We start from the raw sequence: 115,343 nt of genomic DNA, 5'->3' as shown, positions 1-115,343 counted from the left end.
ATCGGCGTTCTTAACGAACTGGTTCTGCTCGTTGAACAGAGCAACCTGCTGCGCTGTGAGCTTGTCGCCAGCATCGCCGATCACAACGTCGATCGAGTAATCGTCATTCACCTCGGCAAAGCCGTCATGATCGCCATCGAGACGTGCGCCAACAAGTGATGCACGCAGAATGGCATCATCAAAGTCGATGCGGTAGATGCCAGCATGTGCCACTCCCGGGGTGATTGGCAAGCCCTGGCTCGTGATCGACTGGTTCACCAGAATGGTTGCAGTCATGGAATCAGCATCGTACTCGACAGAGTAGTCGAGCCCCTCGTCAAGACGCAGCAGCACCTGACCGTCGTTATCACGCACCTGCGAGACGCTGAGCGCTTCGCCGAGGGTGTCGGCGTTCATCGCCTGATTAAAGACAATGTTCACGCTATAGACGCGGCTGGACTCGACAACTGAGACCTCTTCCACACGAATCGGTTCCGGTTGTGTTTCCGGTGTTTCAACCGCGAAGTTACCGGTTTGAGTGATGTTCTGACCACCAATAGTGACAGCGCCGATCGTGCCGGTTGCACTAATGCGGTAGCTCTCAGAGCCGAGCGGCGAACCAACCTGATTGCCCGAAATGGAGACACTTGTGATGTCGCCTCGACCGTCTGCAATGAGATCGTCGCTTGTACCAAAGAAACCATCCGAACCGCGCAGACGGCCAGAGATGAGATCGCTCTCAATGAAGTTGCCATTGATCGTGACTGCACCGATGGAACCGGACGTCACTCGATCGGTATTCAGACCCGTGCCACCAAACACTGCATCGCGACCAAGGTCAGCACCTGCCATGATTGCGCTGTCGAAGACGTTGCCATTGATGGTCACCGTGCCGATGTTGTCGAGTGCACTGAATCGAGCTTCGCTCAGTGCCGCAGCTGTAATCGAGCCAACACTCTCGGCGGTACGGAATGCGCCGCGACTGACTGTGCCACCGATCGCCAGAGCGCCGGTCAGCGAGCGATCCATCGATATAACGCCGGTGAAGTTGCCGACGATGTCAACGCTTGACGAACCGAAGAAGTCGAAGGTACCGCCAACATTACCATTAACATCAAGTGTGCCAATGCGTATGGCCTGCATGCGACCTTGAGTGAATGATCCGAAGGTCGCGGTCTGGACGTCATTGCCGACAAGAATCGAGCCGGTCGATGCCCAGTTCTGCACGGTAATACTGCGCAGATAGCCGTCAACAACAATGTTCGAGTTGCCAACAAGATCGCCATTGACAACAAGCGTGCCGAGCATCGAGTCATCGTTTGTGATGATATTGAAATCGGTGAGCGTTGTTGTGGATGTCGAGCCTGTTGGGAGTCGTGTGACTGTCAGGCTTGACGTCGGACGCGAGTTGAAGAGCACAACACGATTGCTGAATGGATTCCAGAACGCACGTCCCGGGCCTGTGTACATCATGGTGCCATCTTCGCCGCCGGTGGTGGTGAAGTTGAACAATGTACCATTGGTCAGTTCGGTACCGAGCGCACCAAATCCGCCGACCAGAGACTCAAGCACCGCACCATCAACTGCCGAAGAACGACCGCCCTGCGTGATACCAGCTGTTGTTGACGTCAGACCGGAGTCTGCGTGTGCCGAAACGTTTGTCGCAGTACCTGCGACTTCGACGTTGGTCACGTAAGACAACCCGAGTGCATGCTGATCGTCCGCTGTGTTGTATTGGCCGTCTGCACCAGCGACAATACCAGCTGCAACCTTCACGTTGTTGGCGTTGAAACCAACGCTGACATTCTGAACACGACCAGCCTTGATAACATCTGCATTTGCGCCTGTGCCGCCCGCGACACCATCATCGCCGAACGATACAAGGCCCGCAAGGATGAGAAGATTCTGTGCGTTTGCACCTGTCACCACAGAGCGGACAAGATCACCAGCAGCTATCACAGTACCGATGCCGGTGGTCAACTGGTCATTACGAATATTGTGTGTAACGCTGACAAAGCCAACCGAACGACCAGCGTGGATCAGCGTTTCAAAGATTGAGCCTCCAACGAGCACCTGACCAATGTTGTGCCCGGCAACGATGGATGGACCATCAATCGCTGGTGTTGGAGCGGTTGCAGGTGGAAGCTCGTTGCGTGTCGATGTTGCGCTCCGGCCTGCTGACAGTGTGGGATTGATACCTATGTCACCGAAGATGCCCGATCCCGTGTCCTGCACATCAATCAGTGTGATGTCGTTGTCGGCATAGACGTCGCCAAGCAGGTGACCGTTAACGATACGGAGCAGACCGAGCGAGCCGTCGAGCACGTTGATCCGCGCCGACTGCATGAATGAGCCTTCGGTGATAGTGATCGACCCGATACCTCCGGAATAGCTCGAGATTTCGGCTGCGTAGTCTCCTGCAACATTCACCGCGTTGATTCTGCCAAACGCAACGATGGAGCCGCCACCCAACAGCGTGTCACCAGGCTTGTTGGAAACGGAGCCGATATCGACCGAACCGGTGATGTCATTGCCGATGCGAAGATCCGCGTGCAACTGCCCGCCGGAAACATCTGCCTGCTGCAGATTGCCACGAATAAGGATGATGCCCTTGGTGTCGCGGTTACCAATGTTTCGGCCCGCAATCATCTGACCAATGTTGCCAGAAACATCTGTCACGATATCGAGGTCACGGAACGCTTGAAGTCGTGTGATGTTACCACGATTCGTTGTCGTTGTGATAGACGCAACGATATCGCCCATGAGAGACTGGATGGTGCCAACCGGTCCGGATGATGTAATATCTGCCTCAAGAATTCCGGTGGTTGTGAGCGTACCGATACGGCCGTCAACACCTGACACCTCAATGGTTGAATCGGTGATCTCCTTTGCCATGAGCGTCACCAGCGGACCCGAAACATCGATGCTCGATGTGCGGATAGCTTCGGTCACGGTGAAGTTCTCGATCGCACCGGCGGTAATGTTCGATGCCCTGATCGAATCAGTGATGGATAGCTGCTCGATCTGGTTGTCAACGTCAAGCTGAACACGCGTCATCGTTCTGGTGTTCAAGCCGCCAATGATACTGCCGAGCACGTCGATGCGGACATCGGCCATGCTGCCAGCGGGATTGGTGCGAATCTCGTCGAGATCGCCACCAACAACAATCGCGCTCTCGTGGAACTCACGAATGGAACCGAGTCGCGTTGTGTTGCGGAACTCGGCAGCTTCAAACGCATTGATGTTGCCGCCAGCATTCACAAACGAAGCGTCATATGCGCCATCGATAAGCTGGAACGTATTGAGATTTGATGTCAGCACGTTGGAGCGGAAGAAGTTTGCACCATCTCCCGAGATCGTGTTGATATTGCCTGAGTTAATGAAGAACTCAGCAATGTGGTATGGCTCCCAGAATCTGTCAAGATACGACGTGAAGATGTAGGCGTCAACGTAGTTGCCACCACCGGACACATTGATTGTGTCGATGCCGTCGCGTACCAGCTCACGATCACCAATGACGTTATTAAACGATCCAATAAGTGACTGGATTGATGCGCCATTGGTCGCTCTGACGCTGTGGACATCGTCACGGGCAAAGATGCCGGTTGTTGCAAACGGTGACTGCGTGCGAGCTGCCAGACCATCACCGACATCAACAGTGATGATATCATTCGCGAGGAGTGTTCCGAAGATGCCATCAAAGCGGAGATCGTTGTCGCCATCGAAGTTTGCAATCGCTTCGATGATGTCGCCATCATTCAGAATCACATCGCCGAGTGATCCGTCAACACGAACAAACTGCAGGTCTCCACTGCGAACAAGGAGACCATCGAGATAGAAATCGACCGGCGCACCAACATCGTCAAGATACGCATTGTCCTGACCAAAGTCCTGATCGTTTGCAGGACGATACACCTCGTCATTCCAGTTCGGTGTCAGTATGCCGTCAAGATCGAGGTCATCTATCGTGAGCACCTGGCTGAACTTCTTCGGTCCCCATTCCGGGAACTCTGTTGTTCCAAGACTGCCCGCGATCTCGACGCCGTTGATTGAATCAACGTCGATCGAGACAATATCGCCATTGACAGAGTTGTTGACGATATTGAAGAATGGAGCCTGCGAAACGATCTGATAGACGTCGATCTCAGAGTTCCCCTGGATGTTGATATTTGAGTCGGGGCCTGCACCAAGGATTTCAATTTTGCCAATTCCCACACGTCCCTGCTGACCAAGCGGCCCGGTTGCAGTGATATTCAGATCAACGCCACCAGTGAGATCAACAGCGATATCGCCGATTGCCACACCGAGTGAGTTGTCAATCGGGAGCACACGAACGAATCCAACAAGTGCGCCATTGACAGCACCTGGCACCGAGATTTCGACTGTCGCACCGGAGTCGTCGGTCAGCGTCAGCGTCGAACCACCACGGAGTTCGCGTCTTGCGTTAAACGCGTTGGCAAGATCGATGTTTGGAAATGATGTAAACTTCAGATCCGAACCAAGGCCAAGAAGCAGCGACGGGCCAACCGTTGTTGGTGCATTGAGTGTGTAGAACCCGATATTGGGGTCGTTTATATCGTACTCGATATCCTGACTCAGTAAAAGTGCGCCGATCGTGGAGCCATCGGATGTGATGATCTGCAGGGCATCAGAATACGCGTGCGCGCCAACTCGAATCATGCCGATGTCACCAACACCGCCGTTCGTGCCGGTCTCGATGCGAACGTTCTTCTCGTCACCAATGAGCGCGTTGTTGTCCTGGTCAATACCAATGGCGCCACGGATATCCATCATGCCAATGGAGCCGCCGACAACGAAACTCACATAGTAAATATCGCCCTGATCAGGACCTCTTCCAAGCAAATCAGACTGGCCGGTGATCAACTGGCCCAGATTCCCACCCACATTGAACGTCACGTTGTACAAAGATGGGCCAAGAATACCGCCGTCACCGGGGATACCAATATCTCCCCCGGTCAACACTTGATACAAGTTGCCCGGTGTTGAGAAGGTGCCCGAATACAGGATCATTCGATCGTCTTCGTTCTGTTCGTCACCATCATCAAGAATATTGACATAGTCAGGAACAAACTCATCGCCATCGATATCCGTCAGCCCAGTACCAACACGGATCGCGCCAATACCACCAGACAATACAGTCACCGCATTTGATGTGCCAACAAGTGTGTCATACGCACCCGAACTGAGTGCGGTGCGATACATGCCGAACGTTGTCGGTGCCATGCCGGTAATCGTGAGCACGTATGCGTCAGAACCCGTTGCAGCCCCAAGCACGACGTAATACACGCCCGGTCCGTCTGGCATGTAATCAATGCGGAGCTGGTTTCCAACAAGATCTGCTGTGTCTGCGCTCGCAACGGTGCGTCCACCCTGATCCACAATTCGAACCTGAATACTGCCCGGAATCCCGCTCTGCAGTTGCAACACAATCGGAGCCGCACCATCGGATGCAAACGCATAGACGTCGGACGGGTCGGCTTCATTCACAGGGTCAGCAAAGAAAATGTCTCCATGAATCTGCACACCGGTCGCCACAGACCCAACCCACTCGGCACTCAGCAGGTTGTCATTGCGGAGCAATGAGTTGCCGAACAACGCATGCTGACCCACTCTGGTAAGCGGAAGCGCTGTTGCACCAATCACAACATCAAGTGCATCGCCGTCTGTCGCATTCAGCATCGCAAGAATCACAGCTTCATCGTCCGCTGTCTCAACGATGCCGTATGGAGACTCAAGCTCGAAATAGCGGTATACATCGCGTGGAAGCGAAGCGCTCGGCGAGTTGATGTCTCCAACGACAGTTACGTCGACAAGCGATCTGCCTCCCACGTGCATCTGTCCAAGTGTTCGTCCAACAACAAGCTGTGCATCTGTCTTGATGCGTTCAACACCCGCCCCTGCGAGGGCTTCATCCGCAGCCCACACGCCAGCATCTGACGCGACGACGTACGCACCAAGATCGCCCTCAACAGTCAGCGATCCATACATCGTGCCGACATTGAACCGGTTCAATGACCCGTCAATTCGTGAAGAGCCAAAGACCATGCCATGCACTGTAATAGAACCCATGGAACTGTTCGCTGGACCAAAGAATCCCTGATCGGAGCGATTGTGATCGCTCTGGAACAGATTTGTAATTGCGGGTCCGAGCGGACTGTATGTTGCAGTTGATGTGTTGGTTCTGAAGAACGGAGAACCGATTACCACAGAGCCGGCGCCGTCCGGAAGGCCAACCACATCTCGGGGATTGCTCTGATCAAACCAGAAGCCAAATCCTGCAGTTGATTCCCAATCGCTGTAGTAGTTCTCAAACCCCTCAATACGAAGAAACTGGAAGCCACCTTCAATGAAGTCTGCGTCGGGATCGGGCATGTCCTGGAAGGCTTCAATGATGCCACCGACCATGGTAATCGACGTCCGATTGTCCGTGTTCTGGAACACAATCCGTCCAATACCATCGTTGTAATCTGGAACACCATTAAAGTTGCGATCAACGAGAAGCGTATCGCTGTCTTGCGGAGCACCCAATCGGATCGTCTGCACCATGTCATTGCCGTACAAGTCCAGGAACTGAACTGTTGCGCCTTCAGGCCCAGCAAACCTGACTTCTGTTCCTGCGATTCTCGCGTTGACCGTATCGCTGTAGGGCTTGGCCGGTATAACAAAGTTGACATCATCAATAAAGAATGTCGGATTAGCAATGCCGCCAGTCACCGAGAAAACAATCTGATCAAAGTTCTCGCCTGTGGTTGGTGCGAATGTTGTCTGTCCCTGACCGGTTGGATTCATGACGTCAATGGCATTGACCGTTTCGATCAGGTCACCATCGAAGAAGTAGCTGATAGTTGAGATCGGCTGGTTGCTGCCATCAACAAGCGGAAACTGACCGCCGCCAGCTGTGAACCCAGCACCATAAGCAAACGATACCGATGAGACGCTGCGGAATACGAGTCCTGCCGCTCCGGGTTCAACAAACTGGAAGGAGAATGACTCTCCAGCCTGCAGGCGGGCACGAATCTCAAAGTCATCATCGACCGGCTCGGCAAGAGCGAAGTTTGCCGCGGGCTGTGCAACGGTATGTGTGATGTACAACCCGGATTCAAGGAAGCGTTCGCCAGTCCCGTTGATTGTACCGAGGCCTGCGCCGCCGACGTTTGTCTCATCGTCGAAGTTCTCTTCGACATTTTCCGGCATGTTGTTGCCGTTGCTCTGATCCTGCGATTCGAGATACGGAATCGTGTATCCGAAGAACGCCGCGATCTGCCCGACACCTGTTGTCGGATCAACAAGATCAGGAGTAATTGTCAGCGAGAAGAGAAGCTGCCTCGGCTCCAACGGTTCAACCGAAGCTTTTCCAGCAAGACGTGAGAGCGATGATGCGCTCGCGTCACCGTTCATGTCGGCCTTGGCACGGGAAACCAGACTCTTGCGGTTGCGTGAGTATGGACGACCGTTATTGTCTGCACTTGCGTTTTCTGGGCGCTTCATCGTGGTTCCTCGCTCTTGCTCATCCACACACAGGTGTGGTTCAAACGGACGGGCATGGACTCGTGGTCCTCAGCGTGCTCCTGATTCAACTCTGGTGGACAGATGCAAGCAGGGGGTGCTTGCGATTGTCTGCTTGTCGCGCGGACGAGCTGCGTCCGCATCTCTGGCGATTGTCGCTCAGATCTGCTCGCAGGGGGTGCTGAGCAGCGTTGATGGTAGCGCCAGCTCGGGCTGCGTTCTCGCTGACCGACAACGAACTGTCCATGAAATCTCCCAACCCGGTCGGAGGGTCCATGTTGTTCATTGTCGGGATAGCTGAGACCACTGCGGCTCTCCTTATGTGCGCATCAAAGCCACAAGCCGATGCGCCAGCACCCTTCGGTGCCTGCACCAATCACCATCCTCTAAACAAACCCGCACGGGCTCGCAGGTCCTGTACAGAACCCACACAGCGTCTTCATGCTGGGCTGACTTGGTCTTTGTCAGCAAGCGGGGGCTGACAATCTCGCTCTCTGCAATCGACCCTCTTTGCGACTACAAACAGACGAGCACAGACTCAAGCGGCATCTTCCATCCGCCCATTGTGGACCGACGGCGCAGATACGCACCACTCTATTCGATGCACGAGCCATGAGAGGTTCCATCACAATCCGTGGTTTGTCGTAGATTTTTAGAATACTGTACAAAGAACAAACAACCCGGACTCGCCGGGCTGTTCAGTGGTCAGCACCGTGAAGCGCCGCACACAAGATAAGGTAGCTGCTTGAGTACCTACCGACCCTTCGGCTGCTCGTGCTGCGACTGGAGCTTCCGTTCGATCTGGAGCTCCCAGTCTTCTGGCGCGGACTTGGTTTCTGCCTGTGGGGACACATATTGCAGGACGAGTGAAGGAAGTACGACGTCATTACTACTCACACGTTCACGCCTGAGCGACTCGAGAACACGCCTCAGGGTCTCCTTGTCCTTCTCGCTGGAGACCGCGTCCATTTCGATCAGCTTGCGGAGGAGCTCTTCGGCCTTTTTCGTCTCATCAATCTTTTTCTGCTGAGCCTTCGCGTTGCGCTCAGCAAACAGTTCCAGTTCACGATCACGGAGTTGATTGATGTGATGCCGGCTTTCGTCAATCTTTACGTTGTGCTCAGCGATCCGTTGCTTCACCTCTGCAAGATCGCGCAGCATTGACTCGTCCATCGGCTTGTTTGCCTCTTTCAACTCACGCAGATGCGCGTGCAGATTCGCGAGTTCCTCCTCGGCTCGCAGCGTGTCCTCGCGGGCATGCAGTTCGCTCAGATGCTTGTGGAGTTTCTCGACGTCACCGTCGTGGTGCCTGAGTGTGTTATACTGCTCGTGCAGCTCTTGCAGGTGCTCGTGCAACTGCTCCACGTGCTCACCAGCCAGATCATTGTGCTGCTGATATAGATGCTTCAGGTGGGAATGGAGCTTCTCTATATCCGTTTCAGCCTTCACGTTTTCGCGCGCGAGTTCGGCGGCTCTTGTCTCTGTTATCAGCTTCTCATACAGGTCTCGTGCAATCTCTGGCTGCGTGGTGTCGCCCTGCGCGTTCCTCCAGGCAATGTTGTACTTCTCAGCCGCAAGATGATGCTCATGTTCAGCGAGTGCCTCCTTCGCTGCCTGCAGATCGGCGAGTGCCTTTGCGTATGCTCCCTTGTCCTGCTTTGCTTTGGCTTCAATCTGCTTGCGAGCGGTTTCAAGCGCCCTCTGCTGGTGCTCAACAACTGCAAGACGCTCCTCGTAGATGGCACGCGCCTTCGCAGATTCACGCACCTTATCTGTCTTGGCACCATTGATGTATTCGATGTACACACCGCCCTTGGCTTTATCCTCGGGCATCGTGGAGTTCGCAACAAACTCTGGCTGCGATTCATCCGCCAGGTAGGCCTTCAGCGCACCCATCATCACATGCGCTTGATCCTTCGATATCTCGCCGTTCTTCACAGCCTCGTGTAGTCTCGCCTGAACAGCATCCACCTGCTGCCCGTACGCGATGCCCACCGGCAGGATGCCGACGGCTGCAACAAGCACACCGGCGTTCAACCAGCGCGGTGTTTTCCTCATGGTATTTCGTGAAACGATCATTCTGAATCTCCGTTCAAGACATCCGCCGCTATTGATTTCGCTTGCCACAGCCGGCGGGCGGAGAGCCGGGGAGGACAGAAACTCAACCACAGCCATCAGCGCCTGCGCATAGCGCCTGTGTGTGTTCTGGAATGTTGAAAGCACGAGCGCGTCGCAGCAGATCTCCTCGTTGATGCGGAGATACCGGCGCGCAACCCACGATATCGGGTTCCACCAGAACCCGACGCACGCCAACCACTCAAGCCAGCGCACCACATGATCATGACGGCGAACGTGCGCGAGCTCGTGCGCGAGCACCCATCGCATCTGCTCGTCGTTCATATCTTCGACAAGTTCTATCGGAAGCACGATCCGCACACGACCGCCGATCCACCACACCATGGGAGACACCCGGGCACTCGTTGTCTCAATGATCGGTGTTGTGCGCAAACCGAACCGTTGTGCGAGTTCATGCGCGCATCTCTGCACATGGTGCGGCGCACTCGATGCTCCCATGTGCAGCACACGATTGAACCTGTACACCCTGACAAGAGACCACGCGAGAATGCATGCGCTCCCGAGAAGCCACATACCGATCAGCACGTCCGTCCTCGACCACGCGGAACCAATCGGCTCGTTGTACGGCAGCACCTCGGCAGCTGCGACGCTGTGTACGAGCTCAACAGGCAAATCTGCAGCAAACGTCTCAAGTGCTGGCACATCGGCCGATCGCCCGGAATCGGGCACAGGCACCACCGGCAATGTGAACATCGGTGGCGTGACGAGTTTTACCAGCACCAGCACCCACAACAGATGCGCAAGCGCCGGGCGCGAACTTGTTCTATGAACACACCACGCTGCAATCGCAAGCACCAGCGACACAAGCAGGTTGCTCAATCCAATCTGGAGCAGAAGGTCTGTCATTGCCAGCCTCCCTCTCCGTCTGTTTCGTCCTGCGCTTCTTCGAGAATCGTGCGCAGGCGCGAGAGTTCGTCAGCGGAGATTCTGCGCTGCTCGACAAGATGCGTGAGCAGCGGCGCGAGTGAGCCGCCAGTGAGTTTGTCCGCGAGTGATTTGAGTTGATTCCCGGCGTACGCCTCACGCGAGATGCGCGCCGAGAACAGATGGACCGAGAGCGACGTGTCGCGATCGATGAATCCCTTCTCTTCGAGTCGCTGAAGCAATCGCTGGACTGTGCCGTGCTGCGCCTTGCTCGCGCTGGGGTAAAGCTGCTCACGTATGGACCGAGCGGTCAGCTTGTCTTGCTCCCAAAGCAGTTCCATGACCGCGAGTTCCGCGTTTGCGAGTGGGGGCTGACTCATCAATGTCCTCTCTTCTGGTGGCGCGAGCAGCGTGCAATGCCCTTGTGATGGCACATGTGTTGATGCGCGATGAACGACACTCTGTCGTCAATATACGACAATTAGTCGTATATTTGTTCATCCATTTTCGAAACTTACGACGAAATGGGCAAAAAGACGCAAAATGACCTATAACAACATTGCGTCCGGCATGCAAACTCGCTTTATCTGAATACCTGAGTGCCCAATCTGGTTCTGTGGTCGGTTGCGCGCTCACCCACACCCCACCAAAGCCCAATTGGAAGAAGGAGCAACCGATGACCACCCTGAACCGCCGAGGATTCCTTGCTGCCGCCCCCGCAATCGCCCTTGCGCCATCGTTTGCATCAGCACACAACCCCTCCGCTGTCACAGCAAAGCTGCTCCAGCGCATGCGCGGATCGATCGCGGACTCGTTCCCGTCGCAGGATCCGGAGGTCGTCAGCGGTGTCGTTGGCGCATCGCACACAAACCTCGACCGTGTGAAGGAACTCGTGACCAAACGCCCGCAACTCGCAAAGGCTGCGTGGGACTGGGGGTTCGGCGACTGGGAGACCGCCCTGGGCGCGTGCTCGCACACAGGGCGCCGTGATATAGCGGAGTTTCTCATCGCGCACGGCGCACGACCAGACATTTTCACGTTTGCGATGCTCGGACAGGTTGACGTTGTACGCGCGTTCTGTACAGCCAATCCCGGGATCCAGCGCAACGTCGGGCCGCACGGCACGTTCACGCTCATGCGTCATGCACGTGTAGGCCGTGACGATGCGAAACTTGTGGTCGAATACCTCGAAGAACTGGGAGACGCTGACATTGCCCAACCGAAGATCGACATGACAGAAGCAAATGCATCGCCGTATATGGGAACGTACAGCCCGAACGATGCACCGGGTGTGAAGTTCATCGTCGCGTACAACGAGCGCCAGACATCGCCAACCTTTGCGGTTGAAGATGGCACACCTCGCGCATTATTCTCGCGGGGAAATCACATCTTCAATCCTGGTGGCGCGCCGAATGTTGTGTTCACCTTCAGCATTGACTCGGACAAACCTATGCTGCATATTCAGGATGGAGAACTTGAGTTAACGGCTGAGCGAGTACCCGCATAGCGTATGTGATGCTCATTCATTCGTCGGAACAATCCTCATCTCCATGGCATCAGCTTCATCGGACTTCCCGATCTTGCGGAGAAACATCGCATAGTTACGCAGCAGATTCTCGAGTCTTGGACTGGCCGTGCCAAAGGCATCTTCCTGTATCACAAGGGCATCTGCATATAAATGCTCAGCCTCCTCGATACGTCCCTGCTCAAGGCGCATTGCAGCAAGGTTTATCATTTCGCCGACGGTGTAAACCGGATTTGGCTTTGGCTGAGCATGCCATATTCTCATGGCGCGATCGAAGAGTTGCTCTGCGCGATCGAAGTCTCCTTTCTGCACCATGACAGCGGCGAGATTCCCAATGTGCTTGGCTGTCTCGGGGTGATCAGGACCAACCGCCTCCTCTGAGAGTTCGATCGCACGCAGATGCGTCTTCTCTGCGTTATCGAAATCTTCACGCAGCAAGTACACACCGCCGAGATACTTCAGTGTGGTTGCAACTTCCGTCCTTGACCGCGCGAGTGTTTCTTCTGCGAGTATGTTCGCCCTTTGCGCGTACTCCATTGCCTCATCTGTGCTCCCGGTAAACAGCAACATCGACGAGAGTGCAAGACGAGAGTGAATACGCATGTCGCGTGCCTGCTCCGGCAATCGTTCCGCAAGTTCCACTGCACGACGCTGCTCGGCAATGGCGTCTGTGCGATCTCCCGCATGGAACTTCGTTGCTGCGTCTTCCATGATCGCTCGGATTTCGTCCGACGATGGCTCCGCTTCTACTCGCGCAGAGCGTGTACACGCACTCTGGAACAGCACGCAGCAAACCGCTACCCCGGTGCCTGCCCGTTTGAACCATGCTCGCATTGGGTTCCCTCACTTCCTGCTTCCAGAATCCGATCCACCCGTCCAACGACTCCTGAAGCCGCGTTTCAGCCTGACAACGTATGCAATGAATATATCATGATTGTTGAAATAAATCAACTATTTTCAACAAATAGGCCCCAGCACTTCTGCATCTCAATCGATTTCACCCTCCAACGATGCGGGATATGGCACGAAAACGCCCCGAGCAGAAGATCACAGACACAAAGCAGATGCGGGCCCTCTCTTCATCTGTCCGGCAGGAGATCATCGACACCGTGAATGCCCTCTCGGTGTGCTCGATCAGAGAAATTGCACTCGCGCTGGGTTGCTCCGCTGACAGCCTGTACTACCACATCCGCGCGCTCATAGAAGCGGGTCTGCTCGTAAAAGCTGGAACCCGACCTTCGAGTCGGCGCGAAGAACTGCTTGTTTCAACCCCAACGCGTGGCATCATGCGACTGTGTTATGAGCCGAACAACGAAGACACGGTCAACACAGTGGCGCGCATTGTCGGCTCGATGCTGCGTGTTGCCGAGCGGGACTTCAAAGCGGGGTTCAAGCCCGATATCGCGCGCTGCGATGGATCGGAACGCAATCTCAACGCGAGCAGGCAGAAAGCATGGCTCAACAAGGCGCAACGACGTGAAGTCAATGTGATTCTGCACAGACTCCAGGAGATTTTCTCAGAGACGCAGCCAACTGAGGGGAGCGAGTTGCACAGTCTGACATTCGTGCTTGCGCCGATCGAGCCGAAAGAAGTTCGAAGCGGTGGGTAATGAGAGTATGAATAACCAAGCCCACGGATTCAATCCGTGGGCTTGTGGTTAAATCTAATTACCTTCGAGTTTACGCCACTTCGAGCACGTTCAGCACGCTCTTGGCGATATCGTCCGATGTCAACCCGCACATCTTCATGATCGCGTCCTCGGAGCGCGCGCTCTTGGGGATGCGTGTGACGTGGATCTGTTTGAGCGTAAATCCGTCGCCTGATTCTGTAATGGCGTCCGCAACCGCTGATCCGATTGAGGCACCGAAGTTGTCCTCGATCGTGATGGCATAGCCGCCGTTCTCACCGATCAGGTCCATCAGCTTGTCCGCATCGAACGGGAGCGAGTACAGATCAACAAGCGTCGCGGAAACACCAGCCTGATCAAGTTTCTCGATTGCCTTGTTCGCCTCGTGCACCGTGTAACCCGATGTGATAAGCGCGACATCGCGTCCCTTGTGCAATACCTCGAACCCACCAAGATTGAAGACAACATCGTCGGAGTACAGGAACTCCGTGTCGGGGCGCAGCGTGCGCATATAGCACACACCCTCATACTCAGCCATCGTCTGTGTGAGCGCGTACGCAGCAAAAGCGTCGGCCGGCTGGAGGATGTAGCACCCGGGATTGCCGCGATGATCACGCACCGTTGAGAGCGAGCGGAACCATGCGATATCCGGCAGTGACATCTGCGACGGTCCATCTGCAGCGAGTGAGATGCCCGAGTGAGAGCCAACGATCTTGATGTTTGCACCAGAATAGATCGCCATCTCGATCTGGTCGTACGCGCGTGTCAGAAACTTGGCAAAGGTCGAACAGAACGGCACCTTACCTGCAGCAGAAAGACCTACACCCATTGAGATCATGTTCTGCTCTGCGATTTTGCATTCGATAAAGCGATCGTTGATGTCGCTGTCCTTCGCGAACCACTCCGCAAAGGTTGAGTTTGACACATCAGCATCGAGCACAACAACATCCTTGCTTGCATGGCCGAGTGCGCGGAGTGCCAGTCCGTATGCTCGGCGAGTCGCCATGCGCCCTGAGTGGTACAGCGACTCCATGTCGTACTTCTTCATTGCCTGACTGAAGCTGGGGATATCGAATATCGGCTCGGTCGGCGCTGGTGCCTGCGCGGGCGGCTGGATCTGGAATGTGTCCGAGCTGGCGAGTGTTGTTGTGAGTTCTGTTCTGCGCTGATCAAGTTCAGACAGCGCCTTCTGCAGCGCATCACCCGTCGGCGGCTTGCCATGCCAGCCACCACCTTGGATCGACGGTGCGCCCCATCCCTTGACAGTCTTTGCAACGATCGCCATCGGCGCGCCGTTGTTTGCTCGGGCGCGCTCGGCGAATGTTTTCAATGCGCTGCGGATCTGCTCCGGGTTGTGTCCATCGATCTCGACAACATGCATTCCGGCAGCATCAAGACGCGCCTTGAGCTTTTCAACAGACTGCTGATCGGAGACACGTGCAGCTTGCCCGTACTGATTGCAGTTGAAGATAGGGCAGACGTTCACAAGATTACGATCCATCATTTCATCAATGGCTTCCGTGATCTGTCCCTCGCGTGCTTCGCCATCACCGATGATGCAGTAAATGTGCTTGTCGAATCCGTCAAATCGTGCTGCTTCACCAAGACCAAGCGCAACGCTGAGTCCCTGACCAAGCGAGCCGGTAGCTGCATCAAAGAACGGGAACCCTTCCATCGGATTGGGATGTCCATCGAGCAATGAGTCTGCTTCGCGAAGTGTCTTCCATTCATCCTGCGCAAGCTTGCGCCGGCTCGCCTCATCCTTACCAACAACAACACCGAGTTTGCACGCTGCCGCGTACACGATCGGAACAGCATGCCCCTCTGAAAGTACAAGACGGTCTGATGTGGGATAATCGGGATAGTCGGGCGACCAGCGCATTGCATCGAACATGAGGATGGTGACGATGTGAGCCAGACTGAGTGCTGTGGTCGGGTGGCCCGATCCCGCAGCTGCTGTCATCTCAAGCGAGGTCTTTCCGAGGTCGATGGCCTGCGCGTGAATTGCTGCTTCAAATGACATCGGGGCACTCCTTCGTGTTCAGCGCGCACAACGACAATGTGCAGCGCGGGGCTGACGTGATACAGCGCGACAGTCTGGAGGGTTCGGGCCAGTCTGTTCGCACCAACCGCGCGGGCTTGCCGCGCTGCTGGCATTCCGTACAGAATGCGAACATACACATCGCCGCCTGGCACCGTGCGGATGTTGAGATGTAGTATCAGCAATCGACCCATCAAAGACAACAAAAGTTGGTACCTGCCAAGGTGAAATCGTGTGAATTGGGCAGGACCCCAATAGAAATCCAACCCACGATATTCTGTGCCGGGAAACCTTACCCATACCAGCGATCGGGGTTTGATAGGCAATCGTCAGTCGATTGGCGCCCTCTCGCAGGGCTACACTCAGCGGCAATATATTGGGTTTCTACATCGGGAGGACTGCATGAAGGTTATCTGCGATCGCGGCGCGTTGCTCGACGCTGTAAATATGGTTTCAGGCGTGGTTGCTTCGCGCACACCAAAGCCGCAACTCACCTGCGTGCTGATGACAGCACGCAAGGATGGCGACGTGTCCGAGCTCACACTCGCTGGCACCGACGCAGAGATCGCGCTGACACTGCACACCGATCGCGTCGACGTCGAACGTCCAGGTAGCGCGCTCATCCCCGCGGACAAGCTCCGTCAGATCGTGCAAGCAGAAGACTCTGAGACATCACTCACTGTTGAAGTGAAAGGCGAGACCTGCACCATCTCAGGCAAGGATGCCCAGTTCACACTCCACGGGTACTCTGCGACAGACTTCCCGGATCTGCCAGACTTTGCTGATGTTGTAAATGGCGGTGGCGGCAAGACGCGCATCCATTCCACACAACAGGGCGAGACGCTCTCTCGCATGATCGCACGTACGCTCTTTGCAACCGCGCGCGAAAACTCGCGCTACGCGATCAACGGTGTGCTGTTCCATATTACCGGCAAGAAGCTCGAGATGGTCTCGACGGACGGTCGCAGGCTCGCGCTCGCACGCGGACCATCAGGCACGAAGTCCACCGAATCGGCATCGTGCATCGTACCGACAAAGGCGCTCGCGCTGCTCCAGAAGATACTGCGAGACGATGACGAGATCATCATCGCTGTCAACGACAACCAGGCGCACTTTGCGATTGGTGGCGCGGACGATCCGCGCGCCGTGCTCAGCTCCAATCTTGTTGAGGGCACGTTCCCGCCATACGACGAAGTCATACCAAAGGATCAGAACGTCACAGTCACGCTCGATCGTGAGGTGTTCCTGTCAGCGGTCCGTCGCGCAGCGCTGCTCACCAACGAGGAATCACGCGGCGTGCGTATGGCGTTCTCTGGCGCGAACAAGTCCGTCGAGATGTCGAGCCGGGCACCAGAGATGGGGGAAGCTCGCATCGAAGCGTCCCTCGCAGGGTACAACGGCGACGATGTCGAGGTCGGGTTCAACCCGGTGTTTATCTCTGATGCGCTCAAGATCATCACCGATCCGAATGTCGTGTTTGAACTGAAGGCACCACCCAAGCCGGGGCCAACAACAAAGCCCGGCATCGTCAAATCGGGCGACGACTTCCTGTACGTTGTCATGCCGGTGAATCTGACGTAACAGCCCTCGCACCACCATCCAGTAGAAACCCACATCCACACGGAGTGACGTGTCGCCATGTCAACATACGCTTCTATGCCTGCGGGCGCAATGACGCTGAAAAAAGCATCGCCCTTCGGTATTGCCGTTGAAACACCCGCGGGCGATCTGCATCTGCACACGATTATCTGCCTCGGACGCAACTACGCAGCGCATGCGAAGGAGCAGGGGCACGAGGTCAACGAGCGCCCCATCATCTTCACGAAACTTCCCGGCACCGCACGTCTGCACGGTGACGACATCGTCATCCCACCGGCGGCAATCGAGCCGGACTCCGGCGGCAATCAGATCGATTATGAAGCGGAACTCGTCGTCATTATCGGCAAGGAAATGCGCAACGTGTCCGAAGCCGACGCACTCTCGCACGTCCTCGGGTACACGTGCGGGAACGACGTGACCGCGCGATGGTGGCAGCGCAACGGATCGGGCGGGCAGTACGTCCGAGGCAAGAGCTTCGACTCCTTCTGCCCCATCGGACCTTGGGTTATCCCCGCAAGTAGCATCCCAGATCCGCAAAGCCTTCGCATCACGTGCCGTGTCAACAACGAGCAGCGCCAGGACTCGAACACGTCCGACATGATCTTCCCCGTTGCAAAGTTCATCTCCGATCTCTCGCGCGGGATCACGCTCTACCCCGGCACCGTCATCATGACCGGCACACCCGAGGGTGTCGGCGCAGCTATGAAACCTTCGCAATGGCTCAAACCCGGTGACGTCGTCGAGGTCGAGGTGGAGAAGATTGGTGTGTTGAGGAACGCCGTGCAGGCGGAGTAACTCAAAACTAGCAATCTTACCTAGCTCAAGATACGAACAGCAGCTCAGACATATTGATAAAATAAACCACCAAAGCTTGAACACGTCGTGAGCTATTTTAAGTCGTCTGAACTTCTGGAGCACGGTTATGCAGAGCAACGGCTTGATGTCTGTAACAATGTGCATTGGCAGCTTGTGTGCAAGCTATGGGTATGCACAGTCACAGATTCTTGTTGTCGACTTTGGCGGAGACAAAGTTGTGCGGTACGACTATCCGAGCGGTTCACCCGTTGACCACTTTGTTGGTACCGGCCTCACCAATCTTGATGGCCCACACAAGGCTGTGTTTGGCCCGGATGGCGATCTCTATGTATCTGCAACCGTGAGCAATAACGTGCTTCGTTACGATGGCATTACTGGCAAACCTCGTGTACAAGCGATCGCACCGGGTGCGGGCGGAGTGCAATCACCATCGGGCTTCGCATTCGGCAGCGACGGCATGATGTATGTTACAAGCTTTGGAAATGATCGGGTAGTCAGAGTCGACACTGCGAGCGGACAAATCAGCCCGTTTATCGAGCCTGGCAACGCACTTGATGGACCGCACGATCTTGCTCAGGATTCCATGGGTAACTGGTATGTGGTCAGCGACAACTCTGACCGTGTACTGAAGTACAGCAGCACGGGGATATTTATTGAAGAGGCAATTAGTGTGCAGCAAGCAGGCCTTAACTCCCCGAATAGTTGCGTAATTGACCCACAAAACAGGCTCTTTGTATCATCACCGGAAACAGATAATATTATTGTAAAAGATTTAAATAATGGTCTTGTGACCCAACTTTTGCCGCCAAAGACTAAAGTCTTTCCAATGAATCCCCAGTACATCACTATTGGCCCAGAGCCGAATGTTCTATATGTGGTTGATCTTGGTGGGAATGGTCGGTTCCTGAAGTATGATCGAACGACAGGACAATATATCGGAGAGTTTTTAATCCCATTAACTGGCGGACTCAGCGGCGACCCAATTGCTGTTGTCTTTGTTCCTGATTCACTGACATGTGATGCCGATTGCGACATGAATGGCATATTGAACATATTCGATTATATTTGCTATGGAAATCAATATGCAGCCGGATGCCAGTAATTTGGCACAAAGGAGGCACCAGTGTATAGGTCTGTCCCACAGATTGCTATCGCGTTACGATGAAGCAGTGGCACCGTGTATCGAATGACTTACGAATCTCGTCACATTTCGTCTCAAGGGGCTGCTCCGCCAATACAGATCACACCAACGGCGCCGATTTCGCTGTCATTTCATCTGTGATCACAGCTCGAACCGGGTTTGTCGCAGACTCAAACGAGCGCACAAACGGATCGAAAGGATCGACGACCTCCACCAGCGTGCAAAGATGCTGCTCGATGCCCGTGCCCAGCGGCTCATCCCACACAAGCACAAAGCTGTAAATATCTTCCATGATCGAAACAGCATCATCTTCTGTGTGCGCAACGCGAGGGTGTTCGCGCATCTGACGCCGGAACGACTCGAAACTTTCCGCGTCCGGAACATTGCCAGCATATAGCACAACCGCGCGGCAAGATTCGATCGAGCCTCCCTCCCGCATTCGAATCTCACGCATGCGTTCTCGCACAATGTCAAGCACAGGATCCGACACGCCCAGCATCCTTATACAAATCTCAGTTCTTCCTGCACCTGCATCACAACAAGCTCGCCCTCCGCGATGGTCAGCAGATTTGTGCCGGGCGCAGCGTGCTTCCACTTCACGGTCGCAAGTGCGACGGGAAGCCCGGAGAGCATGGGGCTGATGGTGGCGCTGGTGATGGTGCCGACATGCTGCTGCCCTACATCAATGTCTCCTCGCAGGAGCGCATTGCGCGACTCCATTGGAAACAACGGCGTTCCAGCGACTGAGAGGAGATATTGGTTATGCGCGTCACGCGGGATGGGGATTCCGTCCGCTTCGACGGGCTTGAGCGCGCGGACAAACTGCTTGCCAGCCCCGCGCGCGTGCATACGAGCGACCACCTCCTGCCCGAGATAGCACCCTTTCGTGAACGATACGCGATCGTTGAGCACGCTCGTTTCCGCAGGAAGTGATGTTGTGCCGAAGTCCACGTGGAAGATGGGCGTGCCCGCTTCAATACGCGCTGTGTTCATCGCGTACCACCCGATGGGCCGTATGCGCGTCTTTGTGCTCGGGTCTTCGAGATGAGCGAGGTGTTTCTCGATTGCAGCGTTCGCCTCGTACATCGGCTCGTGCCGCTGCCAGTTCCCGAGTGTCAGTAGTTTCTCTGCAACATCCACTGCATGGTCACGTGGAACAAGAAGCGAAAGCCCGACGACACCAGCAATATCGCATCGATCAACGACGACACGGGAGCTGCCGATGTCGATCTCGATCGCATGATCCTCATCCAGTTCGCGAACCCTGTGCGCGGCGTCTGCGTTCGTGGTGGCTTCCGCGAGCAGATCGCGCGACGCTGGACCATGCAGGCTGAAACAATGCCACTCTGTGTGCGCTTCCTGGATAGCAACGTCCTCAGCAAAGAGGAATGTATCGAGTGATCTCGCGCACGCGCTCGCATCGTGCGCATCGCACGTCATCATGATGCGATCAGCAATCGCCACCGCACGAAGATCCGTCTGGATACGCCCCTTCTGGTTCAGCCAGAACGACGAGCGCGCGTTCGGCCTCCCCTCGTCACCGATGTCTTTGAGTTCCTGCGTGAGCATCGAGTTCAGAAAACCGACACGATCATTTCCGCGGACCGTGAGAACGCGTCTGTGCGGCTCATCAAACATCACGCACGAGGTGCGAAGTGTGGCGTACTCGATCGCTGGCGGCACGAGATGCGAGAGCATCGGGATCGCAGGCACCACCAGTTCGGCCTCAGACTCGATCGCATACGGGACCAGTTGATCGTCGCCCGGATTGATCAAAGCCAGCAGCGGACTTGGAGGGACCGGGCTTGTATCGGATTGTGGGGGCAGATTGGGCATCAAGACACATCGTATTGACCCCACAAGGGCGTTTTTCTTGTAGTTTCGCGGGTTTGTGCCTATATTCCCGGCTTAACCGGTCCGATGAGCCTGCCACGCGCGGGCCTGACGGTCTGTTGCAATGCAATGCGGGCGAATGCCGGAGTGGTCAAACGGGGCAGACTGTAAATCTGCTGGCAATGCCTTCGGGGGTTCGAATCCCTCTTCGCCCACTTTCCTTGTTTGTAGCCGATTCGCGTGTGTTCGCGTCGGCTCGCAAAACCCCTGTATTTCTCGGTGTTTTGATCGATTGGTGCGAATCTGTGCGAACGGTCGCGGATGTGTGCTGCGCCGCAAATTGCGCCACTCGTGCGCCGCATTCTGCGCCGCTTTTTTGGACCGCCTCCCCATTGCTGTCCTGAGCCTCTAGGCCCGCAGCCAAGTTGAAGTGCTCATCCCGAGTCTGCAGATAGTGCTGAGCAGCGATAAGTGGACTGTGCCCCAGCCATCCGGCTGCAACGTGGGCAGGGAACTGCTCGACCCAGTCACACGCACACGACGCACGCAGGTTGTGGAACAACCTCGGCCACGGTGTCTCGCCAGCTCGGGCGATGATCCGTTGCATCTGCGTGCGCAGATTCGCTCGCGGATCTTTGAGCCGGGGCACAACCTGCTCCTCTCCCACCGTCGCGTGCTCGAACACGTCCAGCAAGATCGAGCGCAACTCCGGGACGATTGGTACAACCCGCACCGCGTGTCCCTCGTGCCCCGCAGTCTTGGGACTGCGCACCGTCAAGCGCCCGCGCTCCCAGTTCACATCCGACCAGCGAAGCAATCCGACCTCTGACGGGCATCGCAACCCAGCGAAACGAGTCAGTGCAACGATCGCGCGCCACTCCGCATCGGGGCACGCGTCAAGCACAGCCTGAATCGTCTCGCGGCTGACGTAGGCTGACCGGTCTGGGTTTGCTTGCGAGCCGGCGCGCACACCAATGAATGGGCTGGACTCGATCAGCTCCCATCTCACTGCCCGCTTGAAGATTGCGCGAGCCACGAACACACGCTTGGCTATCGTTGCTGGCGCGAGTGTGCGCCCACATTGCTCGGGGTCTGCGATCCAACTCCGCCACTTGTCTGCATCCTCGGATGTGATCGAACGGATAGGTCGATCATCGCCGAAGTGTTCTCGCAGGCTGTCCATCGTCTGCTTGTATGCTGCGCGCGTCGATGGCTTCACGGTTGACGCACTCTTGTACCGCTCCAGCAGGCCGCCAAGCGTCACGATGGCCGCGCCGGCGCGAGGCTCAACTAGATCAGCACGCGCGAGCCGTTCGTGCATCTTTTCGGGCAGATCACCGACCCAGGCAGCAAGTTGCGCATCCATCGGCTGCCCCGTAGCGGTACACGCGAGCAGTTTCTCCACGCGCAGCTTGAACGTCTCGGCAGCCTTGACGGGTACTTTGCCGAGCCTGATCGTCTTGCGCTCACCATCGCCATTCACAAACTGAATCCGTTTCGATCCGCCACTGTCTCTCGCGATACTTGCCATACCTCACCTTCCCTTCCGAGTCTTTGCCTTCGGCACTAGCGCTATCTGAAATCCGAGTGCGTCTGCAAGAAGTTCGCAGCTTTCCACAGTCAATCGCTGACCATGATTCGCAAAGCGTGATAGCTGCGCCTCGGACACGCCCGAGTCCAAGGCAATCTGATACCTCGTGCGACCGCTCGATTCAATTGCTTTCAGTAGTTGTTGGTGCAATCGTGTCATGGTCTCAGCATACTTGATTCCTTGCTGGCACGCAAGCACCTGATTCAAATTAGCGAACGCTCATCAGACGGCGCATTCAACAACTCATCCACCAAGGTACCGATACTCACTTGCCCGACCGGTATGACCCTTCCTGATTCTGACCAGTACGCCTTCGTGAACCAGCAAATCTAGCCGGCGATATGTTGTTGCGATCTCCAATCCAACAACGCCAGCCACAACTTTCCCACTGAGGAAGAATGGATCGCCGCTAGCCATGCGCTGCAGTTCTCGGCACAGTCGAATCAAGAGTCGAGTTTTCTCTGAGTCGAAACGCAATGCACATGGTGGATCATCTGCTTTAGAAGCCCTCTCAATCACGCCATCGAGCGTTTCACCATAGGGCTGCTTGACGCGTTCCCAGGCATGAAGGAAATCTGCCCATGTTTCATCCCAATCACGAGTGCCGATTGTCGGCAATGCTGCCTCATGCCAACGCCTAACAATATCGCGCATTGATATTCCAGCGCAACCCGACAACTCCGGAATCGAGCGCAAGCGACGCGCGAATCGAAAGATGCCATCGTTACGCTTTCCGACACCCGCTGGAACCGTCTGAGCAATCGCAGTTTCTATTTGTGTTTGCAACTCTTGAGAACCAAGATGCACAAGACACCCAAGAAACTCAGGAATCACAGGAGTTTCAAGAATCACAGGAGTCCTAGGAACATCAGGACATTCAGGAACTGCAGGACTATCAGGAGCAACAGGCCATGCCGGTAATGGCTTGGTTTCTCTTGTTTCTCTTGGTTCACACGGATCAGGTTCGCAGAAAACTGAAACATCTACAAGCGGAATCGATTCAACCGACGACGGCGCGCGCAACCATGTGTATGTCACGCCTGCAATGTGACGCGACGGCGGCGCGACGACGTAGGCACCATCTGCTCGTAGTTCACCATCAGGAAACTTGAGCGTCCTACACCCGGCGATACGTGCGTAGACGTGGTGGCCGCGTGCGGTCTTGACAGTTGGCAGAACGTCGACCAACTCAGGATGCTTCTCAGACCAGAGTGCATATCCGTCGGCTGTATCGAAATCGCGCACGACCAGATCACCAGATACTTGGCCGAGGATCACCGCTACGCCCTCAATCCGACCGCCTGACGCGCCCGGCGTGAACCATTGGGTAAGTTGGTCCGCGTCCGCCTGTTCGCTTTGATAACGCTTCCAGCCGCGCACAACGGGTTTCTTGTGAATGTCTACGGGCAGCACACTCCAGCCGAGCTGGTGAAAGCCCAGTGCAGCATCAAGAAGAGTGTCTTGAGTCATGCCACACCTCCCATGCCCACATCGCGTGGTAACGCTGTTAAAACAAATACACATGCTGGCCTGCTACCCGACGTAACCCTGCGTAGTCGAGTTCGAGTTACAAGCTTTCGCTTTTCGAGTTTACCTAGACGGGTTGTGTATCCGCGTACGCGATCCGCTGCTGCACGCGATGTGTCGGGTGCGTACTTACGCGATGGCGATTGACGCTCTGGTCGGATATGATGTTGGAGATTCTCGCATGCCTTTGTGGAGTCGACTGCCCCGTTGCCAGACGGGGCGATTTCGTTGTATGGGGATGGCAAAGTCATTGCCTACCCCCCTTCTGCTGGTCGGCGAGCCAACGCTTCAGCCCCTCAACTGGGTAAAGGACAGCTGTACCAACTCGGATCGTCGGAATATCGCCACGCGGCTGGCTTAGTGCCCACAGCGTGCGCTGTCCTATTCCGAGCAGCTTTGCAGCTTCGCGTGGGCGTACCGCGAGAGGTTCGGGGGTCTGAGTGTCATTTCGCACTGGGCACCCCCTCACGCTTAGCGCGGTCGGTGAGGATGCGCGCGACTGTCGGCACGTGGACAAGCACGCTCCGGTCAGCGATCAGTGCTGGAATACGCCCGGCTTCAATTTCTTCCCGCAACCATCGCGCCGGGACGCGAAGGCATCGAGCCGCCAAATTGAGCGGTATTGGTTCTGATGAATATACTCTGGTTGTCATACCGAGAGCATTCGATAGTGTTCAGCAATCAAGCCGAAACTAAGATGTAAACAACTGGCAATCAGTCGGCAATCTTCGACGCAAGCTTGCGCCCATCGATAGTCAACCGTGCGCCTTTTCGATCGCCCTCGGGCCGCTCGGCGTAATGGAGTTCGATGAGTTTTTGCACAATCGGCCCAATGGTTCGTTCGGATAAACGAATACTTTGGTCCATTTCCTCTTCGATCGTCTTTGTGAACAAAAGACACGACGCATCAAACCTTGCCATAGTTCGTAGTACTTGCGATTGGTTCGAGGTGAGAGCCGGGACTGAAGAGCCTACGGCATCGCTCTCGTTTTGTGCTCCCTGCGATGTGTCCATATTCGGCTCTCCATTTGATACCCACTTCTCAACGTAATCCAGCATCTGTTCAAGGATGTCCGGAGGGAAGGCTCGGGGATTCAGTCCCGGTAGGTTCTCGTCAAAGTCCTCTTCAAGTATGGGGAGTCGATGCCGCCACGTCACATAGGCTGCTCCATCCTCTTTCTCTTGACCTGTAGATGGTGCCTCTGGCATCGTCGGACGCAATGAACCAGCGTCAGCCAGCCCCCCAACCCGGTAGAGGGCGATCGTATGAAAGTCAGCATCTGGGAATCGCTGCAACTCGGTCCGTTCGAAACTGTAAGGATTGGCGGGCTCTTGTCCACCAAATGGGCACACAATCGTGACTTCCCAAGTTCGTATCACATGGGTGTTGGCTTCCACGGCCCTTTTGCGCCGATCTTCCATCAACCGACGCTGGCGCGGGGTGGTATCGCTACTTTGGTGCTTCTGGTTCCAATCCCAAGCGGCATGTGCTGCGGCGGCGGCTTTCCGCTCAAGTTTGCGCGGAAGGACCTCGTATCGTGAAGTTTCTCGTAGGCACTTATCCAGTTCCGTCGGGCACAGCCCGTCGAAATAGTCGTACCAGGCTATGCCGCCTTTTCTTGTCTCAGGATCAACCAACCTTCCCTTCGTTGTCAGCAGTTCGCGAATCTGACGCTGCCGGTGTTGCTCTATCTCAGTTGTCTTGGCACCGAATCGCTTCGATAGTTCCATGAACGCGAGGAAGGCGGCTCGAATCTCGTCGCCGAGCCACGCATGTTCTCGCACGAGTGCCTGTGCGCGATTACACAGCCTGGCGAGTTCGTCTTCTCGGCTCGGTGTGGGTTCCATGATCTACTCCCCCTTCGCGCAGGCCAACCCTATAGGATTCTGGAGGTGCTGAGTCGAAGGTCTCTTGCGACCACATAACGCGCACACAGTGGGGCACCAGCCTTCTGTCTGCCAGCACTGGTTATTCTTACCGTCCCCGGTGGGGTCAGAACTCAGACGACAGCGGTTGAGTGGCGCTCTCAAGGGGTCTGTAGACCGATCAGTATTCTCTGATCTGTCGGACCGAAGATGTCTCCACAAAGCGGCAATCGCGCGTGGGAAAGCGGGAAATCCAAGCCCAAGATCCAGCGTGTTACGCCAGACGACATGGCACTAAACCACCGACTCGTTGTGTATGTACCTGCTAGCACGGTATCGATATGAGCTGGCTCCAGCCGTTTCGCCCTGCTTCGGATTCAGATGCCCTTCAAGCCTTGACAACACATCGGAATTTGGAGATTCTGACGACCAGACGTTGGTCACCAGAGCATTGAATCACATAGTCTGCAGAGCGGCAATCGCGCGTGAAGAAGCGCGAGATCCGCCAGCTAAATACCACGTGTTTCACCAGAGGATATTTCACTGGTGCACGCCATCGCTAATTGTCCGGGGATTTGTGCTGCTGGAATGAAAAAGCCTTATCTGGACCGGATACGAGGATGGCTACCCTTGCCTGAGAGCTGGAAGACCTTGAACGTTGCCCCCTCTCCGACTTTGCCGGGCTACAGCGTACTCAGCCGAATCAGTGGACCCCGTCAGACACCGCGGCCAAGTCATCAAGAAACTCCGATGCTGGCTCAACAGCAGTAATCAGCAGGAAATCGCGAGCTCGCGTGCAGGCGACATAGAGGAGATGACGCTCAGTGTTGTAGACCTCCGCCAAATCTGAGTCATCCGTGACCCCTGAGATTCGATCCTGCAGCGGAATAATCTCGTCATCGCAGCATGCAACCACAACAGCACGATACTCCAACCCTTTCGCATGGTGCATCGTTGCAACAGTCGCGGCACCTCGCTTCAGCCCCTCATCATTGTCCAAGAGCAATGCTTCAATGCCCGCCTTGTTGATCATCGCCAACGCTCGCGGCATTTGCGCTGAAGAACGCACAAAGATCGCGATTTCCTCTGGAAGCACACCGCGATCGATAATCTCCTGAATCCAGGCACCCACCAGCTCTCGCTCCTCCATGTCGTTTGCAGCAAGCTTTATAGACGGGTTCGGCCCATTGAATGCCGACACCGTCCCCTTCCGCGATTCAGTGATCCCGTCAACGTCTGACAGCACGGGGTGCAAAAGCCTGTCCGCTTGTCGCCGGATCTGATGCGATGTGCGGTAGTTGATTCGCAGCGTCTGCGATCGCCCTCGCACATCCACACCGAGTGAAGCCCATGAAAAGGGCGTTTGGAATATCCGCTGTCCAAGGTCGCCTGCGAAGAACAAGCCGTTCTCGCGAGCACTACTGAGCGTTGCCAGGAAGCGAAGTTGGGAAACAGACACATCCTGTGCCTCATCCAACACGACTGCGACCACAGGGCTCTCACCAGTATCTTGCAAGTGTTGCGTGAGTTCTGAATAGACATTTGCCATCGTGACAGAACCACGCTTATGCAGTACCCCTCTGACGTACTCGAACACCGGCCAAAGTAACTTACGCTGCTTCTCACCCATTCGCGTCTTACGACCCAGACGCGGGACATCTCGATACTCTTCCCAAGTATCCAGCTGCCAAGCATCGACAACGTCGAACCACTCGCTCGCGACGAACGCCGCTGACATAGGCCGGGGTAACACTCTGAGTGCATCACGAATGAGAGATTCGAGCATCGCGGCAGTCGGAACCTGAGCACGACCAAAGGTCTCCTCGTACATCTCTAGAGCAAAGTCATCTAATGAACGGACCGCAAGTCTGTCCCAAACTCTGGAATCCTCACCGACCAAGCGGGTCGCCTTTGCACGAAGATTTCTGGCAAGAGGTATTGAAAAAGTGGCGAGTAGTACTTTGCCGTCAGGAATGGTCCTTGCCAGACGAACGGCGCGATGCAGCGCCACAATCGTCTTGCCTGTACCTGCTGACCCAGCAACACGAGCCGGTCCTTTGAAGTCACGCTCAACCGTCGAACGCTGAGCCGGATGAAGGAAGACAGTCCAGCGGTCCCACGGATAATCGAGGGCATGCTTGAGCTCCTCGACATCCGTCATTAAGCGGAATCGACGCTCAGCATCAGGATGGCAGAATGGATCATCATTGACTCCTGCCGGGACAGGCACCTCTGGCACGGTGCCGGTGGCAAGGCACAGAACCGCTTCAGCTGCTTCGGCAGGCAGATGATCTGTGAGATGCAGCAGCTCGTCTTCGTTCGCACCGAGGACGTCTGAGACCCACTCGGGAGGAACGCCGTAGTCCAGCAACTGCTGCTCCGTTATTCCGTCGAGCGCACACGATGTTGAAGAAGGCGATTCCGATGATGAATCGACATATTCATATTGAGGTACCTCGATCTCGCGAACGAGTTCTCGAATCTCAATAATCTGTGCTGCACCTGTCCGAGGATGCGTTTCGATCTTCCGTCCAGCAGCCCATTGATAAGCCCTGTCATGGTGATCAACATAGCACAAGAGAAGGCTACCATTAGTCTTGTGAATGATTAAACGAATATCTCGGTTAACCCGTGCAGACCAGAAATTCGGATCCTTACACCGCTCGATCTTATGCAACTGGAACCCAGGATTGGCTGGATCCGACTGCAGGTCAAACACCGTGATCTTAACAGATTTCTGCTCACCATTTGTGAGCCTTCCAAGGCTAGATGTAAATGTGTCAGCTATTCGAAAGTCCATCACTTGTGTCCGAATTGGTGTTAGTCAAGAGATTCTCCGGAATAGACGGTTGTAGGAGTATTCTTCTGTGCTCGAATCACCGGCCAGTAGAATGGCGCGTCCCGCCAGCCCTTTTCCTTTGCTCCTTCTTGTCGTAAAAGAAACATAATTGGATGGTCATGAGCATGGGCTCTAGCAATACGACCTTCCGTCTTCTCAGAATCTGGAGTCTCGATGAATCTCGCGTGCGAGCCAGCACTCGCGTAACGGGCTGACTGGCGACCGTTTGCTGCCCAAATATATACCTGTCCACGTTGCGCTCTATCTGGGTGTTGGTTGGCGAGATGTCCGAGTACATCGCGAGCCACCTGCCAGTTGAACGGGCGCACATCATCTTTTTTTGGCTCAAACAGCAATGTTCGCTCGATTAGATTGAATATCTTCAGGGCCGTTGCGAGCGGAACTAGTACGGGTTCATCCGCATTGAATCCACAGGTTTCAAGGACAATTCTGTCAATCTCATTAACAACACCACTAATGCGATTCATGTAGTCGGAGTTGAACCCGATCGGCAGTATTCGTCGGAACGGCTTTAGGGTTTGCGTTGTTGCTACGAGAATCTTGTTGGGACTACAGGGGATGATTCCACCACCTTCCGCTGTTCGAATGAACTGAACACCAGACTCGTGGCCATCAGAAATTGCCATACGAAGAGCCGAATCAAACTCTTCCATCTCAAACATTGCGTTGCGTATGTAATTACTCGTGTAGAAACGGGTGACCGCGAGATCCTGACGCCGGTAGCCATACATTCGCGAGTGCTGCAGTACCGTGTCCTGCTGGAATTTATGTGGCCGACGCCCGTAGTAGAAGCCCAGTAGGTTTGCGAGGGTAACCCCGCGATCTAGAACCTGCCCACCAATAAAGAAGTTGAGTGGGCTTCGCAGTCTTAGCTGCCCATCCTTGTCCAGCATCGCAATGATATCATTGTCGGAGTTCACCTTGTTGATTGTGATGTACTCGTCGCGCACGGCTCCCTTCACAGCATCAATAACTTCTTCAAAGTTGGGTAGCCTGGTACCTGCAAGCCTGATCGACTCCGATAGATCCTGATATGCTTCCCTGACTAAATCTTGGAATCTCGCAGTGTTCTCCATTGCAGCCTTTGTGAACTCATTATTAAGTTCCGAAACAATTCTCTCCTGCCACTCATGCGAACCCCTGGCAGCCTCTGAATGGATCAGAAATGAGTAGCGGAGTTTGCGTTGTGCAATCTGGTTGACAATTCCGTTTAGACGCTGAATACACCCTCCGACTAGGAATGTGACATACGCACGCCGCATGCTTTCGATTGCGGGATGCTCCAAAACTTCCTCAACTTTAAATCGGCGACGATCAGGGGATTTCACAATCTCAAGCTCGTTAGGGGAAACCGATACATGAATGCTTCGCTCCACAGTTAGCTCTTCGTCTCGGGCAGCCTCGCCGAAGTAGACATCTCCGCCAACATAAGCTTCTGGGACTGGAACTAGCTTCGTGAAACGGGGCCGAGTCGGCCGAAAGTCAGGTGAATTGCCAACAACAATGTCGCTTGGCTGCAGGTAAAGCGAATAGGGCGTTGCCGTAACTTGTAGAAACGACACGTCTTTGCTTGCAGATCGCACATCGCTTACTGCCTTGGCTATGGTCCTGGCCTCAATCACATCCTTTTGCTTAGAATATCCGATTGAGGCTGCGTCAGCTTCGTCGTCTATTACCAACATCTTTTGTGATGCAAGAGCGGGGCAACCCTCTTTGAGTAGTTCAATGAGCCGACGGAGATTATCTTTCTGTTTCTTTGCTACAAATATCAGCTTAGCCTCGCGTTCAAATGCAGTAAATGTAGTAGGCGCCGTCATGATGTCGAACACTTCGAGTTCAGCGTCTTCGATAAACGAGTTGAACTCCTCGTCCAGCCGCCTCCGAGTTTGCTCAACCAATGCACGGGAGTTCTTAGTCAAAATTACAGCCACGTCATACCCATTATCGAACGCAAGCGCCATAGCGCTAATATATGTTCTGGTCTTACCACTTTGCACCTTTCCGAGCAGCATCCCAGGGTGTTCCTCAGTCGTCTGCTCCTCAAGTAGAGACGCAACTGTGTCCTCAGCACAGGCAAAGGTGCTCTTGTCGTAGTGCGAACGGTGCTTTCGATATCGCGTATCAAATGAACCATTGGTATTCACTGGTGTCACCTGTCATGTTATTCTTGGCCAATAAGATCGCCACAGTACTTTTCTAACCTTTGTCTTGTTTATGCTCACTCCACCCGAAACACCTTCATGACCTCATCTCCGAGATGATTGATAACCTTCACTGCGATCCGCCCGCCCTTGGGTTTCTTGAACGGCCGTGACGTATCGCTGTTGAGCGTCGCCCATGCTTCCTCGTTGATCTCAGCCTTGAGTGTTGTCTTGAGTGCTTTGTATGGATCGCTTTGCCCGAGGAAGTACGCATGTCGGACAAAGAAGCTCTCCTCGTTGTAGTCGGTATCGATGAACCAGCACGCGATACCGTCGGCACTATCGCTCAGGACTTCACCGCTTGATGGGTGAAAGACATCTACACCGTAGAGTTCTACAAACAACTGCCCCTTCGGTACAGCTGGGGCATAATCAATGAGAACATTTGCACGATCCTTTTCCCGCTCAAGGTTATAAAGCTGAGTCTTGACAGCGGTTAGGCGTTCCACTTGGTCTTCTGTTTTATCTTTTATTCTTTTGATCGACTTCACATCTGTTTCCAACATCTTAATTGTTTGCTTTATCTCTGGGAGTCTGTCTTGACGTCGTTGTACTTCTATTTCGAGTGCTTTGCTACCCCCTTCATACACACCAATATCGGGCTCCCCGAAGATGACAAACAGGTTCCCCTTGCCCGTGTTCTTAAGTTCTCCGCCCATGTGCAGTTCGGCGTTCATTCTCGCTTTGAGAACCGGAATGCGTCCGAGCTTGCTGAACTCCGTCGCGTGCGCCTCGTAGCTGAACGCGCACGCGATGAGCACATCGAACCCGGCATCTCCCGCTTCGCGCGCTGCAGCCACCAGATCCTGTCTTGATACAGTGCCAAACTCGGGACCGATCAAAATCCCAGCACGCTTCTCGGTGTCGCTGTCAGCTTCAACGTACCTTCCCTCGGCACAGATGAAATGCCCCGGCCAGGGAGTGAGCGACGAGAACAAGATTCGATCTTCCTTGTGCGCCTGCTGGACGCCGGTGCTCCGAAGGTTTTCGAGCACCATCTCAACAAAGTCCACAGCATCCTCGCTGTCACCGGGTGTGCCCGTTGGCTTCAACGGATCGATCAACTCATCATCCTCGTCCACGCCGAGTGTGCGATGCGGGCTGATGCTCTCGACCGTGAACGGCCCAGCCACGCGCACCTTCTTCTTGTCCTCGTAGGGCTTGTCGTACAGATACTCGAAGTCAGCCTTCGCTGCGATGCTCGCGTCGATCTCCTTCTGGCGCGCAATGCGCAGCTTCCAGAACTCGTCAAGGAGTGTCTTGCACGCGCCTGGCCAATCCTCCGGTTGCTCGCGCGGGATCTCCCATTCCTGCAACTCCGCCGGAACATCGGCCGTGTACTTCTGTCTCTTGCGATACTCAGCAAGCCACTTCGCGGGGATCGCCCCCGTCAGCTTCTCGCGAACAGGCTGGAGCTTCGCCTCAAACTTCTCCCAGATGACGTCGATCTCTGCGTTGTTCGCGATCGCCTTTAGCCCAATATGCGGTACACGCTCATACACAAATCCGTGCCGGACATTTCCAGCATAATGTCGTTTCGCATAGCCCTCAGGCAGATCGCTCCGGGTGACCGCGGCTTCCTTTTCGACGCCGTCCTTCGAATCAGCCAGCAGAAAGAACGGATACCGAGCGCCCATGATCCGTGCGCGAGCGAGCGCAAGCGACACGCGCGACGTGTCAATGGTGATCCACCGCCGGCCCCATTGCTCCGCCACATAGGCCGTCGTCCCGGAACCACAAGTGGGATCGAGGACGAGGTCACCAGGGTCGCTCGCCATGAGCAAGCAACGTTCGATAGCCTTGGGCGAGGTCTGAACAACATAAACTTTCTGATCAGCAAATCCACTGATTGCGAGGTCGTCCCACAGCTCGTTTATCTCATAAACCGGGAAATCCGCAAGTTTACGGAGGTATCGCGGAGTGTTGCCTACAACCAAGAACCGCCCTGCACGTGATACGCGCGGGAGGTTGTCTGGCGACGGCTTGAATGGCTTTGTGAATCGTCTTCCGGCAAACTCGAAGTTGTATGCTGGCTTCTGAGATGTAAAATTGTCGTGGTACACTACTTCTTCTGCTGGAAGCTGTGAGGCAACTGAAAAGTCGACCTCGTGAAGATTGCCTAGCTCATCAAGCTTGTATCGAAACTGTGTCGCACCCGCCTCGCCTGGAAGCTTCTTCTTAAAGAGTGGTCGGAACTTCGTCCGCGATGCGTCTTTTCCGTACCAGAGGATATAGTCTCCGACCGAAGCAAGATGCTTCGCTGAAAGCCCGCCTGTCTTCTTGAACAGGATTAACCCAAGTCGGTTGCCTGGACCAAACACCTCATCGAGCACTGCAAGCACACGATGCACATTCTCGTCGCCAATCTGGACAAAAATAGATCCAGACTCATTCAGTAAATCATGACTCACGGTCAGCCGATCGCGCAGATATGTCAGGTACGTGTGGATCCCGTCGCGCCAGGTGTCACGGAACGCCTTGACCTGCTCGGGCTCGCGCGTGATGTGGTCCTTTTTGCCATCCTTCACGTCGCGAGAAGTTGTAGACCACTGGAAGTTCGAGTTGAACTTGATGCCGTACGGCGGATCGAGGTAGATGCACTGGACCTTGCCGCGCAGTCCCTCGCGCTCTGCGAGCGATGCCATGACCTGGAGTGAGTCACCAAGAATCATGCGGTTTGTCCAGTTGGCATCGTGCTGATAGAACTCGGTCTTGGCGTTGCCCTCGGGAACGCCGTTGAAGTCGGCGAACAGGTCCATCTGCGGCTCGGCATCGCGCTCGTCTGCTTCGGTGCGACGGCGCAAATCATCGACCAGCACCTTCGGATGGACCTTCTCCTGGATGAAGAGCGGCGGCGCTTGAACGACAAGATCGGACCAGTCCTGCTCGTCCTTGCCGCGCCAGACCAGCTGCGGGTCAAGATCGCGATTGCGCCGCTCGTACGCAACGCGGATGGGCGACTGGTGCTCGGTCGTCATCACGGACTGGTACTCGGCGGTCGGAATGTTCTTCCGCGACGCGTCATCGTGGGTGATCGCCTCGACCTTCTTTGGCGCGGTCTTCTTGCGGGTCTTTGCTGTGGTCTTTTTCTTGGCCATCGTCACACGTGTTCCTCAGTCTGTGCGGCATCCCGCAGTGTCAAAACCGCAGTATCGATCATCCGGTTGAAGTGTTCCTGAACCTTCGCCTCAAAGTCTGCCTGCATCTCGTAGACATCGACGAACTCTGCAAACGCCCACCGGCCGAAGGAACGCAGGTTGTTCACGCCGGGAACCCAGTAGTCGCGCATTGTGCCTGCCTTTTCTTTCGCGTCCTCGCGCCGATATCCCTTGATCTCGACCACAAGGTGCAGGAGGTTCGGTGTGCCGTCAGCGTTCGGTTCGTGCCCGTCGTCCACCAGCACGATAAAGTCGGGACGATACTTGCGTGACTCAGAGCCATAGCGATATGGCACTTCGAGGCCAAGGTTGTGGTTCTTAACGTATGCGACGACCTTCGGGTGCGCTTCTGCGACACGGCAGAACTCAGCCTCCCAGTCACTATCAAGAATCACCCAGTTGACGTGGCATCGCTGGGCACTGGTCTCCCATCGGTCCGTCTTTGAGGTGTTGAAGTTGACCAATGCAGATGACCCTGTCGGGTTGTATGGGTCGAGAACTGCCTTGATCGGAGTATCCCCGATGTGCTGCCTGACAATACCCCTGGTGATTCGCTCGCATGCCATGTCGGCAAGTGAGAGATACATGAGCTGAGCAGGGTACGTCTGACCCTTGCACACAAGATGATTGTCGAGCCACTGCTTGGTGACTCGCTTGAGTTGCCCGAAGAGGTGGAGCTTTGGATCTTCGCCTGGGTCACGCCACTTCGTGAAGAGCAATCGCTGGGTGAGATGGAACAGCAACGTCGATCGGCGAAGATCGCCTGTGTGGACGAGCGTGAGGTCTACACCTTCGCCGATGATCCCTTCGTTTGTTGTCACGGTGGGACCAACGAGCTCTGGTGTTAGTTCAAGTGTTGAATCGCTGTCAAACTTGGCAGTGAGTCGCTCTTCGGGAAGTTCTACACGATACCCCTCAACTCGCGGGAACGTGATCTCCAGTTGGTCGCGGTCGGGTCGAATGGCTTTCACATGCACTGTCGGTCGCGGTGGCTGCGGTGGTGCGACAACCGGCTTGGCATTAAAGTCGAATGGGATGCCGAGCACATCGGCATACTCAACATTGAACCGACCTTCTTCGTTGAGTTCATACGACTGACGACGGAGCGCCCGACCAATCACCTGCTCACAAAGCAACTGCGTTTTGAACGCACGAACACCGATTACATGGGTAACCGTGTTCGCATCCCAGCCTTCTGTAAGCATCGAAACAGAAACAACACACCGAATGGACTCACCCAGTCGCCCTTGCTTGCCCACGGTGTTCATGACTTCACGGAGTAAATCTTGGTCCGTAATTTTGTCGGCTGCCTTTCGGTCTCCGGTGCGCTCCACGATCTCGCGCCGGAAACGATCAATCTCATCGCTGGCTTTATCCCTGAAGTCTTTGTCGAGTGCTTCTCCTGACTCAAGCTGTTCGCTATCGATCAGGAGCGTCCGTGGCCGAGCAAGAGGATTACCATGCTCATCGGTGTTTCGGAACAAAGGTAGTCGACCCTCGATAAGCTGTTCCGTTCCATCTTCGTTGGGTTTGACAAAGCCAGAAATGAAATCGAAAACCAGCTTGGAAATCGCTGTGTTCTGGCAAACAACAATGAAACATGGCGGCACATTGATGCCTTCCTTCTCCCACAGTTCGTAGGTCTTGGCATAGTGCCCATACAAGGCTTCGAGTGCTGTTTGTAGTTTCTCCGGGATAGCAAGTGGATCGATAAAACCACTCGACCCACGGCCTTTCTTGGGCATCTGCTTGGCGATATGTTTCCACAGTTCGCGAAATACCGGCGTGTCTTCACCCGGAATGTTGTCTGCAACCGGGACGCGAGGGAGCTTAACGATGCCGCATTCGATCGCATCCATCAGTGAGAAGTCGTTTGTCGTCCACGGAAAGAGTGTGCCTTCCGCGTATCCGGACCCTCTCAAGAAGAACGGAGTGGCCGATAGATCAACCACGCGCAGCAGGCCGAGTTTGCGGCCTACAGCTTCGAGGCCAGAAATCCATAGGCGCGCGGCTTCTCGATTCTTGTCTGCCTCCCTCTTGTCGTCGCCCTTGAGCTCGTCCTCGTCTGTATCCCCAGGTTTCTCGCGATAACAATGGTGCGCCTCGTCGTTGAGGACCACGACACCCTTCATGCCCATCAAATCAGGCATGACCCGTTGCAGCATTTGCCCTTCAGTTTCAGTTGTTAGCAGCTCTTCGCCTCGCCCCTGGAGCAGCGCTCTGCCACCGCTTGATAACTGCATCGTTTCTCGCAGCTTGAAAGCGTGGTAGTTCGTAATCACAATCTTCGCTCGATCCAGATCGGGAAGCATGTCGTTGGGCACAAGCTCGCGACTCCTGTAATAGCTATCTGGGTCGTGCGGCTGAAGGACTCTAAGTCGATCTCGAATCGTCAACCCGGGCGCCACCACGAGGAATCCTCTAGTGAACCGGTTGCTGTTCGGCCGCCTGACGGCATTGATCGTCTGCCATGCGATTATCATGGCCATGACAGTTGTCTTGCCCGCGCCGGTGGCGAGCTTCAGTGCAAGTCGCTGCAAACCAGGGTTTGCTTGTTCGCTCGCGCATTCAAAGTGATCGAGGAAGAAACGGGCTTCTTTCCCAAGATGAGGAGCAACTTCACTAAGCCAAATCAACGTCTCGACGGCTTCTACCTGACAAAAGAATGGTCGAAGTGTGCTGAACACATGATGACGCCAGTGTTGCAATAGTCTTGTGGTCTCTGGTGTCACACGCCAGTCGTTTGGATTCTTCAACTGTCGCCACGCATCGACGCGAGAACGAACGTCGTTGACGATCGACATCGTCTCGTAGCGCTGCTCATCAGAGGACACTTCAGTGGCCTCATTGAATACCAACTCCTCTTGAGCAGCATTGCCACGTCGCTTCTTCGGCTTGGGAATTGGCGTGACGAACTCGGCTCGGCGTCGCGATTCGACAATGCGATTTGTCGGTTGGCCGTTCTCATCAAGTTCCCAATGGCGCAACGGATACTCGTAAGGGGAGTTGAGAATTGGTTTTGCAAAGAACTCACTGCTCATTGCGGATCATCCTCTCAATCAAGGTTCGTCAGCAATTCATCAATTGCTTGCCGACTGAATCCCCAGCACGTTCCGCCCTTGCCCTTGTTGAATGGCACAGGTGTGTTCAGTGTCAACTTTGTCACATTGTGGAAGGCAGCAAGCTCATCAATCGTCATGACCAGCTTTGGCTCGAACGAAGTCAGCATCCATGCTCCGTGATGACTGTGGCGCGCACATCTTCTACTATATAGCAGTACTAGATTCTACTCGATTATTGAGGTTGATGCCATTGGTGGTGGTCCCTAGTACCCTTAGCAATACTCTGAAGCCGCGCAACTTCGACGACCAGGCTCTATTTGGCGATGTCCAGATAGGGAAATTTACCTACTAGCAATGAACTACATCGAAGCTTGGAGATGTAGGCATCGTCGTAGGTTTATCCAAGCCCCATCGGTATTTGACCTGATTCGTAGGACTGCCAATGTTTGAGAAGCAGCGAGACCAGTCAAAAGAGTGGGCGTTTACCATTTAACCGACCACTCCACGCCAAGTTCTTCCGGCTGCGAAAGGTTAATTCTGAGTTCGCTCGTCTGCTTACTCACGACCGCGCCGGCGCAGCCGCCCGGACCATCGCCACGATGCCCGCCTTGACAGCCTCCGGGAGTGCATCCCACGCAGCCATCACCTCAGCCAGATCAGAATCGGTGGGCGATGCCGGGGCTTGGGGCGAGGACGTGTCCGGGATCGAATTGGGAAAAAGTGCGCCGGATTCTGCGCCGCTTTGCGCGCTACCATCAAAAAACATAGTGTTTTTTGGGAGTGTTCGAATCCCTCTTCGCCCACTTTCTTTGTTTGTAGTCGATTCGCGTGTGTTCGCGTCGGCTCGCAAAACCCCTGTATTTCTCGGCATTTTCATCGATTGGTGCGAATCAGTGCGAACGGTCGCGGTGTGTGCTGCGCCACTCCGCATCGGGGCACGCGTCAAGCACCGCACGAATCGTCTCGCGGCTGACGTAGGCCGACCGGTCCGGGTTCGCTTGCGATCCGACGCGCAAACCAGTGAACAGACTGGACTCGATCAGCTCCCAGCGCACTGCCCGCTTGAAGATCGCGCGAGCCACGAGCACCGACCGTCGTGATTGAGCGGTGTCGAACCACGAGCGGCCTTACCTTCTGCGTCTCGACGCGATAACACCACCAATCACAAGCACCACGCACGACGATGGCGCGGGGATGTGCGCGATCCAGCCCTCGTTGAACCCCTGCGGGTTGATGCCCATGCCAGCGATGGTGAGTCCATCATCAGAGATTCCCTGCGCACTTTCCAGTGTCCAGCCTTCTACTCCCAGAATGCCAAGACTCAGCAGATGCTCCTTCAGATCAACCATCCCGAGTTGCTCGGTCCAGTAGAACGCCGTGTCGGGCCCAAATGCTGAGGAAGTTGTGGCATCGCCGACAATGGTTGCTCCATCGTCACTGACTCCTCTTGCCACACTCCAATGGACACCACCAGCAAGGTCACCGAGAAGAACGGCGACACCATCTTCCCATCGATATGCGTCACATGTAGTCTCCGCAGAACATGATCCGCCAACAACAACATTTCCCGCACCGTTGATCGCTGTCGCTGCTCCATCAATTTCGTTAGCGAATGCTGAAATTGCCTGCATACCAGTCAATTGCGTCCACAGAAATGAACGAGATCCATTTGCTCCTTGCGCAGTCCCCACCACTGTGTTTCCATCGTCGCTGATATCAAACGCCCAGCTGTCGAACGCACCACCGGCAAGATCACCGAGCCCGACCATGCCGCCTGCTTCGGTCCAGCGGAACGCCTCTCTTCCATTGGGACCAAAGCTGAACCCCACAGCCGCAGTGCCCGAACTGTTCACGCTGTGCGCCTGACCGCTGAACCCACCGAGCGAGCCCAGATCAATCGCTGTTCCGCCGTTCTTCCACATGACGGGAATCTGCGCACCGCTCTGGAGCGAGCTGTGGCCAACAACAACATTGCCTGTCTGGTTTGCAGCAAATGCCTGGATCACGCCAGATCCGCCGGACGGGTATGGCAATGCCTGGATGCCTGCTGACGCCGTCCAATGGAACGCGCCGCTGAGTCCGGGCGCAGTCGCGCTGCCGCCGACAGCGGTCGAGCCGTCGCCACTGAGCCCGAAGATGCCACTGCCAACGAGACCGCCCGGAAGCTCACCAACTCCAAAAAAACTCGGCTGCGCATGAACAGCCTGTATGAAGATCAAGCCGAGAACCATTCCACTGACTGGCTTTATCATCTCCTGCGCCTCGACGAAACCACGCCACCAATCGCAAGCACAACGCACGACGACGGCGCAGGGATGTGCGCAACCCAGCCCTCCTTGAGACCCTGCGGGTTGAAGCCGATGCCGGTGATGGTCAGACCGTCGGCGCTGACACCCTGCGCGCTGTTGAGCGTCCAGTCCTCAAGTCCGTTCACACCAAGACTGAGCAGATGGTCCTTCAGGTTGACCATGCCCAGCATCTCGGTCCAGTAGAACGCCTCTGCAATCATCGCTGGTCCTTCGCTTACCCCAACAACAACTTCACCTGTTTCGCTCACACCCAGCGCGCTTCCTGCAAATGCTCCGCCCGGCAGATCACCGAGTCCCATCATCACACCGTTCTTCCACAGGAACGCCTCGCCACCATTCGATGAGGATGAACCACCCACGATAACTGAACCGTCGCTGTTCGTGGCCGATGCAAAGCCACTCAGACTGCCACCAGGTAAATCTCCAAGCACAGACATGCCGCCAGACGATGTCCATCGCATCGGACGCGATACACCGTTTGAATCAACAGCCAAACCAACGACGGTATCGCCGTCGTTGCTCACGTCGTAGGCCCACGAGTAGATGTTGCTTGTGGTGAGCGAGCCGAGTCCATGCATACCGCCGGACTCGGTCCATCGAAACGCCTCTCTGCCATTGGCACCGAAGCTGAACCCAACAACCACATCGCCCGTGTCGTTGGTGCCGTACGCCTCACCTAGAAACGAGCCACCGGGGAGCGCGCCAAGCCCGACCATGCCAGTCGCTTCGGTCCATCGCATCGGCTCACCGCCGGTGCTCCCGACCGCGAAACCGACGATCACCGAGCCGTCGTAGTTCACACCCTGCGCGTGGCTCACATCATTCCCACCGGGAAGCGAGCCGAGCCCAACGGTCCCGGTCTGCACTGTCCACCGGAACGCTCGGTTGTCTCCGGGAGTCAATCCGGCGAACCCGACTGCGGTGGTGCCATCACCACTTATGCCAAGACCGAAGCTGTGCAGCGTGCTGGTTGGTGGCGCACCGAGCGGAATAAAACTCGGCTGCGCAGCAGCAGTGGCGCAGAACCAGAGGGTGGCTATACCTGCATATCTCATAGAAAAGAAAAACATGTTCACTCTCTCTCCTTCTTCACTCCTGGCTGACCGCTGGCAGCGCACCAATGGGATCGCACGTATCGATGAGCGCGCCACCAAGATAGAACTTGACATGGCGAGGATCGACACGATTGAGCAGCGGCGACTGGCTGATGATCGGATTCCCACTTGATGACAATCCCGGCAGATGACCCCACGAGCACCGACCGTCGTCATTGAGCGGTGTCGAAGCGCGAGCGGTCTTATCTCCTGCGTCTCGACACAAGCACACCACCAATCGCAAGCACCACGCACGACGACGGCGCGGGGATGTGCGCAACCCAGCCCTCGAACTGGCCGAGTGGGTTAATGCCTGTGCCGGTGATAGTCAGACCGTCTGTGCTCACGCCGCGCGCTGATTCAAGTATCCAGCCGTCCAGCCCGGTTGCTCCCTCTGAAATGAGATAGTCATACAGATTGACCATGCCAAGCGTCTCGGTCCAGTAGAACGCCTCGCGCCCGTTTTCAGTAGTGCCCTCACCAACGATTACAGTACCATCATTGCTTACGTCTCTGGCAATGCTTGAAAACTCACCGCCTGCAAGATCACCAAGACCGACCATCTGCCCGCTCTCCCAGCGGAATGCTTCCTTGCCACTGGTCGAATGCGATGCACCAACAATGACACTACCAATATCATTGATTGCGCTTGCTGCGCCAGCAGAGATTCCACCCGGTAGATCACCGAGATCCTGCATACCAGTGCCGGGCATCCAAAGAAATGGTTTTTCATCAGTTGATGTGTATCCAGATCCAACGACTCTACTCCCATCGGCACTGACGTCATACGCCCAGCTGTCGAAGATGCCGCCTGCAAGATCGCCGAGCCCCTGCATGCCACCGGACTCGGTCCATCGGAACGCCTCTCTGCCATTGGGACCGTAGCTGTACCCAACAACCACATCGCCACCGGCGTTTACTCCCCACGCTGCGCCAACCCCACTAGTTCCCGATAAGTGTCCTAGACCAACCATTCCTCCAGCTTCGGTCCAGCGAAAAGGCTCCGATCCTGTTGAACTTTCTGAAACTCCAACTACAACCTCACCATTCAGATTAGTTGCATATGCCAAACTCAACGGGTTGCTTGGAAGAAGCACTCCGAGTCCAGACATTCCTGTTGATTTTGTCCAGCGGAACCCCTCACCGCCGTTGGACGAGTTCGCAATCCCTATAGCAACGAGTCCGTTACCGCTTAATCCCCAAGCGCCACTTGATGTGAATCCTCCAGGCAAGTCACCCAACCCCGTGAAGATCGATTGCGCACTCACAGCACCGGCTATCAACAATGACGCGCACAGAGTAACAACATTTCTCACACGGGATGTCATATTGAACTTCCTCATCTTTCTCCTCACTCCTGACTGACCGCTGGCAACGCACCGATGGGATCGCACGAATCGATGATCGAGCCACCAAGATAGAACTTGACATGGGGAGGATCGACACGATTGAGCAGCGGCGACTGGCTGATGATCGGATTCCCGTTCGATGAGAGCTTCGGCAGATGACCCCACGAGCACCGGCCGTCGTCATTGAGTGGATAGGTACCACGAGCATTGAAGCTGTTGGCCGGATCTTGCGTTGTCGATGTCATGCTCGAAGGTGCAGAGCCGCAATACATACCAAGCACAGTGCCGTTTGTTGCGTAGGACTCAAGCTGACACGCGCTGTCGTAGTGGCAGTTGGCAACATACATCCGATCCGTGCCAAACACGGTCAGGGTGGGGCTCCCGCTGGCAAGGTTTGTGCAGTGCGATGAGGAGTTGAAGTTAATGAGGTTCCAACTAGAAGTTGGCGTTGAATCTGCAATGGGGTTTTTCACTGTCAGTGCGGCAATATAGGAGTCTCGTATGGTCACCCACTTCGGTGCAAAGAGATTTGCGGGCTCAGTGCTGGGATGATTTGTCGTCGCAAGAGAAACACCATCGAGCGTGAGATTGCTCAATAGGACATTCTGCATTGTTGCAGACAGTGATGCTGGCTGGAATGAGTTCAGAACATCATCCCGCATAGTCAACCGAACACTTGTGATAGAAGAGTTGTACACACCCTGCCCGTTCGTGGACTGGAGGATCTGGAACGCGCCGGTGTAGTTGACCTCGCGGCATCCGTAGTCTGTGCACACAGGGTCACTGCCCGGCTCGTTCTCCTGCACGTAGTCAATGCCCCAGTACGTGCGGTTATCAATAAATCCTCCCGGCTGGAACCACTGGAACACCTCGGTGTGCACGTCCACTGCCGTTGTGAGTAAGCCAACCGTGTCCTTGTCTGGGATGCCAGATGTAGATGACAACGGAAAACCACCAACGCCGGTAACACACGGCGTTGTCAAATGGATGGCAGCGATCCCGTTCACACCGTCAAACGACGACCCGATCCCGCACGAGTCCCGGGTGAACGTCCAATCCGTGTCATTAGCCGCAATCGATTCAAGTGTTTCAACAAGTTCTGCGAGTGTTGTTACTGAGTACCAGCCAGTATTGCAGAGATTTGGGTACACCGTTGTCCAGTTGTCTGGCAGCAAACACGATGTTCTTCCATCTAACGCAATAATGTAGGTGGGTATAGAGTTATTTTGGTCATACAGCAGCAATGCTCCACTCGCAACATCTGTTCCAAGTGGATTGAGACTATATTGACCAGTATTTCCTCCGGCCTTTCGTACGCCACGATACTGGTTCGTGTTTGTCGAAGGTGTACCGCTCGGGAATGCACCGACAAACTCTAGTACACCCACGGGGACATCGCGGCGGTATGGGCTCGGATTGATGTCCTCGCCATGCACGTTGAACATCACCTGCACGTTGTTCGACATCGATCCAGCGATGTTCGTGAAGTCCACATTGCGCACAAAGGTGGTGTTGACAACACCGCGATGGATGTCTGTAAACTCGCCACCCTCCAGATACATATCCGCGTACGGGCTTGTGAGCAGTCGCTGCAGGAACTCAGGCGGTCGTGTACCCGCATGGGTTGGGTTGTCAGCCACTTCGTGGAACGGGTCATAGAGCACGTGCGGGCCGTTGCTGTCGGTGAAGACGCAGTCCAGAAATGTGTACTGGCTGTAGCGTGTCTCATCAACATCCGCTGCCGTGCATCGCAGCGCGGCAATGTTTGCCTGATCAAAGGTCAGGTCAGAAATCACGCAATACGGAACGCGAAGTCCTGACCAGTCGGTCGCTGGTTCTGTGGAGGGCCTCGCTGTCGCATACAGATCGATGTCTTCGGGATCCGCGTTTGTATCGGGGTGGATCACAAGCGGCATATCCCAGTTTGCAAATCCCTGCATGCTATAAAGCGTGAGTGTCGAGCCGTTGTCAACCCAGTACTTGTGCGACGAAGAAGGCAGGACGTGGTTACCCTCGGCAAGATTGAGCACAATGGGCTTGTCAGGAGCGCCCGATAGCGTCACTCCTCCATAGCTGGACGAGTTGCTGAGTGCGAGCAGTGCCTCCCACAAAGGTGTGCCACCACCGTTCAAATCATCATCGTGAGCGTATGGGTTCACACTTGGTGTGCAGTCGATCTCATACGGTGCGACGCCACTGGGGAAGACCCATCCGATCCACGGCCCGATGATGCGTGGGACGATCTTTGCGCTGCTCGCCGTTGACTGCCCCGCGTTGGAAAAGACGCGAGCGTACACCTCGATCTTCTTGACATCGGTCCCGGTGAAGTTCGCCGGATCGATCTCGACGTAGTACCCGGGCACGCCATCTGCTGTCGCGACGCCCGGCTCCATGACCTCCTCGGTCACTGTTGTTGTGGTGCCGTTCAGGTAGAACTCGACTCGATTGATGCCACCCTCCATCGCAGCATGCACACCGAGATAGAAGGAGTCTGTCGTCGCAGCGTTTGTGTCAAGGTCCCAGCCGATGAACTGGTGCGGTGCGCGTGTGAAGTTCGCTGCGGGCTTTGGCAGCGTGACGGCTGCGCCCATCATGGGCCAGCTTGGCACCGTGCTGCCCGTGCCAGAGCCAAGGTCGGGTGAATCGGCCACCTCGTCCTCGGCGTCCACACTGGCTGCGCTGAGGGTGAACACGAACGGATCGAACGAGGTGCTGCCAGCCGAACTCGTCACAACCACGGGGCACGTGAGCGCGCTCGACGAGGTGGTGTTCGTCTGCAGTCTGAGGCGGAGGTATGCTGTCTCGCCGGGGTTGAGCATCTGGCCGGTCGGGTCCTGCTCGACAATCCAGTCGTCAGCCGACAACGCGATGTTCACATCGACCAGACCCACATCGCCCGAGTCGTTGTTGGTGATCCCGATCGGTACCTCGTACGTGCCGTACTGGCGCTGCGAGCCGATCGAGTACACGTCGTTGTGCGAGAGCGTGGTGTTGGTATCAAGCACTGTAAACACCAACGGTGTCGGAGCGCGGCGCTCCTCACCTGGTCTATCGGCTCTTCCAGCCGATACGAAAAAAGTGCATGAACCGATAACCAATGTGACAACCAATCCGAGCCTGCCATTGCCTTTGAGCATCAGTAACCTCCCTGCCGCAAACCGCTGCGTGCGCGATGTTGTACTATGCCACAGGTTTGGGAGGTTGCACACCAAAGTCACTTATTGGTCGTGATTTAGCAAAGTCTGAAAGCTGCAATATAGGAAAATCTCTTTGTCGAAGAAGATGTAGATCTTGCTGCCGGCTGGTTCAACGGGGAGCGCAGGATTAGCGAAACCTGTGCCGCGTTGCTCGCTACCATCCAATACATTGTGTTTTTGAGTAGTTCGAATCCCTCTTCTTCTTCACCCATTGCTAATCTGTGGGAGTTCCTTGGGGCTTACTTCAGAACTGGAAGTAAATAAACGCCTGTTGTGCAGCAGGCCATCCGAAGTAGAAAATAACACCGAGAAGCACATATATTGCAAGTCTTGCGACACGTGGCAACGTGTCCAGCCAATCCGGCCAGCGCTTCACAAAGAACCCCCAGGTGTGCAGCCCACCAAAGAGAAACGCAGCGAGCAGCGCCAGCGACACATCGACGCGACCAAGCCCGAGTGAGCCGAGCGACACTTTCATGTCAAAGAGCACAAACTTCTTCATGCAATAGAGCAGATCCTCCGTATCACGTACATAGAAGATCAGCCAGCCGAGCAGCCAGAAGTAAGTTGTGACAGCCCATCGAATACACGTGCCGAGTCTGGACCGAAGCAATGCGTCGAGCTTTGGTCGTCGACTACACCACGATGCAAACAACCTGTTGGTACACAGGAGCAGCCCTTGGTACGCGCCCCAGATAACGAAGTTCCACGAGTCGCCATGCCATAACCCGCCGAGCACCATGGTGATCATGAGGTTGACATAAACCCGATGGGGTTTGACGCGATTTCCGCCGAGCGGTATGTAGAGATAGTCGCGAAGCCAGGTCGAGAGACTGATATGCCAGCGTCGCCAGAACTCGATAATGCTTGTCGAAAAATATGGAAAGTTGAAGTTCAGCGGAATCTCAACGCCGAACATGCGCGAAATGCCCCGGGCGATATCCGTGTATCCCGAAAAGTCACAGTAGATCTGGATCGCGAACAAACATGTTGCAAGCAGAACTGCAATGCTGGGAAGCCCTTGAGGGTCCTTTAGCACAATCTCGACCAATGGCGCAACCGAATCTGCAATCAATACCTTTTTGAACAATCCCACAGCAACAAGATGGAATCCTGACCTGATGTTTCCATCACGCATCGACCACGGCGCGTCCAGCGAGGGAAAGAACTGCTGCGGGCGCAGAATTGGACCCGCAACCAACTGCGGGAAGTATGCAACATAGAGAGCCATTCGCACGAACGATCGTTCTGGCTGAATGTGCCCGCGGTACGCATCGATCGTGTAGCTCATCGTCTGGAATGTGTAGAAGCTGATCCCAACTGGAAGCGCAAATCGAATCGGTGCCCAGTCAACATCGATACCGGCTATTTCTGCAAGACCAATCAACGATTCTGTGAAAAACCCAAAGTATTTGAAAAACCCGAGGATACCAAGGTTCGCACAAATGCTGACCACAAGGAATGCGCGTTTGCGCGTCCGTTCTCCAAGTCGGAACAGCAAGCCATAGAGCATGGGACCAGCGATCCCGAACACTGAGCACACAATCAGCGCTGGCACGTATCCAGCCCACGTTGGGTGCAGGAAGTGTGACACCGACTGGAACGATCCCGATGACTGCACAGATGGCCAGTCCGGCACAACGAACAGTGCCATCGACACAAGCACAACAGCGGAGATAGACAGCCGCTCACGCAGACCGAGTTTTACGCCATGCATGCCAAGCGCCGCAGCGTAATCAATCACAGTGCTCAAGACGATGAGCATCAGAAAACGGACATCCCACCATCCATAGAACACATAGCTTGCAATCAGCAGCATCACGTGCTGTAGACTGGTCCTTCGCAGCAACGCGATACCGCAGATCACAAGCAGCATCAGCACAAGGAACTCGCGTGTCTGGAAGAGCATGAGATTGCCTTATGGCTTTGACGCTGAAAGTGAATGGAGGATTGTCCCGACAAACCGGCTGAACTCGATGCGCCCTGCCTCATTGAGATGCTGGGCATCGGCGAATCCCGACGCATCAATATCATCGCGCGCATCAATAAAGATGCCGTTATGTGTGCCTGCACACACACTGGCGATTTCGGCGAGGAGGTCGTTGTACGAATCAATCGCTGGCTGTACCAGAGGATGCTGGGGCGCGATGACAAGCACGGGAGTGGCACCAGCATCCGCTATCTGTTCAACAGCCAGCACAAGTTCTCTGCCGACCGGTTGAGGCATGCTTTCCAGACGTTTTCTGTTTTCCTCTATGACAGACTGCACATGCAGTTCGAGAGCGTTGCCTGAAATGGAGGCTACAAGGTCGTGCGGTCTGACAAAGTCACTCGGCACCACATGGCGCACATGCTTGCGAAGCCTCTCTCGTGCGCGTTGGTTCAATACGTTGATAGGCACCCGCCGAAAGTGCAGCTTTGCCTGAAACGAAGAAGATCGCAGCTGCGCGCGAGCAGCCGCGTTCAGTATCGGGCTGTCGTCGCCTGCGTCAAACCCTGCCTGCCAGGAATGAACGAACCCTCCGAGCACAATCCCATACGCAATATCCGGCGGAACCTCGACGGGGTCAGCAAGCGCAACAGGACGAAGGAACAGCACAACCGCGCGAGGATGTGCAGCGAGCACCTTGGGGAGCATCAGCCGTTGCTGATTCATCTCAGCACCATTGACAGCAAAGTTCAGCACATCCCAGCCGTCAGCCGTTGATTCGACCGCCTCAGCATCAATGCCCTCTGTCACAATTGAACTGCCGAGCGCAACTGCAACTGGTCTCTCATCCTGCATGGCTGCATCAAGGTGTTGTCCAATCGCAATGACACGCTCTGCATATCCGTATCCGAGTACGGGAAGCACAACCCACACAAGCAGCATAATGCCGAGCCCGATGCCAAGAGCGGGCGCAATGACACACTCCCCCAATGCGCTCCACGAAACAGGTCTCTCGGGGAGCGTCCGGCTCCTTTCGTTCAAAGGCAGGTCACTGGCAAAGCTGCCTTCATCCACTGCCATGTGTATCTCCTGAAAAGTTTTCCCGCACGTTTCTGTTGGACCGAGAATGAGTTACATCACGAATGCACACGACTGTTGTACCGTGACCGTGCGTATCTTGCAAATGTCGATTCGATGGTAATCATTGTCAATCCGGCACAATCTGTACCGGTCCAACCCGCACCTCTGTCCCGGACGACTCGCATGGACATTCCAGCCTGGGCTATTCCGCTCTTAATTTTCAGTGCCCGCATCTGCGATGTGTCCATCGGCACCGTCCGCATGATCATGGTCTTCTCGGGCCATCGCATCGCATCGGCTGCGCTCGGGTTTATCGAGGTCACGATCTGGGTGCTGGCGATCTCCAGTGTGATCAAATATGTGAACAACCCTTTAAACGTCCTCGCGTTCGCTGGCGGGTTTGCAACCGGCACACTCGTTGGCATGTCTGTCGAGAAAAAGCTGGCGCTTGGATTCCGCGTCGTTCGTGTGATCAATCCCAAACCCGAAGCCAGCCTCGCTGCTGCGTTGCGAGAGAAGGGTCATGCAGCAACGCGGGTGGATGGCGAGGACAGGACGGGACCTGTCGAAATTGTGTTCCTGACGGTCAAGCGCAAGACGGTTGACGCGCTGGTCTCACAGATCGGCGCGCTCGCACCGGATGCGTATGTATCGATCGAGCGAGCAGAACGCGTGTCGACAGGGATCGGCCCGTTTGCGGACCAACCCGTCGGTGCAATGCGCAGCCGATGGATGCCGACTCGGAAATAAAGCCCAAACAAAATACGATCATTAATCCACTGAAATGCGTCACGTCTGTTTCCGGAATAGTGTTGCGTTCGATTCGTTAGTATTTACAAACATATGGCGCACCCTGCCGTACAATACCCCGATGTCAGCAATACGCTGACGCAGAGATTCCGATCCACAACCGGCTCCCACAGGAGATCGACATGAACCGCATCACTTCTCGTTCCGTTCGATTCACAGGTCTGGTCAGCGCGTGCGTTGCAGCATGCACACTGGCCGGATGTTCCAGCGCGCCGCAGGGCAGTTCGGGCGGGCGCGTACCCTCAGGTACTACGACCCCCGCTGAGGTGTACTCGCCCCAACCGACTTTGGTCTCAATGGACGAGTTCAAGGAGCAGGTCGCAGCGCAGTTGATCTACGACCTGTCCGAAGTCCCCGAACTGAATGATCCTGGCGCGATGAACTACATCGTGCTCGGCGACATCGTGAACAAGACAGACATTGTCTCAACCGCTGAGTTCGAAGCGATCCGCGTGCATATCCGCCAGCGCCTGAACAACTCGCGCGAGGTGCTTGCCAACACTCGATTCCTCCAGAACCGAGCCGCGCTCGAGTCCATCCGCGCACGTGAAAGACCAGCAGGGAGCCCGACCGGGCGTGCATCATGGGACGACATGCACACGTTCTATCTCAACGGCGAGATGTACCGCCAGGGCAGAGGCAATGTGAACCAGTACACCATGACGTTCAACTTGCTGCGTGATGCTGACGGCATCATTGTGTGGGAGAGCCTGCCGTACGACGGCGGCAAGCAGATCTCGGCACCCCCACCCCGCAGTCGCTATTGAATCATCAAATCTCGACGCGTTGAACACTCTTCTGGAGACACTCGATGCGCTCTGCACTCATGCTGATACCGTGTGCTCTCATCGGGTTCGTCCTTGTCTCGTGCGCGCAATCCCACGGCACGGGCACCACACGCATGACCGTTGACGATCTCGACTATGGCACGACCGAGGTCTCACAGAAACTGCTCGATTCCGATTTTCTCGCGTCGCGCGATGCAAGTTCCGAGCCGATCATCGTCGCGGTCAATCGCGTGCTGAATCTCACCAGCGATGTCATCCCCGAGGGCGAGCAGTGGCTGTGGATTCAGCGTGTGCGCACGCATGCGCTGCAGTCAGGGCTGTCACGGCAGAAACAGATCTGGTTTGTCATTCCGAAACAGTTTGAAGCTGAGGGCAAAGCATCGGGCGAGATCGAAGCAAACGCGTTCGCTGCACGAGCGCCAACGCACGAGATGACCGCCACTCTGCACTCGCTCACACGTTCCGGCCAGCAGCATCGCACCGACGCGTACATCTCTGAGTTCCGCATCACCGATATTTCCACTGGCAGTCTCGTGTGGACAGACGAGGTCGAGTTCAAGCGCGTCGCCCGGGGACGCTCGTACAACTGATTTAAATCCGCTTTTCATGGCACGCACACGCACACAACACGCTTCGACTACCACGCGCATCGTGCGTGCTGTCGCGGTGATGTGTGTTGCAGTCTCATTGAGCGCGTGCGCGAGCAACAGAAGCTCACGATCAACCATGCGCGGACTCTCGCTGTTCGAGGATGGTCGGTACGGCCCCGCGCGTATCGAGCTTGCGCGCACGATGTCCGACGATCGTCGCAACCGCAGCTATGTGCTCGATCGGCTGCGCTTACTGATGGCTGGGCTCGCCGATGGCAGACCTCGCGAAGTGGAGAATATTGCTAACGAGCTTTACGACCTGCTACGAGTGCAGGGGCTCAACGCCGATCGCACCACCGCGTCCGTCGTGTTCAACGAGGGCGTGAAGATATGGAAGGGCGAGCCGTTCGAGCAGGCGCAGGCATACGCCTACATCGCAATACAGAAGGCGATGCTCGATGATTGGGGCAATGCGCGGGCCAGCGCATCGCAGAGCCTGTTTCTGCTGAAGGACTTCGGCGACAACGAGAAAGGCGACCGGAAGGACGGGCTCGATCTCGTTCGAGATCTCAATGAGAATGATGCGGCGCTCGATACGGGGTATCAGCCGATCGAGACCAACTTCACGCTCGGGTATATGCTCACGGGCATCTCCGCGATCGCGCTGAATCGCCCGGACGAGGCGCGCGACAACTTTGCAAAGGCAGCGCGGTTCAACCCTGCATTGCAATCTGTTGTCGATCAACTCAACGACGTGCGCACAAACATGGTGCTGGTGATCGATGCGGGTCGAGGCCCTGCAAAGCGGAACTTCGGCCCCGACGGCGCGCTCGCACGATTCGTCGCACGCACCAGCAGCGACAACTACCCAATCGGCGTGCAGGTGAGTGCTGGCACAGCCATGCAGGTGCCCGTTGCGATGGACTCCAACATGCTCGCGGCCGACCACACGTGGAACAATCTTGAGGATGTGCGCGTCGCCAAGAGCACCATCGGGCAGCTGATGCAGACCGGCGGGTTTATCGTCGCAACGCAAGCAAAGGACGACGAAGCGCGACTTGTTGGTCTTGGAGTTGCGATTCTCGGGTCGATGATGCGTGCAAGTGCGTCCGCTGATACACGATACAACGAGCTTGCACCGCAGCGGACATACATCGTGCCATTGCAACTCCCGCAGGGCAATGTCGATGTCACGCTCTCGCTCCCCAATCTTCGCGAATCAATCACACTGGTCGGGTTGCAGGCGCACGCCGAGAAGCACACGCAAATCACAGGAAGCAGGCTCTCGCTGCGATATATCAGACTGCCCGATGATCGCGGCTACGGAGCACCAAGCACAACTGCCGTGCGATATCGCAACGACGTGATCGACGGCGCCCCGGACGGGAGTGAGCTTCCATATATTCTTGGCGGGCGAGATGTGCGCGTGCCAACGCTCGATGTGCTGCGCGACTATCAGGCTGCGGGATTCCTTCACGATTTCTCGCTCGTCGATCTTGAGAATCTGTACAGGGACGAGGGCATCACGCTGCGCATCGATGATCTCGCGGGCATGCAGAAAGCTCACATACTTGAGGGCGGCGACTCGCTCGTGCCCCCACTGAACGGAACCGCTGGCGCGGTGTATCTTTTCTGCACAGACCATCCGCCGTACAAGGGAAGAACCTCGCGCGTGCGCGATCTGCAACGACAGATTGCAGATCAGCGCGCAGCATTTGAATCACCACACAATGGGAGAACACCATGACACATACACGTTTGATGACAACCGGGTGCGCGATTGTAATGATCGCAGGGCTCAGCGCATGCGCGCCGAATCCCAAAGCGCCGGCTTCTGCTGGGGCCGACCTGCTGAGTGTCGACGCGTATCCGAAGATCACCGTCGATCCGCCACTGAACAAGTACATCGTGACGCGCGGCCCGATCGTCGACGCATCGCGAAGCATCCTGCGCGTCGTTGTGCCTGTCCGTGCAACAACCAACTCAACGGAGCCGAACGTGCAGTACCGGTTCCTGTTCTATGACGATAACGGAATCGAACTGCGACAGCAAACGGGCTGGCGCATGGTGCAGTTGCCCGTGCGGACCGAGGTCCAACTCACCGGCACCGCTCTCGACAACACCGCGACCGACTGGCGCCTGGAAATCAGACCGGGGCGCTAATCACCTCGCTCACCTCAGAGCACAACACCCAGCGAGGTTGATCGCTGGGTGTTGTTTGTTTCTACTTGGTGGAGTTTGGATGCCGTTTACTGGCACCCCGCCGAATACTCGTTGCCAAAGCAGATGTAATCAAAGATGTTGAGCGTTCCGCTGCCATCACAATCGGCATATGGATCAGCATTTGCATACGCGTTGCCGTAGCAGACGTAGTCAAAGATATTGAGTGTCAGATTGCAGTCGCAATCGGCATAACATGTTCGAAGTTCACCGGGCGTACTTATATCAACGCCGCACACACTGGTCACTCGGCATGAGTACATGCCAGCCTGGGATAACTGAGTGTTCTGCAGCTGCAACATGCTTGTGTTGATACCGGAAATACCTGCTCCCGGGGTAATCGGGCTTCCCTCAAAGAGCCACTGGAACGAGTACGGCGGCGAGCCAACAGGGTTGACAGAGAATGTCACTGATCCGCCCGGACAACCAAGAGCATTCTGTGGTACCGTCTGCCCCGCGTTCACGGACGTATTCACACTTACAGTCACGGCATTCGAGCACGGACCGACTCCGCATTGCCCGGCATTGGTGTGCGCAGTGTATGTTGTGGTTGTTGTTGGGAAGTCCTGAACCACAGGCCCGGTTGCAAACGGTGTCCCCGAGCAGTTCGAATTTCGATACCAGCGCACCTGCTGCCCGCTGGTCCCAAACGCTGTCAATGTCACCGGTTGGCCTTCGCAGACACTTGTCACTGTTGGCGCAATCGTTACTGATGCCGGTGGTGGCAGTGTGCTAAGCGTGATCTGATTAGAGCATAGGCTGAACTGATTACATGAGTTGCGAGTGCGCGCAACATAGGTTGCACCAGCAGTCGCCTGCACGGGCAGTGTTGCTCCAATCCCAACCTGTGCGCCGCCACAGGAGTTGTACCAGTACACCGTGTTGCCTCCCGTGTTTGTCGCACGAAGCAGCACAGTCTGCCCAACACACGTTGGGGGTGGTTGAACGGCAGTCGGAGCGGTCGGCGGCTGGATAACATCGATGGACACGTTTGCACAGTTGCTTGTTAATCCGCTGGGCGAGACCGAGCGTGCTGTGATTGTGCCAGATCCGTTTACAATGACGTTAATGCTTGATCCTGTACCCAGCTGTGTGCCGCTGCACGTGCTGCTTGCATACCAGCGGATTGTTCCGCCATCTCCACCGTTTGCTGTCAGCGTGATACTTGATCCCGGGCACACGAGCGTTGATGATGCTCCGACGGAAACCGATGTCGGCGGTTGATGGCTAATTTCAATCTGAAAAGTGTTGTTTGGCTCATGCACGTTGTCGCCGAAAAACTCGTCGTACGGTGAACACACCAGATACGGCACACTGCCACCGGCTCCCGGCGGAATCTTGACGATGATGTCAGTGCAACGAAAATCATGATCGATATTCGTCGATTCGCCGCCGTGGAACGTGAGTGGCGTCGTGAACTGTGGTGCTCCGCACGGAATCTTGTCGGGCACTCGATCCGGTTGTGGCTTGTTCAGAATGTTGGTTGTCGACGAGAAAATAGCGGTCGCGTCCGAGCCGGTAAGCAAAGGATTGCCCGAGTTCCAGAGAAAAGCACCGAGTGTGCGAATCCGGATGCGCTCACCAACAAAGAAGCCCGATGAGCCTAGATTGATAATCAGTGGATCGTTCGCATTCGGGTCCTGATTGCAGTGTAAATATGTTTTCTTTGGCCCAAAGTTCACAACGGTCTGGGCGCGGGAAGGAAGCGTTGCAACTGCAAAAAAAATGCATCCCGCAATGACACAGAGCATTTTCTTCATGATGTCGTACCTCCATAACCAAGGTTTGTTTTCATACCAACACAAGCCAGTCCAGACCATACTACATATTTCAAGAATGGCTGTACATAGAAGGAAGTTTGAAGATTGGCGATATCCTGTATGTTTTATGTTTTGTTAGCCGGCTTATATGTTCGTATTTTATTTGGGCTATGTGTCAATCGAACATGCTCCGTCAACCTCGTTCCTAAGTACCGGTTTGTGCTGTTCGACACAAGTGAAGTTGCCTGAAACAGCACAATGCCCATAGAACTTGACGTCCGATACATCGTGAAACCAAGTCCGGCTTGCCGACAATAATGGGTACCGACCCGAGGAATCCGGCTCAGGCTCGAATTCCGGATCGGGAGGCCAACAATCAGCCCCTGCTGGCAGAATCTTCCGGCTGGCGCATCGATGGGGGCATCGCGACACACATCTGTCGTTGAGGAATCAAATAGACAATGACACAACTCGCCCCGCGTACATGGACAGACGTCAAGCAGGCCAAGCGAGCCGCAATCCCGGAAGGGCTCTGGCTTCGCTGCCCCGACTGCTCACAGATGATCTATCGCAAGCAGATGGAAGCAAATCTCCACGTCTGCCCGGAGTGTGAGCACCACTTCCGCATCGGCGCTGTCGAACGCGTCCGCCAACTCGCGGACACCGGATCGTTCGTCCGCATGTTCGGGAATCTTGAATCTGCCGACCCACTCAAGTTCCGCGATCTGAAGGCCTATCCCGATCGCATCAAAGCGGAACAGATCAAGACAGGACGCACCGACGCGATCGTCGCGGGCACCGCGTTCATCAAAGGTCGCAGCGCGATGCTCGCATGCCTCGATCTTGAGTTCATGATGGGATCGATGGGGTCGGTCGTCGGCGAGACGCTGACCCGCTCTATCGAGCACGCAACCAAAGAAAACCTGCCGTTGATCGTCGTGTCGTGCTCCGGCGGCGCACGCATGCAGGAGGCTGGACTCAGTCTTATGCAGATGGCAAAGACCAGCGCAGCTCTTGCAAGGCTTGACGACGAGGGCGGACTGTTCATCTCAGTCCTGACCGACCCGACCACCGGCGGCGTGACAGCGTCGTTTGCCATGCTGGGTGACGTGATCCTTGCTGAGCCCAAGGCGCTCATCGGGTTCGCCGGCCCGCGCGTGATCCGCCAGACCATCCGCCAGGAACTGCCCGAGGGGTTCCAGCGGTCCGAGTTCCTGCTCGGCGGCGGCATGGTTGATCGCGTGGTCAAACGTGACCAACTCCGAACCGAGATCGCGCGCATCATCGACTACTCTGGTCGATGAACTCCGCGCCGTCATCCTCTGCACATGCCGATGACACACGCCGATTGTCCGGTGCACGCGCCATGATACGGGGCGCTGTGTGCGGGCTTGCGTACGCGCTGCTGTACGGTCTCTCGCTTCCAAGTGCTGGTGGCCCGCAGGTGTTCCTGTGGGTTCTGGCGCTGCTGGCTCCTTTCCCACTCGGATGGTGCGCGCTCGTCCCGGGAAATCTTCGCTATCGCGCACTGGGAGCTGCGATCGGCTCAATCCCGTTGTGGTCGTACACGCACTGGTGGATCAGCGACGTGTCGATGCTGGGATTTCCGCCATTGGTGCTGGTGCTGTCGCTATACACGGGGATGTTCGTGCTGATCTTCGGCACGGTGATGCGCAAGCATCCGAAACTGCCGATCTGGATCATGCTTCCGATCGCGTGGGCGTGTGCAGAGATGCTGCGAGGACGCATCATCATGGGCGGGTACCCGTGGTACTTTCTCGGCGTGCCGACGATTGATTCGAGCGCGTTCCGGCTCTTCGGTTCGCTCGGCGGCATCTACTTTGTTGGCGCTATGGCGTGTGTGCCGAGTGCGATTGCACTGTCAATCTGGCACAACCGCAAACGTGCGCCACAAAGCCAACCTTTAAGAAAGAAACTCGTGTGTCGTGCATTGATCGGGCTGTGCCTTGCTGGTGTTCCATTGATACTCGCGGTCGACTCGATCGGCGCGTGGATTCTCAGACAGGAGACGCTCACACAGTTTCCACGCTCGACCGTCATCATTCTGCAAACAAATCTTCCCATGTCGCAGAAGATGCAGTGGAAAGCGATCGATCGTGCGCGCGACCTTGAACGCTACATTGACATGACGAAGCGTGCCATCGAGAACGCAACAACCATCAAGCCCTTTGTTGCCGAGTTTGACGACGGAACAACCAGGACGTTCGAGTCACAAGATCCACCCAAGTCACCGCATCCCCCCGTCCAGATGATCATCTGGCCCGAGACCATGTTCCCCGGGCTCACGCTCTCGCCGGACGCGGTGCGTGTGCAACGCGAAGCCAACATGGGCTGGAAGTTCGACGATGGAACGCAGCTTCCCGAGACATGGTGGCACGACAGACTTGTCCAGTTCCAGCAGGAAGTTGGTATCCCCATTGTGATTGGTGCTGTGAGCATCGAGAATCTTCGTGCGGTGCAGAACAACCCGAAGCGGGACTGGGACTTTGACCGAATGGGCAACGCTGCGTTTCTTATCGAGCACGGCGAGGTGCAGCCGGTTCACTACGACAAGCTGAAGCTCACGCCGTTCGGCGAGGAGATGCCGATCATCTCGCGCTGGGAGTGGCTGGAAAAACAACTGCTCGCGTTCGGCGCCAGCGGCATGTCATTCGATCTCGATCGCGGGCGTTCGGCTGTCACCCTCCCACACACCGATATCGAAGCGGACGAGCCGTTGCAGCAGAGCGTCCAGCTTGCAACACCGATCTGCTTCGAGGCAACCGTGCCCGAGGTCTGCCGAAGACTCGTTCGATCCGGGCGATGGAAGAGCGAGTCCGGACGTGCGATCATGGTGAACCTGACCAACGATGGGTGGTTCGGCGACAGTGATCGCGCGCGTGCGTGGCATCTGCTCCACGCGCGATGGCGCTGCGTCGAACTCGGCACGCCGATGATCCGTGCTGCAAACACCGGCACGAGTACCGTAATCAACGAGTTCGGTCTGCTGCAGCCTCCCATGGTAATCGAGTCCGACAATCCCAAGTATCAACTTGATCTGCCCAGAGACGAGCACAGCATGCCACGCGATCACAAACGGATTCCCGCTCAAGAGTTTTGCGCACTCGCGTACGACTGGCCTGTTTACCAGCACAACACGCTGTACTACTTCACAGGGAACATCTGGGGCTGGGGATGTGTGGGTGTGACTGCGCTGCTGCTTGTTCCAAAGCGGAAACGCGACGCAAAGGCGTAAGCGATACGATTCCCTTCATGGGCAAGACCGATGACAGCGATCTCACAGCCGAGCCGAAGGGAACACTCTGCCTTCGGTGCGGATACGACATCGCAGGACTTGATATTGATAGTGTCTGCCCTGAGTGCGCAGAGCCGATCAAATACTCGATGCGTGGCGATCGGCTGGAGTACGCTGATCCAGATTATGTACGAAAACTTGCACGTGGCGCGATGCTTATCCCAAACGCGGTTGTGTTTGGATTGCTGGTTATCGTCGCGATCCTTGTGATTGCTGTTTTCCTTTCGTCGATCGCTCCGGCTATTGCCAATCTTGTTCCCGGCAGCTTAAAGCTTGCCTTCTACATCTGCAGTGTTCTTGGTGCGTGCGGATGGTGGCTACTGACCACGCCGGATCCGATCGAGCAAGACACTCCGCAGCGGATGCGACATCTCGCACGGATCTCGGTAGTAACAGCTGTGAGCATTGGTGTTATCAATGAAGCATGCAATCTGGTGTGGCGTTCTCCGTCGCCCGGCCGTGTCATGGTGCTCCAAACCCAGACTTTGCTTATACTCATCGCGCTCGTCCTTGTACTGTTCTTTGGCATGCGTTCTGTGCGAGCATTGGCGAGTCGTATACCAGACACAAAGATCAGAAATCTGACCAATCGTGTGCTTCTCTCCTTTGTGATTACAACAGTTTCGCATCTTCTCTGGTTTGGCATGAATGCAGCCATGCCAACACCAGCGCCTCCAGCAGCGGGCGCGGGTTCCGCGTATGTATTCAAATCGCTGTTGTTTGCAGGTGCGGCACTTGTCGTTATGTTGAGTTCGCTTGGGAGTGGGTTGTACTTTCTGGCGAGCCTGCTCTTCCTGCACTTTCGTCTCAGTGCACGACTCAGCGAAATCGTTAAACGCCAGAAAACCGCTGCGAGACAAATCGAACCTCCCTCACCGGCTGACGTATAAACCACCCATTTCCAGCTGACTGGATGCAGGGGCCGATAGAATCATCTGACAAAACGCAACGGAGATTGTCCTGATGATGCAGCGCAATATGCAGAACCGAGCCTCGGCATCCAAACTGGCAGTGCTTGCTGGGTGTGTGCTCCTTGGAGGGTGTCAGGGAACTGCCACGACATCCGGCACTGATACGCCAAGTACTGCTGAAAAGGAAACGGTTGACCCAGGCTCAACTGCGCTGCGCGACTCTATTCTTCGTGAGAAAGCGATACTCACGTTAATGCGGCTTTCCGAGGATGAGTTCGCGTCGGTTCGCGCTAATGCAATCGAAGCGCTCTCGCACGAGTCGAGTCGCGCGGTTGAGGTCTTGCCAAAGGCCTTTGCCGACGAGAACGAGGGCGTTCGAGCGGTCGGTGCGATGATTGTGGGACAACAGCGACTCGTCGGGCTTGCTGAACAGGTGCGCCCACTTGTGAATGATCCGTCTCCGTACGTGAAATCTGCTGCGATCTTTGCGTTGATGCGCTGCGGCAAGACAGCAAATCCCACCCCACTCTCGGACCTGCTGCTGGATTCTCCTGATGGTCGGGTGCGATCACATGTGGCGTATCTGATTGGCGAGATGGAAGACCGATCCGCTGTGCCTCTGCTTCGAGATGCAGCACGCCAGAGGTGGAAGAATCTCTCCGGCGCACAGTCCAAGTTGCTCGAACTTCAGATCGCTGAAGCTTTGTACAAACTAGGCGTACAGGAACAGATCGAATCGATTCGTGCAGCGCTGTACCCGGCTCGCGCAGCTGATCTGGAGGCAACGGCGCTCGCAGTTCAAATTGTGGGCAATGTGAACGATCAGGTGTCCACCCGGCAACTCATCCATCTGATCGATCATCGCGAGCAGGGGATGCCCTACCCGCCTGAGATCCGGCTCGCGTGTGCCTCGGCACTTGCCAAGCTTGGTCAGCCGCAGGGAGGATATGTTGCTGATGAGTTTGCGGATAACGAAAACCCGATTCTGCGTGGACAGGCAGCGATCGTCTATGGAGATACCCACAAGGACGAGTTTTTGCCCAAACTGGAGATACTTCTCGCCGATCGACAGCCTGTTGTGCAAGTTTCGGCGGCTGCTGCCATTCTGAAACTGCTCGGCAACTAACCGATTCCGTTGGGATCGTGTTGGGTATTCATGCTTGGGACAAGCCGGCAAATCGACCCGATTCCCAGTTATTCTGTCAGTCGTGAGCGTGAAGTCAGCCTCCTTCTGCATCCATCCCAGCCACTCTGGCGTATACATCTCCTACCAGCCGAGTTGACATCGGACTGGCCCAGCCGGGCGGGACATGTTACCATGTGCCCCTGCACTCGCTGTTGCTGGCAGTATCCGACGGCTGTTCGAGCCCAATCGGTGCTGTTTACTCCGGCTGATCATTCATGCACAGTTGACGCATCCAGCACGGATGCGATTCTCACACCGTTTTCTGATTCCGTGTCATCTCCGCACGCGCGACCTGACCAGAGGAACCATTTCATGCACGCATTTACAAAGATTCTGCTCGGCCTCGCATGCCTGCTTGCTGTCGGTCTTGCAACGCTCACCGTGGCATACTCGGCCAACTATCACACAGTCACCAATGCCAACAACGACCTTCGCACGCAGTTAACTTCTGCGCAGTCATCAAGTTCGATTGCCACCGCAGAACAGTCCAAGGTCATGCAGGACAAGATCAATGAGATCAACACACTGCGTGATCAGCTTGGCGACACCAAAGAAAACGCTCGCCAGTACCAGTCTGAGAATGCGAATCTCCGCGCACAAGTGGCAAAGCTGGAGTCCGATGTTTCCAGTTCTGATGCACGAGCAAACTCATTGATCGAGGGCGGCAAGACAGCAACACGTATCGCTGACGGTCTGCGTGAGGAAGTCTCACGTCTGTGGGACGAGAAGCTGGATCTGCAGCGCCAGGCGCTCGAACTGCAGGATCGCATCAACGAGGTCGAATCGCAGTACGATGTTGCCTCGCAGACCATCCGCGCCCTGCAGGAGCAGCTCGCTGAGCTCCGCAATCAGCAAGGTATCGTGACAACAGGTACAACACCTCCCCCGACAACAGTTTCACCACTCCCGACGCGCATGATCGAGTCACGCATCACCGAGGTAGGCCGTGACCCCGGCACTGGCGAGATGCTGCTGAAGATTGATGTCGGTCGCAACGACGGCGTTGTCGAAGGCATGGTCTTCACTGTCTTCCGTGGCAGCGATCAGTTCCTGTGCAAGCTCAAGATCGAGCGCACCGACCTGCAGTTCTCCATTGGTCGTGCCGACATGCTCGGCCGCACTGGTATCGAGGTGCGTCCGAACGATCGTGCGATGATCTCGCCCCGCTAACCCCAACCCTCTGTTCTGACTGAAAAGGAGCATCACCATGAGCCAACAGTTCGGCATGCAGATGGCTGGCGCAGCCTCACGAGGCAACCGGATCGACATCTATACCGGTCTTCTTCTGTTCGCCTGCATCGCGCTCGGCCTCGGATGTGCGTGGATGTGGGGTGCAGGATCGGCACTCTCGCCCGACGGCAACCCGCTGCATCTTCAGGATGCAAACAACGTCATGTTCAAGTCAAAGTAATCAATAACCCCACCGAAGCACTTCGGTGTGTTCAGGCAGAAGCAGGGCTGGCATTGTCAGCCCTGTTTTTCTTTCAAGCCGATCAACACTCCGATGTGCTGGACAATCTCATCGATTTCCATCGTTGTTGCATCAATGCGCATCGTGTGCGGATGCAGGCGCAATCGACGAAGCCACGTTCGCTGGTTCTTCGCAAATCGTCGCGATTCGATCTTGACCCGCTCAATCGCATCATCCAGTGAACACGTTCCGGCAAAGTGATCGAGCAGTTGCTTGTATCCGATCGCCTCGCGCGCTGTCGGCCCAAGCAACCCAGCTTCGTGCAGTTCGCTGACCTCATCGACCAACCCCAACTGCACCATCGTCTTCACGCGCGCGTTGATGCGCTGATTGATTCGCTCAACCGGCCAGTCCAGTTCAATGAGCAGATACCGTGAACCGATCGAGCCCCTGTCCCACTGCTGCTGGAGCGCGGAGATCGGCTGGCCTGTGATTCGGTATACTTCGATTGCGCGAACTGTCCTTCTGATATCGTTCGGATGCAGACGGGATGCAGCATCCGGATCGATACGCTGCAGCTCTGCCCGAAGCGTTTCGGCTGGCTGCCGGGATAAAGCATCTCGCAGCGTTTGATCAGGTTGTGGCCCTTGAAACATGCCATCGATCAGTGCCTTTGCGTACAACAGCGTCCCACCTACAACAATCGGCAGACATGCCCGCTGCCGAATGTCCTCGATCGCATCCTCGGCAACCGAGAGCCAGTCCGACACGTTAAACTTCTCCGTCGGCTCGACCATATCGATGCAATGGTGCTCGAATATCGCACGCTCCTCGCGCGTGGGCTTTGCTGTCCCAATATTCATATGGCGATATACCTGGTACGCGTCGGCGCTCACCAGCTCTGCGTATCTTCCGAGTGACTTGAGATGCGCAGCTAAATGGAGCGCGAGCGCACTCTTGCCGCCAGCGGTCGGACCGATGATGACGGGAATCAGTTGCGATGGTTGCGCACTCATCAGGTTGCTTTGGCTTGGATGAGCTTCTCTGCGCACTCGCGAGCGCGAGTGTCGGCTGCGAACACATCATCAACACTACGAACATGCTCAACCGAGAGTGCATCCATCACATCACGCGTCATGCGGGGGATCATGCCGAACGAGATGAGGCCGTTAATGTACGCGCGAACCGCGACTTCGTTTGCAGCATTGAACACAGCACCGCTGGTGCCGCCGACGCGCATCACACGATCGGCAAGATCGAGTGCAGGGAATCGATCGCGATCTGGCTTGATAAATGTGAGTTGGGAGAGTTTTACAAGGTCAACTGAAGCGCTTGGGCACAAGATCCGCTGGAGCGACGGATGATGATGTGTGAGCGCAACCTGGATCGGCGTGCGCATATCAGGCGAGCCGAGCTGTGCGATGATCGAGTTGTCCTGCATCTCTACCATCGCATGCACGATCGATTGCGGATGCACGATCACGCCGAGCTTGTCCGCAGGAATCCCGAAGAGCCAGTGCGCTTCGATCAGCTCGAGCGCCTTGTTTGTCAGACTCGCACAATCAATGGTCACCTTCTGCCCCATGTTCCATGTGGGATGGGCGAGTACTTTGTCGATCGGTGCGTTCTCGGTATCTTCCTTCGACCAGTGAAGGAGCGGCCCGCCCGATGCCGTCAGAACAACCCGCCTGATTGTTTCGTCAAAGATGCACGGTGGTGTGAGATGCTGCACGCACTGCCAGACGCCGGAGTGTTCCGAATCGACGGGGAGCAACTTCGCGCCTGTCTTCCGTGCGAGTGGCACGATCACAGAGCCCGCAGCGACCAGTGTCTCCTTGTTCGCCAGTGCAATATCAATACCAAGCTCGACCGCGGCGAGCGTCGCGCTGAGCCCGGAAAACCCGACGATCGCGGACACGACTAGATCGGGCTCGGTCTCTCTCACGAGCTGCTCCGCCGCGTTTGCACCGATCATTGGAGATCGTGCGAACGACGCGTCTGTCTCGCGCGACACTGCAATAGCTGCGTTCGGATGGGCGCAGGCTTGCTGCTCAAGTGTCGCTGTGCTGCTCCCGCCTGCGGACAGACCGACGACATCAAAGAACGGCTCTTCCTTGCACGGTGCATATGAGTTGAGATGATTAATAATCTCGAGCGTCTGCGTACCGATTGATCCGGTCGAACCGAGCACAACCACTCGTTGCGTACGCGCCTGCGCATCAGCAATAATAACATCGCGAAGCGGTGTTGTCGTTGATCGACTATTCACGACGCCCCTTCAACTTTGCTCCTTCGGACGCAGAGAGCTTGCGCCTTGACGAATACAACGAACGCACCTTCGGCTTGGCATTGACAATCGGTATCTCTGTCTTTTCAGTCGATTGTTCTGCCTGCTTCTTCGGTGATGTTTGCGCATCAGAAACTGCATCCTGATTCGAGCTCTCAGTCTTTGGTTCCGACTTCTTCGAGTTCCGCGATCGCCGTTTTCTGCGCGAGCGGGTTGCGCTCTGTTCTGCGTTGTCGCCCACGGGCTCAGATGCAGTTCCTGCTTCCGCTGGCACCTTGGTTGTTTCGGCATCGTTTGCCAATGCAGTCTCCGCCTGCTCACCATGCTCTGCAACAGATGGGGATTTCCTGCGTGAACGCGATCTGCGTGAGCGGGAGGGTTTTTTCGCATCCTGTTGGTCTGGTTCTGCTGCGGGTTCTGGTACATCGGTGTCTGCAGCCGCGGATTCATCCTCAGAAGGTGCTGCATCAGATGCGGATTCAGACTGTGCTTCAGCCGCTGACCCCTGTCCGGATTTCTTCTTGCGACGCCGACGACGCTTCTTCTTTGCTGGCGCATCGGTCGCTTCACCATCGCCCCCTGCCGCACCAGCGTTTTCCTCGGCAGATGGCTCATCTTCCTTCTGCTCAGATGAAGCTTCGGCAGGTGTGTCCTGCGACTTCTTCCCGCGCTTGCGGCGGCGTTTCCGCTTCTTGTTTGTTGCTGCAGTTTCCTGGGCTTGCTCTTCTTCATCGTCAGCAAGATCGGCGGGATCGATCTCGATCGGATGCGGCTCAGCCTCGTTCTCGTTCTTCGGTTCCTGCGTCAGAAGCTCAAGCTCCGCGTCTGCTGAGACATCGACGCGCATTGCTTCTTCGTCATCGACAGCGACCGTCCACTGCTCGACCTTCGAGGCAGCATCCTTCGGCTTCTTGATGCGCGAGAGATCAATGTCCGCACCGTCAGCGTCGTACGCGTAGAAGCTCGTGCGATCGACCGCCAGCGTGCTCGATACACGGACATCGACACGCTTACCCGAGAGCAGTTCCATGCGTGTGAGCGTGCGCCGGCGTGCCGAGAGCAGATCGCCAGCGACACGCGGCGAGACCGCCATCTCCACACGCGCAACACTCTCGATCGCCAGCACAGCAGCAAGCTGGCGTACCGCATCAGCAGCGATAGAGTCAGGACGCTGCACAAGACCGCGCCCGTGGCATGTCGGACACTCTGTAAAGTGGACCTTCTCGTGGCTTGAGCGTTGACGCTGGCGCGTCATCTCGAGAATGCCATAGTCAGAGATCGGGAGAAAACTCGCACGCGAACGATCGTTCTTCAGGCGCTCCTTGAACCGTGCCTCAACCGCCTGCCTGTTCTTGCGATGACGCATGTCGATCAGATCGCAGATGACAAGCCCGCCAAGATCGCGCAGCTTGAGTTGCCGACAGATGACATCGACCGCTTCCATGTTTGTGTTAAATGCGTTAGTTTCTGCGTCGTTCGCTTTGCGTGACTTCCCGGAGTTCACGTCGATCGCAACGAGTGCCTCGGTTTCATCAATCACGAGTCGTCCGCCAGACGGCAGCGGCACATCGCGCGCGTGGATGTTCAGCACCTGCTGCTCGATATCGAATGCTTCGAAGATCGGCAGCTTGCCCGTGTAATGCATGAGCTTCGTTGATGACCGTGGCGAGACGATCTTCAGAAACTGCGCAGCACGATGGAGCGCCTGCGGATGATCGATCACGATCTCGCCCATCTCGCTCGTCAGAAGATCCCGCAGTGTGCGCACGAGCAGATCACTCTCAGCATACAGCAATAACGGGCCCTTCGACTTTGTCTTCTTCGCTTTCTCGATCCCCTTCCACAGACGCTGGAGATACGCAAGGTCGCGCTTCAGTTCGGTCTTGGTTCGATCCATTCCCGCGGTGCGCAGGATAAACCCGAACCCGTCGGGCAGATCGAGTTGATCGAGGATCTCACGCATCTTGCGGCGCAGATCCTCATCCTCGACTTTGCGCGAAACACCAACGCGGTCCATCTGTGGCATCATCACGAGGAATCTGCCGGGGATGCTCAGATAACTCGTGAGTGTCGGACCCTTTGTCCCCACGCCCTCCTTGAGTACCTGCACCAGCACTCGCTGCCCCTTTTTGAAGCACTGCTGGATCGGCGGACGATCACGGCGGGGTGTTTTCTTGCCGACACGCTCGGTTGTTTCCTCGTCCTCACCCGGGAAGTACTGCGGATGCACGTCCGACGAGTGCAGGAACCCCTGCTGTTCCAGACCGAAGTCGATGAACGCTGCCTGGATGGCGGGCTCTACGTTGGTCACCGTGCCGAGGTAGATGTTCCCGACGCGCGAGACATGGTCTGCGTGCTCGGCGAGGAACTCCTCGAGTTGTCCGTTTTCTGTGATCGCGATCCGGCAACCTTCGCCGGGTGCGTAATTGATCAGCATCTTCTGCATCAAACAGTCCGTCTCCGCCGCAATCGGTGCGGCTTCCGCGGCGATGACATGTGCTGATGGATTGCGCACATCTGCGCGCATCGTTGGTGCGCCGCACGATCAGCATTGATCGCGCATCGCACACACACGCAGCGCCGACCAGCGTGCTGCTGATCAGCGGGACAGCTGCGCAGTTCGCTGCGCGCTCTCCTTCGGCACACGCGATGCTCTATCGAGCGGACAGCGTGCCCCGATGCGCACCCGCGTGTTCCTGATCTCAAAGCATCCGCACAGGGCATCAGCCGAGCAGTGCCGGACGAGCGCCCGGCTCCACGCGAGTGGTTTGCAGTTCCATCAGCGACACATCAGGTCGCCAGTGTCTTTCCGCCCTGAAAAAGCGAACACCGCAGGCCCGTCCGGTCAGTCCGGATCGATCACCTCGGCATCCTCCCCCTCAGGGATGATTTTGCGAACCCGATCGCGGACCATCGCCGCGACTTCGGTATCCGAATCGAGCCAGATCGCCTTTCGAGCGATCTTCTCGCATTGTTCTATCGTCACACTCCGTACCAGTCTCTTGAGCAATGGTATGGAGGAGGGCGTCACGGACAGTTTCCGTACGCCCAGACCCATTAAAAGGATCGCAAAGTCCGCATCAGAAGCGGATTCTCCGCAGCAGGAAACAGGCTTTTCGTGCCGATTTCCGGCTTTGGTGACCTGCTTGATGAGTTTCAGGACGGCTGGGTGATGCGGACTGTACAAGTTCTGGACCCGCTCGTTCGTGCGATCAACTGCCAGCGTGTACTGCACAAGGTCGTTTGTCCCTACCGAGAAGAAGTCAACCTCGCGCCCGAACACATCCGCCTGGAGTGCTGCCGACGGCACCTCCACCATCACGCCGAGTGGGATGTCATTGTCATAGGCGATCCCGTGCTCGTGCAGATCCTCCTTCACGTCATTGACCACAGACCGGCACGCGAGAAACTCACGCAGGTTGGTCACCATCGGGAACATCAGCTTGATAGGGCCGTGCGCACTGGCACGCAGCGCCGCACGCAACTGGAGTTTGAACATCGGCAAACGGTTCAGACAGTATCGGATCGAACGCAAGCCAAGTGCTGGGTTGCGCTCTGGTACTTCCATCTGCAACTGGGTGAGCTTGTCAGATCCAAGATCGACCGTACGAACTGTGAGTGGCAACCCTTTCAGCAACTCAATGCACTGTGTGTAGGACTGGTAGTGATCTTCCTCAGTCGGCTCTTTCACACTCGTCAGGTACAGGAACTCTGTTCGGTACAGACCAACACCTTCCGCGCCGAACTCTGCGCACGTTGCAGCTTCGATCGGGAACTCTATGTTTGCGAGCAGTTCGATGTGCGTGCCATCGAGTGTCTCTGCGGGCAACTGCGCCATCTCTCGCAGCGACAACTGCTCAAGCCTGTACTGCTCCAGATACCCCTGATACTGCTCGATCTCGTCGTCTTCCGGATCGACGATGACAATGCCACGATCGCCATCGACAATGACCATTGACCCTGCGGACGCTTCGTCCGAGAGTTCCTTGCACCCAACGACAGCTGGAATTCCGAGCGCACGCGCGACAATCGCGGTGTGGCTGGTCATGCCGCCGGTATCGGTCGCGAACGCGATGATCTTTTCGGGATCGAACGCAGCAGCCTGTGATGGCGTGATGTCGGTCGCGATCACAACAGCCTGATGATCGAGCTTTGCCAGACGATCCGCGGGTTTTCCAATGAGGTGCGAGATGATGCGCGAGGATAGATCGCGCATGTCGTCCGCCTTCGTTGTGAACGCGGTATCACCCATCGACGCGAACTTGTTCTCCCACTCGCGGAAGACCGCGTACACCGCGTGCTCTGCGGTCACACGATCGTCGCGCACCATCGCGCGCACCGGCTCCAGCAGCGCCTTATCAGCAAGCATCCCAAGATGGAACCCGAACACCTTGGCGGGCTCTGCACCCAGTTCCTCGTGGGCACGATCGCGGACATCCTCAAGCTCCTCGATCGACGCTGCGATCGCAGCATCGAACCGCTCGAGTTCCTTGTCTACCTTGGCGTGCGAGACGTGCCGTCTCGGGATGCGCTGGCGCGTCTGATCGAGCGCAAAGACGCGCCCGATCGCGACACCTCCCGACACTGCAAGTCCTGTGATCCGAGCCATGCGCGAGCGGGTTCCCGAAGGAGTGATATGAGCAGAGAAAACGAGCCGCATCATATGCGAACAGAGCACAGACAAAGCCAAAGTTCGGGTTTTCTCAGGCTGGAAAGGGGTATTTCAGGTCAAAGTATCTACTTCTTACAGAGAGCGAATCAATCCACTAGCCCAGAGAGTATCTGGCTCTTTTGATTGTCCGAAGAATCAAGCCCCATCAGACACTGCTGTAATCGTCCACGCTGGGTAGGAAAGGCACTCAGCACTTCCGCAAACTGATCGACCGAGTATGCATCATTGACATACCGACGTTTGGCAAGCGTGAGCATCGCCTCCTCGTAATCATCCGCAAGTCGCCACAACACTGCATCATCCGCAAGCGAGTGTGCAATCGCTGACACAGCGATGCCTCGATCAATCAGCTTGTTTGCAACCCGAGCCTCCAGTCGTGTCGGCAACGCACCGACGACTTCTTCCCACAGCAACCCTTCCCAATGCTTTCCAGACGCAGCATCATGCAACTGGAACATGAGATCATCAATCACTATTGACGGCCTCACGGGCATCCAGTTTGTGTGCACTGCTCCAGGAAAACGATGCGATGGCGGTATCGATCCAAGAAACCGCTCGCGATCTGCCAAAATCCTTAAACTCCCGCTCGCGAGCCTTTGCTGTTGTGTGCACCGGGCGCAGCACATCGGGCAGAGGCTCCTCGTCGTCACGGTCTATCCGATCGAGAATCACCGCAATCCACGCAGCAAATCCAATGAGCAGTTCTTCCTGATAGGTTGACACAGAACTCCCTACAAACACGCGCTTCGCACGAAACTCAGAACGGCGGATCAATCCCGAACCCGAACGCGCTCTGCTGGGCGATCGTTGTTGCGCTCGGATCGATCGCGGTATCCGGATCAGCTGGCAGCAGAATGTGGAACGCTGCGCCTTTGCCTGGCGCTGACTCAAGACGCAGCACGCCGCGATGCTCTTCGACAATCCGGCGCGTCACCGCAAGGCCCAGGCCCGTGCCCTTGGTGCCCTTGGTCGTCTGGAACGGGAGGAATACCCGCTGCTGACGATCCGTGGGAATACCAGGGCCGGTATCGATAACGGTAATCTGCACGACAGCTGGTGCGTTCTCGCCTCGCGAACCCGCGGGGTGATACGACACCGATACCGTTACAGACTTCTGCGTGCCTTCGAGTGCGTCGTGCGAGCGCACCGCTTCGACCGCGTTGGTCACAAGATTCATCACCGCTTGATGGATCAGACTCCGATCAATCGGGATCGGCGGGATTTCCTGCTCGATATCAGTCATGAGCGCGATGTCGAAGCTGGCGCACTGCAGTTCGAGCAACTGCACACACTCCTCAACAATTGGTCCGACCTGCGCCAGTTCCGGCTCGATCGAACGCTCACGCGAGAACGCGAGCATGTTCATGGTCAGCCCGACGATGCGGTCGAGATTTCGCTTGAGGATGTCCCAGCCATCGCGAGCCACGCCAATGTTGTTCTTCTCAAGCCCCATGCCGACGACATCCGCACCGCCACGCAAACCCTGCAGGATGTTCTTGATGGAGTGCGACAACGACGCAACAGTGTTCCCAATCGCAACAAGACGCTCTGACTGCAGTGTCTCGTTGAGCAACTGCGCTGTTTCCATCGCGAGACCAATGTGCTGGCCGAGCGCGTTGAGCAGCGCAAGCTGCTCTTCGGTAAACGGTGTCGTCGCAATGGAACGATCGATATAGATTGCACCAAACGTGCGCCTGCCATGCACGATCGGTGAGCAAATCGCAGACTGGATCCCGAGTTTTCGCACAGAATCACCTGCGGAAAAACGCGGATCGCGCATCGCGTTTGTTGACAGTACACCCTGACCTGTGCGCACTGCATGCTGCAGGATCGTCCTGCTCACACGGATAGAGATGTCTTCCTGCTCCTTTGCGTTCTCAAGTGTTGGGATTGCAAATCGCACGATCGTTGGCTTCAATCCTTCTTCCGGCACAACACCACCGAGCAGGATAAACCCGCGCTCCGGGCGGAACTCAGCAAAGATCAGATCCATTGCTTTTCCGAGCAGTTCCTTCTGGTCGAGCGACGCTGATGTCTGCTGCGTGAGCGTGTAGATGATGCGCAGGTGCTCTGCTGCGCGCTCGGACGAAACGGGCATTGCCAGCGACATGCCCGAGCGAGGTGTTGATGACAACGTGCTCTCGATAGTCGAGTCCATCTGCGATTGCTTCAGCAGTTTGATGAAGTTACGTTCGTCGGTGTCCTCCTTGCCAAAGAGCATGAGGGTCGAACCACACCGGATGTGATCGCCAGCACGAAGCTTGGTGCGTACGTCAACTCTGACGCCATTGATCTGTGTGCCATTCTGCGACTTCAGATCACGCACCCACCAGTCGCCGTTGTCCGGCGTGAGTTCGGCGTGTCGGCGTGAGACGGTGGAGTCGGACAGCGGCAATGCCTCACTGGACCGGCCGATGAGTTGGGGCTCATCGTCGGGCAGTTCGAATCGTCGCCCGCGATCGGGGCCTTCCAGCACAGTCAGGAGCAGCATGGGTGATTGTTTCAGACACACAAGCGGCTGGCAGGGTCCGGTTGTATGTTCTGTCAGCAATAATGCTGGCCAACTCCCGTTCAAAGTCCTGATAGATAGGGCTGGAATCCACTGACAGTTCGAGATTCACCCACCGGAGCATCTACACTAACAGGCACTCATGGGCTTTTTACAGGCAAACCATCTTCGCAAATCCTTCGGCGGTCGGACCGTCGTCGACAACGTGTCCTACCACGTCGAGCGGGCGGAGATCGTCGGCCTGCTCGGTCGCAATGGTGCAGGCAAGACCACCAGCTTCCGCATGTCGATCGGCATGATCGACGCAGATGACGGACAGGTGGTCTTTGACGGGCACGATGTCTCGGGCCTGCCCATGTTCCAGCGGGCACGCCTCGGCATGGGATATCTCTCGCAGGAGCCAAGCATCTTCGGCCGCATGACGTGCGAACAGAACCTGCTTGCGATACTTGAAACGCTCCCCATTGATCGCAAAGAGCGCAAGCGTCGCGCAACCAAACTTCTGGAGCGTTTCGGATTAACACACAAAGCAAACGATCGAGCGCGCACGTGCTCCGGTGGTGAACGCCGCAAGCTTGAAATCGCGCGAGCACTCGTTACTACACCGAAGGTTATCCTGCTCGACGAGCCGTTCAGTGGCGTCGATCCGATCGCGGTCGAGGATCTGCAGAAGATCATCCGCAGACTGTGCGAAGGCGGGATCGCGTTCCTCATCACCGATCACAACGTGCAGCAAACGCTGCGCGTGTGCAACCGCGCGTATATCCTCGACAGCGGCAAGATCTTTGCGGAAGGTACGCCGAAGGCGCTTATCAACGATGAACGCGTGCGCAACGTGTATCTCGGATCGATGTTCCGAGGCGACGAGTTCGACCAGACAGACACTTCGAACACAAGCACATCTTCAACGGCGCAATCACCGCCAAAGCCACGAACAAATCCGACAGCACAGAATGGCACACATCATCCCGCACAGTCCAACGGTGCCGCACCAGCACAGCCGGCACCGACACAGATCACACCTCCACGGGCGGAAGTCGTCAAGCCGCGCACCCGCGCCAGCCAGACACGTGGAGAGACAAAGTGATACACAGCGCAGCCCACAAGGTACTTGGTCCTCTGGGCTGCGTTGCGGTATGCGTGGTGCAAACGGGATGTCTTGAGCGCATCATCACAGTCACAAGCGAGCCGCCGGGCGCGGTTGTGGAACTCAACGGCACAGATGTTGGCACAACACCCATGCAAACAGAGTTCACCTACTTTGGCGAGTACGATGTTCGCCTGCGTCATGATGGATACGAACCGATCCACACCGGTGCTACTGCACGAGCGCCGTTGTATGAGTATCCGCCCATCGATCTGATCGCAGCTGTACTGCCGTTCACGTTCCAGACAAACGTGAAGTGGCACTACGTCCTCCAGCCGGATGAAACAACAATCGACGCAACCATCGATCGCGCCCGCAAGTTCAGAACCGAATCAAACGAGCAGAACTGATCCTTTCCGACTTACTTTGGTTCGTACGCGGGGAATCCACGGCACCCATCAAGGAACCGCTCTCGGAAGCATACGTAGTCGTCGAGTGTAACGCCGCCATTCCCGTCGCAATCGGCACGCAGATCCTCGTTGTGGAAGTATTCCCACCAGCATATGTGATCCATCAGTGTCAGCGTGCGATCACGATCGCAATCCGGGATACACGATTGCGTGCAGTTCACGCATGGAACCGTTCCCGGATGCGCAAGCACAAAGGTGGCACCGCAGAATGTCTGCGATGTTGTCCATGGAGCTTCGACAGGCGGCAGAAATGTTCCAGAAATCATGTCATAGCGTTCGATCAGTCCCGGCTGATCGATCACAAAGTACGCTACATTGTTCCATATCGCGAGCGCATCCACATCCGTCTGGTCTCCACCGCCGGGTAACGGCGGATACGACGCAACCGGATAGAACTGCTCGTTGACATAGTCGATCCTGTAGAGCCCGCGCCCGTTTGGTGTGAGATCGTCATTCACCCCGTAAAGGTTCCCGGCTGTGTCAAAGTCGAGCCCGCCGATGTCCCAGTCGCTTGCTGGGTACGACCAGACAAGCTCGCACTGTGCATTCGCGGGATTGATCGTGTACAGGCCTTCGGGCCATCCGCCCGAGCCTGAGTTCCGGGTCGCGTAGATCTTTCCCTCGTGCATAGCCATTGCGACGATTGTGATTGTCGTTGTGTTCACACGCAACGTGCCGACACGGATCGGCGTATCAACCATGTTCCAGACATACAGCCCGTCAACATCGCAGAAATACACGTTGCCCGTGCGCCTGTCCTGGGTCATAGCACGAACAGCAGTGCCGCACGCAAGCGAATACCACCCCTCGGCGTAGCCCGCGCTTCCTGCGTCTTCCGGACAGAGCAGGTTAATACACTCGCCTGTGCCGTCGTCAGTACCAATCAGCAGGAACGCATCGGATCGATTCGCGATCGATGCACCGCCGTCGGCAATCGTCGCACCATACTGCGCGTAGGCACATGATGAAACGGCACACACCAAACCAAAGAACGTCTGCTGGCGCATTCCCATGCGGAAAACCATCGGCAACCAGCCATCAGAGAGAGCAGTTGGACTTCTCAGGTATCTTACCTATTTCTTCTCACCAGACCTGCTGTCCTCGTGCTCGGGAACTTCTCCCGATTTGCCAGGCTGTCGAACTGTCGCATTCTTTGCCAGCGATGTAAACGCAGCAAACCCGAACGGCTCTGCCCCGTCCGATGACACCCCGATCTCCTGGCCACGCGCAGATTGCTTGATCCGGTCCATAAGCTGGGGTGTCAGTGCGTGGAACCCACGCATCTCTTCAAGCGGAAGTGTGAAGATCTCTCCGGTCGGCGTGGTGATCTGGAACACAGTACACTCAACCGTCATGCTCAGCTCACGCTCATCTCCAGTCGTGTTCGGTCCGGCTGTCATAATCGGTTGCACATCGGCAATTGGGATTCGCTCGCCAGCGTGCGTCAGTACAGCCAGTCTGCCATCGAACATGTTGTCCTCGTCTTCATACTCGACGGATTCGACGTCGCCTGCTGCCTGCAGCAGATCGCTTGCTTCAAGTTGTGGTCTGCGCAGCGACTCTGAAGCAAGCGAGGTCAGAATCTCCCTCATCACGTTCAGCCAGAACAATGACCGGGCAGCAATTGCGTCCTGCATGGATTGAGGCTGGGCGTGATGCACCCCCACAGGTTGCGCATTGCGGCGGACCGTGTCCTGCCTTGGTCCTATACCTATATTCGCGTAGGGATCATGGCTCATGCAGGAATCGCTCCGAACGTGTGCGAACGCGGACGCGATGGTAGGTCTTGCATTCAGCGTCGTTCGCGCACCAGTTCGGCGAGTTCTTCACGAGCCTTCTCGATGTCCTTGCGGATGTCTGACACCGCTTTGCGCCACGCTGTCTCTCGCTGCGCCATAGTCGCATGCTCACCAAGTGCATGCCCCGGTGCCGGAGTGCGCACAATCTCCGGCCAGACAAGAAGACCTTGCTCAAGCCCGTTCATCGTCTCTTCAGCGCTCGTGATCTGGAACTCGACGCTCTTCTTGGTTTTCTCGATAATGCCGGAGCTCAGCCTGACCGCATCGCCACGACGACTCCGAGCGTGGTTGATATCAGATTTGGCATTTCGTGCCATCATGCCAGCAAAGTCCAGCACCTTCCGAGCCTCCCGGTTCATCTCATCAAAGTGTTCTTTGATTATGGTGGTATACCTGTTGTGATACGAGGGCATCACACTCGGATCATCGCTGTCGTATGCACCAAACGCATCAAGGATCTCGCGTTCGAGTAAATAGTCACTGCGGGGTACATATCGCGCAAAGTGCAGCGCAACAACTTGTGCCGACGAGAGTGTGACAAGGTAATCGTCTGCTGAAGCGCTCTGTGAGCTGCTATGCTGAACAACCTGCTCATGGCGAGTTGTCATCATCTGTGCTGTTGCACTCTCAGACAACTGCTCATCCTGCCCGACAAGCGAACCATCGGGAGCACGTACAAGCGAGTATGTCCCCGCTGGAACACAGATCCGTTGTGCAACTGCAGGATCGGCGCCTCGCTTTTCAAGTCGGGTCCAGGCAATGTTCATCATCTGTGCCGAGAGTGATTCCGGATCAAGCTCTTTGGGTGCAAGCTCACGGTGATGCACCGACAGATCATCACGCAGCATGGCATTCTCGTCGATCCATGCGTAATCTGCGCACAAAGACAACAACAACGCATTGACACCAAACTGTTTGTCGTGTGAATCTCGCAGGACGGCAACAATCGGAACAGATACCGAGTCGATCCTGCGTGCTATCAGCGCAGCAAGATCATCGCGTATTTCATTGCAACCAAGTTCCAGCACAAGCAAATCTGCGCCACCACGATCAACCCGATCAACTTCATCGATAATCTGGCGTGCAGTCTCACCTGTTTTCACATCGTCATTGATTCTGACGTACTGAAAGATCACCTTCGCCGAAAAATGCTGCTGCCCCGGCGCAGCCGGCACCTGCACTGGATCGGCGGGTTCCTGTTGGCCGGCGCAGATGCTGCAACACCACAGTCCCGTGGCAACAGCTGCAGCCAATCTACGCCAGCAGCAAGAAGAGACTCGATATTGTGCTCTTTGGGAGAAAATGGACACAAAGTCAGCATAGACGAACCGCGATGTGCATGCACGACGGGTAACGATGAAAATACCATAAAATCGTGATTTTGAGACATATGTTACATACCCGTGGCACAATCCAGTCTCGGCTGCTCGGGATTCGTCAATGAGAAAAGATGGCCGTCTTCCGCTTTGAACCCCAGACCGACACGCGATCCCAACGCAGGAACATCGACTCCGGGGTTGAGACAAACCGTCCATGTTCCCAGATCAGCGGGCTGGATCACATCGTCGAGGAGACGATCTGGAATTGTTTGCCCAGGTATATCCAACAGTTTGCAGCAAAGCTCAATCTGATCACCAAGATGGGCTGCCGATTGCACCACAGCACACAGTTGTCCGGATTCCAGCGGTGTGATATCAATCCTGTTTGGCCTGACGCATAAGACGACTGGTTGGGCAGCGACATCTTTGATCGTTGGTAGATCAAGAGCGATTGGATCTGTTCCAGCACGATCACATGAAAACACCATGTGCCCCGATTCGTTTCCTACGCGACCAACCAGCACATTCATAGGCGGTTCACCCACGAACCTTGCAACAAACAATGTTGCAGGTTGGCTGAAGATGTGCGCTGGCACTCCTTCCTGCTGCACCCTGCCATTGCGCATCACAATCATGTGATGCGCGAGTTGCGCTGCTTCGTGCTGGTCATGGGTGACAAGCAGTGTTGTTGGAAGTTTTAACTGCTGACCGACACCATCACGCAATGTGCGCACAAGCTGGATAGCTGCACGTTTGCGATGGGGATCAAGCGATGAGAGCGGCTCATCCAGCAGCAAAAGATCGGGCTTTGATGCGAGAGCTTTGGCAAGTGCGACACGCTGACGCTCACCCACCGACATATGTGCTGGCCTAGCCTCAAGAATATGCGATATGTCGAGTGACCTTGCAAGTGTTTCGATGTCCGGCTGCCCGTTTCGCGCATGCTTTGCGCCTATCAGGATATTTTTCTTCCCGGTCAGATGCTTATAGAGTGCGGGTGTCTGGAACACCATTGCAACCCTGTACGTATGTGGCAATGACCGAACACTGGACGGCTGCTCCGGATCGGAATGATGTCCTGTGTGATCCGTGGGGTTGAACACGAACAAGCCTGAAGTTTGCTTTTCGAGCCCTGCAATGATTCGGAGCAGGGTTGTTTTGCCACACCCGGATGGGCCGAGCACTGCGGTGCATTTGCCATCAGGAGCGACAAAGGAAACACCGTCCAGTGCGGGTGTTTCGCGCGAGCGAAAAACCCTGGTCAATGCGTTGAGCCGAAGCTCGGGCATGCTGTGACTCCGTGTGCATCGCGACTGCCGGAACGAAGCACATCGCATGTGGACAAACGTTGAGTGTATACGGACGCTCGCCGGGACGGCAGCACCGATGTTATTGTGTGCCCGCAGGGCCATATGAGAGAGAGGCATTGTGCTCGCCGTGCCCGGCGTTTCTCGGACATCTGCCCGGGAATGAAAAAACATGTACGAAAACGTCCGGCAATCCTGCAAGTTCGCAGAAGTCGGTCTGAAAACGAACCGAAGTGACACTGACAGGTTGGAGGACCAGCCGAGAACCAACCCACAACGCATCAGTATGCTGACAAACGCGAGCAATGGAGTGCGCAGCATGGAAGTAAACGAACGGACTGAGAACAAAGCATTCCGGAACGTCAAGGAGATCCTGTCGCGCCTCGACCGCTCGATTGATTCCGTTCGCAGGCAGCGTCTGGATCCTCCGGTCAGCACCAGTGCTCAGAGTGCAGCGACACCAACCGATCCACGCAGGATGCGCGCACAACCTTTGCGGCCGAGACCGATTGCGCCATCTCGTCCGGATGCGCAGAATAACTGATCCCCGGAACGCTTGCCTGCACACCGTTTGAATTCGATCTTCGAATCGGAGGACAGGCGAGGCTGCCAGGGAGACAAGACCATGTTTGGAAAACTCTTCCGAAAGCATGAGAACGATAATGACGCGCATCAGGCGCATTCCGGGAACGCTGCGCCTCCAAAGCCCGAGTTTGATGCAGGCGCGCTCAAGGAAATGTATTCCAGCAGCGTCTCAACACCAGATACTTCCACCGGAGAGGAACGCTCGCTCGCAACCTACGACAGACTCGGCGAGACACTTGTCGCGACACTCACAGCACGAACACTTTCCGGACCGGAAGCTTCCGCGTGCGTTGCCGAGCTTCTTGAGAACCTTCGCGGCCCGTCCGGTACCTGTACACACGTCGTGCTCGATCTTCAGAATGTCGAGTACATGGACTCGGCTTGCATTGGTGTGCTCGTCGAGCTTCTGACACGTCTTCAGCAGGTCGGCGGACAGATCGCGCTTGTCAACGCTGACCCGAACGTCGAATACCTCTTCAAGCTCACTCGCCTTGACCGGCTCTTCCCAATCTGTCGTGACGTGATGAAAGCAATCGAGGTCGTCGAGCGCGCCGCGTAGTCCAGCGAGTCTACGCTTGCGTGTGAAACTCGCGGTTGTCATTCCTGTCTATAACGAACGTGACACGGTCGCAGCGCTTGTCGCGCGTGTGCAGGAGGTGCTGCCACCGTACGAGCCGCAGAGGATTCAATCGGATCCAGATGCCCCGGCTATCAGGACACGTATTCAGCGCATGATTGTTCTGGTTGATGACGCATCAGTTGATGGCACCAGCAACATCATCGACACGCTCGGCGAACAGAAGGATGTGCACGTCAGACGGCACACACGGAACCAGGGCAAGGGTGCTGCGCTGCGTACAGGATTCATTGCAGCGCTCGAACTGGGTGCCGATGTTGCGATCGTGCAGGATGCCGATCTTGAATACGACCCCGCAGAGCACGAGATCGTCCTCGCGCCGATCCTGCAGGGCAAGGCAGACGCAGTGATCGGGTCCCGGTTCATCGGCGGCACACACCGCGTGCTGTACTACTGGCACGCTGTGGGCAACCGTGTCATCACCACGTTCTCGAACATGCTCACCAACCTGAACCTGACGGACGTGGAGTGCTGCTTCAAGGCGTTCTCGCGCGATGTGTTGACGCTGCTTGATACGCAGGAAAATCGGTTTGGCATTGAGCCGGAGTTTGTCGCAAAGCTCGCTCGCATGCGACTGCCCACAGCGCTGCAGGATGACCTTCCCGATACACCTCAGGTTGTTCGCGATGCAAAGTCGCTCCAGACACGCCACGCACGCATCTTCGAGGTGCCCGTGAGCTACGCGGGCAGAACCTACGCAGAGGGCAAGAAGATCACCTGGCGCGACGGGTTCCGCGCGATGTGGTGCATTGTGAAGTACAACATGTTTCGGTGAGCACAAACACTATTTCGCTGCAACTGCTTGCTCCGGCTCTTTCAGCTCGATACGGACGCGCCCGACGCGGGTGGGCTCTGCCTCGATAATCGTGATGTGCAGCTTCTCGAACTGGAAGGACTCTCCCACCGCGGGGATGCGTCCGAGCGTGGTCATCACGAACCCGCCCACTGTGTCGTAATCGTCCGACTCGGGGAGCGCGACGCCGAGCGGCTCGAGTTCGTCGTTGGCATCGTCGACCTCCTCGCGCGCGTCGATCTCGGCAACACCACGAGACAGATCAACATCCACGTACATCTCGTCTGGTTCCGGCTCCTCGTACTCGTCCTGTATCTCGCCGAAGATCTCCTCGATGATGTCCTCGATCGTGACAAGCCCGGACGTGCCGCCATACTCGTCTGCGATCATCGCGATATGCACGCGAGACGCGAGCAGTTCGGCGAGCAGTTCACGGATGGTCTTTGTTTCCGGCACGAACACCGCGGGACGCAGGATGTCCTTGAGCGCGAAGGGATGCGAAGGTGAGCCGGAGTGTCGCCCAAGCGGGCCAGCATCGGCAAGCCAGTGCAGCAGATCCTTCACATAGAAGATGCCCACGATATGGTCGAGATCGCCCTCGTACACCGGGATGCGTGAGTGGTGCTTCTCGCGCGCGATACGCGTGATCTCGCCGAGATCATCGGTCAGCTCGATCGCTTCTATCTCGGTTCGCGGCGTCATGATGGACTCGACGGTGGTCGCTTTGAACTCGAGCACAGCCTCGATCATGTCGCGTTCGTCCTCGTCGTACGCGCCATCACGCTCGCCGTCTTCGAGCACAGAAAGTACCTCTGCATCACGCAGCTCCTGCTCGTCTGCCTCGTGACGGCCCGCGAGTCTGCGCACGATCTCATTGAGGATCGCTGACACATGCGTGAGCGGCCAGAACACGATGGCGCACGCACGGATCAACGGCGAGAACGAATACACGACAACTTCCGCAGCGTGTTCCGCCACCGCGATCGGGATCACCGTGCCGAGCACCCACACAAAGAACGACGAGAGTAAGAGCCCCAGCAGAAGCTCGGTCCAACCCGGCGCAGCAACGCCCCGCATGTGCCAGACCCAGCCGACAAAGAGAATCGTCGCAAACAGGTTCATCAGCACGCGCGGCAAACCCAGCGCGGCTGAGTGCTCGTCCGTGGTATCGAGAATCTTTCCGATGAGCTTTGTTTTATGTGGCTTGTTGCGCACCTGCGCTCGAGCTTCCAGCGTCGAACGCACAACCTCACGAACAGACAACTGCAGCATCGCCAGCACAGAACCGGCAATAACACACACAATCGCAAGCCAGATGGTGTACGGGGAGTTCAGCGTCATGCGCCCGCTCCCTCGCGTTCACCTGAGTACACGCGACCAATTCCAATCGCAGACAGCACACGATCCTCTTCTGCGTGGATCGCACGCGCATCCTCGTCAGTGTGGTCGTCAAACCCAAGACAGTGCAGCACACCGTGCACTATGTACAGTGTGAGTTCGTGGGTCACGGGATGTCCACGCTGAGCAACCTGTCTGCAGGCCTCATCAACACAGATCAGCAGATCAACATCAAGATCGCACGCACCGTTGTCGTTCTCGCTCATGTCGAAGGTCAGGACGTCTGTCGTGCCGGGGACATTCGAGTACTGCTCGTGTGCAGCGGCCATCTCGGTATCAGCCACCAGCTTTGCACGAACAGAGCCGGTTGTGTTCAGCACCTCAAGAGCGCATGCGCACATCCTGGAAAGTTCTTCGCGCTGAGCAGCGTCGAGAAGACCGTGCGGATCGGCGAGTTCTATCGCCGCCCCGGATGGGCTTCCTTTGTGTGCGTTCGCAGCCGCGCCAGTGTGGCGCCCGGAAGGTCGGGGTTCGGCCGGTTCAGACGGAGGTTCGGTTGTACTTGGGGGCTCATCCATCAATCGCAACGGGCAGCCTGAAGTCCGGCTGCACAATCCTCCGAGTCGCCATCGGCTCGCCCACAGTTGGGTGCCGACGGCGCATAGCGCGGCTTGATTATATCGTCAGATCAACGGATCGGATCCCCTCTGTGCCCGTGAATGTTTGGTTATTTGTACCAATAGCAGGTTCGTTCGGGTGTCGGGAGGGTGTGATAGCCCGGATATCTCGCATGATGCCGGTCGGCCGAATATCCTCCTGACGCCATGACTTCGAGCGCAACCTTGCAATCCAAGCCAAGATCCGGCTGGCGTATCCCGTGGACGCTGTGGCGGCAACTGTTTATCGAACTCGGACGGGCCACGCTCATCACGTCGCTGGTGCTGGTCGCCATTGTGGCGTTTGCTATCACAGCCAAGTTCTTTGCCGATGGTAAACTCGGTCCGGTTGACACTGTGAAGTTCATGCTGCTGGCATCGGTGCCCATGCTGCAATACGCGCTCCCGTTTGCTGCTGGGTTTGCCGCGACGATGGTCTACTACCGCATGAGTCAGGACAACGAAGTGCTGGCGTGTTATGCCGGAGGAATGAGCCGGCGCATGATACTTGTGCCTGCGCTTGTCACCGGTGCTGCGCTCATGATCGTGCTGACTGTGCTCATCCAGTCCATCATCCCTCGGTTTCTGCTGACGATGGAACGCATGGCACAGTCGCAGGTCGCATCGGTCATCCAGAACGCGGTCGAGCAGGGTGAAGGCATTGAGTTCGGCAAGCTGCGGCTGTATGCAGATCAGGTGCGCAGGCTCCCAACTGGGAGCGGCGAAGATGATCCTGATGTGAGGCTGCAACTCTTCGGTGTTGTTGCACTTGTGCTCAACTCCGAGGGCAATGTGCGCACCGATGTTTCCGCGCGTGCTGCGGTTGTTGAGATCGACACCGACCAGGAGGACAGTTCCGGCAGGCAGGGATCAGTTGTTGCGTTCTCGCTTGATGACGCGATGGTGTACCGGGATAACTTCTTCGGGCTGAAGCCGGCGCAGCTGGACCGTGTTGTCGAGTTCATCCCCGTCGCGAGCACGGACGATCCGAAGTTCCTGACATATACCGAGTTAAACCATCTCCGCGATCAACCCGACAAGATGAACTTCATCCGCCAGCGGTCACGCGATCTCGCGTACCACCTCGGCTGGCGTGAAGTTGAGATGCAAATTGCCGACGATCTGAAAAAGACCGGGCAGGCAGTGCTCAAGGCCTCGTCTGAAGGATTTCGATCACAGACAACGACGGTCACAATTCATGCACAGCGCATCCAGTGGGATCAGGAGCATATGCGCTACCGCATCATTCCACCTCGAGGCGAATCGGAGATCGGCATCGAGCGCGTCGATGGCGATGAGTCCCCAATCAAAATGCTCACAAAGAACGCATGGTTGGAGGCCGACTTTGGCAACGCGGATGTCAACCAGCGGAACATGACACTCAAGCTGGGTCTTGACGATTATCAGGTGACCGAGGACGCAGGCCTGCCCGGCGCACGCATGCTGCAGCTCGTCATCGATGGATTGCGTCCGAAGGAGGATCCTGTCCCCGGACTTCTTGACAGTACTGCTTTCGAGCTTATCGCAAAGGCAGATCCCCGCATCAATGCTGATCCACCGGACTCATTCCTGATCCCGCCGACCAAGGAACTGAAACGCCGTATCACAGATCTGAATCGTGAGATCTTCTCCAAGCAGCACGAACGCATTGCGTATGCGGCCGCATGTCTCGTGATGGTGCTCGCAGGCGCAGCACTAGCCCTGCGACTAAAAGAGAAACTCCCGCTCGTTGTGTACCTGTGGAGTTTCTTCCCAGCGGTCATCGCGGTGGTCACCATCAGCGCTGGACAACAGATGACACACCAGACCGGTACGGCTGGACTCCTTCTTCTGTGGGGCGGTGTTGCGGGATTGCTCGCATACACCATCGGCTCACTTCTGACCGTGCGAGCCCAATGACAGACGTGGACCACACGCAGGCCATATCCCGTGCTGTGCGCACCATTGTGCTGATCGCTGTCGTCGCATGTCTTGCGCGTCTGATCTATCTCGCGTTTCTCTGCCCGTACACACTCATTGAGGACGAGGCACATTACTGGGAATGGTCTCGCAGGCTTGACTGGAGCTACTACTCCAAGGGGCCTGGAATCGCCGTGCTTATTCGCGCATCCACCGAGTTCTTTCACCTCTTCGGGATGGAAAAAACAGAACTCGCCGTACGTGCTCCCGCTGCCATCTTTGGGAGCGTGCTCGTCATTGCAGTCGGGCTGCTCGCACTGCGCACTACACGGAACGCACACGCGGGCATTATCGCAGCTGTGCTTGTGCTGTTCACTCCTGCATTTCAGGCAAGTGCTCTCCTAATGACGATCGATGGTCCATTCCTTGCATGCTGGGCCCTTGCGCTGCTCTTCGCATGGATGTCGCTGTGTGAGAAAGGTCGATGGTCGTGGATCGGACTTGGTGCTGCGATCGGCTTCGGCACACTCATCAAGCACACGATGCTGCTGATCCTGCCCGGGCTTGCACTCTTTGCTCTGTTTGCGCTGCTGAGAAAGCGCAATCGTAACACAAGGACATTCGATCTTGCGCCAACGTGGCAGCGATGGGCTGCGTCGTGCGTGACAGTTGTTCTCGTCTCATTTGCACCAATGGTCATCTGGAACGCCCAGCATGACTGGGACACGCTGCGCCACCTGCTCGGACACCTTGGGTCGGTCGGCGAATCACTCGGCGGTGACATACACACAACATCTCGATCATCCGCGCCAAAGACAGCTTACTCACCGATGTGGACGCTCGAACTCGTCGGCATGCAGGTGGCGCTGCTCGGTGGTGTTTTTATAGTTGCAGTCTACGGCGCGTTCACATTCCTGCGCAGAAGGAATCTGCTCTCAGACACGCTCGCAAAGACGGGATGCTGGTTCCTGCTGCTCGCAGGCTTGCCCGTGTTTGTGCTGTACCTTGGTGTGACATTCGTGACGCGTGCTGAAGGCAACTGGCCGATCGCAGGGTGGATCAGCCTGATCGCGATCGGCGCATGGGGTGTTGCCGATGCGAAGAGGAAGCTTGCGCAGCGAATCAGTGCGAATGCATCATCTCACGGGCGCATGAAGCAATGGAAGCCGGAGTTCCACAGGCACGCTGCCTATGCAATCACGATCGTTGTCGGCATCGTCTCGGGCATCGGCATGCTGAGGCTTGATCTGATTGCAAAGCTTCCTGGCATGGCGTGGATCCCACTGGGACGCGCCATGAACGCGGATGTCTACGCGAAAGAAGTGCAGCAGGCGCTCGATGAACTACGGACAGAGACCGGGCAGGAGCCGTTCTTCCTTGCGCAGCACTACGGGCGCGCGAGCCAGATGGCGTTTTATCTGCCCAGCCAGCCGACCGTGTACTGCGCCTCAAGCAAGATGGCGGGCAGACGAACGCAGTACGACCTGTGGGACGAGACAAACCTCGACAATCCCGACGTCATCGAGCGACTGCTCGGCAGGCCCGCGATCGTCCTCGGCGGCTCGCCCGAAACACAGGAACAGTACGAGTACGCGTTCGAGATTGTTGTTCCCATCGAGCAGTTCAAGGGCGAGCACAAGAAGGGCAGAACACCGTTCAAAGCATATGGGTTCCACGGGTTTCGATAAGCCGTGTGTGACACGTAATAACATCCAGGAACTGCAGTCTCCGGGCTTTATGTTTCAGTGATAACATTGTGCTAGATCAGTGCGGTACAACCGGCGTGATGTCTGACTTTGCCACACGAAACGGCACATCCGGCAGCATCGCTGCGAGTCTGTCTGCGAGACGCACAAGATACCCGCGCTCGGTATTCGTGTGGCCCGCGAGCATCACGCTCATCCCCTTGTTCAGACAGTCGATCACCTCGTGGTATCGCATCTCGCCCGTTACAAACAGCTCGCACTTCTCGCGGAGCGCATCGCCAACAAGATCAGCGCCTGCGCCTGGGCACACACCGATGCGATTGACCCGCGTTTTCGTACCCTCGCGATCATCCGGGTTCGCGCACGCGACCTTCACCATGGATACACCGAGAAACCGCTTCAAACGCACCGCAACTTCTGCAAGTGTTGCCGGCTGATCGAGCGTGATACGCCGGCCATGCCCCGTCGAGCGCGTGGGACGCGGGAGCAACTCAACAATGTCGATCGGCGGCTCCTCGTACGGATGGAACTGGCGCAGGATCTCGAGCGCGACCGGGAGCGCAGCGCGCGAACAGACCATCTCGATCTTTACTTCGGGCACTGTCTCAAGATTTCCGACCTCGCCGACGGTCGGGTTCGCACCATCGCCCGCGAGGAACGTGCCCATGCCGGTCGTGTTGAAGCTGCACACCGTGTACTTTCCAATGATGCCAGCACCAGCTGATGCGAGCGCTGCACGCACCTGATCCGCTTCGCTCTGCGGCACAAATGTGATAACTTTCACCTGCTGGGTTTCCGGCGCTTCGCCGTACGGCTCGAGCGCGCGCACATCCCCCATGATTCTGCCCTGCTCATCCGATCCAGATACACCCTCGCACAGCCAGTCCGTCATGCCGCCTGGCGCAGCATCGAGCGCCGAGTGCGGCGAGTACACGGTGAGCCCCGCCTGAATTGCACGGAGCACAATTCGCTGGCGTGGTTCTTCGTCGGTCAGGCGTTTGGTCGCGTGGAAGATCGGCGGGTGGTACGCGATGATGCACGATGCACGCGCTTTGACAGCTTCAGCGAGCACGCGCTCGGTCAGATCAATCGTCATAAGCACAGGGCCATCGAGCGCACGGCGTGCTGACCCGATGATCACACCGACATTGTCCCAGTCCGCTGCGAGCGACAACGGCGCGAACGACTCGATCGCGCTGGCAAGGTCCTGGACTGTGCGTGGATGGTCGGATTCGGTCATGCGCAGCTCCTCGTGGCACTGACAGTATCGGTCCAAAGACGGTACGTCGTGAGTCACGTCCCCGTGCGAAAGCAGCCAGTGATTTTGGTGTAGAATACCACGAGTCAGATGGATGCCCGCACGAAATCAGCCCCGGATGGAACGCACCCCGACGTGTGCCCGCAGTGCGGGTATGACGTTGCTGCTATTACCACAGGGACATGCCCCGAATGTGGCCACGTTCTGACAGAGCCATACAGGCGGAGAAGACGCGTTCGCTGGCATTTTTTCTTTCTTCACTGCATCATGACGCTGTGGATGACCTTCATGTTGGCAGCAGTCCACTCTCTATATCGCCATCAACAGCAACTGGAGCGTGGCGAAGAGACGCGCTATCCGTCATCCATGTTGCTTTCAGATGTTCCCACCGAAGCAAAGTCGATGCTAAAACGCAGTATCCTGGATGGAATGTTCATGCTCGTTTTCATCGCTGGAACATGGCTTTTAATCTTTATTGCTCTCAAAATGCACGATCTTCGCAAATCAGCCGCACAAAGGGTTGACTAACGCGTGGAGATACTTTGGCATGGGAAGTTCTGATGCAAATCAATGACCAGATATCTCTTCATGATACAATGCCACAGCTATCGAACTGCCCGCAGTGCGGGTATGACATCTCGACGATTGGCAGCAACAAATGCCCGGAATGCGCTTGCGATTTCAAGCTCATCCAAGGAGTTGACCTGCGTACTGGGAAGAAGTTCTGGCGAGCTGCAATTCCTGCACTGCTCCTTGCTGTTCTCGTGATTGGCGGCACATTGGCAATACAACTCAGGCACTACACGCATCTTCTCCAGCAGGTTGAACGGGGAGAGGCTGTGGATATACCGGGCACGCCAGAATATGAGATGGCAACCGGCGCAGAAGCTCGCCGAATGATCTACAAGAGAATCTTCTGGACAACGGCAAAGCCCGTGATAGCGATCGGGATTGGTATATCAGTGTGCTGGATCGTTCTTCTGCCAAAGTTGACACAATATCGCCAAGCAGTTGAATCACACTACCGATAGCACATCGCGTGCTACGTCAACCCCACAACCTTCATCATCACCAACGCAACACCCATGTAGATCATCAGGCCGGACACATCCATCAGCGTCGCGACGAGAGGCGACGATATCGTCGCCGGGTCGAGTTTCAGTTTCTGCAGCAGGAGCGGCAGGATTGATCCCAGCAGCACCGCGTATACCACGATTGCCTGCACTGCTGCACCAACGGTCAGCCCCACCTTCAGCGGGTTCACACCCGTCGCATCGACCATCGGAGTCAACTCCCAGATCATCACGCTGCACGTTGCAAGTGCGCCCATGAGGCAACCGAGGAGGAGTCCGGTGACAAGTTCCTTGCGGACAACCTGCAACCAATCCGCCGGGGTCAGCTCGTGCAGTGCCAGTGCGCGGATAATGAGCGATGCAACCTGCGTGCCCGAGTTACCGCCCGACGCGATGATCAACGGGATGAACAGGATCAGAATCTGCACAGACGAGATAACATGCTCGAACGCGCCGAGCACGCCAATAGTCACCGACTGCGCGACCAGCAGCGTACACAGCACTATGCCACGTTTTTTTAGCATGGACAAGAGCGGTGTATCCATGTACGGCTCGTCGAGTGCTTCCACACCGGCGAGCTTCTGGATATCCTCGGTCGCTTCCTCTTCTGCAACGTCCGCAACGTCGTCGGAGGTCACGATGCCCAGAAGCACCCCAGCATGATCCACCACCGGGAGCGCGATACGGTCGTACTTGGCCATTGCACGAACCGCTTCTTCGCGGTCGTCGTCTGCAAAGAGGCTCGTCGGCGTGTTCTGCTGCAGATCGCTGAGCGGTGCATCCGGCGAAGCGAGCAGGAGCGTGCGGAGCTTCAGATCGCTGACCAGTTTGTCGTGATCATCGACGATGTAGACAACATTGATCGTTTCGGCATCTCTGCCATACGCACGGATGTGTGCAAGCGCACGGGCAACGGTCCAGTCGATCTTCAATCGGATGTAGTCGGGCGTCATCAGACGACCAACTGATTCCTCCGGATACCCAAGCAATCGCTGGGCAGCTTCGCGCGTCTCCGGACTGATCGTGTTGACGATCCGTCGCGCAATATCTGACGGCATCTCCTCAAGCAGATACGCGAGATCGTCCGCACCCAACTCGTCAAAGATCTCACGAACGTGGTCGTTCCCGAACTGCCCGATGAGCGCTTCCTGCTGCTCGGGATCAAGATATGAAAAGAGCTCTGCAGCATCCTCGCGCGGGAGCAGACGGAACCCAACCGCAGCAAGGGCGGGATCGATCTCAGCGAAGATCAGAGCGAGGTCTGCATAGGGCAGCGCATGGATCGCGCTGCGCAGGTCCGCAAACCGCTTGTTACGGATCAGCTCCTCAATCTCGGGCTGGAGAAGTTCGGCGGTCGGGTTCACTGTAAATCGTAACAGGCCAAGCGAAAGTGTCGCGTTATTGCCGTGTTATCGTGGTTTTTCCACGATTTGGCTGAAAGACAACGGGGAGGTTGACAGATCGGATACCATAAAATGCGTATGGAATCTGGGATGGTTTGCGCTATCTTGAAATCCGCGAGCCAAACCACCCAAGAACCCTCGGAGGTATCGTGCCATGACATCCGGCGTAGATCCCAACCTGGAATACGTGCTCGACAAGGTGTTCGATAAGGAAGTGCTGTTCATCCTTGCAGGTGCAGCAACGCTTATCACGTGGGCGGTCTTTGGTTCGATCGCGTCGATCTTCAAGAGCTTCAGTCGCGAGCGGACCCGCCGTGAGGTTGCAGCATACATCGCAGAAGGCTCGATGTCGCCCGATCAGGGTGAGCGGATTATGAAAGCCAAGGAACCAGACGATTAATCAGGCACGGAACCCTTCCGCTGTCACCATAAAGGTAACAACCAGCAACCTCGGTCATGATGATGGAGCATGAACAATGGGTATGACAACAGTTCTCTCAAGCGGATTTGACAACATTCCTGGCGAAGCCATTCCGCTGCTGGCAATCATTGGTGGATTCGTCGTTGCACTCGTTGCAATCATTGGCGGCTTCATCAAGCAGATCACGGTGACGAAGCACAAGGAAGAATCACGCCGCGAGATTGCAGCCTACATCGCTGAAGGGTCCATGAGCCCTGAAGACGGCAAGGCGATTCTTGAAGCAAAGATCAAGGGTGGTTGCCATACTTGAGAGCGTTTGCTTTCTGAAGATCAACGCAGCACCAACGTGCTGCTTTTTTATGCCCCGTGGACGATGACAAACCAAGAAAGGCCTACCCTCGAACAGGCGATTCTGCTTCTCTGACGCGGGGTGGGCACATGAGACGGTTTATCGGTTTTCTTCTGCTTGCTGGTGGTCTGCTGTTCACGATTGTTGGCATCAGCAAAGTCATCTCACCCGATGTGATGCAGACTGTCTCGATTAGCGACGCGCTGTCCGGCAAGCTCCCCGATGACCTTGACTTCGTGACGATCGAAGATGGCACACTGTACTTCAACGACTACATCGAGCACACAAAGGAGCAGAAGGACAACCCATCGAATACGCGAACGGTTCGGGTGCTTGTACCGCTGGTCGATGATCAACTTGCTCGCGAGTGGGATGCAACAGATCGCTCGGTGGAAGCTCGACCAGATCTACGAGGCGAGAACGGAAAGTTTGTACTGGTCAGCTTCGCTCCGGATGAGTTCCTCACAGAGTTCCCGTCGATTGCAGCCCGCAACGCAACACGTGAAGACCAGGTGTATGTGGATCGAAAAGTGTACGGCGAAGTACTCAGCAAATTTCAGATTCCCAAGGATGTGGCCGAGTTCATACGCACAAGCTTCAAACTCGCACCCGAGCAGTACATCTACATCAAGCAAGGGAAAGATCCCCTGTCAAGCCAGGAGAACCTCATTGCAACATGTGTATTCGCTGGAGCCACGCTGATCGGGTTTCTGCTGTTTCGCAAAAAGAAACCCAAGCGCTACGAGGAGCCCGGCTTCTCGCGAGTCGATGAGTATTGAGAACGGGAGTCAATAACCCAACATTCTTGGTATCGATGTACTGTGTGGAAGCGAAATTGCATTCCACGGCATGGAACACACAGACCCATCAACTGGTTCGGTATATCCTCGTTCAGGCACTTGTGCCATGGCGTAAGTACCGCTCCCATCGTGGGATTGGTCACAGGGGATTATCGTTTACAGGAGAACACGAACATGACAAAGGCATTCCGTTTCGCATTGGTTGCTGGCCTTGGCACTGGTATCGCTTTTCTTGCTGGCTGCTGCTCAACATGCGGCGAGTGCGGCTCATCCGGCTGTGATGGCAGCTGCGAAGCACCTGAGTCGGCAGCAATCACCCCAACCAGCAACACCATCAACTCCACATGCCCGTTCTCCGGCGGCGCTGTGAAGGCTGGCGTTCAGACAGTCAGCTTTCACGGCAACGAGGTTGGATTCTGCTGCGAAGGATGCGTTTCCAAGTTCAAGGCGATGTCCGAAACGGACAAGGCAAGCTTGATGGCAAAGGCGAAGTAACACAGCTCAACGTACATCACGACCGGGCACAATCATACCGATTGTGCCCGGATTTGTTTTTGGGCAGATTGTTTTCGAACACCTGCCTTGTTGCTTGAACAGTCTTCTACCTATATTCGAGCACCTTTTCGCGCAATGCCTGCTCTATACGAAGTTTCTCGTACCGGTATTTCTCAAGCCAGACAGGATCCCTCTCGATAAGCAGTGCTCGGCTGACACGATCGAGCATTTCTTCGTCGGTTGTTCGCAGCGCAACGTCAGCAACATATGCTCCGCGCAGTGCTTCCACGTGGTTTGGGTCCCGCTGCAGCGCGTTCAGAAATGCTGTGCGCGCCTGTGTCGCATGACCGCGCCGGTGGAGCAGGATACCGAGGTTCACAAGCGGCCTTGGATCTGTCGGCATGGCATCGGCGGCCGCGCGAAAGGCGGCATCCGCTTCAAGCGTGCGATCCTGTGTCATATAGATCAACCCGAGGTTGTTCCATGCTGCACCAAGATCGGGAAGAAGTTCGAGCGAGTTCTTAAACTCTGCTTCTGCTGCTTCAAGGTTTCCCCGATCCTGGAAGTTGCGACCACGATCGAGCGCACGCATCGCGAGTGACAGCCGCTCCTCGTAGGGCATCTGCTCGGCTTCCGACGAGTTTGCCGTGTGTGTCGAACGCTGACCACACCCCACTGCAGCAAGCATGCTCGCAACCACAGCACCTGCTGCCAATACGCAAACCGCGTTGTGCAAATAGAGCTTTGACCTGTTCATTCCTGGCATGATGTGCCCTTGTTGATGGATGTCAGTTCTTCTTCTTCTGGATGCGCCGGAATTCGATCGTTGAAACCTGCCATCCCTGGTTTGGGATCACTTTGATGTCGAACTGGCTCAGTTCGGTTCCACGGAATCTGGTCAGCCCTCTCTCGATCCAGTCGAGGACAGGCCCAATGGACTTGGTCGTAAAGTTGTTGTACCTGACCTTGTATTCTTCGAGTTGGCTCTCTGGCTTGCCGATCGGGTTGCGAGGCTCGGAAAAACCCGGTGACTGGCCCTCAAGCCCAACTGCAGACCAGAGGCTGCTCATTGTCGACAGAAAATCTGTTGCAGGTTCGTAGATGTCTGTTGCGACCTCTTCGCCACTGTTGGCACTGATCAGCGAGGAGTACGTATTGAGCTGCGTCCGAAACTCCCCAGCCCAGCGGGCATTCTGCATCTCTGTTTTCTTTGCAGACGAAAGCTGCATATACGCGATGCCTGCATAGAGTGCACTCACAATCAGTGCAATGATCGCAACCAAGGGCAGCAGCACCGGCTTGTTTCTGCTATCTCGGGACGTTGCTGAGATCGCAAGATCCATGCGATCGTCCATTGACAGTCTCTTGCGATGTGTCGACAGCGCGGGCGCCGGTCGTACCGACGAGCGGTCTGCACGATGCTCGGTCATCGCGCTCATGGGTTCTCCTCCGAGAGCCATCTGCCCTGCAGCGTCACTGACTGCTTTTCGACCCCAGCTCGTGTTGTAATGTTGTTCCAATCGACAAGCGACGGGATGCCGTTTGTAAAAGTGTTACGGAGTGCCTCGTACTGTGGAAGATCAGGCACCGTAATTTTCAGCATGACAAAGTTCGGATTGAACTGCATCTGCTCAACAACAGCGTCGGGGTGCCCATTCAGTGCCACACTGATATTGTCGAGTTCCTTTAGAATGGAAGGCATCTTCGGAATAGTTGTGTCAACCGTTGTCGCGGTCATCTTCTGGATACGGCTCTGAAGATCTGTTCTTGCAAACGCCGCATCAAGATCCGTGATCAAATCCTTCGCCTCCTGCACAGCCGCAGATCGGTGCTTGGCTCCTGCTTCACGGACAGTGTGCGCGTGTGACTGCGCTCGTGCTCCCACACCTATCAGGGCGGCAGCTGCAATGATGCCAGCGAGTGACATCCATCGACGCACAGACTTGTGTGCTCTCGAAGGTCGATGCTCGATCTCTTCCATTGCTGGAAGATGCTGCACGCCGATGCCCTGCTCCATTGCAACAACAACCCGATCGAGGGTCTGGCCGATCGGGTCGTCCATCGGAACAACATCGCATGACGCACCGTTCCACGACGATGCAATAGCGCTGCCGAACTCACCCAGTGAGAGCATGGTCTGTGGCTCACCAGGCTTGAACGGCACGGGGGAGGCAGGGCCGATCACAACAATCCGATCGAGCGTCTGACCTGTCTGCACTGACCACGCCACCCAGTCCGCTGTGAGGCGCGACGCGAGATTCTGAGTGAGTCTGACACCCTCATCATCGCTGCGCACTGGCGCCGCAAGTGTGCCAAAGCATAACAGATCACCCGCACGCGACCACGTCCAGACGATCCGACCGGCTGGATCAACCACAACTACGCCAGTCACCATGCTCGCACGATGATCGAGCTCACTCGCAATGTCATCATCGCCTGAGATGCTGCTCTTTGAAGCCCGTACCCGCACCGCAGAATCGGGGTCCCATGCCTGCGCAACTGCCTGCGGGAGCGATGTTACCCTACCAGCATTGAGCCCCTGCTCATCAAGCGTGTCCAGCAGCAGCCTGATCAGCGCATTGCTTGTTGCGACAACGGCTTTGCGCATGTCATGACCATTCGAACCTCCGGTGCCATTGCGATGCCCGTTCAATAGATGGAACGAGTATGCATCCGTTGCATCACCAGTAGACGAGAATCCCGCTGTGGGATTCCATGCAGTATCAGACCGAGCCATGAGTGACGCACGCGCGATCCGTAAATCGGGGGTCGCTCCTTCAATCCACGTGCAGCGCTGGCCTTCGGCATCAATGCAGAGGAGGTCGACCGTCTTTGAACCGGTGTCCGACATCCGATCGGCCAACCATGTCACTGCACTCTGTACATCGAGGAGGACACGATCGGCATTTGCCTCGGTGTCGATATTCTCAACCAGCCACGCCTGATCCGAACGAGGACCAAGCAATCGAACCATCGAGAGGCGTTCGCCTCCGTCGATGCGTGCGATGTAGACTGCGCGAGTGCTCACGATTCGATCGTCTCCCTGATTGCTGATTCGCTTGGTTCGATAATATAGCCCTGTACCGATAGTTTCACACCATCGGTCTGTGGTCCGTTGTGAGTGTATTCGCTCTCCCGGGCGGGCGTATCAGTTGTCTTCGTCGGGATTTGGGCGCGCTGGTACAGCACGTGCCCGATTGCCAAATCGACCCTCGGTGTTGCCGGAGATTGAGACATTTCCCTCTCGACCTGCACTGTTTGCCGATCCAGCATCCTCACCAACGCCGTTCACCATCGGAACCGCACTGTAATCGGGTTCCATTTCACGATAGTTTGTTCTTCCACGGTTCCGTCCGCGGTTCGAGACAGCTGAGGTAACAGCATCACCATCCGACGTCACGCCTTGCTCTTCCATTTGTGCACGCATCGCCTCCGTCATGGTTGGTGGCGTATTGCCGTTCACAGCTGTGCCCGTAGTGTTGGCAGGGATAATCGAACCGAGCATTGTCTGACGTTTCGCGCGAAGATTGATTCGCTTCATCGCTGGGCCGGTGTTCAGTAGCATGTAATCATCCCCAATCTCTGCTACACCAAACCCATCTCCACGATCGGCAAATCCCAGAAACGCCTGCTGACCGTTTGGATACAGAACAACAGCGTACCGGGTTTCGTTTCCTTCAGAATCACGCTCTTTGATCACACCCAGCATCTCTGGAAAGTTGCTCGCGGGTGCTGACGCTGCTTCATTCCCTTTCGGTGTAACTGGCTTCACGGGCTCGGGCTCAGCCTGATCCCATCGGGACAGCGTGCCTGATACACATTCCCGATCGAAAGAAACCGTTTGCACAGCATTCGCAGGCTGATCCTGTTTTTCGAGCGTTGTTTCTGGTGCTGGGTTTCCCTTCGCAACGTTGTCATGGAGCACGGGCTCACCACGTGGCACAGCCCACCACGCAGCACCAGCGCCCGCAGCAGCAACCAGCACCGCTGCCAGCGACACTCTCGCCATCGTCTTTGCCTGTCTCTGGCTCATTCGTGCCATGACATTCTCCCTTTGGATTCTTCAGCCACAGACGCTCAAAGCGCCCTCTGCCCCTCTATCCCTTCCGCTCCAAGTCTAGGTCGTGTTCCGACTCATCATGCACCGAATATCAGCATCCCCGTTCCTTCTGGATGCGTCAGCACACGGTTTCCATCGTCAATTGCACATGAATTCAGTCATCTGGTCCGACAACAAACCACGTTGGATCGCCGAGATCGACCTCTCGCCACTCGAGAAAGTCTCCAAGTGGCGAGAACGTGAACTCCTGATTTGATCGGCCGCGCGTGCTGTTCGCGACTGTTGTTGTGCCCGCAAACCGTGCCCACGTCACAGGCTCATACCCCGGCTGTGGTGGTACGCGCACCTCAACCCGTATCTCCCACAATGTTGGTTTATCCGTGAAGAGTCGATTCACTCTCCCTCGCGTCGCCGGTTCGACACTTGTCGAAACTATCTCTCGGGTAAAGTCTGCCAGTGTGAGTTCCTCGCTGGTCGAGCGCAATCGCTCCACCATGTCCGCCACCTCGCTTGCAGCCTGCGAATCAGCCAAACCCTCAACAACAGCGGCAATAAGCTCCAGCGGTGTATCCTGCAAACTCAGCGCGTACGGGCCAACCGAACGAAGATACTTGTCCGGCTCACTTTTCGGCGCAATCTTGATCGCCATGTCACGCACAAGACGTGCATCCTCAAGTTCTGCACCTTGCAAACCGTCCAGCGTTCCCAGCACACGCCATTGCGCGGGATATACCCAGACGGAAATCTCCCGGTTGCTCGAGAGTTCCATCGTCAGCGCTTCGGAACCAGCTTCGATCGTGTCCGAAAGGTTCAGTCTCTGCACCGTTTTCAACCATGAGCTGATGACTTCCTGCAATCCCCGCTGGATGTGGTGTTGCTGGTACGCGTCAACATCCCGCTGGGCAGCAAGGCGCTGACCACCTGAACGCATCATGAGCGCTCCGAGCATGAGCGTACCAAAGACAGACAGCAGCACAACCATTGGCAGCGCAAAGCCACGACCTCGTGCTGGGTTTGGATACACGCTGGTCATCGGTCTCCCCCCGATCGACCATTGCCTCCAAAGTTGCGAGCGCCACCACTGCCGCCATCGCCCGTGCCGCTTCCACGACCTGACTGCTCCTCGTTCGCCCCCTGCGATCGTTGCTGTTCCTCCTCACGCATTTGCCCTGCAAGCTCACTGCCAAGCTCCGCGCCGACAGACCACGACACATCGAACATCCATTGCGCTGTCAACCCGCTGGCTGTGGTAAACTCAAGCTCCATATATGCCGGCATCTCGGTTACTGCGGACGCGCGATACGCGTTACGCATGTGGCCTCCCTGGAACGCAATCCAGCGGAGAAACGTTACATTCGAGAGAATCTGGACAGACTCCTCAAGGCCAAGAACACGATACTCAACAAGTTCCTCGGTTGGCTTTGTGCCGATTGCTTGCTCGGTTTGCTCGATCTGTTCACCGGATTCACTACCTGTTTCTTCGCCACGAACAGGTTCTGATTGCTCGTTCTCTTCGATCGGGCGTCGGTAGATCGCAATGGGTCTGTAGTACAGCGACCACGTCTGTGGTTCGGGATCGATTCCGGCAAGACGAGGTTTTTCAGGCACTGGGTTTGCTACCAGTTCAAACACGCCGCGCACCGCGACGGGCGAACCCTCTTCGTCGGTCAGCGCGTTCAATCCGCCAACACCTTCCGGAAGCTGGTACCGCTGGGTGTTGTCAGCGTACCCATACGGCATTGCCAGCCGCGCCGCGCGCTCCTGCAGCATGGTTGTGGGAACATTACTGCGCAAGGAATCAGGAAGCGCTGGATGGCGGGAAAGCGCAAGCTCCAGCCTTGGAAGCCCTGTCCCCAGTGGGTGTTCGAACGTAAGTTTCTGCTGATTGCTCCCTGTGGAGCGAAAGCTCTTGGCCACCACGTTATCAAAGTGGCGTTGCTGGATCTGTTCCGGAAGCCTCATCACTCCCCACGCACCGAGCACGCCAGAGTTATCGAGCAGGATGCGCGGACGCTCCATCATCTCCTGTCCGAACGTTTCGCGTGTTTCGGACATCGTCGCCATGACTACAGATCCGAACGCCCGACGCAGAATCAGATGCGCGCGCTCGAGTTCATGCACATCGTCCGCACGTTTCTGGTACCGGGTTGACACCGACTGCATTGTGCCGAACACCGAGAGCGCTGCGAGCAGAATAACACTGCCCACCGCAACTGCCAGTGAGAGTTCGAGCAGTGTGAAGCCAGATTGATTCCGGTGTGCAGCGGGAGAGCCGTTCATCGTTCCCCACTTTCGTTGCCGGAAAAACTCAGGTCGCTACCGCGAGAGGTCTGCCCGTCATCGAGCGCGCTCCCGAACACACCACCCGCATCGAGCATGCGCTGGAGCGCATCAGGGTGACGCGCAATGTTCTGCGGATCATACAGGCGCACGAGTCCATGTTGTGGAGTTTTACCGGTCGCGCCATCACGTCCAGCGGTCAGCGGATCGTCGCTCATCCACACTAGCACACGCACCTCGCGCATGCGATCAAGGTTGGGGCCAGCCATCGTTCCTTGCTGCGATTCTCGCTTTGCTCTGATCGCCTCAGCCTCCACGATTTTGACCGGCTGCTCGTCAAGCACCCACGCAAACTCCCATGGGCCATAACGCAGTGCGGTACCCGACGCTGGCAGCGTGGATTTGTCATCGAGAAACTGGAGAATAAGCCTGTTCGCAAGCTCAGCGCACGCAAGTCGCTGCTGCTGACGCACCTGGGCCTGCCAGATGGCGCTCACGCCCGAGAGCAGCGCTGCCGAGATCACTGCAAGCAGCGCCATCGCGAGGACCATCTCCAGCAGCGTGAACGCAACACGAGACGATCGTCTGAAGTTGTGTGCGTGTGCGCGCACGCGCGAACCTCCCTCTTGCGCACTGGAACAACGTGGCTCAGTTGCCCTCGATCACATCCCAGAGGTTGATGTCGTCGGCGGTTTCCGCTGTGCCATCGGCACCCAGTGAGATCAGGTCGTACCCCTTGCCCGCACGGTTTGAGCCAACCTTGTAGTAGAACTCGTTGCCCCAGCCGTCTTTCGGCGTTGCTTCAAGATAGCTCGGCACGAGCTCAGCAAGAGTTTGTGGATACCCTGCGTTCGGGTTTGAGCCGCTGAATGACTTCAGTGACTGATCGACATTGCGCATCGTTGCCTTCGTTGCAGCTTCCTTGCCACGCAGAAGTGTCGGTGCAAACGCGATCACCGCAACGCCCATCAACAGACCTATGAGTGCAATCACGAGCGTGATCTCAAGCAATGAAAAACCGCGAGCAGCGCGGAATGTGTGCTGTGCTGTACGTGACTTCATTTCAAACCAACCTTCGTCTTCTTCTGCCTCAGCAGATCGCTGAAGCATGTTTCGATGTGCAACCCTTGAACGCCCTCTTGAAGTGATGCAGTTTTCTACAGCTTCCTTCGCAAAAGTTCGTGCAAATGTCGGGTTTATCCGAGGCCCTTTCCGGCACTGGTGATCATTGGGATCATGATCGACAGAATGATAGTGCCGATAATGAGAAACATCATCACGATGACCATCGGCTCAAGAGCTGCGAGCAGTCGCGATGTCTGCCGATCGACCTCGACAGTCAGGTCCTCGGCGAGTGTATCGAACGCACTGTCAAGATCACCAGAACGCTCTGCAGCGACGAGCAGATGGCGCGTTGCGGGCGAGAGTGCTGTCACATTGTCAATCAGTCTCGGGAGCGGTGCGCCCTCGATGAGTTGCGTTTGCAAGGTGCCAAACTGCTTGTAGAGCCTCGGATGCGAGATGACGTTCCGACCGATGCCGATCGCATCGCCCAGCGGCACACCCGAACGCGAGAGCGCAGACAGCACAGAGAAAAAACCGGCAGATTCCTGCGCAAGCACAAGATCCCGCATCACCGGGAGCTTGCGCATCAGACCGCCCACAAGCCTGCCGACAATCTTTCTTCCGAGCACAACTGTCATGAGTATGCCGACTGCAAAGAGCACCACGCCCCACCAGTAGGTGCGCATGAACGTGCCCACAGTGAGCACAATCTGTGAGAACAGATTCAGTTCGCTCATCTTCTGCAGTTCACCCAGGATCATGGGCACAATGAACATCATCATGCCGGTGCCAATGAGCAGGCTCATAGTCAGCACAATCGCTGGATACACCATAACGGTTGCTGCTTTTCCACGAACGGCAAGCTGCCTGCGTGCTGTCTTCGCAACCTGCTGGGCAGCGCCTCCAAGATCGCCCGATCGTTCTGCAGCACGATACACAGCACCTGTGACTGCATCGACGAGCCCTGCCGCCTGAGCTGCATCCGCAAAGGAAGAACCCGCTGCGACCTTCTGTCGCACGATCGCGACACGCTGACGGATTCGCGATGGCACCGTTTCCTCTGACACCTGCAGCGTCTCAACAAGTGGCACGCCTCGCGTGAGCAGTTGTCCGAGGATATCCGAAAGCTGCGACTGATCCTTGAGTGATATCTTCGCACCGGAACCGCCCACCCAGTTCGGAAGCGGCACGGCTTTCATGAGCAGCAGTCGCTCCTGACGCAAAGATTCGGCCAGCGCCCGCTGATTGACAGCAGAGCGCACCCCCATCGACCGTCCCCCCTTGGTCTTGGCGGCAACGAATAGAAATGTTGCTCCGGTCGATGAGTTAGCGTGGGTTGGTGGCACGGGCAAGTGTATCTCGAATGAACGAACAGAAAACGAAACGGAGAGATGCGCCGCTGGCACCCACTGGGCACAACTCCGCAGGGATTCGTTTACCCGAAAGGGCAGAACTGGGCTTTGCAGCGTTATTTCGACGTATCGCGCACGACTCAAACACCGGGATATTGAGCAACTGCAAACCTGTTCCCAGAGGTTTTCGCTCAATAATCGTCTATTGATCGTGTTCCTGGCATGATATTCGCATCATCTCACGAGCATGTGCGAATCATGCAAAGAGATGGATGGAAAGCGAGTTGGGCAGGTTTTTATCCGATACGAGTGATGCAGCCCAGTGTTTTCTGACCGTCCTTGTGGGAGTGTGCCGTGGCAGCCAATCTGACAGATCACAGCCTGACATCGATCCTCGGTATCGTGGAACCCAGCAGCGAGCTTCGCGCATCCTGCGAAGCAGCAGCTTCTGCGCTCACAAACGGGCAATGCGTTATCCTCCCAACAGAAACGGTGTATGGGCTGTTCTGTTCAGCGCAGTCGAAAGAGAGCGTCAACCTTCTCCGCGGAATCACAGGATCGAAGCCAGAAATGCCCCTCGCATGGCACGCACCGGATCAGGTTTCTGTTATTGATCTCATTCTTCCCGTGCATCATGTACACGTGCGTCTGCTCAAGCGTCTTGCTCCAGGCCCTGTCACATTTGTGTTCGAGTTGCCTGAGTATGAGATTGATCGGATTACGAAGGCGCTGAAGGTTGAGCGCGGAATCATCGACGATGGCACTGCGCTCGCTGTACGTGTGCCCGATCATGATGTCTGCCGGTGGGCACTCGCACACGCGAAGATACCTGTGGTCGCTTCTTCGCTTGCTGCTGCCGGCATGGGCAACGGCTCGAACGCACCCACCATTGAGACAGTTCGTGCACGGCTCGATGTGTTCGGCAGGGAGCATCCCGAGTTTGCTCAGCAGATTGAGCAGAATCCCGTGATCGTCGAATCAGGGAATGCACGCTATGGTCAGGGGTCGACTGTTGTGCGTTTGACCTCGCGTGGTGGGTACGCGATCGAGCGCACCGGTGCTCTGGAGCCACGTGTGATCGAAAAACACATGCACCGTCGAATCCTTTTCGTGTGTACTGGCAATACCTGCCGGAGCGCGATGGCCGAGGCAATCGCGAAGAGGCTGATCAACACCCTGCCTGAGACACCAATCCGGACCACGGCTCATTCAGCAGGTGTCGCGGCAGGAAATGGCTCGCCTGCCACCACGGAAGCAATCAAAGCCGCAGCAGCTATCGGGGCTGACCTTGAGGATCATCAGGCAACCTCTATCACCAAACAAATGATTGCTGACGCTGAATATATATTCACTATGACCCCCGAGCATGCCCGGGCGATCCTGACAATGGATCCGAGTGCCGCTGCAAAGGTTCGGCCTTTGGACCCCTCTGGCGCTCCTATCACCGATCCCATCGGCGGGTCGCAGGAACTCTACAATCAGACCGCGGCACGGATCGCGGAACTGATCTCACAACGCCTTGAGGAAATGGACGCATGAACATTGCGATCGGCGCAGACCATCGTGGCGAAAAAACCATCGAACCACTCTGCGTGCTGCTGAAAAACGAAGGACACGAGGTCTGGCTGCCCGAAGCCTGCCCCGTTGGTCAGCCTTGCGACTACCCGGATCGAGCATGGCAGATCTGCAACCACATCGCCTCGGGTGAGGCCGATCGTGGCATTCTTATCTGTGGCTCGGGCATCGGCATGAGCATTGCTGCCAACAAGATCGATGGAATTCGTGCGGCGCTCGTCCATGACGAACTTACTGCGCAGATGAGTCGCGGCCATAACGATGCGAATGTCCTGTGCCTCAGTGCGGATCTGCTCGGTCAAAAACTGATCGAGAATATCGTGAAGATCTGGCTGACAACTGAGTTTGAGGGCGGACGCCACGAGCGTCGGGTGCGCAAGATCGCCATGATTGAACAGGGAATTGATCCGGCTACCGCATCGGCTGATCAACCTGTTGCATGAGCGGCTTCTCACACGACACCGATCGCATGCCAGCGTGCTGTTGCGCATCTTGCATATCTGTTGATGCATAATCCGGATCATCCCTCGAATGACGGCAACACATACTCGTGGCAGCGACCGATTCCAACCCCTCACCAGACAATGCTGAGACAGGCACGGCGCAATCCAATGCGCCGAAGAAATCGGGGTTTCTTTCACGATTCAAGGCAACGTCCCGCAAGCAGGTGTGGTTCCGTCGCATCTGCCTTGTGCTGCTCACGCTGATCTTTGTGATCTGTGCAATCCCATTCACACCGGTACCACGCATGATACTGACACCGATGGTGTCAAAGTATCTGAACATGCCTGCGACAATTGAGACAGTCGACATGGGACTGCGTTCGCTTGCGATCAAGGACTTGAAGCTGCACGTTGATGGTGTTGAAGGAAAAGCCGCCGAGTTCCTGTCAGTGGAAGACGTTCACATGACAGTCGACTGGTGGAAGATTCTGCGCGGTACAGGAGGCATTGAGACTGTCACGCTCACTCGTCCCATCGTGCGTGTGAGCCAGTCTGCTGACGATGGGTCACTCAACATCGCCAAGATCGAGATCCCTCAGAGCGATCGTCCAACGATGCGCCTGCCGAATGTTGCGATCAAGGATGCCATGCTCGAACTTGGGGAGCATTCAAGTTCATCGTACAGGGCTCTCAAGAAACTCGTTGTTGGCGGCGGGTTGTATCCAACCGCTGGCAATGAACGTGCATACATCTTCACGCTCGGAGAGACAAATAGAACCGATGGCGAACCGGGCGTGCATCTTGATGGGCGCATCGACGCCGATGGCCTTGATGTGACCCTCACCGGCATCACCATCGGCGAGTGGACCGATGAGAACATGCCCGGCAGGGTGCGCCAGTTTGTGGACTCGCTCGAGCTTTCCGGCGGCATCAAACGAGCTGACTTCTCATATCACAACAACACACCGATCGGCCCGATCGTTGAACTTGAGAATGTCGCGATGACACTCCCGGTGCCACCTGAGGAGGGTACCGGTGAGAACCTTCGTATGACATCTGTCAACGGCACGATGACATTTGCGAACGACCGGATCATCGCGCAGGTTTCTGGCATGCTCGGCGACCTGCCGTACAAGGTTGATCTGCAGTACATGGGATTCAGCGATGACAGCGCATTCCAGTGTGTGCTCGACTCGCGCGACTTCCAACTGCAATCCAATCCGGATCTGCTGCCATACGTGCCAGATCTTGCACGCCTCAACCTCTCGCGATTCTCAAAGCCAACCGCCATTGTCGACGCCTCGGTTGTGGTGACTCGCGGCCCCCCTACGGCCGATGGCCCTGCACCAGTGCAATCGTCGGGATGGATCGAGTTCGATCACGGATCGGCCGCGTTTCAGGGGTTCCCGTATCGGTTTTATGATCTCGCAGGTCGTGTCACTTTCAACGATGAACGCATTGATATCGAGCGCATCACCGGTGTCTCACAGTCCGGCACAGTGCTCAACGCAACTGGATGGTTCGCGCCACTGAACTCAGATCCCGGTGCTGAGATTCACATCCGCGCGGAGCACCTGACCATCGACGACGAACTGAGAGATACGCTCGGCAGTCGGTGGCGGCCCGCGCTCGAACGCGTCATGGACAAGGTGGAGTTTGCTCGCCTCATTGATCTTGGACTCATGCTGCGCGCAGATGAGCACCACGCATTCGGAGAGGTCGTCGATGGCATTCCGGTCTTTGCGCTCGGTGGCGTTTCAAATGTCGATCTGGTTGTGAGCCATCCCGGCGGCACCGAACACACCTGGCAATACACCGCAGACGTGCAGTTCGACAGGTTCGGTTTGATCGCTGGCGACATGCCACTGCCGATCATCGGGCATGATGTCAACCTGCGCGTCACACCAGGCGCTGCTGGGCTGACCAATGGTTCGTGGACAACGATCACCGGCACACCGATCGATCTCTTTGCGAGCATTATCCACGAGAACGACAGTCCCGTGGCAACCACACGTGTGCGAGTTGATGCACGCTCTATACCGATTGATGATGTGCTTATCGACACGCTTCCACGTCCGCTCGGCACACACGTCAAACGTGGGACTACACCCCCACCGGACGAGCAGCCGCTCCTCAGAAGACTGGGCATATCCGGAAATGTTGGCGTCAGTGCTGAGTTCACATCACACGACAGCACGAGCAAACTCCACGCAGAGGTCGCAATGGACAACTGCGCCATGCAACCAGATGGAAGCCAGGCTGCTGCCGAGCGCATCATTGGCACAGCTATATACGACGATGGCAATATCACACTCGATCTCAACACAAGTGTGTGTAACGAGAACGAAGAATCATCGCGCTCATCGGTCAACCTGCATGCAACAATCGAGCCCGTCGAGAACGATGCTGCATCTGCATCGGGGCAAAACTCTGATATGAGGCTCAATGCAGAGATCACGTCTGATTCGTTCGATGTCTCGCTGAAAGTAGAGGATTTGATTGCGCCGCTCGCGTCCAGCGCGATGGAATCACTTACGCAATGGCGTGCTGAGCATGCACCAGCTGGCGCTGCGAAGATGAGCACGCATGTCACTGGTAGCACAACTGCACCAAAGGTAACGCTGCAACTCGACGACATCGACTCGCTCGGCATCACACTCGACTCATCCCGACTGGAGATTGGAAGGACAAACGGACATATCGATATAGCGATCGATGGCGCTGCTCGCGATGGTGAACAGGCTGTTCCGTACGAGTTGGTTTTTTCCGGATTGCAAGGACCGGTGCAGATCGACGGTGCTCGCATCGGCGATGTGTATCTTGATGGAAACTGGCCGATCCGCATCGCAAAGCGAGGGGAGAAACCTCGCGGTTTCACACTCACCGTCAACAACGGAGAGTTAAATCCTCAGGCAAACACCGCCGTTCTCACGATGTTGAAAAAGAACGGATTCATTTCGGACGACCTCATTGCGACTGTAACCAAGCTTGACCTGGCTGGCATGTATCGACTCGTTATGCGAATGGATGCGGTCGGCCACACCTCCAGCACAGAAGCAAAGACAACGCGCATTGCCATGCGCATAGAGCCACTTGAACTCGCAGCAACCATCAACGACCACCGTTTCGATCTCGATTCGATCAATGGAGAGATCACCGCTGCGATCGACGTTGTGGAGCACGAAGACGAACCCGCAAAGACAAAGATCGCCGGCTGGTTCGAGGATCTCTGTTGCGAAACAGAAGCATGGTCAGCGAAGATCAATGGCCCCTGGTCCGTGCGTGAGGATGGGTGGCTGGTATCGGGTGATCTTGACGTTGTGCTCCGCGAGATAGACAACGCGCTGCTTGCGCTGCTTCCATCGGATACCCAGCGCATGCTGCGTGACGCAGACATCCAGCTGAACAACCCATTGACACTGGAAAGTGGACAGGTCACGCTGGCTAAGCATGGTGAGTCTCCGCTGTCGATATCACTCACAGGCAAAGCTGCTTTCGATATACAGGATGCAAAGCTGGCAGAGCGCATTCGTAACGCTGCCGGCACAGCTGAGATACACATCGAACGCGACAACACTGGAACGGGCACAAACCTTGCCGTAAACGTCACCTTGCCCAGCGCTGTCATTGGCAGTATGGTCGTGCATGATGTGCGGGTTCAGATCGAACGCCACGCAGACGAGAAACGCACGACCATCCCTGTTCTGAACGCGGCACTCCACAATGGACGCATCGTCGGTAGTGTTGTCATCCGAGATCCGGCAACAGAGGAACAAAGCCCCAAGTACCTTGCATCTATACAGCTATCAGGGGTTGATCTTGCACATCTGGTCGCAGATCTGTCGCGCAGCGACGATGAGCCGATCGTTGTCGAAGAAGACCCTGATTATTCCGGTGCAGCGCTCTCCGGCGAGATGCGTGTTTCAGGAGTTCTTGGTGAACCCGAAACGCGGCGGGGCAGAGGGGGTTTCCGTGCTGCTGGGGGCAGAATCGTCTCGGTTCCCCTTGTGCTTCCGTTGATCGAACTGCTGAATCTGCAACTGCCTTCGTCCGAATCTCTTGATCTTGCGCAGGCAACTTTCTTTATCGAGGGATCGATCATCTCGTTCGAGGATATCGGCATTTACTCGCGATCGCTCGTTATGCCGGGGTTCGGCACACTCAACTGGGAAACACGAGAGCTGAATGTCCGGGTCTTTTCGCGCGGTGCTCGCACGATCCCGATTCTGGGGCAGATCTATGAAGCGTTGCGAAACGAGCTTGTGAGCGCACGCGTCACCGGCACCGTCAACGATCCAAGCTTCTCCATCGAGACACTCCGAGGATCTCACAACTCCATCGGTACAAATATGGGTGCTCGCGACGCATCGCGCACTGAACGCGCGATCCTGAAGGACGCGATGAGCGAATCGACAGACACAACAACATCGAACGTGCTCAGACCAGTCCAGCGCGGCGCTAATGCCGGTGGATGATTCGTTACGCCCGAATCACAATCGCATCGGGTTGATGCTGGATGGTGATCTTGCCGGGTGAACCGCCATGCTCGTCGAACACCAGTAACTCGTTGATCTGGCCTGGCAGAATCCACGGCTCGGGCAGATACAGCGTCGTGTCTGAACCGACCGTCTTGCGGCCACCATCTGAGATGAAGTACTTGCCAACGTGGATGTCATTGAGATAGACCTGTCCCTTTGCCATGCCCGAAAGTTCGAGCATCGCTGGCACCTCGGTCTCGTCCGGCGTAAACCTGCAACGCCACCACGTGGGACCGCTCGGGCCCGAACTACCTCGCGTGATCGCAGTCTTACCCATCGGCTCAAACGATGTCACATGTGGACGTTCCCACTTTGCGAATGACCAATCACAACTCTCGGTGATATTGGTCATGCCCTCGTCAAACGTTACTCCCTTTGCGAGTTCCGCATACGCCTGCTCGAGTGACATGTCATTCGGGATGGACTCTGGAAGCAGCGCGATCTGTATCGTGTTCTTGCCATTGCCAAGCACCTCGTTGTCAAGCTTGATCCGCTCAAGCCCAGATCCCGTCACAAAGTGGATCGGCTCTTCGTTCATCAGCACCAACCCGCGACCCACACGTGCCGAAATGGTGAGATAAATCGGCGATTTTCTTCGATGCGAAAACTGCCATGTTAACCGTTCCGGCGCAACAAGGTCGCCATCACCAACATCCCACAGCGGCGAGCGGAATCTGAGTGGTTCGAGAGGCTTGCCCATCTCGATGGTGTGCTTGCCGGGCTTGAACGACTTCAACTCGTACATGTGGCCGAACAAACCCTTGCGCTCACCGATCGCGTCTCCAGCACCCGCGCGTCCCATGTTCTCGGCAAGCACAATGATGATGTTCTCACCCTTGTCGAGTGGGAGTGTCAGCGGTCCTAGCGTTGCAAATGGCCCCACGCCCCAGACACCAATCGGCTTGCCATTGACAAACACGTGCAAGCGATCTGCGCTCTCCGGCATTGAGACTTTCTGCTTCTTGGCAGCGGATGACTTCAGCACGATTCTGTACCAGCCATAGCCTTCCGGCGTTCCGGCATTGGAAAGCTGCGTCGGACCATCAATGGCTGCAAACCTGGGGCTGGTGCCCGTGACATACTCATCGGCTGACGATGCTGCCCACTCGTTCACAGTGATGTTCGGCGCTTTGGCCTCGATCGGACGCACTGTACGCGACGACGCTTTTCCGTCGGCATCAATGATTGTGACGGCACACGACTTGAGCACGATGGGATCTCCACCCGACGTCACGTAGTCCGCACCAATGTACACCGCACCATCAACCACAAATGTCTTGTCAGCCTGATCCTCACTCACACACACAATGGTGAGCCCTTCGTGCTCCTCGACCACCGGCGTCTTGCCCCGTGGCACTGTGAGCGACAGCGGCGAACCGTTGATAGACACGATGCCATCCGAACCAGATGGCCCATACACAACGAGCGTCTTCCCAGCAAAGGTGAGCGCGCACAGCGTGGAATAGTCGAGCAGCGCACGACCTGAAAGATGTGTGTTCATCACCAGCCATGCAACGGCCTGATCGCCAAGCGACACATGCAGCGTTGAGCCGTCCGGTGTCAGAAGCGACGCGGTGACGTTGCTTGCAACCTTGGTGTTGCGCTCAGGATCGGCACCGAACACCCACAGCACTGATCCCTGTGTTCCCTGCGTGTGTACGGCAGCAACACCGCCGGGCTTTGCAGAACCAGGATCGATCGACATAGGCTGATACGTTGGATCAAGATGCGCAAGCACCTTGCCGAACGCCGAGGCAAACATGGAAATGCGTCGCACGTGCGCAAATGTCGGTCCGAGCGCACCATTTGGCAGAATGGGCGAGTTGTTGCCCGTTGTACTGGTGCAGAACTCACCGACTGCGCTCGATGGTCTGCCAGCATAGAAGCCCTTGTTGATGCCTCCAATACACGGGACATAGTTGTACTGCGCACCCGCTGCGAGCACTTCTGCGAGTCTGCGCTGCACAGCCGCAGGATGCAATGGTTGCGGCGCTTCAACACCCCATGCTGGCATCGGCTCGGGTCGGAAGTTGATCGCCAGTCGCGGCATCTCGGGACGCACCGCTGCCATCTGACGCATCATCGACAGCATCGACTCTGTACCAGACCAGCAGTCGATCTCGCCCTCGACACCAGCCCACAGATTGTTCGCGTTGAGCACGGGCACAGTGAACCCACTCTCGCGCAGATACCGGGAGATCTCTCCCAGATACTTCAGCGCAGCTGTCTCATCGCCGCATGTCCAGTTCATCTCGTTCTGGACCAGCAGAATCGGACCAGCCTTGCCCACGCTGGTCACCTGCAGATCACGCACCTGCTGCGCAAGCTGTGAGATATATCGCGATGACGCTTCAAGAAACGCATCATTTGGCGCGCGAAACTGGATATCTTCAGCATTCATCAGCCACGCTGGAAGTCCGCCGAAATCCCAGCCCGAATCAACGAACGGACCCGGCCGAAGGATGAGATACATCCCCGCTTCGCCAACGAGTTTCACAAAGTGGCGAATATCGTTGTCACCATCGAAATCGAACTGCCCCGTGCGGGGTTCGTGTCTGTTCCAGAACACGGGCGTCTCGATCGTGTTCATTCCAGCCAGTTTGGCGGCATGGATTCTGTCGGCCCAGAGGTCTCTTGGGATCCGCGCATAATGCAGCGAGCCTGAAGTAATCCAGATCCGCCTGCCGTCAATCAGGAAGGAGCGTCCGTCGAAGGTCACTGTTGCCATGTGTTCCCTGCCGTTGAATCAGGCCCCAAAGGGGCAATCGCGAAGGAGTCGCCTTGTGTCGATCACACGTGAAAACGCGGTGTCTGCTGAAGCACGATCCCAGCCTGTGGATGGTGCTGATCCATGGACATCTCGCATGCCCGGGTATCAACCCGACCAGAGCACTGACACGACGTACGATGTGCAGAAGTGGTCTGGCACGGCGCAGATTGACTTGAACAAAGGCCCAATAATCTCGCTGAAAGAAGTTCGCCAGATACGATTTACTGTATAAAATCCAAACAAAAACGGCGATTTTCAGAGGGGAACATCATAGGAACCTCTTTGCGGATCGGCAACATTTCGACCCCCTGGTCTTCCCAGGTTTCCATCCAACATCCAGCCACTCCATCTGCCGGAGCATCATGCAAACACCGCTCGTCGACGTCCACGCTCCCACCCGTATCCATGCACACGCTCGATTGATCGTGGTGCTCGCAGGATGTGCCCTGTGCCTGCCCGGGTGCATGCTCACGCTTGACGATATCGACAGGGAAACCGACCGGCTGATCGCCGAGCGGAACCAGATGCTCCGCCTGAACGCAACGCCCCCCTCACGATCGGGGCAGACTGATCCAGTTGATCCATCCGCCAAGCAGCACGAGCAGGTGCTCAAGCCCGAGACCACCAACCCAGGCGCGGAAGAGCTGCAGATCGATACTGCTGATCCGGCACGCGATGTCGCACCGATCCTGCTCGAGTATGCGTCGAGCGCGGCAGGTGTTGGAACCGACCTTGAGCCAATACAGATCACGCTGTTCGATGCGCTCGCTATCGCGCAAAGGACCGGGCGTGAGCACATCAGCGCCGAGGAGGACTACATCCTCGAAGCGATCAATCTACTGATCGAGCAGCACCGATGGTCGCCGAGACTCTTCAACACCACGAGCGCAACCTTTTCCACCGATGGCGACAACGGCAGTTTCCAGTCGGCTGCAAATGTCATCAACGACATGCGTGTCACACGGCGCTTGCCGTTCGGCGGCGACGCGGAAGCTCGCTGGATATGGAACGCAACAGAACAACTCCGCGATCAGGTCAACGGCAGATACAGGCAGAGCTCCACACTCAGCGCGAATGCATCGATCCCGCTCCTGCGCGGTGCAGGATGGGTTGCGCGTGACTCACTCATCCAGGCTGAACGCAATCTTATTTACGCCGCGCGTGAGTTCGAGCAGTTCCGTCGTGATTACTTCTTCTCCATCGCGCGCGACTATCTGAACCTGCTGCAGTCCAAGGCCTCTATCGCGAACCAGAAACGATCCGTCGAGAGCCTGCAGCGCTCGCTCGAAGGCGACATCGAGCTGTTCGACAAGGGACGCATCTCTCAGTTTGAGAAGAGCATTACCGAGAACCAGCTTCTCTCACAAATCGCTTCGCTCGCCCAGGCGCGCGAGAGCTACATCGTGCAGGCCGAGCGGTTCAAGATCAGACTCGGATTGGATCCGAATCAGCCGGTCGTGTTCCGTACAACGATCTTCGATCTGCAGGAGCCGACTATCGCACTGGATGAAGCGGTGGATGTCGCGTTGTCGTATCGTCTGGACTGGCAGAACACGCTTGATCGTTTGGACGACTCGCGCCGCGCAATCAGATTGGCAGAGGACGGGCTATTGCCGGATCTTGATCTGACACTGTCCGCATCCATGCCAACAGAGCCGGATGCCCGCGAGGGGGGACTTGGATTCTCGCCGGAGGATGTCAACGCAAGCGCAGGGATCTCGCTGAGTTTGCCGCTTGATCGGAAGACAGAGCAGTTGCGCGTGCGCCAGGCTCGCATCCGGTACGACCAGTCGCAACGCAACGCCGACCGCTCACGCGACAATCTCGCGCTGGACGTGCGATCGTCCGTGCGCGCGATCGAACTCGCCCGGTTCCAGCTCACGCTTGCTGAGAAACAGGTGGATATTGCAAACTCACGAGTGGAGGAGCAGAGCCTGCGTCAGGATATCACCTCACAGGAGCGCGTGGACACGCAGGATACGCTGCTCCGCGCATTGAACGCGCGCGACCGTGCCCGAACGGATCTTCGTATTGCGATCCTGCAGTATCTGCTCAACACGGGGCAAATGCGCGTCACCCGCGAGGGCCTGCTCGAAGCTCTGCCCGGCATGGACATTCTCGAAGTGAAACTCTACGAGGACATCTCAGACATCGACGAGTGGTTCCTCGATCCGCCGAAACTGAACCCGGAGACAGAGGACGCAACAGAGCCCGACCCAAGCACCGAATCGGAGGGCGAATAGTTCACCCGCCTTCGGATTGGCGCTGTCCCAGTTGTCTCGTCTCAATCCCTACCGTATTCACACCCGCTTGCATCGCGATATCCTGCGCGCGCACGACATCCTCATACGGCACACGAGCATCGGGCTCAAGCACAATATCGATCCCAGCGCTGCCCGCATCCTTTACAACGCTGCCAAGTCGTTCGGCGAAGCCATCAAGCGGCGTAAACGTGTCGTCCAGCCCTGAAAATACGGTGATCTCCGATGCTTCCTCCTCGCCTGTCTGCGCCCGCGCAAGTGTGATTGTGAGCCGGACAGGTGGCAGTGCAAATGGATCGGCAGCACTCGCCGCCGATGCGGCACCCTGGCGCGGGATGGCGGACTCCATGAACCATTCCGGCCCTAGAAACGCTGTGGATGCCATGAAGAAGATGAGAATGCACATCATGATGTCGACCATGGGTGTCATGTTCGGCGTATCGCCAAACCCATGATCGCGCATCGCGCTGGGGTACATCACGCGCCGATGGTCCCGCTGCTCCCCCGATGCGCCGGTGCGATTGCGCGTCATTGGATGTGCTCCGTTGCAAGTCGCACCGATCCAACCCCAACATCGCGGCACGTGTCGATAATGGGAGAGATCGTGGCAAATGGAAGCGTGCGCTCGGCACGCAGATGCACAACCGTGTCAGGAACGTTGCTGAGTCGATCCCGTAGCAGCTGCGCAAGTCGATCCGCATCGACCGGCTGGTTCTCAACCGTGATGCTGACGCGGTCGGTCCGCTCACCCGTTCGTTCGTTGCGTGTGGGCGTGATGTTGATAAAGAAGTTCTCTGCGATCTTCTCATCCGTCCCAGACACCGCAGGCGGGAGCAGCATCTCTGATCGCTGCTCGGCAACCAGCCTGCCGACAAGCAGGAAGAAGATAATGAGGCACATCATCACATCGATCATCGGCGTGACGTTCGGCATCCCGTCGCCGGACGTGCGATGGATCGAACGCACAACGGCCGATCGCCGGGTGGATGGCGTGCCGACACGCATTACTCGGTTCCCTCGTCGTTCTCCTCGTCCTCTGCTTCTTCCGCCTCGTTCGGTTCTGAAGTACCCGACTCATCGACAGCAGCATCCGATGTTTCGTCATCCTGCCCGCGCATGATGTCGAGCATGCGCTCAAGGTGCCGCGTCGAGATGGACATGCCCCGAGTGCAGATGCGATCGATCCGTGCTTTGTACGTCCCGAAGAAGGCAAGACACGGAATCGCAAGACACAGACCGAGCAGCGTGTGAAACAAGGCTTTGGAAATACCAAGACTGAGCGCAGCTGGTCCAGCCTGACCGCCTGTCTCACCAAGTGAGGTGAACGCAAGGATCATGCCCCAGACGGTGCCAGCAAGACCAACGAGCGGAGCGATGTTTCCAATAAGCTGCAACGGCTCAATCCGGCGAAGCAGGCGTGCGACCTCGTCTCCCACGGCCATATCGGCTGCATCGCGCATCGCCGACTCTCCATGATCACGCTGCTCGATCGCCGCGTGCAGCACCCGTGCTGGCATCGAATCATCCCGTCGCACGAACGGCTCAAGATCTCGCGTCGAACTTGAGAGCAGATGCTCGCTGATGCGCTTCAGACTTGTTGGCGGCAGCACCTTGCTCGCATTGATGTCGAGGATGGATCGGATCATGAGCGACACTGCAACAAATGATCCGAGCAGCAGCACCAGCGTGAAGAGATCGAACGATCGGACGAACAACGCCCATGGTGCAGCAGAAGGGGCTGCATCCTCGCCAGTTGCTGGCGATCCGCACGATGTGAGCACCGCTGTGCCCAGCGCAAGCGCTGCAACGCACACCATTCGACGATAAGGCAGTGATCTGTTCACGAGCGAAAAAGCTCCAGAAACCATAAGGGACAGTGTTGCGTGATCATTCGCACCGGGAGATGGCGAATCGAGAGGGGAGTGCAGATGCCAGATATGCATACTGATCGTTCAAATCGCTATTCGTAATACTTGCCTCCCAGCAGAAACATGGCAAAGAGTTGCCAGCTTGCAGTCTCGAACACCTCATTGTTCCTATTCGTGCTGTTGTCATTCATCCAGGCCGCAGCCGCTTCGAGGAACGCTGCAATTCCGTCGTTTTCCCATCCCCGGCTACCTGGACCGTACGGGTTGCTTGGTGATACGGCTTCTTCCTGCTCATCAAGCAGCTTGTCTTCGATGAGTGACTGAACAAAGGCAAGAAATGATTCGCGATCATCAACACGCCACGCCATGTCTGTGAGTTTGTCCATACCTGCCATCCTCACAACTTTGTAGTCAGCAGCACCATTACATGTGCGCTGCCCATTCAAACTTCTTCAAAATCATCCGGATCGAGCGGACGCGAGACGGTGTACTGCCCCGACAGCCACTTGTACAGATCTGCCATTTGCTCCCGCTCCGTTGGAAACGGTGCCAGCGATGACGCGCCAGGCATATCAGATCGCATGGTCGCCAGCGCCTCAACCAGATCGTGCTCCACCACATCGCGCAACTCAGCGAAATGGATCGTTGCGCTTCTTGAGTGCTCGCCCGTGTGCATGAGTTCAATGCGCATCACGGGCCTGCCAGCCCAATCCACGCCATGCAGACGCGCAGGCCATTCAACAACGACCATGCACGATCGATCGTGCGCGATCTCGTCCCAATCGATCCCGCTGGGCTGCCCGCGCGATGGCGACTTGACTTCTGCGGTCATGTACGCATCAACATGGATCATGACCGGGATCTCCTCGTCATGATCATCCGCCACGACATACTCGTTGCAGGTCAGAAACGACGGGCTTGAAACCGATCGCGGGTCGACCCCCAGCCCCTCTGCCAGACTTCGCACGAATGTTGTCTTCCCCGCACCCAGCGTCCCCGACAGCTCAACGACAGCATCGGCTGGAAGGACGCGGGCAAGCGTCAGGGCGAGCGTGCGTGTCGCTGCGGGATCGGAGAGCTCGATCGTGATCGTGTGGTGCTGGATGGGGTCTTGCTGGGCCACGGGGCATTGTTGTCAAACCGACCCGCACAATCATCCCTGCCTCGTTCTCAGCGATATTTGCACAAGGGTGGTCAATCGCGGTTTGCGTGTGTTCAATTCGGCATGGACACGCTGCTTCAGGCCCTCGACAACTGGCAATCCTTCACCGCGCTGGTTGTCGGGGATTTCATGCTCGACCAGTTGCTGCACGGCGACGCGGAACGCCTTGCGCCCGATGCGCCGGTGCCCGTGCTCCAGATCCGATCCGAAGTCAGTTCACCGGGTGGGGCTGCGAATCTGTGCATGGACCTTGAGGCCCTGCAGGCGAGCGTCATCGCGGTTGGCGTTACAGGCGAAGACAGCGCAGGACACACACTCCGCGCACAACTCAAGGATGCCAACATCAACCCCGCTGGTCTTGTGACAGATCCCACGCGCCCAACCACGGTCAAGCGCAGCTACGTGGGGCTTGCGCAGCACCGTCATCCACAGAAGATGTTCCGGGCTGACTTTGAATCAAGGGCCCCAATCTCTGAGACTGTGGCTGCTTCCATCCTTGCGCAGATCCGTGCACACATACAGGCGGCTGATATTGTGTGCATTGAGGACTACAACAAGGGAGTGTGCACACCAGAACTGTGCAGGGCAATTATCGACATCGCGCAAGAGCACAGTGTGCCGGTGCTCGTTGATCCAGCACGCATCGAGAGCTACACAAAGTACCATGGCGCAACCGCTATCACACCAAACAGAACCGAAGCGGAAGTTGCAACGGGCAAGGTATTTGATAATGGCGACACCCTCTCGCAATCCCGCGAGATGGCGGACACCCTTGCATCACAGGTTGGTGGATGTGTTGTATTGACACTTGATCGCATGGGCGCATTGGTGCGCGATGAATCGGGCACATTCACCCACGTGCCGACGGTTGCGCGCCAGGTGTACGACGTGACAGGTGCGGGGGACATGTTCCTTGCGGGGCTTGCTGCAGCACGCGCAAACAAACTGAGCTGGGAAGACAGTGTGCGGTTTGCAAATGCAGCTGCAGGGCTTGAGGTTGAGGTTTTCGGCACACGCCCGATCCCGTTGAACAAGGTGCATGCGTCTCTGCTTGCGATATCCGGGCGTGTCAGCACAAAGGTTCGCTCTGTGGATGAGGCCGCTGAACTCGCGCATCAGGTGCAGTCCCGTGGCGGCACGGTCGTGTTCACAAACGGCTGCTTTGACATACTGCACGCGGGACACGTGTGGCTGCTCGATAAAGCCAAGGCCGAGGGTGATCTGCTGATCGTTGCAACAAACACCGATGAGAAGGTGCGCCAGTACAAGGGGCCAACTCGTCCTGTCAACGCGCTCGAGCAGCGATTGCGCGTGCTGTGCGGACTAGCGGCTGTTGATGCGGTTGTGGTGTTTCCCCACGACACCCCAATGGAGACGATCGGACGGATCAAGCCCGATGTGCTGGTAAAAGGCGACGAGTACACCGAAGGCGAGATCCCCGGCGCTGCATTTGTCATATCCAACGGCGGCCGTGTCGTTCGCATACCCATGCTTGAGGGCGAGAGCACCACTGCAGTTCTCAAGGCAATGGGTGACGAGCGATGGAAGACTGCAACCACCCGAGACGATCGCGACAGATTTATCCGCGATACCAGCCGGTAAACCCAGCTATCCACACACATTTCAGCATTCTGTCCGTTGGAAACCCGGACAAGCGGTCTCGTGAATCCGTGTTTCTGCTCCTACCCTCCGGGTCACCCATGCACCGATGCCCGTTTGCCATGTTTGATTGCGGATTCAGCTCTTCCAAGGGCCGTTCCCGCACGTGGCTGATCATGACACTGGTTGCGGGCATGTGTGC

The 115,343-nt window shown here is 56.4% G+C and carries 94 protein-coding genes, 1 tRNA gene and 1 pseudogene (2 of these 96 cut by a window edge); 38 read left to right on the top strand and 58 right to left on the bottom strand.

Annotated features, from left to right (window positions below; all coding sequences use genetic code 11):
* From H6815_06115 to H6815_06105, 3 genes are all read right to left on the bottom strand, one after another.
* On the bottom strand, positions 1-7,488 hold the 5' portion of the coding sequence (locus tag H6815_06115) for a hypothetical protein (protein MCB9860013.1). 1,932 nt of this gene lie to the left of the window's left edge; 7,488 of the gene's 9,420 nt are visible here — the first part of the coding sequence; its start codon is at positions 7,486-7,488; the stop codon falls past the left edge of the window.
* A 771-nt stretch (positions 7,489-8,259) separates the two neighbouring features.
* Positions 8,260-10,488 (bottom strand): M48 family metalloprotease, encoded by a 2,229-nt coding sequence (locus H6815_06110; GenBank protein MCB9860012.1) that lies wholly within the window; start codon positions 10,486-10,488, stop codon positions 8,260-8,262.
* The gene (locus tag H6815_06105) at positions 10,485-10,886 is read right to left on the bottom strand and encodes a BlaI/MecI/CopY family transcriptional regulator (protein MCB9860011.1); all 402 of its coding nucleotides are present in this window, start codon (positions 10,884-10,886) and stop codon (positions 10,485-10,487) included. Before H6815_06105 ends, H6815_06110 begins: the two co-directional genes overlap by 4 nt.
* 296 nt (positions 10,887-11,182) lie before the next feature.
* On the opposite strand from H6815_06105, the gene H6815_06100 reads away from it, so the two are divergent.
* Positions 11,183-12,013, top strand: coding sequence for a hypothetical protein (locus H6815_06100; GenBank protein ID MCB9860010.1), 831 nt, complete (start codon positions 11,183-11,185; stop codon positions 12,011-12,013).
* Between the two features lie 12 nt (positions 12,014-12,025).
* Here H6815_06100 and H6815_06095 read toward each other — a convergent pair whose 3' ends face one another.
* Positions 12,026-12,742, bottom strand: coding sequence for a tetratricopeptide repeat protein (locus H6815_06095; GenBank protein ID MCB9860009.1), 717 nt, complete (start codon positions 12,740-12,742; stop codon positions 12,026-12,028).
* A 308-nt stretch (positions 12,743-13,050) separates the two neighbouring features.
* On the opposite strand from H6815_06095, the gene H6815_06090 reads away from it, so the two are divergent.
* On the top strand, positions 13,051-13,641 hold the full coding sequence (locus tag H6815_06090) for a helix-turn-helix transcriptional regulator (GenBank protein MCB9860008.1): 591 nt from the start codon (positions 13,051-13,053) through the stop codon (positions 13,639-13,641).
* A 70-nt stretch (positions 13,642-13,711) separates the two neighbouring features.
* Here the strand turns inward: H6815_06090 and H6815_06085 are convergent, their stop codons facing one another.
* A complete protein-coding gene (locus H6815_06085; protein ID MCB9860007.1) occupies positions 13,712-15,682 on the bottom strand; it encodes a transketolase in 1,971 nt (656 codons plus the stop codon).
* 420 nt (positions 15,683-16,102) lie between these two features.
* Here H6815_06085 and dnaN point away from each other — a divergent pair, with 420 nt between their 5' ends.
* From dnaN to H6815_06070, 3 genes are all read left to right on the top strand, one after another.
* Positions 16,103-17,281, top strand: coding sequence for a DNA polymerase III subunit beta (gene dnaN / locus H6815_06080; protein MCB9860006.1), 1,179 nt, complete (start codon positions 16,103-16,105; stop codon positions 17,279-17,281).
* A 57-nt stretch (positions 17,282-17,338) separates the two neighbouring features.
* A complete protein-coding gene (locus H6815_06075) occupies positions 17,339-18,094 on the top strand; it encodes a fumarylacetoacetate hydrolase family protein (protein ID MCB9860005.1) in 756 nt (251 codons plus the stop codon).
* A gap of 127 nt (positions 18,095-18,221) precedes the next feature.
* A complete protein-coding gene (locus H6815_06070) occupies positions 18,222-19,217 on the top strand; it encodes an NHL repeat-containing protein (GenBank protein ID MCB9860004.1) in 996 nt (331 codons plus the stop codon).
* Between the two features lie 139 nt (positions 19,218-19,356).
* Here the strand turns inward: H6815_06070 and H6815_06065 are convergent, their stop codons facing one another.
* A complete protein-coding gene (locus H6815_06065; GenBank protein MCB9860003.1) occupies positions 19,357-19,746 on the bottom strand; it encodes a hypothetical protein in 390 nt (129 codons plus the stop codon).
* Between the two features lie 11 nt (positions 19,747-19,757).
* Complete coding sequence (locus H6815_06060) at positions 19,758-21,092, bottom strand: aminomethyl transferase family protein (GenBank protein ID MCB9860002.1); 1,335 nt, start codon at positions 21,090-21,092, stop codon at positions 19,758-19,760.
* A 130-nt stretch (positions 21,093-21,222) separates the two neighbouring features.
* Between H6815_06060 and H6815_06055 the strand changes: the two genes are divergently transcribed.
* Positions 21,223-21,304, top strand: a tRNA-Tyr gene (locus tag H6815_06055).
* A 224-nt stretch (positions 21,305-21,528) separates the two neighbouring features.
* Here H6815_06055 and H6815_06050 read toward each other — a convergent pair.
* The 20 genes and pseudogenes from H6815_06050 to H6815_05955 all read right to left on the bottom strand — a co-directional run bounded on the left by H6815_06050 (position 21,529) and on the right by H6815_05955 (position 48,313).
* A pseudogene (locus H6815_06050) lies at positions 21,529-22,620 on the bottom strand (site-specific integrase).
* Between the two features lie 3 nt (positions 22,621-22,623).
* Positions 22,624-22,839, bottom strand: a complete 216-nt coding sequence (locus H6815_06045; protein MCB9860001.1) for a helix-turn-helix domain-containing protein — start codon at positions 22,837-22,839, stop codon at positions 22,624-22,626.
* 84 nt (positions 22,840-22,923) lie between these two features.
* Positions 22,924-24,150: a bifunctional DNA primase/polymerase gene (locus H6815_06040; protein MCB9860000.1), complete on the bottom strand. Its 1,227-nt coding sequence runs from the start codon at positions 24,148-24,150 to the stop codon at positions 22,924-22,926.
* Positions 24,151-24,454: 304 nt separating this feature from the next.
* Positions 24,455-24,661, bottom strand: a complete 207-nt coding sequence (locus tag H6815_06035) for a helix-turn-helix domain-containing protein (protein ID MCB9859999.1) — start codon at positions 24,659-24,661, stop codon at positions 24,455-24,457.
* Positions 24,651-24,860 (bottom strand): hypothetical protein, encoded by a 210-nt coding sequence (locus tag H6815_06030; protein ID MCB9859998.1) that lies wholly within the window; start codon positions 24,858-24,860, stop codon positions 24,651-24,653. Before H6815_06030 ends, H6815_06035 begins: the two co-directional genes overlap by 11 nt.
* Positions 24,861-24,921: 61 nt before the next feature.
* The gene (locus tag H6815_06025) at positions 24,922-26,055 is read right to left on the bottom strand and encodes a hypothetical protein (GenBank protein ID MCB9859997.1); all 1,134 of its coding nucleotides are present in this window, start codon (positions 26,053-26,055) and stop codon (positions 24,922-24,924) included.
* Positions 26,056-26,776: 721 nt separating this feature from the next.
* The gene (locus H6815_06020) at positions 26,777-28,873 is read right to left on the bottom strand and encodes a UvrD-helicase domain-containing protein (GenBank protein MCB9859996.1); all 2,097 of its coding nucleotides are present in this window, start codon (positions 28,871-28,873) and stop codon (positions 26,777-26,779) included.
* Between the two features lie 20 nt (positions 28,874-28,893).
* Positions 28,894-30,945, bottom strand: coding sequence for a DEAD/DEAH box helicase family protein (locus tag H6815_06015; protein MCB9859995.1), 2,052 nt, complete (start codon positions 30,943-30,945; stop codon positions 28,894-28,896).
* Positions 30,946-31,151: 206 nt separating this feature from the next.
* Complete coding sequence (locus H6815_06010) at positions 31,152-34,232, bottom strand: site-specific DNA-methyltransferase (protein MCB9859994.1); 3,081 nt, start codon at positions 34,230-34,232, stop codon at positions 31,152-31,154.
* Between the two features lie 2 nt (positions 34,233-34,234).
* A complete protein-coding gene (locus H6815_06005) occupies positions 34,235-37,333 on the bottom strand; it encodes a DEAD/DEAH box helicase family protein (GenBank protein ID MCB9859993.1) in 3,099 nt (1,032 codons plus the stop codon).
* Between the two features lie 14 nt (positions 37,334-37,347).
* Positions 37,348-37,521, bottom strand: coding sequence for a hypothetical protein (locus H6815_06000; GenBank protein ID MCB9859992.1), 174 nt, complete (start codon positions 37,519-37,521; stop codon positions 37,348-37,350).
* Between the two features lie 392 nt (positions 37,522-37,913).
* Positions 37,914-38,120: a hypothetical protein gene (locus tag H6815_05995; GenBank protein ID MCB9859991.1), complete on the bottom strand. Its 207-nt coding sequence runs from the start codon at positions 38,118-38,120 to the stop codon at positions 37,914-37,916.
* A gap of 124 nt (positions 38,121-38,244) precedes the next feature.
* Positions 38,245-38,436, bottom strand: a complete 192-nt coding sequence (locus tag H6815_05990; GenBank protein MCB9859990.1) for a hypothetical protein — start codon at positions 38,434-38,436, stop codon at positions 38,245-38,247.
* A gap of 45 nt (positions 38,437-38,481) precedes the next feature.
* Positions 38,482-39,606 (bottom strand): PEP-CTERM sorting domain-containing protein, encoded by a 1,125-nt coding sequence (locus H6815_05985; protein ID MCB9859989.1) that lies wholly within the window; start codon positions 39,604-39,606, stop codon positions 38,482-38,484.
* The gene (locus H6815_05980; protein MCB9859988.1) at positions 39,603-40,733 is read right to left on the bottom strand and encodes a PEP-CTERM sorting domain-containing protein; all 1,131 of its coding nucleotides are present in this window, start codon (positions 40,731-40,733) and stop codon (positions 39,603-39,605) included. The genes H6815_05985 and H6815_05980 overlap by 4 nt, the downstream gene beginning before the upstream one ends.
* A gap of 19 nt (positions 40,734-40,752) precedes the next feature.
* The gene (locus H6815_05975) at positions 40,753-40,983 is read right to left on the bottom strand and encodes a hypothetical protein (protein MCB9859987.1); all 231 of its coding nucleotides are present in this window, start codon (positions 40,981-40,983) and stop codon (positions 40,753-40,755) included.
* Positions 40,961-42,100 carry a PEP-CTERM sorting domain-containing protein gene (locus H6815_05970; GenBank protein ID MCB9859986.1) on the bottom strand — a complete coding sequence of 380 codons (1,140 nt, stop codon included), beginning with the start codon at positions 42,098-42,100 and terminating at the stop codon, positions 40,961-40,963. Before H6815_05970 ends, H6815_05975 begins: the two co-directional genes overlap by 23 nt.
* Before the next feature lie 8 nt (positions 42,101-42,108).
* Positions 42,109-45,243 (bottom strand): hypothetical protein, encoded by a 3,135-nt coding sequence (locus H6815_05965; GenBank protein MCB9859985.1) that lies wholly within the window; start codon positions 45,241-45,243, stop codon positions 42,109-42,111.
* Positions 45,244-45,547: 304 nt separating this feature from the next.
* Positions 45,548-47,212: an MBOAT family protein gene (locus H6815_05960; protein ID MCB9859984.1), complete on the bottom strand. Its 1,665-nt coding sequence runs from the start codon at positions 47,210-47,212 to the stop codon at positions 45,548-45,550.
* A 9-nt stretch (positions 47,213-47,221) separates the two neighbouring features.
* Positions 47,222-48,313 (bottom strand): hypothetical protein, encoded by a 1,092-nt coding sequence (locus H6815_05955; protein ID MCB9859983.1) that lies wholly within the window; start codon positions 48,311-48,313, stop codon positions 47,222-47,224.
* 183 nt (positions 48,314-48,496) lie between these two features.
* Between H6815_05955 and H6815_05950 the strand changes: the two genes are divergently transcribed.
* The 5 genes from H6815_05950 to H6815_05930 all read left to right on the top strand — a co-directional run bounded on the left by H6815_05950 (position 48,497) and on the right by H6815_05930 (position 52,664).
* On the top strand, positions 48,497-49,063 hold the full coding sequence (locus H6815_05950) for a DUF2179 domain-containing protein (protein MCB9859982.1): 567 nt from the start codon (positions 48,497-48,499) through the stop codon (positions 49,061-49,063).
* Positions 49,064-49,245: 182 nt separating this feature from the next.
* Positions 49,246-49,890 (top strand): hypothetical protein, encoded by a 645-nt coding sequence (locus H6815_05945; protein ID MCB9859981.1) that lies wholly within the window; start codon positions 49,246-49,248, stop codon positions 49,888-49,890.
* 44 nt (positions 49,891-49,934) lie between these two features.
* Positions 49,935-50,501, top strand: coding sequence for a hypothetical protein (locus H6815_05940; GenBank protein ID MCB9859980.1), 567 nt, complete (start codon positions 49,935-49,937; stop codon positions 50,499-50,501).
* 16 nt (positions 50,502-50,517) lie between these two features.
* The gene (locus tag H6815_05935) at positions 50,518-52,248 is read left to right on the top strand and encodes a hypothetical protein (GenBank protein ID MCB9859979.1); all 1,731 of its coding nucleotides are present in this window, start codon (positions 50,518-50,520) and stop codon (positions 52,246-52,248) included.
* Entirely contained in the window at positions 52,245-52,664 is a 420-nt protein-coding gene (locus tag H6815_05930; protein ID MCB9859978.1) for a YcfL family protein, read from the top strand. Before H6815_05935 ends, H6815_05930 begins: the two co-directional genes overlap by 4 nt.
* 86 nt (positions 52,665-52,750) lie before the next feature.
* On the opposite strand, the gene H6815_05925 is transcribed toward H6815_05930, so the two are convergent.
* Complete coding sequence (locus tag H6815_05925) at positions 52,751-54,481, bottom strand: immunoglobulin domain-containing protein (protein ID MCB9859977.1); 1,731 nt, start codon at positions 54,479-54,481, stop codon at positions 52,751-52,753.
* A gap of 461 nt (positions 54,482-54,942) precedes the next feature.
* On the opposite strand from H6815_05925, the gene H6815_05920 reads away from it, so the two are divergent.
* The 6 genes from H6815_05920 to H6815_05895 all read left to right on the top strand — a co-directional run bounded on the left by H6815_05920 (position 54,943) and on the right by H6815_05895 (position 61,305).
* Entirely contained in the window at positions 54,943-55,785 is an 843-nt protein-coding gene (locus H6815_05920) for an acetyl-CoA carboxylase carboxyltransferase subunit beta (GenBank protein ID MCB9859976.1), read from the top strand.
* Positions 55,782-57,737 carry an apolipoprotein N-acyltransferase gene (gene lnt, locus H6815_05915; GenBank protein ID MCB9859975.1) on the top strand — a complete coding sequence of 652 codons (1,956 nt, stop codon included), beginning with the start codon at positions 55,782-55,784 and terminating at the stop codon, positions 57,735-57,737. Before H6815_05920 ends, lnt begins: the two co-directional genes overlap by 4 nt.
* A gap of 17 nt (positions 57,738-57,754) precedes the next feature.
* Positions 57,755-58,687 (top strand): hypothetical protein, encoded by a 933-nt coding sequence (locus H6815_05910; GenBank protein MCB9859974.1) that lies wholly within the window; start codon positions 57,755-57,757, stop codon positions 58,685-58,687.
* A gap of 73 nt (positions 58,688-58,760) precedes the next feature.
* Complete coding sequence (locus tag H6815_05905) at positions 58,761-59,834, top strand: HEAT repeat domain-containing protein (GenBank protein MCB9859973.1); 1,074 nt, start codon at positions 58,761-58,763, stop codon at positions 59,832-59,834.
* Positions 59,835-60,206: 372 nt separating this feature from the next.
* The gene (locus H6815_05900) at positions 60,207-61,064 is read left to right on the top strand and encodes a hypothetical protein (GenBank protein ID MCB9859972.1); all 858 of its coding nucleotides are present in this window, start codon (positions 60,207-60,209) and stop codon (positions 61,062-61,064) included.
* 37 nt (positions 61,065-61,101) lie between these two features.
* Positions 61,102-61,305, top strand: coding sequence for a hypothetical protein (locus tag H6815_05895; protein ID MCB9859971.1), 204 nt, complete (start codon positions 61,102-61,104; stop codon positions 61,303-61,305).
* 56 nt (positions 61,306-61,361) lie between these two features.
* On the opposite strand, the gene miaA is transcribed toward H6815_05895, so the two are convergent.
* From miaA to H6815_05880, 3 genes are read right to left on the bottom strand one after another with little or no spacing between them, the layout of a single operon-like run.
* Positions 61,362-62,321, bottom strand: a complete 960-nt coding sequence (gene miaA, locus H6815_05890; protein ID MCB9859970.1) for a tRNA (adenosine(37)-N6)-dimethylallyltransferase MiaA — start codon at positions 62,319-62,321, stop codon at positions 61,362-61,364.
* Positions 62,321-63,574 carry a 1-deoxy-D-xylulose-5-phosphate reductoisomerase gene (locus tag H6815_05885; protein ID MCB9859969.1) on the bottom strand — a complete coding sequence of 418 codons (1,254 nt, stop codon included), beginning with the start codon at positions 63,572-63,574 and terminating at the stop codon, positions 62,321-62,323. The genes miaA and H6815_05885 overlap by 1 nt, the downstream gene beginning before the upstream one ends.
* Positions 63,567-66,038 carry an Rne/Rng family ribonuclease gene (locus H6815_05880; GenBank protein ID MCB9859968.1) on the bottom strand — a complete coding sequence of 824 codons (2,472 nt, stop codon included), beginning with the start codon at positions 66,036-66,038 and terminating at the stop codon, positions 63,567-63,569. Before H6815_05880 ends, H6815_05885 begins: the two co-directional genes overlap by 8 nt.
* 56 nt (positions 66,039-66,094) lie before the next feature.
* Between H6815_05880 and H6815_05875 the strand changes: the two genes are divergently transcribed.
* The gene (locus H6815_05875) at positions 66,095-66,292 is read left to right on the top strand and encodes a hypothetical protein (GenBank protein ID MCB9859967.1); all 198 of its coding nucleotides are present in this window, start codon (positions 66,095-66,097) and stop codon (positions 66,290-66,292) included.
* Between the two features lie 145 nt (positions 66,293-66,437).
* Here the strand turns inward: H6815_05875 and ptsP are convergent, their stop codons facing one another.
* The 4 genes from ptsP to H6815_05855 form a co-directional block, all read right to left on the bottom strand.
* Positions 66,438-68,201: a phosphoenolpyruvate--protein phosphotransferase gene (ptsP, locus tag H6815_05870; protein MCB9859966.1), complete on the bottom strand. Its 1,764-nt coding sequence runs from the start codon at positions 68,199-68,201 to the stop codon at positions 66,438-66,440.
* 149 nt (positions 68,202-68,350) lie between these two features.
* Positions 68,351-68,737 carry a hypothetical protein gene (locus tag H6815_05865; protein MCB9859965.1) on the bottom strand — a complete coding sequence of 129 codons (387 nt, stop codon included), beginning with the start codon at positions 68,735-68,737 and terminating at the stop codon, positions 68,351-68,353.
* A complete protein-coding gene (locus H6815_05860; GenBank protein MCB9859964.1) occupies positions 68,730-69,038 on the bottom strand; it encodes a hypothetical protein in 309 nt (102 codons plus the stop codon). The genes H6815_05865 and H6815_05860 overlap by 8 nt, the downstream gene beginning before the upstream one ends.
* A complete protein-coding gene (locus H6815_05855; protein MCB9859963.1) occupies positions 69,022-70,755 on the bottom strand; it encodes an FHA domain-containing protein in 1,734 nt (577 codons plus the stop codon). The genes H6815_05860 and H6815_05855 overlap by 17 nt, the downstream gene beginning before the upstream one ends.
* Before the next feature lie 160 nt (positions 70,756-70,915).
* Between H6815_05855 and lptB the strand changes: the two genes are divergently transcribed.
* On the top strand, positions 70,916-71,860 hold the full coding sequence (gene lptB, locus H6815_05850) for an LPS export ABC transporter ATP-binding protein (GenBank protein MCB9859962.1): 945 nt from the start codon (positions 70,916-70,918) through the stop codon (positions 71,858-71,860).
* On the top strand, positions 71,857-72,270 hold the full coding sequence (locus H6815_05845) for a PEGA domain-containing protein (protein ID MCB9859961.1): 414 nt from the start codon (positions 71,857-71,859) through the stop codon (positions 72,268-72,270). Before lptB ends, H6815_05845 begins: the two co-directional genes overlap by 4 nt.
* 11 nt (positions 72,271-72,281) lie before the next feature.
* On the opposite strand, the gene H6815_05840 is transcribed toward H6815_05845, so the two are convergent.
* The 4 genes from H6815_05840 to H6815_05825 all read right to left on the bottom strand — a co-directional run bounded on the left by H6815_05840 (position 72,282) and on the right by H6815_05825 (position 76,737).
* On the bottom strand, positions 72,282-73,343 hold the full coding sequence (locus tag H6815_05840; GenBank protein MCB9859960.1) for a hypothetical protein: 1,062 nt from the start codon (positions 73,341-73,343) through the stop codon (positions 72,282-72,284).
* A gap of 60 nt (positions 73,344-73,403) precedes the next feature.
* On the bottom strand, positions 73,404-74,069 hold the full coding sequence (locus tag H6815_05835; GenBank protein MCB9859959.1) for a hypothetical protein: 666 nt from the start codon (positions 74,067-74,069) through the stop codon (positions 73,404-73,406).
* Positions 74,070-74,122: 53 nt separating this feature from the next.
* Positions 74,123-75,310, bottom strand: coding sequence for a hypothetical protein (locus H6815_05830; GenBank protein MCB9859958.1), 1,188 nt, complete (start codon positions 75,308-75,310; stop codon positions 74,123-74,125).
* 212 nt (positions 75,311-75,522) lie between these two features.
* Complete coding sequence (locus tag H6815_05825) at positions 75,523-76,737, bottom strand: ABC transporter ATP-binding protein (protein ID MCB9859957.1); 1,215 nt, start codon at positions 76,735-76,737, stop codon at positions 75,523-75,525.
* A gap of 337 nt (positions 76,738-77,074) precedes the next feature.
* Between H6815_05825 and H6815_05820 the strand changes: the two genes are divergently transcribed.
* The 3 genes from H6815_05820 to H6815_05810 all read left to right on the top strand — a co-directional run bounded on the left by H6815_05820 (position 77,075) and on the right by H6815_05810 (position 78,752).
* Positions 77,075-77,299, top strand: a complete 225-nt coding sequence (locus H6815_05820) for a hypothetical protein (GenBank protein ID MCB9859956.1) — start codon at positions 77,075-77,077, stop codon at positions 77,297-77,299.
* A gap of 81 nt (positions 77,300-77,380) precedes the next feature.
* Entirely contained in the window at positions 77,381-77,899 is a 519-nt protein-coding gene (locus H6815_05815; protein MCB9859955.1) for an STAS domain-containing protein, read from the top strand.
* A 22-nt stretch (positions 77,900-77,921) separates the two neighbouring features.
* The gene (locus H6815_05810) at positions 77,922-78,752 is read left to right on the top strand and encodes a glycosyltransferase family 2 protein (protein MCB9859954.1); all 831 of its coding nucleotides are present in this window, start codon (positions 77,922-77,924) and stop codon (positions 78,750-78,752) included.
* 9 nt (positions 78,753-78,761) lie between these two features.
* Here the strand turns inward: H6815_05810 and H6815_05805 are convergent, their stop codons facing one another.
* Both H6815_05805 and ybeY read right to left on the bottom strand, forming a co-directional pair.
* Positions 78,762-80,111: an HlyC/CorC family transporter gene (locus tag H6815_05805; GenBank protein MCB9859953.1), complete on the bottom strand. Its 1,350-nt coding sequence runs from the start codon at positions 80,109-80,111 to the stop codon at positions 78,762-78,764.
* Positions 80,108-80,686 (bottom strand): rRNA maturation RNase YbeY, encoded by a 579-nt coding sequence (gene ybeY / locus H6815_05800; GenBank protein ID MCB9859952.1) that lies wholly within the window; start codon positions 80,684-80,686, stop codon positions 80,108-80,110. The genes H6815_05805 and ybeY overlap by 4 nt, the downstream gene beginning before the upstream one ends.
* A 246-nt stretch (positions 80,687-80,932) precedes the next feature.
* Between ybeY and H6815_05795 the strand changes: the two genes are divergently transcribed.
* Both H6815_05795 and H6815_05790 read left to right on the top strand, forming a co-directional pair.
* Positions 80,933-82,663 carry an LptF/LptG family permease gene (locus H6815_05795; GenBank protein ID MCB9859951.1) on the top strand — a complete coding sequence of 577 codons (1,731 nt, stop codon included), beginning with the start codon at positions 80,933-80,935 and terminating at the stop codon, positions 82,661-82,663.
* The gene (locus H6815_05790) at positions 82,660-84,351 is read left to right on the top strand and encodes a glycosyltransferase family 39 protein (GenBank protein ID MCB9859950.1); all 1,692 of its coding nucleotides are present in this window, start codon (positions 82,660-82,662) and stop codon (positions 84,349-84,351) included. Before H6815_05795 ends, H6815_05790 begins: the two co-directional genes overlap by 4 nt.
* A gap of 76 nt (positions 84,352-84,427) precedes the next feature.
* On the opposite strand, the gene H6815_05785 is transcribed toward H6815_05790, so the two are convergent.
* Positions 84,428-85,609: a Nif3-like dinuclear metal center hexameric protein gene (locus H6815_05785; protein ID MCB9859949.1), complete on the bottom strand. Its 1,182-nt coding sequence runs from the start codon at positions 85,607-85,609 to the stop codon at positions 84,428-84,430.
* 285 nt (positions 85,610-85,894) lie between these two features.
* Here H6815_05785 and H6815_05780 point away from each other — a divergent pair, with 285 nt between their 5' ends.
* On the top strand, positions 85,895-86,155 hold the full coding sequence (locus H6815_05780) for a hypothetical protein (protein MCB9859948.1): 261 nt from the start codon (positions 85,895-85,897) through the stop codon (positions 86,153-86,155).
* A gap of 68 nt (positions 86,156-86,223) precedes the next feature.
* On the top strand, positions 86,224-86,658 hold the full coding sequence (locus tag H6815_05775) for a hypothetical protein (GenBank protein MCB9859947.1): 435 nt from the start codon (positions 86,224-86,226) through the stop codon (positions 86,656-86,658).
* 11 nt (positions 86,659-86,669) lie between these two features.
* Here H6815_05775 and mgtE read toward each other — a convergent pair whose 3' ends face one another.
* On the bottom strand, positions 86,670-88,064 hold the full coding sequence (gene mgtE / locus H6815_05770) for a magnesium transporter (protein MCB9859946.1): 1,395 nt from the start codon (positions 88,062-88,064) through the stop codon (positions 86,670-86,672).
* Between the two features lie 193 nt (positions 88,065-88,257).
* On the opposite strand from mgtE, the gene H6815_05765 reads away from it, so the two are divergent.
* The 4 genes from H6815_05765 (at position 88,258) to H6815_05750 (ending at position 90,168) form a co-directional block, all read left to right on the top strand.
* Positions 88,258-88,503, top strand: a complete 246-nt coding sequence (locus H6815_05765) for a hypothetical protein (GenBank protein ID MCB9859945.1) — start codon at positions 88,258-88,260, stop codon at positions 88,501-88,503.
* A gap of 76 nt (positions 88,504-88,579) precedes the next feature.
* Positions 88,580-88,834: a hypothetical protein gene (locus H6815_05760; GenBank protein MCB9859944.1), complete on the top strand. Its 255-nt coding sequence runs from the start codon at positions 88,580-88,582 to the stop codon at positions 88,832-88,834.
* 128 nt (positions 88,835-88,962) lie between these two features.
* Positions 88,963-89,652: a hypothetical protein gene (locus tag H6815_05755; GenBank protein ID MCB9859943.1), complete on the top strand. Its 690-nt coding sequence runs from the start codon at positions 88,963-88,965 to the stop codon at positions 89,650-89,652.
* Positions 89,653-89,847: 195 nt separating this feature from the next.
* A complete protein-coding gene (locus H6815_05750; protein MCB9859942.1) occupies positions 89,848-90,168 on the top strand; it encodes a hypothetical protein in 321 nt (106 codons plus the stop codon).
* Positions 90,169-90,274: 106 nt separating this feature from the next.
* Here H6815_05750 and H6815_05745 read toward each other — a convergent pair whose 3' ends face one another.
* The 9 genes from H6815_05745 to H6815_05705 all read right to left on the bottom strand — a co-directional run bounded on the left by H6815_05745 (position 90,275) and on the right by H6815_05705 (position 98,919).
* A complete protein-coding gene (locus tag H6815_05745; GenBank protein MCB9859941.1) occupies positions 90,275-90,925 on the bottom strand; it encodes a tetratricopeptide repeat protein in 651 nt (216 codons plus the stop codon).
* Between the two features lie 31 nt (positions 90,926-90,956).
* Positions 90,957-91,607 (bottom strand): hypothetical protein, encoded by a 651-nt coding sequence (locus tag H6815_05740; GenBank protein MCB9859940.1) that lies wholly within the window; start codon positions 91,605-91,607, stop codon positions 90,957-90,959.
* Positions 91,604-93,196 carry a hypothetical protein gene (locus H6815_05735; protein MCB9859939.1) on the bottom strand — a complete coding sequence of 531 codons (1,593 nt, stop codon included), beginning with the start codon at positions 93,194-93,196 and terminating at the stop codon, positions 91,604-91,606. Before H6815_05735 ends, H6815_05740 begins: the two co-directional genes overlap by 4 nt.
* A gap of 120 nt (positions 93,197-93,316) precedes the next feature.
* The gene (locus H6815_05730; GenBank protein MCB9859938.1) at positions 93,317-94,210 is read right to left on the bottom strand and encodes a hypothetical protein; all 894 of its coding nucleotides are present in this window, start codon (positions 94,208-94,210) and stop codon (positions 93,317-93,319) included.
* A gap of 172 nt (positions 94,211-94,382) precedes the next feature.
* A complete protein-coding gene (locus H6815_05725) occupies positions 94,383-95,261 on the bottom strand; it encodes a hypothetical protein (protein MCB9859937.1) in 879 nt (292 codons plus the stop codon).
* Entirely contained in the window at positions 95,258-96,508 is a 1,251-nt protein-coding gene (locus tag H6815_05720) for a prepilin-type N-terminal cleavage/methylation domain-containing protein (protein ID MCB9859936.1), read from the bottom strand. The genes H6815_05725 and H6815_05720 overlap by 4 nt, the downstream gene beginning before the upstream one ends.
* A complete protein-coding gene (locus H6815_05715; GenBank protein ID MCB9859935.1) occupies positions 96,505-97,119 on the bottom strand; it encodes a type II secretion system protein in 615 nt (204 codons plus the stop codon). Before H6815_05715 ends, H6815_05720 begins: the two co-directional genes overlap by 4 nt.
* 37 nt (positions 97,120-97,156) lie before the next feature.
* Entirely contained in the window at positions 97,157-97,618 is a 462-nt protein-coding gene (locus H6815_05710) for a type II secretion system protein GspG (protein MCB9859934.1), read from the bottom strand.
* Between the two features lie 86 nt (positions 97,619-97,704).
* Complete coding sequence (locus H6815_05705; protein ID MCB9859933.1) at positions 97,705-98,919, bottom strand: type II secretion system F family protein; 1,215 nt, start codon at positions 98,917-98,919, stop codon at positions 97,705-97,707.
* 360 nt (positions 98,920-99,279) lie between these two features.
* Between H6815_05705 and H6815_05700 the strand changes: the two genes are divergently transcribed.
* The 3 genes from H6815_05700 to H6815_05690 all read left to right on the top strand — a co-directional run bounded on the left by H6815_05700 (position 99,280) and on the right by H6815_05690 (position 105,418).
* Positions 99,280-100,464 (top strand): Sua5/YciO/YrdC/YwlC family protein, encoded by a 1,185-nt coding sequence (locus H6815_05700; protein ID MCB9859932.1) that lies wholly within the window; start codon positions 99,280-99,282, stop codon positions 100,462-100,464.
* Positions 100,461-100,943: a ribose 5-phosphate isomerase B gene (gene rpiB / locus H6815_05695; protein MCB9859931.1), complete on the top strand. Its 483-nt coding sequence runs from the start codon at positions 100,461-100,463 to the stop codon at positions 100,941-100,943. The genes H6815_05700 and rpiB overlap by 4 nt, the downstream gene beginning before the upstream one ends.
* Positions 100,944-101,050: 107 nt before the next feature.
* Complete coding sequence (locus H6815_05690; protein ID MCB9859930.1) at positions 101,051-105,418, top strand: hypothetical protein; 4,368 nt, start codon at positions 101,051-101,053, stop codon at positions 105,416-105,418.
* A 4-nt stretch (positions 105,419-105,422) separates the two neighbouring features.
* Here H6815_05690 and H6815_05685 read toward each other — a convergent pair whose 3' ends face one another.
* Positions 105,423-108,209, bottom strand: coding sequence for a beta-galactosidase (locus tag H6815_05685; GenBank protein MCB9859929.1), 2,787 nt, complete (start codon positions 108,207-108,209; stop codon positions 105,423-105,425).
* Positions 108,210-108,264: 55 nt separating this feature from the next.
* Here H6815_05685 and H6815_05680 point away from each other — a divergent pair, with 55 nt between their 5' ends.
* Entirely contained in the window at positions 108,265-108,483 is a 219-nt protein-coding gene (locus H6815_05680) for a hypothetical protein (GenBank protein ID MCB9859928.1), read from the top strand.
* Between the two features lie 130 nt (positions 108,484-108,613).
* Positions 108,614-110,494, top strand: a complete 1,881-nt coding sequence (locus H6815_05675; GenBank protein MCB9859927.1) for a TolC family protein — start codon at positions 108,614-108,616, stop codon at positions 110,492-110,494.
* Between the two features lies 1 nt (position 110,495).
* On the opposite strand, the gene H6815_05670 is transcribed toward H6815_05675, so the two are convergent.
* The 5 genes from H6815_05670 to H6815_05650 all read right to left on the bottom strand — a co-directional run bounded on the left by H6815_05670 (position 110,496) and on the right by H6815_05650 (position 113,503).
* Positions 110,496-111,044: a biopolymer transporter ExbD gene (locus tag H6815_05670; protein MCB9859926.1), complete on the bottom strand. Its 549-nt coding sequence runs from the start codon at positions 111,042-111,044 to the stop codon at positions 110,496-110,498.
* Complete coding sequence (locus tag H6815_05665) at positions 111,041-111,517, bottom strand: biopolymer transporter ExbD (protein MCB9859925.1); 477 nt, start codon at positions 111,515-111,517, stop codon at positions 111,041-111,043. Before H6815_05665 ends, H6815_05670 begins: the two co-directional genes overlap by 4 nt.
* Positions 111,517-112,356: a MotA/TolQ/ExbB proton channel family protein gene (locus H6815_05660; protein ID MCB9859924.1), complete on the bottom strand. Its 840-nt coding sequence runs from the start codon at positions 112,354-112,356 to the stop codon at positions 111,517-111,519. Before H6815_05660 ends, H6815_05665 begins: the two co-directional genes overlap by 1 nt.
* A gap of 116 nt (positions 112,357-112,472) precedes the next feature.
* On the bottom strand, positions 112,473-112,766 hold the full coding sequence (locus H6815_05655; protein MCB9859923.1) for a hypothetical protein: 294 nt from the start codon (positions 112,764-112,766) through the stop codon (positions 112,473-112,475).
* A gap of 56 nt (positions 112,767-112,822) precedes the next feature.
* Entirely contained in the window at positions 112,823-113,503 is a 681-nt protein-coding gene (locus H6815_05650) for a tRNA (adenosine(37)-N6)-threonylcarbamoyltransferase complex ATPase subunit type 1 TsaE (protein ID MCB9859922.1), read from the bottom strand.
* 102 nt (positions 113,504-113,605) lie between these two features.
* Between H6815_05650 and H6815_05645 the strand changes: the two genes are divergently transcribed.
* A complete protein-coding gene (locus H6815_05645; GenBank protein ID MCB9859921.1) occupies positions 113,606-115,144 on the top strand; it encodes a bifunctional heptose 7-phosphate kinase/heptose 1-phosphate adenyltransferase in 1,539 nt (512 codons plus the stop codon).
* 98 nt (positions 115,145-115,242) lie between these two features.
* A protein-coding gene (locus H6815_05640; protein MCB9859920.1) for a BamA/TamA family outer membrane protein crosses the window boundary here: on the top strand, positions 115,243-115,343 show its start. Its footprint extends 2,533 nt past the window's final position; 101 of the gene's 2,634 nt are visible here — the first part of the coding sequence; it begins with the start codon at positions 115,243-115,245; its stop codon lies beyond the right edge, outside the window.

It is taken from the genome of Phycisphaeraceae bacterium, from assembly GCA_020639155.1.
Classification (GTDB): domain Bacteria; phylum Planctomycetota; class Phycisphaerae; order Phycisphaerales; family UBA1924; genus JACKHF01.
This window is presented reverse-complemented; position numbering and strand designations above follow the sequence as displayed.

Excerpts from the sequence above, each read along its gene's own strand:
- H6815_06005 (MCB9859993.1), bottom strand. The coding sequence starts at position 37,333 with ATGAGCAGTGAGTTCTTTGCAAAACCAATTCTCAACTCCCCTTACGAG.
- H6815_05930 (MCB9859978.1), top strand. The coding sequence starts at position 52,245 with ATGACACATACACGTTTGATGACAACCGGGTGCGCGATTGTAATGATC.
- H6815_05970 (MCB9859986.1), bottom strand. The coding sequence starts at position 42,100 with ATGAGGAAGTTCAATATGACATCCCGTGTGAGAAATGTTGTTACTCTG.
- H6815_05945 (MCB9859981.1), top strand. The coding sequence starts at position 49,246 with ATGAACCGCATCACTTCTCGTTCCGTTCGATTCACAGGTCTGGTCAGC.
- lnt (MCB9859975.1), top strand. The coding sequence starts at position 55,782 with ATGAACTCCGCGCCGTCATCCTCTGCACATGCCGATGACACACGCCGA.
- H6815_05895 (MCB9859971.1), top strand. The coding sequence starts at position 61,102 with ATGAGCCAACAGTTCGGCATGCAGATGGCTGGCGCAGCCTCACGAGGC.
- H6815_05875 (MCB9859967.1), top strand. The coding sequence starts at position 66,095 with ATGGATTGCGCACATCTGCGCGCATCGTTGGTGCGCCGCACGATCAGC.
- H6815_05935 (MCB9859979.1), top strand. The coding sequence starts at position 50,518 with ATGGCACGCACACGCACACAACACGCTTCGACTACCACGCGCATCGTG.
- H6815_06090 (MCB9860008.1), top strand. The coding sequence starts at position 13,051 with ATGGCACGAAAACGCCCCGAGCAGAAGATCACAGACACAAAGCAGATG.
- H6815_05795 (MCB9859951.1), top strand. The coding sequence starts at position 80,933 with ATGACTTCGAGCGCAACCTTGCAATCCAAGCCAAGATCCGGCTGGCGT.
- H6815_06105 (MCB9860011.1), bottom strand. The coding sequence starts at position 10,886 with ATGAGTCAGCCCCCACTCGCAAACGCGGAACTCGCGGTCATGGAACTG.
- H6815_05740 (MCB9859940.1), bottom strand. The coding sequence starts at position 91,607 with ATGAGCGCGATGACCGAGCATCGTGCAGACCGCTCGTCGGTACGACCG.
- H6815_05920 (MCB9859976.1), top strand. The coding sequence starts at position 54,943 with ATGACACAACTCGCCCCGCGTACATGGACAGACGTCAAGCAGGCCAAG.
- H6815_06110 (MCB9860012.1), bottom strand. The coding sequence starts at position 10,488 with ATGACAGACCTTCTGCTCCAGATTGGATTGAGCAACCTGCTTGTGTCG.
- H6815_05670 (MCB9859926.1), bottom strand. The coding sequence starts at position 111,044 with ATGACGCGCAATCGCACCGGCGCATCGGGGGAGCAGCGGGACCATCGG.
- H6815_06020 (MCB9859996.1), bottom strand. The coding sequence starts at position 28,873 with ATGGACTTTCGAATAGCTGACACATTTACATCTAGCCTTGGAAGGCTC.
- H6815_06100 (MCB9860010.1), top strand. The coding sequence starts at position 11,183 with ATGACCACCCTGAACCGCCGAGGATTCCTTGCTGCCGCCCCCGCAATC.
- H6815_05790 (MCB9859950.1), top strand. The coding sequence starts at position 82,660 with ATGACAGACGTGGACCACACGCAGGCCATATCCCGTGCTGTGCGCACC.
- H6815_05745 (MCB9859941.1), bottom strand. The coding sequence starts at position 90,925 with ATGAACAGGTCAAAGCTCTATTTGCACAACGCGGTTTGCGTATTGGCA.
- H6815_05720 (MCB9859936.1), bottom strand. The coding sequence starts at position 96,508 with ATGAACGGCTCTCCCGCTGCACACCGGAATCAATCTGGCTTCACACTG.
- H6815_06045 (MCB9860001.1), bottom strand. The coding sequence starts at position 22,839 with ATGACACGATTGCACCAACAACTACTGAAAGCAATTGAATCGAGCGGT.
- H6815_06030 (MCB9859998.1), bottom strand. The coding sequence starts at position 24,860 with ATGACAACCAGAGTATATTCATCAGAACCAATACCGCTCAATTTGGCG.
- H6815_06070 (MCB9860004.1), top strand. The coding sequence starts at position 18,222 with ATGCAGAGCAACGGCTTGATGTCTGTAACAATGTGCATTGGCAGCTTG.
- H6815_05910 (MCB9859974.1), top strand. The coding sequence starts at position 57,755 with ATGGGCAAGACCGATGACAGCGATCTCACAGCCGAGCCGAAGGGAACA.
- H6815_06095 (MCB9860009.1), bottom strand. The coding sequence starts at position 12,742 with ATGGAAGACGCAGCAACGAAGTTCCATGCGGGAGATCGCACAGACGCC.
- miaA (MCB9859970.1), bottom strand. The coding sequence starts at position 62,321 with ATGAGTGCGCAACCATCGCAACTGATTCCCGTCATCATCGGTCCGACC.
- H6815_05960 (MCB9859984.1), bottom strand. The coding sequence starts at position 47,212 with ATGCTCTTCCAGACACGCGAGTTCCTTGTGCTGATGCTGCTTGTGATC.
- H6815_06025 (MCB9859997.1), bottom strand. The coding sequence starts at position 26,055 with ATGGAACCCACACCGAGCCGAGAAGACGAACTCGCCAGGCTGTGTAAT.
- ybeY (MCB9859952.1), bottom strand. The coding sequence starts at position 80,686 with ATGGATGAGCCCCCAAGTACAACCGAACCTCCGTCTGAACCGGCCGAA.
- H6815_05965 (MCB9859985.1), bottom strand. The coding sequence starts at position 45,243 with ATGCTCAAAGGCAATGGCAGGCTCGGATTGGTTGTCACATTGGTTATC.
- H6815_05855 (MCB9859963.1), bottom strand. The coding sequence starts at position 70,755 with ATGCTGCTCCTGACTGTGCTGGAAGGCCCCGATCGCGGGCGACGATTC.
- H6815_05820 (MCB9859956.1), top strand. The coding sequence starts at position 77,075 with ATGGAAGTAAACGAACGGACTGAGAACAAAGCATTCCGGAACGTCAAG.
- H6815_06060 (MCB9860002.1), bottom strand. The coding sequence starts at position 21,092 with ATGCCCAATCTGCCCCCACAATCCGATACAAGCCCGGTCCCTCCAAGT.
- H6815_05765 (MCB9859945.1), top strand. The coding sequence starts at position 88,258 with ATGACATCCGGCGTAGATCCCAACCTGGAATACGTGCTCGACAAGGTG.
- H6815_05665 (MCB9859925.1), bottom strand. The coding sequence starts at position 111,517 with ATGCGTGTCGGCACGCCATCCACCCGGCGATCGGCCGTTGTGCGTTCG.
- H6815_05805 (MCB9859953.1), bottom strand. The coding sequence starts at position 80,111 with ATGACGCTGAACTCCCCGTACACCATCTGGCTTGCGATTGTGTGTGTT.
- H6815_06010 (MCB9859994.1), bottom strand. The coding sequence starts at position 34,232 with ATGGCCAAGAAAAAGACCACAGCAAAGACCCGCAAGAAGACCGCGCCA.
- H6815_05825 (MCB9859957.1), bottom strand. The coding sequence starts at position 76,737 with ATGCCCGAGCTTCGGCTCAACGCATTGACCAGGGTTTTTCGCTCGCGC.
- H6815_05775 (MCB9859947.1), top strand. The coding sequence starts at position 86,224 with ATGCCACAGCTATCGAACTGCCCGCAGTGCGGGTATGACATCTCGACG.
- H6815_05780 (MCB9859948.1), top strand. The coding sequence starts at position 85,895 with ATGACGCTGTGGATGACCTTCATGTTGGCAGCAGTCCACTCTCTATAT.
- H6815_05905 (MCB9859973.1), top strand. The coding sequence starts at position 58,761 with ATGATGCAGCGCAATATGCAGAACCGAGCCTCGGCATCCAAACTGGCA.
- ptsP (MCB9859966.1), bottom strand. The coding sequence starts at position 68,201 with ATGGCTCGGATCACAGGACTTGCAGTGTCGGGAGGTGTCGCGATCGGG.
- H6815_05675 (MCB9859927.1), top strand. The coding sequence starts at position 108,614 with ATGCAAACACCGCTCGTCGACGTCCACGCTCCCACCCGTATCCATGCA.
- H6815_05750 (MCB9859942.1), top strand. The coding sequence starts at position 89,848 with ATGACAAAGGCATTCCGTTTCGCATTGGTTGCTGGCCTTGGCACTGGT.
- H6815_05710 (MCB9859934.1), bottom strand. The coding sequence starts at position 97,618 with ATGCTTCAGCGATCTGCTGAGGCAGAAGAAGACGAAGGTTGGTTTGAA.
- H6815_05725 (MCB9859937.1), bottom strand. The coding sequence starts at position 95,261 with ATGACCAGCGTGTATCCAAACCCAGCACGAGGTCGTGGCTTTGCGCTG.
- H6815_05835 (MCB9859959.1), bottom strand. The coding sequence starts at position 74,069 with ATGAGCCATGATCCCTACGCGAATATAGGTATAGGACCAAGGCAGGAC.
- H6815_05925 (MCB9859977.1), bottom strand. The coding sequence starts at position 54,481 with ATGAAGAAAATGCTCTGTGTCATTGCGGGATGCATTTTTTTTGCAGTT.
- H6815_06015 (MCB9859995.1), bottom strand. The coding sequence starts at position 30,945 with ATGCTGCTCGGAAAGGTGCAAAGTGGTAAGACCAGAACATATATTAGC.
- H6815_05730 (MCB9859938.1), bottom strand. The coding sequence starts at position 94,210 with ATGGCACGAATGAGCCAGAGACAGGCAAAGACGATGGCGAGAGTGTCG.
- H6815_05655 (MCB9859923.1), bottom strand. The coding sequence starts at position 112,766 with ATGGACAAACTCACAGACATGGCGTGGCGTGTTGATGATCGCGAATCA.
- H6815_06085 (MCB9860007.1), bottom strand. The coding sequence starts at position 15,682 with ATGTCATTTGAAGCAGCAATTCACGCGCAGGCCATCGACCTCGGAAAG.
- H6815_05880 (MCB9859968.1), bottom strand. The coding sequence starts at position 66,038 with ATGCAGAAGATGCTGATCAATTACGCACCCGGCGAAGGTTGCCGGATC.
- H6815_05950 (MCB9859982.1), top strand. The coding sequence starts at position 48,497 with ATGGACATTCCAGCCTGGGCTATTCCGCTCTTAATTTTCAGTGCCCGC.
- dnaN (MCB9860006.1), top strand. The coding sequence starts at position 16,103 with ATGAAGGTTATCTGCGATCGCGGCGCGTTGCTCGACGCTGTAAATATG.
- H6815_05980 (MCB9859988.1), bottom strand. The coding sequence starts at position 40,733 with ATGTTTTTCTTTTCTATGAGATATGCAGGTATAGCCACCCTCTGGTTC.
- H6815_05760 (MCB9859944.1), top strand. The coding sequence starts at position 88,580 with ATGGGTATGACAACAGTTCTCTCAAGCGGATTTGACAACATTCCTGGC.
- H6815_06000 (MCB9859992.1), bottom strand. The coding sequence starts at position 37,521 with ATGCTGACTTCGTTCGAGCCAAAGCTGGTCATGACGATTGATGAGCTT.
- H6815_05815 (MCB9859955.1), top strand. The coding sequence starts at position 77,381 with ATGTTTGGAAAACTCTTCCGAAAGCATGAGAACGATAATGACGCGCAT.
- H6815_05955 (MCB9859983.1), bottom strand. The coding sequence starts at position 48,313 with ATGGCAGTGGATGAAGGCAGCTTTGCCAGTGACCTGCCTTTGAACGAA.
- lptB (MCB9859962.1), top strand. The coding sequence starts at position 70,916 with ATGGGCTTTTTACAGGCAAACCATCTTCGCAAATCCTTCGGCGGTCGG.
- H6815_05985 (MCB9859989.1), bottom strand. The coding sequence starts at position 39,606 with ATGATAAAGCCAGTCAGTGGAATGGTTCTCGGCTTGATCTTCATACAG.
- H6815_05645 (MCB9859921.1), top strand. The coding sequence starts at position 113,606 with ATGGACACGCTGCTTCAGGCCCTCGACAACTGGCAATCCTTCACCGCG.
- H6815_06040 (MCB9860000.1), bottom strand. The coding sequence starts at position 24,150 with ATGACTCAAGACACTCTTCTTGATGCTGCACTGGGCTTTCACCAGCTC.
- H6815_06075 (MCB9860005.1), top strand. The coding sequence starts at position 17,339 with ATGTCAACATACGCTTCTATGCCTGCGGGCGCAATGACGCTGAAAAAA.
- H6815_05900 (MCB9859972.1), top strand. The coding sequence starts at position 60,207 with ATGCACGCATTTACAAAGATTCTGCTCGGCCTCGCATGCCTGCTTGCT.
- H6815_05940 (MCB9859980.1), top strand. The coding sequence starts at position 49,935 with ATGCGCTCTGCACTCATGCTGATACCGTGTGCTCTCATCGGGTTCGTC.
- H6815_05755 (MCB9859943.1), top strand. The coding sequence starts at position 88,963 with ATGAGACGGTTTATCGGTTTTCTTCTGCTTGCTGGTGGTCTGCTGTTC.
- rpiB (MCB9859931.1), top strand. The coding sequence starts at position 100,461 with ATGAACATTGCGATCGGCGCAGACCATCGTGGCGAAAAAACCATCGAA.
- H6815_05785 (MCB9859949.1), bottom strand. The coding sequence starts at position 85,609 with ATGACCGAATCCGACCATCCACGCACAGTCCAGGACCTTGCCAGCGCG.
- H6815_05995 (MCB9859991.1), bottom strand. The coding sequence starts at position 38,120 with ATGTTTTTTGATGGTAGCGCGCAAAGCGGCGCAGAATCCGGCGCACTT.
- H6815_05685 (MCB9859929.1), bottom strand. The coding sequence starts at position 108,209 with ATGGCAACAGTGACCTTCGACGGACGCTCCTTCCTGATTGACGGCAGG.
- H6815_05840 (MCB9859960.1), bottom strand. The coding sequence starts at position 73,343 with ATGGGAATGCGCCAGCAGACGTTCTTTGGTTTGGTGTGTGCCGTTTCA.